The organism is Modestobacter sp. VKM Ac-2979 (assembly GCF_026967995.1).
Taxonomy (GTDB): domain Bacteria; phylum Actinomycetota; class Actinomycetes; order Mycobacteriales; family Geodermatophilaceae; genus Modestobacter.
Genome location: NZ_JAPVBO010000001.1, coordinates 228,020 through 339,541, shown reverse-complemented (window position 1 = coordinate 339,541; position 111,522 = coordinate 228,020). Strand labels below are relative to the sequence as shown.

The window sequence follows — 111,522 nt, the reverse complement described above, 5'->3', positions numbered from 1 at the left end:
AAGAGCAGGAGCACGCTGGCCAGGGACAGCGCCGCCTGGGCCGCGACGCAGGTGACGGCGAGGACCGGGACGCCGACCACGGCCAGCAGCAGCCCCAGCCAGCGGCGCCGTGCGGTGAGCGCGCCCTGGCTGCGGGGCAGCCGCCACCCCTGGGAGCCGGCGGCGGAGTGGGTGACGATGTGCACGTCGATCTCGCCGGAGCCGGCGATCACCCGCCCGCCGATGCCACCGCGCAGCGCCCGGGCCCACCGGGTGCGCCGGCTGGTGCCGATCAGGAGCTGGGTGGCGTCGACCCCGCGGGCGAACTCCAGCAACGCCTCGGCGACGTCGTCCCCGACCACCTGGTGCCAGCTGCCGCCCAGGCTCTCCAACAGGGCGCGCTGCGTGCGCAGCGCCTCGGGGGAGGCGCCGGTCAGGCCGTCGGGGCTGAGCACGTGCACGGCCAGCAGCACGCCGTTGCCGGTGCGGCGGGCGACCCGGGCCGCCCGGCGGATCAGCGTCTCGCCCTCGGGGCCACCGGTCAGCGCGACGACGACCCGCTCCCGGGCCTCCCAGACGTGGTCGATGGCGTGGTCGGAGCGGTAGCGGCGCAGCCCCTCGTCGACCCGGTCGGCCAGCCAGAGCAGGGCGAGCTCGCGCAGCGCGGTCAGGTTGCCGACCCGGAAGTAGTTCCCCATCGCCGCGTCGACCCGCTCGGCGGGGTAGACGTTGCCGTGCGCCATCCGGCGGCGCAGCGCCTCGGGCGACATGTCGACCAGCTCGACCTGGTCCGCCCGGCGCACCACCTCGTCGGGCACCGTCTCCTGCTGCTCGACGCCGGTGATCTGCTCGACGACGTCGGTGAGGCTCTCCAGGTGCTGCACGTTGACCGTGCTGAGCACGCTGATCCCGGCGGCGAGCAGCTCCTCGACGTCCTGCCAGCGCTTGGCGTTCCGGGAGCCGGGGGCGTTGGTGTGCGCCAGCTCGTCGACGACGACGACCTCCGGGCGGCGGGCGAGGACGCCGTCCAGGTCGAGCTCGGTGAGGGTGACCCCGCGGTGGGTGACCTCGGCGCGCGGCAGCACCTCCAGGCCGTCGAGGGCGGCGGCGGTGCGCGGCCGGCCGTGCGTCTCCACCAGCCCGACGACGACGTCGCAGCCCCGCTCGGCCCGCCGCCGCGCCTCGCCGAGGACGGCGAAGGTCTTCCCGACGCCGGGGGCGGCGCCCAGGTAGATGCGCAGCGTGCCGCGGGCCATGCCCCCATGATCGGCCCGCGCCGCCGCCGATCGCCGCCACCGGGCGTCAGGATCGCGTCAAGACCACCCGGAGTGGGTGCCATGATCGCGGTCGTGAGCCGGGCGAGCGAGGACTCGAACCGGCGGATGCTGCGCGCCCGGGACGCGATGGACCGCTCGTACGCCGAGCCGCTCGACGTCCCGACCCTGGCCCGGGTCGCCTGCGTCTCCGAGGCGCACTTCATCCGTACCTTCCGGGCCACCTTCGGGGAGACGCCGCACCGCTACCTGCAGCGGCGCCGGGTGGAGCGGGCGATGTGGCTGCTGCGCAGCACCGAGGGGACCGTCACCGACATCTGCATGGCCGTCGGCTTCTCCAGCCTCGGCACGTTCAGCCGGGTGTTCACCGAGATCGTCGGGGAGCCGCCGAGCGTCTACCGCCGGCGCGGGCCGCTGGCCCCGGTGCCCAGCTGCTTCGGCATGCGCTGGCTGCGGCCGAGCACGGACAGCGCAGTTTCGGAGAAGCCCGGGGACGACGCTCGCCCCTAGCGTCCTGACCATGTTGAACACCATCACGATCAGCCAGGTCTTCGTCCCCGACCAGGACGCCGCGCTCGACTTCTACGTCGGCAAGCTCGGCTTCGAGGTGCAGACGGACATGCAGTTCGGTCCGATGCGCTTCCTCACCGTCGCGCTGCCCACCGACCCCGGGCACGCCGTTCTGCTGGAGCGGCCGGGCCCGCCCGGCTACAGCGAGGAGATCGCCGCCCAGGTGCGCGACCTCATCTCCAAGGGCGCCGCCGGCGGGCACCTGTTCTTCAGCACCGACGACGCGCACAAGACCCACGCCGAGCTCAAGGAGCGGGGCGTGGAGATCCCCGAGGAGCCGGTCGTGCAGCCCTACGGCATCGACTTCGGCTTCCGCGACCCGTTCGGCAACCACGTCCGCGTCGCCCAGCTCACCCCGCCGCCGTCCGCCTGACGGCTCCCGGTCGGCCCGCTCCCTCAGGACCCCGTCACGGGACGGGAGCGGGTCAGCCGGGCGCGCAGCAGCAGCCCGGCGAGCACGGCGAGGAGGACGAGGACCGGCGCCAGCCCGGCGTCGGTCGCCACCCGCTCGCCGAGTTCGCGGGCGAGCAGGACGACGGTGCACGCCCAGGCCGTGCCGCTGACCAGGAGCACCGGGGCGACCAGCCGCAGCGGCACGCCGGCGCCACCGGCCACCCGCGGCGTCAGGGTGCGGCTGACCGCGGCCCACTGGGCGACGGCGAGGACGACGGCGCTGCCACCCGGCCCCTGGGTGGTCAGCCAGTCCCGGGCCCAGCGCACCGTCGGTTCGATCCGTGCGCGCAGCCGGCCGGGCCGGGCACCGGTGCCGCGCCGCCGGTGTCCCTGCTGCCAGCCGAACAGCGCGCCGCCGATGCTGGCCGGGGCGGCCACCGCGATCGGCAGCGCCGGGTGGGTGTCCGAGACCGCCGACCACAGCCCCAGGAAGACGAGCGTGGTCGACCCGGGCAGCAGCACGCCGAGCACGACGCCGCTCTCCAGGACCAGCAGCAGGGCGGCGACGCTCAGCACGAGCACGGCCGGCCAGCTGCCGACCCGCTCCAGCGCCGCGCTCACCACCGCCGTCCACCGGCCGATCCCGTCGTCCCCACGCTGCTCCTGACCCCGCCCGCGGCCCAGACTGATCGGCCCCGCTGACAGTTCCTGGTGCGAGCCTGCCGGGAGCCGGGCGCCGGGACCATCGGGGAACCCCCTGACCCGACCCGGACACGTCGGCGTCAGCAGGGCGTCAAGGTCGGCGCCCCGCACCGTCAAGAGCCCGTCAAGACGGCCGACGGCGGCCCGTCCCGCTCCTAGCGTCCCCGCTCGGACGTGGACGACGACCGGTCGTCCGCCCGGATCGGGATGAAGGTGCTCACGACGTGACCGACGTGGTCTACGTGCTGCTCACGCTGGCGGTCTTCGGGCTGCTGCTCCTCGCGGTGCGGGGGGTGGAACGGCTGTGACCTGGGTTGCGCTCGCCGTGGCTGCCGGCCTGGTGCTCTACCTGCTGGGCAGCCTGCTGTTCCCGGAGCGGTTCTGATGAGCGCCGCTGCCGCCGGCTGGCTGCAGGCCGGGCTGCTGGTGCTCGCCCTGGCCCTGGTGCACCGCCCCCTGGGCGACTGGATGGCCCGCGCCTTCACCACCGACCCGGCCCCTCAGCCACCAAAATGGCCATTTTGGTGGCGGGGTGGGGGAGGGCACTGGCGGGTGGAGCGGCTGGTCCACCGGGCGGTGGGGGTGGACGCCGATGTCGAGCAGCGCTGGCCGACCTACCTGCGCAGCGTGCTGGCGTTCTCGCTGGTGTCGGTGCTGTTCCTCTACGGCCTGCAGCGGCTCCAGTCGCTGCTCCCGTTGGACAACGGCATGGCCGGGGTGGAGCCGGGCTCGGCGTGGAACACCGCGGTCAGCTTCGTGACCAACACGAACTGGCAGGGCTACAGCGGCGAGTCGACGATGGGCCACCTGGTCCAGATGGCCGGGCTCGCGGTGCAGAACTTCGTGTCCGCTGCCGTCGGCATCGCGGTGGCGATCGTGCTGGTGCGCGGCTTCGCCCGCAGCGGCACCGACCGGCTGGGCAACTTCTGGGTCGACGTGACCCGGGCGATCACCCGGGTGCTGCTGCCGCTGGCCACGGTGGCCGCCGTCGTCCTGGTGCTCGGCGGGGTGGTGCAGAACCTGTCGTCGGGCACCGACGCGACGACGCTGGCCGGCGCGACCCAGTTCCTGCCGGGTGGGCCGGTCGCCTCGCAGGAGGCGATCAAGGAGCTGGGCACCAACGGTGGCGGCTTCTACAACGCCAACTCCGCGCACCCGTTCGAGGGGCCGAGCGCCTGGGTCTCGCTGTTCCAGGTGTTCCTGCTGCTGGTCATCCCGTTCTCGTTGCCGCGGACATTCGGCCGGATGGTCGGTGACCGCCGGCAGGGTCTGGCGATCGTGGGCGTGATGGCCGGCCTGGCCACCGCGTCGCTGGCGCTCACCAGCTGGGCGCAGGCCCGGGCCGGGGGAGCGGCGCTGCAGCTGGCGGGCGCGGCGACCGAGGGTCAGGAGGTCCGCTTCGGCGGGCCGTTGTCGGCGCTGTTCGGGACGGCGACGACGCTGACCTCGACCGGCGCGGTGAACTCGATGCACGACAGCTACACGCCCACCGGCGGGCTGGTGGTGATGGCGAACATGATGCTCGGCGAGGTCGCGCCCGGCGGGGTCGGCTCCGGGCTCTACGGGATGCTCGTGCTCGCCGTCGTCGCGGTGTTCGTCGCCGGGCTGATGGTCGGGCGCACCCCGGAGTACCTGGGCAAGAAGCTCGGCCGCCGCGAGATGACGCTGGCCTCGCTGTACGTGCTGGTCACCCCGGTGCTCGTGCTCACCGGGACGGCGGTCGCGGTCGCCACCGACACCGGGCTCGGCTCGCTGCTCAACAGCGGCTCGCACGGGCTCTCCGAGGTGCTCTACGCCTTCACGTCGGCGTCGAACAACAACGGCTCGGCGTTCGCCGGGCTGAGCGCGAACACGCCGTTCTTCAACACCGCCCTGGGCCTGGCGATGGCCTTCGGCCGCTTCCTGCCGATCGTGCTGGTGATCGCGCTGGCCGGCCGGCTGGCTGCGCAGGGCAAGGCACCGGTGACCGCCGGGACGCTGCCCACCCACCAGCCGCTGTTCGTCGGCCTGCTGGGCGCCGTGGTCCTGGTCGTCGTCGGCCTCACGTACTTCCCGGCGCTCGCGCTGGGCCCGCTCGCCGAGGCCCTCGCATGACTCCCACCTCCCCGACAGAAATGGCCATTTCTGTCGTTCTCACGACTGAAGGACTGTCATGACCGCGGCGCTCGATCGTCGTCCCGTCTCTGCCACACCCACCGAGCCGCGTCCCCGCGCGGCGATCGAGTGGGGGCCGGCACTGGCCGGCGCCGTCCGCAAGCTCGACCCGCGGGGCCTGGTGCGCCAGCCGGTGGTGTTCGTGGTGTGGGTCGGCTCGGTGTTCTCCACCGTGCTGGCGATCACCGACCCGTCGGTGTTCGGCTGGCTGATCGCCGGCTGGCTGTGGCTGACCGTGCTGTTCGCCAACGCCGCCGAGGCGGTGGCCGAGGGGCGCGGCAAGGCGCAGGCCGACACCCTGCGCAAGGCCCGGCAGACCACCGTCGCCTACCTGTTCGACGGCACCGAGGTGCCCGCCGCGGACCTGCGGCCGGGCATGCGGGTGGTCGTCGTCGCCGGGCAGGTGATCCCGGGGGACGGCGACGTCGTCGAGGGCATCGCCAGCGTCGACGAGTCGGCGATCACCGGGGAGTCGGCGCCGGTGATCCGCGAGTCCGGCGGTGACCGGTCGGCGGTGACCGGCGGGACGACGGTGCTCAGCGACCGGATCGTCGTGGAGATCACCAGCAAGCCGGGGGAGACGTTCGTCGATCGGATGATCGCCCTGGTCGAGGGCGCCTCCCGGCAGCGGACGCCGAACGAGACCGCGCTGAACATCCTGCTCAGCTCGCTGACCATCGTGTTCCTGATCGTGGTGGTCACCCTGCAGCCGCTGGCGGTCTACTCCGGCGCCGAGCAGTCGCTGACCACGCTGATCGCGCTGGTGGTCTGCCTGATCCCGACCACGATCGGGGCGCTGCTGTCGGCGATCGGCATCGCCGGGATGGACCGGCTGGTGCAGCGCAACGTGCTGGCGATGAGCGGCCGCGCGGTCGAGGCGGCCGGCGACGTGAACACCCTGCTGCTGGACAAGACCGGCACCATCACGCTGGGCAACCGGCAGGCCTCGGAGTTCGTCGCCGTCGGCGGCTGCTCGGACGACGATGTCGCCGACGCCGCGCAGCTGGCCTCGCTGGCCGACGAGACGCCGGAGGGGCGCAGCATCGTCGTCCTGGCGAAGGAGCGCTACGGCCTGCGCGGGCGGGACCTGAACTCCGCCGTCTTCGTGCCCTTCACCGCGCAGACCCGGATGAGCGGGGTCGACCTGCCGGACGGCCGGCAGCTGCGCAAGGGCGCCGCAGGGGCGGTGCTGGCCTGGGTGCGGTCGCTGGGCGGCTCGGTGCCGCCGGAGGTCGGGGAGGTCGTCGACGGCATCTCCGCCGCCGGCGGGACGCCGCTGTTGCTGGCGTCCGCATCGGCCGACGGTGCCCGGGTGCTCGGCGTCATCCACCTGAAGGACGTCGTCAAGGCCGGCATGGCCGAGCGCTTCGCCGAGCTGCGCCGGATGGGGATCCGCACGGTGATGATCACCGGCGACAACGAGCGGACCGCCCGGGCGATCGCCGCGGAGGCCGGCATCGACGACGTGCTGGCCGAGGCGACGCCGGAGGACAAGCTGGCGCTGATCGTCAGGGAGCAGGCCGGTGGCCGGCTGGTGGCGATGACCGGTGACGGGACGAACGACGCCCCAGCGCTGGCGCAGGCCGACGTCGGGGTGGCGATGAACACCGGGACGACCGCGGCCAAGGAGGCCGGCAACATGGTCGACCTGGACTCCGACCCGACGAAGCTGATCGAGATCGTGGAGATCGGCAAGCAGCTGCTCATCACCCGCGGGTCGCTGACCACCTTCTCCATCGCCAACGACCTGGCGAAGTACTTCGCGATCCTGCCGGCCATGTTCGCCGGGGTCTTCCCGGGGCTGGACTCGCTGAACGTGATGCGACTGTCCTCGCCGGAGTCGGCGATCCTCTCCGCGGTCGTGTTCAACGCGCTGATCATCGTGGCGCTGGTGCCGCTGGCGCTGCGCGGCGTGAAGTACCGGCCGGCGTCCGCGTCGGCGATGTTGCGCCGCAACTTGGCTGTCTACGGCGTCGGCGGCGTGGTGCTGCCGTTCGTCGGGATCAAGCTCATCGACCTGCTCGTCTCTCTCATCCCCGGGATCGCGTGATGTCCGCTCTGCGTTCGGGTCGCCAGCTGCTGGCCGCCGTCCGTGCCCTGCTCGTGGCCACCGTGGTGCTGGGGCTGGCGTACCCGCTGCTGATGACGGGCGTCGCCCAGGTGATCGCGCCGGCTCGCGCCGACGGGGCGCTGGTCTCGGTGGACGGTTCCGTGGTCGGGTCGTCGCTGATCGGCCAGTCGTTCACCGACGAGAACGGCGACCCGCTGCCGGAGTACTTCCAGACCCGGCCGTCGGCGTCGGACTACGACGGCGCAGCGTCGGGCGGGTCGAACCTGGGGTCGAACTCCGAGGAGCTGATCGCCGCGGTGGGGGAGCGGCGGGCTGCCGTCGCCGCCTTCAACGGGGTCGCTGAGTCGGAGGTGCCGGCCGACGCCGTGACGGCGTCCGGGTCGGGGCTGGACCCGGACATCTCGCCCGAGTACGCGGCTCTGCAGGTACGTCGCGTCGCCGAGGCGCGCGGGGTCCCGGTGGACGACGTTCAGGCGCTGGTGGACAAGCACACCGACGGGCGGGACCTCGGCTTCATCGGGGCGCCGCACGTGCGGGTGTTGGAGCTCAACCTGGCCCTCGACCAGCGCTTCGGCGCCAAGGGCTGACGACACGGTGCCCGGCGGGGCCCCCTCCGCCGGGCACCGTTCACCCTGATGTAGTCTTCTCCACGGCTCGGACACACCAGACCGGGTCGGCAAGGGGCTGTGGCGCAGCTGGTAGCGCACCACACTGGCAGTGTGGGGGTCAGGGGTTCGAGTCCCCTCAGCTCCACTGGGGCCGACTGCGTGCGAAACGCACGTGGTCGGCGCTACGGATTGACCCACGGATAGTACGGCCAGGCTCGGAAGAGCCTGGCCGTACTTCGTATGGGAGCACCTGCACTCACTCCGTCGAGCGACTCTTCAGCCGTGCCGACAGCCCCTCTGGGCGCAGGTACCAGGTGTCGTTGCCCCGGTCCCACCACCTAGGGTTCTTGCGCCCGCAACCCTCCGGCGCGGGTCGGGCTCTGAGCGCGCGACCCTGGTCGCGGGAGGCCGACCGGAGCGCGGCGGCCAAACGGCTCGAGTCGGAGCGAGAAGCCCTTCCGCAATCCCTCCGGCATCCACTATCTTTCCGCCACCGGCAGCGGCGCGCGCCGGTATCCAGAGCCGGTCACCGCCCACGTCGGTCCCGGCGACGACGGACAAGGGTCTTCGACTCGCGCTTCCTCGGTTCACCCGCCTGGCACCGGGGGCGGAGACGTGGGATCCGCCCGGGACGGAACCGGGATGACACCCAACGCCGCACGGAAGCGCGCGGCCCGTGCGCGCATGGCGGCCACTGGAGAGAAGTACACCGACGCCCTCAGCGCGTCAGCAGCGCCGGCGAGGCCCGCGACCGACGACGCGGTCCCGTCCGAACTGTCGCTGGCGGGTGCTTCACTCCGCCGACTGCCCACAGGCCTACCGGAGGAGCTCCGGCTGGAGGAGGAGCCCATGTCCGAGGCCGATTCGACCGTCCCGCCAGCAGAGCCTTCCCCGGAGCTGGCGTCGCTCAGCCGACTGGATCTGTACCGGTACGCCGTGGCCGACGATCCGGCGGTCCGCGCGCAGTACCTGGCGATCATGCGACTGTTCACCGACACGCTGCTCGCCGATCTGTCCGCCGCCGAGACTGCCGAGCAGCTGGCCGCCCGCGGTCTCGTGCTGACCGACGTTGACGTCGAAGCTCGGTGCCGGCAGCTGGAGGCCTGGGGCAACCTCGTCCGCTCGGTACGCGACAGCCGGGTTGCCACCGTCGCGGAGTTCCTTCGGTCCCGGTCCCGCTTCCAGGTGTCCAAGCTCGGCGGCCGGGTGCACGGGCAGGTCGACGATCTGCTGGCGGCGACCACCGGCGTCCGCGACGTCGCCCGCGAGCTGCTCGGCATGACTGTCGACACCCTTGACCGCATCATCGACCGGCTTACGGGCGCTACGCCGCCGGACGCCGACATGCTGGCTGGGGACGTCACCACCGTGTTCAACAACCACAAGCTGTTCAACGAGAGCGCCCGGGACTTCTACGCCTACCTCGCGCAGGTGCTCACCCGCTACGACCTGGTCGGCGAGGAGTACGTCGGCTTCAAGGAGTTGCTGCTGACCTACGTCGACCTGATCACCGCTGACGTCGCCCGGCACGCGCCAGCGGTGAGCGCCCGGCTGGAGACTCTCGACGGTCACCTGGACGGCCTGCTCGCCGTCCTGGACACGCTGCCGACTGTGGTCAACACGGACGGTTCACCCGGCGAGCGCTCCCCTGGAAGGGTGCGCAGCGACTGGGAAGAGTTCGCCGCGTGGTACAGCGGGTCGTCTGGCCGGTCCGGTCCGCAGCAGCTGCGTTCGGCCGCCGATCAGGCGCTCGGGCAGCTGCTGGCGAACGCCAAGCGGATGCTGGCCGCCACCAGTACCGGCGTGTCCCGCCGATCCGACCTGCTGCGGCTGGCCGGCTGGTTCGCCGAGGCCGATGACGAGACGGCCCACCGCCTGTTCGCCGCGGCCTTCGGCGCCTATCCGTCCCGTCACCTCGTCTTCGGCCCTGACGAGGAGAGCCCCCGGGCCGGTGCCTTGACCTCCTGGTGGGACGCCGACCCGGTCGAGGTGCCCCTGTCGCTGCGCGAGCGCGGCGACCGGGCTGCCCGCGGCCGCACCTCCCGGGTGCCCGACCCGGCGATGGACCGGGAGAGAGTGCTTGCCGAGGCCCGCGCACAGCGCGCCCGCGACGAGGCCGCCGCGGCGCTGCTGATCTCAACCGGCACCCTGCACGGCGCCCGCCTGACCCCCGATGCGCGCAACCTGGTGCAGGAGCTGCTGCCTTCGGCGCTGGAGGGCACCGACCGCGTCGCCGGTGTCGCGGGGCAGTGGACCAACACCGACCTCGGCATCGTCCTGCACGTGACGCCGGACGCCGAGCAATCAACCCGCATTCAGGCCGACGACGGCGATCTGGTCGTGGACGGCTACAACGTCGAGGTCACCGCCGTCCCCGGCGCCGCCGACGACAGTGTCGACGGTGAGCGGCCAGCCACCGGAGCGGAGCGCTGAGAGGATGACCACCCCGATTGCCACCCGCGAGGCCGCTGAGAAGCGGGAGGCGGCCCGCGCGCTGCTGCGGACCCCGTTCCTCACCGCCGCCGCCGACGCCGACGCGCTCTCTCTCGTGCGCCGGCACGCGCCGGCCCTGGTCAGCATGTTCAACACACAGCTCGGCTACCGGCTGGTCGTCGAGGCCGGCTTCGCCCGTCTGGTCAAGGCGCCCCTGTCTGCCGACGCCCCACCGCGACCCGCCCGCCGGTCGACTACCAGCGGCGGCGACTTCGGACCGCGCACCTACACCTACCTCACCCTGCTGTGCGCATCGCTGCTGGCGCCCGACACCGGCGAGCAGGTGCTCGTGGGCCCCCTCGTCGAGCAGCTGCGCGCGGACGCCGCCTCCGCCGGGGTCACCCTGGAGGACTCCCAGGCTGAACAGCGGCATCTGGTCGCCGCGTTCCGCCTGCTGATCACGTGGGGCGTGCTGGAGGAGACCGAGGGCACCGTCACCGCCTGGGGAGACCGGCACGAGGAGGCGCTGCTCTCGGTCCACCGGCCCGCGCTGCCGTACCTGCTCACCCGCCCGCTGGCCGGCCTCGACGCACCCGGTGCCCTCCTGGGTGGTGATCCCGACGCCGTGGAGCAACCGCGCCGCAGCCTGCGGCGCAAGCTGGTGGAGAACCCCCTTGTGCGCCGCGAGGATCTGACCGACGGCGAACGAGACGCGCTATCTCGTGACCGCACCGATCTAGCCCGCTCTCTGGAGGAGCACCTGGGCCTGCTGCTGGAAGTCCGCGCCGAGGGCGCGCTCGCCTACGACCCTGACCGGGAGGTGACCGACACCGAGTTCCCCGGACAGGGCAGGGCCCGGCAGGCGGCGTTGCTCACCGTGGACGAGCTGCTGCGCCGGCACGAGCCTCGCGGCGGCACCACCGCCACGATCGACGGGCGCACCGTCCCCGGCCAGCTCTGCGTCTGGGACGAGGTCGACGAGGTCATCGCCGATCTCGCCGCACAGCACGGCAAGGCCTGGGGCCCGGACTGGGCCGCCGACACTGCCGGGTTGCGTGCTGAGGTCGTCGACCTGCTCACCGCGCTGTCCCTGGCCACCGCACCCGCCGACGGCCTGGTGCTGCACCCGGCGACCGCGCGCCACCGCGCCACCGTCGAGGCGCCGCCGCGCACGCGCGCGCAGACCCGCCTCGGCAACGAGACGCTTTCGGACCTCACCCTGTTCGAGGAGACGCCATGACCACAGTTCTGCCGACCGCGGGCGCGCACTTCCGGGATGACGTCCCCCAGGCGCCGGCGAAGAACTACGCGCACCGCTGGCGGCTGCGCCGCGGGGGCATCGTCAACGTCTGGTTCTACTACGACGAGACGTTCGACATCGCCGGTGGGCGGGTCATCTGGCGCGGCACCAACGGCGCTGGCAAGAGCCGGGCGCTGGAGATGCTGCTGCCGTTCCTGCTCGACGCCGACCGGCGCAACATCGACGCGACAGGTGCGAAGAAGGTCCGGCTCGAAGACCTGATGAAGGTCGGCGGCGCCGAGGTCGGCACCAATCGGGTCGGCTACCTCTGGTTGGAGCTGGAAGGTCGCGACGACGACGGCGCAGCCGAGTACCTGACGCTCGGTTCGTTCATCCGCTTCTCCAAGAGCACCGCCGAGGCGAAGGCCTGGTACTTCATCACCCCGCTGCGGGTCGGGCACGACCTGCCGCTGATCGACGACACCCGGCAGCCGCTCTCCCGCGACCAACTGGCCGACCTCATCGGCGCCGACCAGATCACCGACCGCGCCGAGACCCACCGCGAGCGGGTGCGCACCCAGGTGTTCGGGCTGATAGGGGAGTCCGGTCGCGATCGCTACGCCGGGCTGCTGCAGCTGCTGCATGTGTTGCGCAACCCTGATGTCGGCAACCGCATCGAGGCCGGACTGCTGCCAACGATCGTCGCCGAGGCGCTGCCGCCGTTGTCGGAGACGGCGCTGACCAGCGCCGGGCAGCAGCTGGACGCCCTGTCCGAGACCCGCGCCACGCAGCGGGCCTTGGAGCGGTCGGCCGCGCACGTCGCCACCTTTCTCGATGCCTACCGGCGCTACGCCTCCGGCGAGCTCTCTGCAGCCGGCGAGGCCGCTCGCGAGGGCGCGTCGTCGCTGAGCCGGCTGACCAGCGAAGCCCGCGACGCCGATGACAAGCTCGCGGGCCTGCAGCAACGGCACGCCGACACCGCCGCAGACCTCGCCGTGCTCAGCGGCCGAGCGCAGGACCTCGAGGGCACCGTCAACGGCATTCGCGCCTCGCAAGCGTTCGCCGACGCAGCCGAGCTCGACGCAGTCGAGCACAAGGTCGCCGCTCAGCGACGCACCGCCGAGCAGTCCTGCGACCGCGCCGCCGGCGCCCGCGTCGCCGAGTCGGAGCGGGTAGCCGATGCCGACGGCCGCGCCGAGGAGGCCGTGAACACTGCCGTGACCGCCGCCGACGGGCTGCGCATGACCAGAGACAGGCTCACCGACGCCGGTATGTCGACCGACGCGCTGCCAGCCGAGGTCGCCGTCGTCTTCGGGGCGACGCCGCCGCTCGCCGAGGCCGTTCTGGTCGACTGCGACCACGGACCGGTTCCCGTCGACCGGCCGCAGCCGCGCCCGGTCGAGGTCGCCCCAGGTGACCCGACGACCGCTGCTTCCGCCGTCGGAGCCGTGCGTCAGGCGACGATGGCCCGCGCCGCCTCGGCCGGGAACCGGCTGGCTACCGCGCAGTCGCTGCGCTCGCAGATGCGGGTCGTGGAGCGTGCCGAGTCCGACGCCGAAGACGCCGCCCGCCGCGCCGAGGACGCCACCGCCGAGGCCGAAGACGCCGCCATGGTCCGCGACGACGCTGCCACAGCGTTGGCCACAGCCTGGCGCGGCTGGGTGACCGATCCCGCTACCGTCACCGCGCTCGGCGACGTCGACTGGGCCACCACCACGGTCGGCCCGCTCCTGGCTGATGTCACCACGCTCGCCGGCGAAGTCGACGAGGACGTGCCGGCCCCATCAGGCGACGGCACCCTCCCGACCCTCGCCGAGCTGGACCGCGCCGCCGACGACGCCGCCGGCCCCGCCCGGCAGCACAACGCTGACCGGCGCGCCGAGATCAACAGCGAGCAGCGCGCCGCCAACCGGCTCCGCACCGATCTGGAGTCCGAGGCCGACGACCTACGCCGGGAGAAGGACCCCTCCCCGGCGGCTCCGCCCTGGCAGACGTCGATTCCGGTCGGTGGGGTACCGCTGTGGCAGGCGGTCGACTTCGCCGACCCGGCGCTGACTGACGACGACCGAGCCGGGCTCGAGGGCGCGCTGCACGCCGCCGGGCTGCTCACCGCCCACCTGACCGCGGACGGCACGGTCACCGCCGACGACGGGCAGGTGCTGGTCACCGCGACCGGGCCGTCCACCCCCACGTCGCTGGCCGGGGTACTCACCGTCGACGAACGCTGCCCGCTGGACCCGGCAACCGTCACCTCCGTGCTCGAGCGGGTCGCGATCGGCAATCCCAACCACCCGGTGTGGGTCGCCTTCGACGGCCGGTGGGGCACCGGGCCGCTAACCGGCCGGCGCAACCCCGCCACGGCCCGTCACATCGGCGCCGCCGCCCGCGCCGCCGCCCGCACCGCCCGGCTGACCGAGATCGCCGCCGAACTGGTGGAGCTCTCCACCGCCACGACCGCCCGAGCCGAGACGCTGCGGTCCCTGCAGCATCAGGCCGCGGCTCTGGACGCGCGGCTTCGAACGGCGCCGCGTTCGGCAGGACTGGACAAGGCGCGTGGCCTAGCGGCCGCGGCCCAGGTGCGCTCGGCGAAGGCCGCGACCGCAGTGACCTCGGCACGCTCACGCGCCGGCCAGCTGCGTCAAGCCTGGCACGCCGACCACTCTCGACACGTCGATGCTTGCCGCTCGGCCGGGCTACCGACCGGGGTAGAGGAGCTGCGGGCCATGCAGTTGGCTGCGACCACCGCGGCGGAGAGCTGCAAGCAGCTGTCCGTCCGGCTAGGGGAGCTGGCCGCCGCGCTCACCCGGCACGCCGCCGCCACCGGTGCCGCCGGCCGTGTGGGGGACGAGCGACGTGCGGCCGAGGCCGCGGCCGAGCGACTGATCGCGGAGTGGCGCACCGCGGCGGCCGAGTACGCCGCTCTGCGCGAGAGCGTCGGCGCCGAGGTCAGCGCCGTCCGCCTCCGACTGCGCACCGCCGAGACCGAACTCGAGCAGGTCAAGACCGATCTTGCCGCCGCACGCGCCGCCGAAGGCGACCTCGGACGGCAGGCCGCAGCCGCAGCCGTGGAGGTCGACGGGGCCTACCAGCGCACGGCCGCCGCCCGCTCTGTTCTCGCCGACCGCCTCGCCCGACTGCACCGGATCGTGGCGCTGCCGGGCATCACCGCTGCCGGACTGGCCGACGGCCGCCAGGTGCCGCAGCTGCCCCCGGCCGACCCGGTCACCGTGGATCCGACCGCCGTCGAGGCCGCCGTCCGAGCTCTGGCTGCCGCCGTCCCCGCCCGCGGTGCCGCGGTTGAGATGACCACCGTCAGCCGTGCGGCAAACAACCTGGACCGCGACCTCCTCAGCAGCTTCGACGTGCTGACCACCGTCACCGAGAATGTTCTGCTCGTTGATCTCGTCGACGCGGCGGGAACGCACACCGTCGCCGACGCGCACGCCGCGCTGCAGCGTCAGCTCGCCGACGGGCGGGTGGCACTCACCGAGCGTGAACGCACGGTCTTCACCCAGTTCGTCCTCGGCGGAGTGGCCGATGAGCTGGCACAGCGTCTGCGGCAGGCCGACGGCCTGGTCAAGGCGATGAACCGCAGCCTGAGCGCGATCCGGACCTCGCACGGCATCGGCGTGCAGGTGAAGTGGGAGATGGCCGTCGAACAGGACCCTTCGTTGGCCCGGCTGCGCAGCCTGGTCGCGCTGGCGGGGGAGGTGCGGACAGAAGCGCAGAACGACGAGCTCATCGACTTGATCACGAAGCGGGTGGACGAGCAGTTGACCCTCGACGCGACCGCCGGCTACGCCGCCCACCTGAAGGCCGCGCTGGACTACCGCGCCTGGCACACCGTCGAGGTGATCATCCATGGCCCGGGCGCACAGACCCGGCGCATCAGCAGGCGATCGAAGCTGTCGCAGGGCGAAACCCGGTTCGTCTCCTACGTCACCCTGTTCGCCGCCGTCGACGCTTACCTGTCCGGCCTGCCTGACACCACGAGGGCGCTGCGGCTGATCGTCCTCGACGACGCATTCGCCAAGGTCGACGATCCCACCATCGGTGAACTGATGGGCCTGCTGGTCCACCTCGACATCGACTTCGCGATGACCGGCCACGGCCTGTGGGGCACCTACCCGCAGGTGCGCCAGCTCGACATCTACCAAGTCCAGCGACAGGAGGGGACAGCGGCGATCACCACCCACTTCTTCTGGGACGGTCACACCAAGCACCTGCGGTCGGCGACGTGACCGCCGGCATCGTTCCCGAACGGCTGCTCGCCTACCTGGCCCACCCTTCGCTGGAGCCCGTCTGGGTTCGAGTGCGCACGCGGTTGGAACGTGGCGGGTTGACCCCCACCGGGACGGTCGGTGTCAACCTGGACGAGGCCGCCGCCGGACAACTCGGCGGCCTACTCGCCCGGACCCTGCCCGTGGGATCGGCGAAACTGCGGCTGGATGAGCTCGATGCAGCGCTGCGGAACTCGGCTGCGGCGGCCGGGTTGGTCACCGTCCTCGCTGAGCTCGGAGGCCCGCTGGTGGACCGCGCGGCGGCGCGCGAGGAGCAGGAGCAAGCCTGGGCGCAGGTCTGGGCCGAGCTCGCCTCTGGTCTGTCCGCCGCAGGCCTGGCCGCCGCTCCCTGGGTACCGGCGTTCGAGGACGGGCTGCGCCGTTCCGGCGTGCTGACCCGCGCTGGCGTGATCGCCGCGCAGGAAGCGGTCGGGCACGCCGTGGCCACGCTGTCAGCGGTCGCCGACGGAACAGTGCTCAGCGGCAGCAACTGCCTTCCCGAGCCGCGCTGGGAGCTGGCCGCGCTCGCCGGCGTGGTCACCCGCGACGCGCACGGCCTGGACGACGGGCGCTTGGCCGCCGCACTGGTGCTCCGCGCCGCCGCGGCAGCAACCGGGGAGCGGGCGCCCAGCGCCGCGGCCGAACGCCGCACGCTGTGGGAGTCCATGGGTGTGACCCCCGATGAGGTGTCGGGAACGGTGCTGGTGTGGGGCTTGCGTCCTCCCGGCGCAGACGGTTGGGCGGCGATGATGCGCGACCGTGCCGACCTCGGGCTGGTCACACACCTGACCCTGCACGAGCTTCGCGCCACCCACGACCAGCCGATGACCGCCACCGGCCAGCGGGTGTACGCCTGCGAGAACCCGCAGGTGCTGCAGGCCGCGGCCCGAGCGGGGGGTGGGGCGACGCTCATCTGTTTCGGTGGCAACCCCGCCTCGGCCGGACTGCTGTTGCTGGCGCGGCTGCTGGCCGGGGGCGCCGACGTGAGCTATCACGGCGACTTCGACTGGCCCGGTGTCGACATCACGACGCGGCTCCTCCGGCGCGGCGCGCGCCCGTGGCGGATGGGGGAGCGCGACTACACCGAGGCGGTGCGCGGCCTGCCCGACGACGCCCGCCTCGCGTTGTCCGGAACACCGGTGGGCTCACCTTGGGACGAGCGACTGTCGGCGGCGATGCAACGGCACGGCGTCGCCGTCCACGAGGAGGCACTCCTGCCTCATCTGCTTGAGGATCTGGTTCAGGTCGGCGAACGAGTCTGAATCGCGACACTCGAGACGCATGCGGTACCGGGGCCTCTGATGTTCCGAGACGCACCGCATCCCGTGATCCGCGCGGGGGGCAGCCCCCAGAGCTCATGAATGTGAGGCGGATCGATGACGTCGTGGTGCTGCCCGTCGGCTGCTCCAACCGAGCCGCGCCTTGCCGGCGAAGCTCCGGACTTGTCTGTGATGGCCGCTACCGTGCTCGCCGTGTCTGACCTCGTCCCGAATCTCGAGGACCTGGTGGCTGCGCTGCCTGCGACGCCGACCGGCCAGGACGCCGCAGAACTGGCAACAGCGGTGTCGCAGCCAGCTCGCGGCAGGAGGTGGACAGCGCCCTGGACGCCGTTGTCAGCGTCTGGGCGAGCTCGTGACGGACGCAGGTGCCCCGGCGACAGCACCCGTCCTGGACTGGCTGGAAGTGCGCGGGTTCCGCGCGTTCGGGACCGAGCCGCGGAAGTTGGATTTGGATGCCCCGCTCACTGTCGTCCACGGGGCCAACAGCCAGGGCAAGAGCAGCCTCGCGGAGGCGATGGAGTTCCTGCTCACCGGGCGTAGCAGCCGCCGTGACCTGCTCGGAGGAGCCAAGGCGGAGTACCACGAGAGCCTGCGGAACGCGCACCTTCCCTCCGAGGATCAAGGAGTTTGGGTCGCCGCGGGTCTGCGGGGCAGCGACGGCAGCGTGCACGAGGTCCGTCGAGAGCTGGTGTGTGACTTCGGCTCAGGAACCGAGTGCGAGTCTCGACTGCTGGTCGACGGGGCGGAGGCGCAGGATCTGAGCGCATTCGGGCTGGCCACCGTGCCGGACTCGCCCGTCGGAGCCCCGGTGCTCCTGCAGCACACCCTGCGCCACGGGCTGTCGACCGAGCCCAAGCAGCGTGTGGCCTACTTCAAGGCACTCTTGTCCCTGATCGATCTCGACCAGCTTCGGGAACGAGTCACTCAGGCGCGGCGGCGGCTCGAGAACCATCCGGCGACACCGGCGCGCCGGATCATTACGGGCCTGTCTGCAGCGCCCTTCCGGGCCGTTGCCATCCGCCTTGCTACTTCGGAAGCCGCCCAATACGACCCCATAGAGGTCGTACGCGAGGCGCTGCTGGAGGCAGGTGCCCAGGCACTGGGGGCGCGCTCGACTGATCTGTCGACCCTGGCGACCGACCTGAAGGCGGCGCTCGAGCGACAGCACGAGGCGCTGTTCCCGCTCACGGCGTTCTCCGCAGGACCCGCCCCGGCGGATCCGGCTCCGGTCGATCTGCAGGCCTACAGCGGCGCACTCGCACAGGCAGACGACCCCACGAGCGTCGCCGACGTGGAGAGGGAAGTGAAGCTACTCGGTGCGCTCGTGCCGCTGGTCAGGGGCTTCGCCCTGGATCCCAGCGAGAAGGGGAAGTGGACAAACTTCGCCGCGGTCCTCAATTCGGGTGCGCACGACGACGAGCTGCCTTCGAACGCGAGCCTGACGGCGGTGCGCGGCAACCAGAAGAAGATCGCCAAGGACCACCGTGCGCACTGACCCAACGCGCTCGCGCACTGAGCCGGTAAGTCAGCTACGCGATGGTGCCGCGACGACCGAAAGGCACGAGGCCGCGGCTACTGCTGACGGGCCGTTCACATAGCCGGTTCAGAGGACGGTGGCGACGAGTCCCGGTCGGCGAGGTGTGTCACCAGGGCGATGGATGCGAGATACACGTAGAACAGCCACGACCACCAGGCGTCATGATCGTAGTCCCGGTGCTCTCCCGGCCGGTTGTGCCGTATCCAGAATCTGTTGGCCATCTCGAACAGCATCGCCTCGTCTTTCGAGGGCATGGTGGCCTTCACGTCGTCACGGAGATGCTCGAGCACATCCGCGAGGTCGCGAACCGCATCGCGCCTATCAGTTCGAGTCGATGACCTCGCTCTGTACTTCGTGATCGCAGCCTCGACGTGCTGACGCTGCGACAACTCCAGTTGCCGCGGCGCCGTATCCAACAGCGGGGCCACGCCGTCAGGCACGGCGCGGATGATCTCGCCTTGTGAGGTCATCTCGTATCCCGGATCCATTCGCCGCAGGATGTCGCTGACCAGAGATCGATAGTTGCTGCGTGCGGGCTCGGGGGTGAATCGGGCGCCGTGAAAGCCGCAGTTGCTGTAATCGTGAAATCGCCCAGAAACGGGCGTGGAAACGTGGTCGTGAAGGAACTCCATCATGTCGAACAGCGTGTCGTCGTCCCATGACTCGGCCCGATGGCCGATCGGCCAAAGGTCTTCGCGGCCGAGAATGGTCAGCAGCCGTTCCTCGATGGCGGTGCCGAGGGTGCCGGGTACCTCTCCTTCGTCGACGCAGTCGTAGCCGAACGCCTCCTGAAGTTCACTCTGCGCGTCGCATGCGGCAACAACCCCGGCGAAGGCCCTGCGGGCCTGCGTCGGCGTGAACGTGGCGTAGGTGTGCCGTCCCTGTCTCTCGGACCAGTAAGGGCGGCGTGGCAGCCCGGAGGGCGGGTGGTCGCCGGACATCGCTACCTCCTCAACGTGTGGAGTCACCGTGGCCCTCAGCTACGCCCGGACGTCCGCACTACGGTACGACGACGAGGGGTCAGACGGCGCCGCGCCGAACAAGGTGCGCGCGACCTCGGAGCCCAGTGGTCACTCGAGCAGCTCGAGAGCGACTTCGCGGGGGACCGGACGCTGTGCAGCTGCACTGGGATGACGTCGTCGGCGGTCATGCGGTCATGCGGTCGGCGACCGGGCCCGCGATCTCGCGGGGCGGCGAGGCCGATCACGGACCGGGACCTACGACACGGCCAGCCGCTTCTCCGAACCTGTCGCCGATCCTGCGTATCATCCGTCCGGTCCCGTTCCGGTAGGAGTCTGATGCGGTCAACCCTGTCGCTACCAGAGCATGTGCTTGTCAGAGGGCTGCGTTCTGGCAGAGCCCTCACGGCGCTGTGCGAGCGCGATGAATAGCGAGAGCCATGGTCAGTCGGCTTGACCAAGTAGGTGCCTGCTCGCATGCGTGGCGGCCCTTAACCTGTACTTCGGGGGAAGTCTGGTGCGAATAGCACAGTTGAAAGTAGCGAACCACTCGCGCCTCATTGACGCGCAGTTGGCGATTCGTCAACACATGGTCCTAGTGGGCCCGAATGACGTAGGAAAGTCATCGCTGCTTAGGGTGCTTGAGCTGACATTGGGCGCGACGACGGCGCAACTCTACGCGCAACTTGACGCCAGCGACTTCCGTGACGAAGCCAAGCCGCTCGTCGTCGAGGCCACCCTTGCGGCTCTGACTGAGTCCGAGTGGGCGTACTTCCCTGACGAGATAAATGTGGACGCCACGACTGGTGAAAAAACTCTGGTCGTCAAGCTTGAAGCCTCCCTCGACTCGACTCAAACGTTAGAAGTTCGTAGGACTGCGCTTGACCACGCTGGAGCAAGGCAGCTCTCGCGCGTACAGCTGGATGCCATTGGCTGGCGGAGTATCGGCGCAACGAGCGGTGGCGACCGAGACTTCCGGCAGAACAGACGAAGCGCTCTCGATGACGTATTGGCATCGGTCGACCTCGACGCTGAGCGTGAGACCTTTGACGGCCTCCAGGCGCAAATCCAAGGGGCGGTTGACTCGTCGAAGGCGCTTGGAGACCTTCGAGCAAAGTTGGCTGGTCAGTTCTCTCGAGCATTCCCCGAATCGCTCGCTAAAGATGACTTGGCCTTCAAAACGGCATCGGCTGATTCGGGGGATCCCCTAGCGGGTCTCAGTATGCAAGTTACTCGCGCGGGCATGCCGAGAAACATCACCGAGCAGTCGGACGGCGCCAGAGCGCTGTTTGCCGTAGCTTTGTACGACTTGGTGACAGAGGCAGCGAATCTAGTCGCCATCGACGAGCCTGAGATGCATCTGCATCCTAATAGTCAACGGAGCCTCGCCAGATTGCTCAAGGCGACTGGGAATCAGAAGCTTCTCGCGACACACTCATCGGATATCGTGGGTTCGTTCGATCCGGAATGCATCATCTCGGTGCGTCAAGGCGGTCGATTGATCCAGCCAGCCGCCGGGTTTCTCTCTAACAGTGAGAAACTCGTGGCTCAATGGTGGGTCCGAGACAAGCTTGAGCCGCTAACGGCTTCACGGGTCATAGCGGTTGAGGGAGTGTCGGACCGCCTCCTGCTTGAGCGCGCAGCTGAGTTGACGGGTAGAGAGCTTGATCGACTGGGGGTGTCGATCGTCGAAACGGACGGAGCTGGCGGCGTTGTCGCTCTGACGAGACTATTCGGAAAGTCCGGCTTCGACGTTCCAATGAGCGTTCTCGTCGATGAGGACGCAGAAGAAGCGACTGCCTCAGCGCTTGGGTTGAGCGTAGCTCAGCTTCCAGCGAACTCCGTGTTCGTTTCGCGGATCGACCTCGAGGCGGAGTACGTTACGGCCCTTGGCGGCAGCGCAGTTGAAGAGGCGCTGAGGGCGTCCGGCCTCTTCTCAACGAACGAACTAGGCAACCTTGCGAAAACTGGGCCGGGCGGCACGTCAAATGACCAAGACGTAGCAGCGTTCTGCCGAAAAAAGAAGAGTGGCTACAAGGTGCGCGCAGCAATCGCCGTGGCGGCGGCCTTGGATGCGTCGACGGCACGCCGAATCGCGAGTCTAGACCATCTGCTGGCGGCAGTGAGTGCGCCGTGACCGAGTTAGTCGATACGACTCAGCAGCAGTTCGTCCGCGATTCGGACGAGCTCTCAATGTTAATTCTCGCCCCCGCGGGATGTGGAAAGACTGAGGCGCTTTCGCTAAAGGTATCTGGCCTACTGGAGCGTGGCCTGGTGCAACGGCCTCGTGTGGTCCTAGTGGTCACGTTCACTAACCGTGCGCGCGACAACATTCGTCGGCGCCTGAAGGCTCAGTTGTCCGAGCGTGCGCTTAGAGAATCTGTCTCAATAGCCAACTTCCACGGTCTGGCATCTCGTATCTACCAAGCCCACGCCCGCTCTGTCGGACTCGATCCAGATGCTGCGATGCCCAGTTCAGACTGGATCGCTGAACAGTGTATTGCTCGAGAGTTCGATCGTTCTAGGAAAGCCGCGGTCCTTCAGCTGCTGCAGGCAGTCAAGCAGGAGGACCTCAATGACGAACAGGTAGCAAGCCGACTTGCGGTGGCTGGGGATCAAGACGCCATCGACATCGAGGAACTCCGGAGGCGGGAGAACCGCTTAACTTACGACGATCTTCCGCGGCTAGCTAATGTAATCTTGCGGTGTGAAGGTGTCGCCCAGTTGTATCGTTCGCATTTTGCGGCAGTCATCGTGGATGAGTTCCAAGACTTAACTCCTCAGCAACTTAGGATGGTTGACTTTCTAGGTGCTGACGTGACAACCTTCGCTGGAGACCTCGCTCAAGGCATCTACAGCTTTGCTGGTGCGGCACCGGTCGACGTTTATGCCCGCATTAAACCCCGAGTTAACAGTATTGTCGCATTCACCGAGTCGCACCGGTCCTCGCCGGCTGTCTTAGGTATGGTCAACAGTTTGACTGGACTAACCGGCGGGACGGTATTGACGTCCGCTTTGCCGGCCCGTTGGCCTAATGGCGGCTTGGCAGCCGCCTTCTCAGTCGCCGATATCGCCGCCGAGAGCGATTGGGTCATGCGCTTCTGTCGGTTCATATTAAAGCTAGCGCCAGGTCATCGGATCGGCGTGATGAGTCGAACCAACCCCAGGCGTCAGTACGTCGAGTCGTCCTTGACGGCTCAAGGCATCCCAATATGGAAGTGGGATGACCCGCTGCTCGACGCCGAAACCGCCAGAACGTTAAGAAGCACCCTCAGGTCGCAGAAACCTGTTCCGGTCGGATCGATCGCAACGGTGGCGCAGACCCTGCTCGACTCGACCAAAGGGCTGATAGCTCAGGACCCCCTCCTCCTAACGGCATTATCGCAAGCCTGCACGTGGGCCGCTGAGCTACTTGTCGATGGAGTCACCATCGATGGTGTGTTAAAGCGCGTAAAAGTCGGGGATGAAGCCACGCTACTGTCCGCTCCCGGCGTGCACCTTCTGAGTGGCCACGTTGGAAAGGGTCAGCAGTTCGATTGGGTCGTTATCGTGGGCGCAGAAGAGGGGTGCCTACCCGACTTCAGATGCACAACCGAGGACGAGGTTGCGGAAGAAGCGCGCATCTTGTCGGTGATGCTGTCCCGGGCTCGCCATGGGGTTGTAGTTGTATCCACCGCGGCGGTTCCGACGGCATCTGGGTATGTACGCGGTCGTCGCGTGTCTCGCTTTGTAGCCGCGTTCGACTCGCTCGAGGACTTGAACGATCAGGCGGGGGCAGTCGCCTGGCTGCGGGCTGCGGACTGGGCGCAGATAGTTGAAGTCTGATGATTAGAAGAGTGAGTGGCTGGCCGCCTGGGTGAACTGGTCCTGCGCACCAGCGAGTCCATCGCTAGCGAAGGAATTCGCGCCAACACCGCCGCGTCCGGCCTAGGGTGCAGCCGTGGCTGACGTCAACTATGCGATTCCGATCATCACTGCGGGCGGCACTGTGCTGGCAGCAGTGATTACTGGCTTCCTGGCCGCGACGCTCAAGCACGACTGGGACGTCGCTGAGTCCGAGACCACGTGGACTCGTGAGCGCAATGAGCGGCGGCGGGACGAAGTGCGTGAAGCGCTCATCGCCTACTTGGACCAGCGCGACGGGATGCAGCGCGAAGTAGCCGAGGCGTTTGGTAATGCAGCCGAGGCGACAACCTTCCAACGCGCAGACACAGGACCGTCGATCATGAAGCTGATCGGGCAGGCCCATCGGCTGCAGCTTCTCCTGAACCGAGCTACTTCGGTCAAGATTGGGGAAGACGTCACCGCGTTCATCGAGTGGTATAAGGCTCCGCCAGTTTCTCTTGATGAACAGGCCAGGCTCTCAATAACAACCCCTGGAGCGATGCGTGATTTCGCACGGGAAATCTTAAAGGACCTGCCGCTCGCCTGATCGACGGCAGCGCCCACGGGTGTAGTCAGGTGGCCTTCGGGCTGCGAATGCCACTAGCCACCGTCGCATGTCGCCGACCTTCAGGATGCGCTCGACGTCATCCACCACAAGGTCGACGTCTACCTCGCGCACCTCGCTGCTGGGACTGGGTGCCCTCTGGCTCGCCGGCCGGCAGTGCCAGCCGGTGCCCGACCTCTGACTTGGTCCCGGCAGCCCGTACGGCCAGCCGCCTACTGCGATCTGCGTAGTCGGAGCCTGCGTCTGCACGACGACGCGGCCCCTGCCAGGACGAAACGCTGCTCGGGACAACCACCACGACCACTGGGGTGTACCGACATGGCAGGTCTGCTCGATCGTCTCGGCCGCTTCTCCTTCCGACGGCGGTGGTCGGTCGCTGTGATCTGGCTGCTCGTCCTGGCCGGGGCGGTGACGGCCGCCGTCACGTCCGAGGGCCCGGTGAACACCCGGGCGACGATCCCGGGCATCGAGTCGCAGGACGCCTTCGACCTCCTCGCCGAGCGCTTCCCGGACACCCCCTCGGACAGCGCGTCGGCGACCCTCGTCTTCGTCGCCCCGGACGGCGGGTCGCTGGAGGAGCCGGCGAACCAGGCGGCCGTCGAGGCGGCGCTGGCCACCGCCGCCGACAGCCCGCAGGTGATGCGGGTGGTACCGCCTTCGGCGGGCGCGAGCATCAGCGCCGACGGCACGACCGGCTTCGCGTCGGTGAGCTACGACGTGCCGTCGTCGGAGGTGACCGATGAGTCGCGTGTCGTGCTGGAGGAGGCGGTGGAGCAGGCGCGGGACGACGGGCTGACCGCGGAGATGCGTGGCTCGGCGCTCAAGAGCCCCACCAGCATGAGTGCCACCGAGCTCATCGGGGTCGCGATCGCGGCCGTGGTCCTGCTGCTGACCTTCGGGTCGCTGGTGGCCGCGGGGCTGCCGCTGCTGACGGCGATCATCGGGGTGGCCATCTCGTTCCTGGGCGTCTGGGCACTCGCCGGCCCGCTGGGCATGGCGATCACCAGCGGGATGCTCGCGCTGATGCTGGGCCTGGCGGTCGGGATCGATTACGCGATGTTCGTGGTCTCCCGGTACCAGGAGGAACGGCAGAGCCAGGATGACGCCGAGACGGCGGCCGGTCGTGCGGTGGGCACCGCGGGGTCGGCGGTCGTCTTCGCCGGGACGACGGTGGTGATCGCGCTCGCCGGGCTGCTCGTGGTCGGCATCCCGTCGCTGACCAAGATGGGGCTGGCCGCCGCCGGCGCCGTCGTCGTGGCGGTCCTGGTCGCGCTGACCCTGGTCCCGGCGCTGCTGGGCATGTTCCCGAACCGGGTCCGCTCGCGGTCGCAGCGGCGTGGGGCCCGCACGAACCCCCGCGTCCCGGTGGCCCGCACGTGGATGCGGATGGTCCGCCGCCGGCCGCTGCTGGTCACGGTGGCCGGGGTCGCGGTGCTCGCCGCGGTCGCCGTCCCGGCGCTGTCGTTGCAGCTGGGCACCCCCGGCGACGCCTCGTTGCCGACCACGGCCACCGAGCGCCGGGCCTATGACCTGCGGGCCGAGGCGTTCGGCCCCGGTTCCAACGGTCCGCTGACGGTGGTGGTCGACGCCCGCGGTGCGAGCGACCCGGAGACCGCGGTGGCGGCCGTCGCGGACGACCTCGCAGCGACCGACGGCGTGGCCTCGGTGTCGACCCCGACCTTCAACGAGCAGGGGGACACGGCGATCCTCACCGCCGTCCCCACCACCGGGCCGACCGACGAGCGCACCGAGGCCTTGGTGGAGTCGCTGCGCGACGCCCGCCCGGCCGTGGAACGCGACCAGGGCGTGACCTACGAGATCACCGGGACGACGGCGCTGGACATCGACATGGCGCAGAAGACCCAGTCGGCCCTCGTGCCCTACGTCGCGCTCGTCGTCGGTCTGGCGGTGCTGCTCCTGCTGGTGGTGTTCCGCTCGATCTGGGTGCCGGTCAAGGCCGCGGCCGGCTTCCTGCTCTCGCTGTTCGCCTCGATCGGGGTGATCGTCGCGGTCTTCCAGTGGGGCTGGGCGGGTGAGCTGCTCGGTGTCGAGCAGACTGGCCCGGTCATGAGCCTGATGCCGATCCTGCTGGTGGGGATCGTGTTCGGGCTGGCCATGGACTACGAGGTGTTCCTGGTGTCGCGGATGCGGGAGGCGCACGTGCACGGTGTGCCGGCCCGCGAGGCGGTCGGCACGGGCTTCGCGCAGAGCTCGAAGGTCGTGGTCGCCGCCGCGGTGATCATGATCGCGGTGTTCGGCGGGTTCGCCGCGGCGTCGGAACCGCTGATCAAGATGGTCGGTCTCGGGCTCGCCGCCGCGGTCTTCTTCGACGCCTTCATCGTCCGCCTGACGCTGGTGCCCGCCGTCCTGCAGCTCCTCGGGGAGCGGGCGTGGTGGCTGCCGCGGTGGCTGGACCGGCTGCTGCCGAACGTCGACGTGGAGGGCGCGTCGCTGGCCCCCGCACCGGCGGAGGAGCGACCCGACCTGGCGCTGAGCAACCGCTGATGAGCACCGGCCGGATCGGGGGGCGGGACGCGGCGGTCGCGCTCGTGGCGTTCCTCTTCGCCGCCCTCGGTGCCAGCATCGGCACCCAGGGGATCGTCGGTCCGGCCGTGCTTGTCCCCGGCGTGCTGCTCAGCCTGGTCGCCAGCATCGCCCTGTTCACCGCGGCCCGGTGGCCGCGCGCCGCGACGGCCGTGGCGATCTGCTGCGAGACCGCCGCCTGCGCGCTCGGCTACCTGCCGACGCCGTTGCTGCTGGCCCCGCTGATCGGCTGCCTCTACTGGCTCGCGGTCGTCGGGTCCGTGCGGGCGGTCGCCTGGTGGACCGGGTCCGCGGTGGCCGCGGTGATCCTGGGCAGCCTGATCGACACCCCCACCGGTGGCTCGCTGGTGCTGCGCACCGTCGGCGTCGCGCTGTGGCTGCTGCCGGCGGTGTTCGCCGGCCGCACGGCCCAGGCCCACCGCTCCTACCTCGACGTGGTCCGGGCCCGCGCCGAGGACGCCGAGCGCAGCCGGGACGACGAGGTGCGGCACCGGGTGGGCGAGGAACGCCTGCGCATCGCCCGCGAACTGCACGACGTCGTCGCCCACCACCTCACCGTGGCCCACGCGCAGGCCGGGACCGCGGAGCACCTCCTGGACAAGCGTCCCGAGCAGGCCCGAGAGCTGCTGGCCGGGCTCAGTGGCTCCACATCGGCGGCGCTCCAGGAGCTCAAGGCCACCGTCGCGGTGCTGCGCACCTCCGACGACGACCCACCGGTGGACACGGTGCCGGCACCGGGGCTCGACCAGCTCGACGAGCTGGTCGAGCCCTGCCGGGCGGCCGGCATCGAGGTCACGGTGCACCGCGAGGGGTCGCTGGAGTGCCTGCCCCGGCTGGTCGACGTCACCGCGTACCGGGTCGTCCAGGAGGCGCTGACCAACGTCACCAAGCACGCGGTCGAGCCGTCCGTGACGATCACCGTGCGCCGCACCGAGGACACCGTCTGCGTCCTGGTGGTGAACACCGGCGTCCGCCCCGGCCCGGTGGGATCGGGCTACGGGCTGATCGGGATGCGCGAGCGCGCGCTCGCGCTCGGCGGCACGGTGCACGCCGGCCCGGCCGGGGACGGCCGGTACGCCGTCACCCTCGTCATTCCGCTGGAGCCCTGGGAGGGACCCCGATGATCCGCGTGCTGCTGGCCGACGACCAGGCGCTGCTGCGCTCGACGTTCCGCATGCTGATCGACTCCGAGGACGACCTGACCGTCGTCGCCGAGGCCGCGAACGGTGCGGAGGCGGTCGACCTCGCCCATCAGCACCAGCCGGACCTGGTCCTGATGGACATCCGGATGCCGGTCCTGGACGGGCTGGCCGCCACCCGGCAGATCTGCTCCGCCCCCGCCCTGGCGGGCACGCGCGTGCTGATCCTGACCACCTTCGAGTCCGACGAGCACGTGGCGCATGCGCTCCGGGCCGGGGCGAGCGGCTTCCTGGGCAAGGACGTCACGCCCGCCGAGCTGCTCGCCGGGATCCGGACGGTCGTGGACGGGGAGGCGCTGCTCTCCCCGGTCGCCACCCGGGTGCTGGTGAACCGCTTCCTCGCCAGCCCGGACGGCATCGGCGACCTGCCGCGCGGACTGCTCCCGAGGCTGACCGACCGCGAGCGCGAGATCACCGGCTTGGCCGCGCTCGGCCTGTCCAACCAGGAGATCGCCGACCGGCTGGTCGTGAGCCCGCTGACGGTGCGCACGCACGTGCACCGGGCGATGACGAAGTTGGGCGCCCGCGACCGGGCCCAGCTGGTCGTCATCGCGTACCAGGAGGGGCTGGTCCGGGCGCCCTGACCGGCTACCGCACCACCGGTGGAGCCGCGCGCGCCCGGGATCGAGTCATGGAGCGTTGTGCAGCACTCCGGCCTGGGGTGCCGGCCAGCTGGGGCGGAGCAGGTCCAGGGCTGCGGCGGACGGCGTCCCGGGCGCAGCGGTGTAGAGCAGCACGCGGTGGCCGGCGTCGTCGGGTGGGGTGAGCACCTCGAATGCCACCTCCAGCTCGCCGACCTCCGGATGCCTCAGCTGCTTGGTGCCGGACACACAGTTCGCCACCGGGTGCCGGGCCCACAGCTGGGCGAACTCCGCGCTCTGCACGGTCAGCTCGCCCACCAGCCGGGTCAGCTCCTCGTCGTCCGGCGACCTTCCGGCGAGCACCCGCAGCGACGACACCGCCCGCTGCGCCTCGTCGTCCCACCGCTTGTACAGCTCGCGGGTGTGCGCGTCGAGGAACAGCAGCCGGGTCATGTTCGGTCGCTCGGCCGGGCGGTGCGGTGAGTCGAACGGCAGGTGCCCGGCCACGAGCCGGTGCCCGAGCGCGTTCCAGCCGAGCACCTCGCTGCGCCGTCCCAGGACCACCGCCGGGGTGTCCGGCATCGACTCGATCAGCCGCAGCATCCCGGGGCGGATCGCGTCCGGGCGCGTCCGGGCACGGCGGCGGGTTGGGGCGTGGGCCAGGGTGCGCAGGTGCGCCCGCTCGTCGGCGTCCAGCTCCAGCGCCCGGGCCAGCGCGTCGAGCACCGCCTCCGACGCGTTGGCGCTGAGTCCCTGCTCCAACCGCGCGTAGTACGTGGCGCTCACCCCGGCCAGCATGGCCAGCTCCTCGCGCCGCAGCCCGGGCACCCGCCGCGCGCCGTAGCCGCGCAGTCCGACGTCCGCCGGCTGCAACGCCGCCCGGCGCACGCGCAGGAACTCCCCGAGCTCGGTCATGGGCTCATCCTGCCGCCGGCTCCAACACCCAGCCTGTCCCTGCCAGTGACAGGCAGACGGGGGTGTGGTTGCCGGGCGGGTGTCAGCGCAGCGTCGTCGGGGTGACCACTCTCGCCCCACCGACCCGGCAGCGCGCCGCCCTCGCCGTGCTGCTCACCGCGAGCTTCACCCTCGCCGTCGACTTCTCCATCCTCAACGTCGCCCTGCCCACGATCGGTGCGGACGTCGGCTTCCGCCTCGCCGACCTGCAGTGGATCGCCACCGCCTTCGCGCTCTGCGCCGCCGGGCTCACCCTGCTCATGGGCCGGGTCGCCGACCTCGCCGGACGGCGGCGGATGTTCCTGCTCGGCATGGCCCTCCTCGGCGCCGGCTCCCTGCTCGGCGGGCTGGCGACCACGCCGGCGGTGCTGCTCACCGCCCGGGTCGCCCAGGGCGTCGCCACCGCGATCGTCGTCCCGGCCGCGCTGGCGCTGCTGCTCGGCACGTTCCCCGAAGGCCCCGCCCGCGACCGGGCGCTCGGGCTGAACGGTGCGCTGATGGCCGCCGGGTTCACCACCGGCGCCGTCCTCGGCGGGCTGCTGACCGACCTGCTCAGCTGGCGGTGGGCCTTCTTCCTCAACGTCCCGGTCGCCGTGCTCGTGCTGGTCGTCGCGCCGCGGGTGCTCGCCGAGCGCCCGGCCGAACAGCGCACCAGGCTCGACGTGCCCGGTGCGGCGACCGTGACGCTCGGGCTGCTCGCGCTGGTCTTCGGGCTGACCCGCGCCGCGTCGCACGGCTGGACCGACGGCCTGACGCTGTTCGCCTTCGCTGCGGCCCTGGTGCTCTTGGCTGCCTTCGTCCAAGTCGAGCGGCGGACGGCGTTCCCGCTCGTGCCGCTGTCGGTGCTCCGCCGGCGCAGCGTCGCCATCGGCAACATCGCCGGGGCGCTCGCCTTCGTCACCGAGACGTCGCTGGTCTTCCTGCTCACCCTGTACCTGCAAGAGGTGCTCGGCTACAGCCCGCTCGGCGCCGGGCTGTCCTTCGCCGTCCTCGGGCTCGGCACCGTGGCCGGCGGGCTGCTCGGGCCGCGGGTGATCGGCCGGTTCGGCAACCGGACGGCGATCGTCGGCGGCTTCGTCGTCCAGGCCGTCGCGACGCTGTCGCTGGTCTTCGTCTCCGCGGCCGCGGCGTCGATCTGGCTGGTGCTGGCCGCCACCTTCGTCGGGGGAGTCGCCAACCTCGTCGTCATCGTCGGGTTCATGGTCACCGCGACGTCCGGGCTGCCCGAGACCGAGCAGGGACTGGCCACCGGGCTGACCACGATGAGCCAGCAGATCGGCATCACCCTCGGCACGCCGGTGATGAGCGCCGTCGTCACCGCGGTGGTGCTCGGTGGCTCCGGGGTGCTCGACGGGGTGACGACGGCGATCGCGGTCAACGGTGGGCTGTGCCTGCTCGGCGCGGCGGTCGTGGCGGCGCGCCTCGGCGGGCGGTCGGCGCCTCGCCGGTGACCTGTACCCGGGCGATGGCGTGGCGTGGGGCGGCATCGGCGTGAGGCATGCGTCCTGTCGGGGACGGAAGGGGGTCAGCCGCGCACGGCTGACCCCCTTCGAGGAAGCTCGCGCTTCAGCTGACCCGGGAAGCTGCAGAGTGGATCGCGTTCGCGAGGTCGCGAGGACGGCTCCACATGGGCCAGTGCCCGGTGGGGAGGTCGATGACGTCGAGCTGCTCGAGGTTGGCGACCTCGGCGAACATGGGGTGTCCTGCGCGGGCCAGCTCCAGCAGCTGCGCGCTCGGGATCGAGCAGCACACGATCGTGGTCGCGACACTCAGGCGTGCATCGTTCGTGAGCTCCACGGGCTGACGGAGCACGGGACCGGGCTCGGGGACAGCCCTGGCCCGAAAGCGCTCGAGGACCTCCGGGCTCAGGCCCTCGAGGCTGGCTTGCTCCCCGAGGACGTCGAAGGGCGGCAGCGGCAGCTCCTGCAGTGCTTCCGGCACGTCCGGAGCGAAGACACCCCCTGGCACCACCGGCCCGGAGTCGACCCACACCACCCGGTGGACGAGCTCAGGGTGCCGGTCCAGCACGAGACTGACCGGGGCGTTGGCCCCACTGTGAGCGACCAGAACCGCCGGCTGGTCCTCGCAGACCCCGGCCTGCGCCATGGTCTGCTCGATCGCCGCTGCTTGATCGTCGAGGGTCTTGGACGAACGCTCGGGGTCCTGCTCGTCCAGTCCGGGGAGCGTCATCGGGATCGCACGCCAGTTGTCGGCTGTCAGGTGTTCCAGCACCTCATCCCATGCCCAGGCGCCCAGCCAGTGGCCGGCGATCAGGATGGTGGTCGGGCTGCTCGTCGTTGTCGCCATGCCCCGATGCTCCTGGGCCGTCTGGACAGCTGTATGTCACCATTTCTGTCATGAATTCCGCCGAGTTCGGACAGTGAAGCGAGCGGAACGGCTCCACGCACTGTCCGAGATGCTGCGCCGCAATGGCGCGCGAGGATGCACCGCCGAGCGGCTGGCGACCGAGTTCGACGTGTCCGTGCGAACGGTCAAGAGAGACCTCGCTGCGCTGGAGAACAGCGGCGCGCCGATCTGGTCACGTCCCGGGCCCGGCGGTGGCTATGGACTGACCACAGGCGGGTCCCTGCCGCCCGTCAGTCTCTCCCCGGCCCAGGCGGTGGCGCTCCTGGCGGCTGTCTCCGCTGCACCCGACGCCCCCTACGGCGATCTGGCCTCAGCTGCGGTCCAGAAGATCGTGGATGTCCTCGACCCCAGGACCCGAGCGAAGGCCGACGAACTGGCACGCCGCGTCTGGGTCAACGCGCCACCATCCAGATCGCGCGCTGTCACGTCAGCGCTGGAAGCGGCGATGGCCGAGCAACGAGTGATCCGGATCCCCTACACCTCGAGCGACGGCACCACGACCACCCGGGACGTCGAACCCGTGTTGTTCGCCTCCACGAACGGCCAGTGGCACCTGATCGGCTGGTGCCGGCTGCGCAACGCCATGCGGTGGTTCACCGTGTCCCGCATCGAGCAGGCCAGCACGACCACGATCGCCTGCGGCAGCCACACGATCGACGAGGTCGGGACACCCCCAGCGAACGCCAGACCCGTACACGGCCCCAGCGACTGATCTGTTCGATCAACGTGTCCGGTCAGGACGACTAGCGTGCCGGCATGGACAGCCAGGTCGGCGGGGTGTCGGTCCACCACGTCGAGCACGGGACCGGCCCGCCGCTCGTGGCGCTGCACGGTGCCGGCGTCGACCACCGGGAGATCGAGGCGGCGGTCGAGGCCGTCGTCCCGGACGTCGGACTGCGCCGCGTCTACCCGGACCTGCCCGGGATGGGTCGCTCGACGGCCGAGGGGCTGACCAGCAACGACGACGTCGTCACGCTGCTCGCCGGCTTCGTCGAACAGCTGGCCGAGGAGCCGGTGCTGCTGCTCGGGCACTCCTACGGCGCCTACCTGGCCCGGGGTCTGGCGGCCCGCCGTCCGGACCTCGTGCGCGGCCTCGCGCTGGTGTGCCCGCTCGGCGAGCGGACCGGACAGGTCCCCGACCACGAGGTGGTCCGCCAGGACGACGACGCCCACGACGAGCTCGCGCCGGAGCAGCGGGCGGGGTTCGACGAGTACTTCGTGGTCCGGACCCGGACGACCGCCCGCCGCTACCGCGACCACGTCATCCCCGGCACGACGCTGGTCGACGAAGCCGCGTTGGAGCGGGTCTTCGCGGGGTGGTCGATCGACCTGGGCACCTACGACGGGCCCACGCTCATCGTCGCCGGCCGCCGCGACTCCACGGTCGGGTGTGCGGACGCGGTCGGCCTGCTCGGCCAGCATCCGAACGCCACCCTGGCGGTCGTCGAGGGCGCCGGCCACGCGCTGGTGCACGAGCGGCCCGAGGTCTTCGGCGCACTGCTCCGCGAGTGGATCGACCGCGCCCGCCCGGACGTCAGTCCCTTACGGGGCACTGCAGGTTGATCGGGTTGCCGTCCGGGTCGGTCACGTGGGCCACCCGCATGCCCCACGCCATGTCCGTCGGCCCTCCGGTGACCGCGCCGCCGTGCGAGCGGACCGAGTCCAGGAGCGCGTCGACGTCGTCGACGCCGATGCCCAGCAGGGTTCGGTTGCCGGCGGGTGGCTCGGCCTCCCGGACGAGCCCCAGCACCGAGTCACCGATGCGCAGGCTGAGGAAGAACGGCGGGTCGCCGTCGTCCTCAGGCGGGGTCTGCTCGACCACCTGAGCGTTCAGTACTCCGACGTAGAAGTCCCTCAGGCGTTCCGGGTCGGCGGTGAGGATCATGGGCAGGATCGTGGGCATGGGGTCTCCTCCGGGGTCGGTCGCCTCGCAGCACTGACTCCGGGATGGTGGGGAAGTCATCGGCCCGGCCGTCAGCGGGAGTTGAGCCGGGCCGCCTGGCGCGTCAGGTGGTCGCGCTCGGCTGCGTTGCCCGCCAGGGCGGCCGCCTCGGCGTAGAGCCGCGCCGCCCTCGTCCGGTCGCCGTCCTTCTCGTGCAGGTACGCCTGGACGGCGGCGAAGCGGGGGACCGAGGCGTCCACCGAGGCGAGCGCTGCCAGGCCGGCGCGCGGACCGTCCGCCTCACCGACGGCGACCGCGCGGTTGAGCCGCACCACCGGGCTGCCGGTCAGCCCGACCAGCTCGTCGTACCACTCCACGATCTGCACCCAGTCGGTCTCCGCGGCCGACCGCGCGTCGGCGTGCAGCGCCGCGATCGCGGCCTGGGCCTGGTACTCGCCCAGCCGGTCCCGGGCCAGGGCGGCCTGCAGCACCTGGACGCCCTCTCTGATCAGCGCGGTGTCCCACCGGTCGCGGTCCTGCTCGGCGAGTGGCACCAGGCTGCCGTCGGACGCGGTCCGGGCGGCCCGCCGCGCGTGGTGGAGCAGCATCAGGGCGAGCAGCCCCGCCACCTCCGGGTGGTCGACGGCGGCCGCGAGCTGACGGGTCAACCGGATCGCCTCCGCAGCCAGGTCGACGTCCCCGGAGTAGCCCTCGTTGAACACCAGGTAGAGCACGCGCAGCACGGTGGCGACGTCGCCGGGCTCGTTGAAGCGGACGTCGGAGACAGTCCGCTTCGCGCGGCTGATCCGCTGGGCCATCGTCGCCTCGGGCACCAGGTAGGCCGCGGCGATCTGCCGCGTGGTCAGCCCGCCCACGGCGCGCAGCGTGAGCGCCACCGCCGACGCGGGCGTCAACGACGGGTGGGCGCAGAGGAAGTACAGCTGCAGCGTGTCGTCCGCCGAGGGCACCGGCCCGGACGGCGGCTCGTCGGCGACGGTCTCCTCCCGGCGCCGGCGGGTGGCCTCCGCCCGGGTCGCGTCGAGGAACCGCCGCCAGGCCACGGTGACAAGCCAGCCCGTCGGGTCCCGCGGCGGGGCGGCCGGCCAGCTGCGGACCGCCTCGAGCAGCGCCTCCTGGACGGCGTCCTCGGCCGCCGCGAAGTCGGCTCCGCGGCGGACGAGGACGCCGAGCACGCCCGGCACCAGGCCCCGCATCAGGGCGTCGTCCACCGGTGGGGTCACTCGGTGATGGTGGGGGACGCGCCCAGGAACGGGCGCAGCTCGAGCCACTCGTGGATCGGCCGGCCGCCCGCTCCCGGCGCCGCCGACAGCTCGCCGGCCAGCTCGACGGCGCGCTCGTGGCTGTCGACGTCGATGACCATCCAGCCGGCGATGAGGTCCTTCGTCTCTGCGAACGGGCCGTCGGTGACCGGCGGGCGACCCTCGCCGTCGTACCGGACCCACGACCCCTCGGGGGCCAGCGCCTGGCCGTCGACGAACTCGCCGGTCTCCTCGAGCTTCGCCGCGAAGTCCTGCATGTACTGGATGTGGGCGGAGACCTCGTCGGGGGTCCACTGGTCCATCGGGACGTCGTTCACCGCAGCCGGCGCGCCGCGGTAGTGCTTGAGCAGCAGGTACTTGGCCATCGTGGTTCTCCTCGCTGGTGGTGCGGCCATCGTGGCCGCGGACACCCGGGAGACGGAACCGGTCGCGCGTTCTCGACATCGGACGTCGCTCAATGCCGGTGCTCGTGCCAACAGCCGCTCATCGGGCAGCTGGGCACTGCTCTCTCGCGGCTTGTCAAGGTGTCTCGGACATCTGTGGACAAGCGTCTGACCTGCGAATTCGGGTTGAGCGGCATCCGCGTTCGCGATAGCATTCGTACAGACGTTCGAATGCTGCGGGAGGTGCCGTGAGCGAGTTGATGTCGGCTCTCGATGCCCTCGCGTCGGACGATCTCCACTCGCTCACGGACGGGCAGGTGCTGGACCGGACGGCGATGCTGGTGCAGCTGGTCAATCGCGCCTCGGCGGAGTTGACCCGCACGGTCCGGCGCGCCGAGACCACACAGGCCGCGGAGCACGACGGGTTGAAGAGCATGCGGTCGTGGCTGATCGGGCACGTGCGGCTGGCCCCGGCCGAGGCGTCGCGGATCCTGCGGTCGGGTCGGGCGTTGGAGCACTTCCCGGCGCTGGCCGCCGGGTTCGCTGAAGGTGCGGTGACGGCGGCGCAGATGGACGTGGTGGCCGCTGCGGTGGGGGAGTCGGAGCGAGCGCAGGCTGCCGAGCAGGGCATCGACCTCGCTGCCTTCGATCGGGTGTGGGCGCAGGTGGCGGTCGAGTCGCCGCACCAGTCGCTGGTGGCTGCGGTGCAGGCCTTCGAGGACGCCCTGGACCCCGACGGCCCCGAGCCCGACCCCACCGAGGGTCGCCGGCTCACGATCGCGAAGCACGCCGACGGCAGCGTCACCGGTCGGTTCGACCTGGACGCGGTCGGTGGGGAGAAGGTGCAGGCGGCGATCGAGTCGATCGTGCAGGCCGACCGACCCCAGGGCGACGACCGGACCCGAGCCCAGCAGAACGCCGACGCCCTCGTCCAGCTGTGTGACAACCAGCTGGCCTCGGGCAGCCTGCCGATCCTGCGCACCGTCAAGCCGCACGTGGTGGTCGGCGTCGATCTCGATGACCTCGTCGATCCGGCCACCGGCGCGGGTGCGGCGGAGCTGGGCTTCGGGGCGACGATCTCGGCAGCGCGGGCCCGCTACCTGGCCTGTGACGGCAGCATCTCCCGCATCGTCATGGGCCCCGACGGCGTTCCGCTCGATCTCGGCCGGGACCACCGGGTGGTCACCCCCGGGCTCCGGAAGGCGGTCGAGCGGCGGGACAAGGCCTGCGTGTTCGCCGGCTGTGGGGCCCCGACCCACTGGTGCGACGTCCACCACCTGGTCCACTGGCTGCACGGCGGCGAGACCTCGCTGGAGAACTCAGCGTTGTTGTGCGAACGGCACCACACCAAGGTCCATCACGGGTTCCGGGTCGAACGAGATCCCGGTGGTCGATGGCGTACCTGGCGACCCGATGGCACCGAGATCCTGATCGGACCGCTCCTGCACTGACCTGCCCGGCCCGGTGCTCAGTCGCGCCCGGGCCCCGGCATGCCGCCCGGGTCCCGGCATGCCGCTCGGGTCTCGGCAGCACCGAGCGATGTCCCGGCTGCTACACGGAGTGCGCGGTCGTCGGGTCGAGCGCCTGGCCACCACGGTGCCCTGCCTGAAGGTCGGCCGCAGCAGCCCCGGCGATCGTGGAGAGCAGGGCCAGTGACTCGGCCGACCGGGAACCCGGCTCTGCCTGGTAGACCACCAGCACCTGGTCGTCGGCGTCTGCGACGGAGAACTTGTCGTAGCGCAGCTCCAGGTCACCGACCTGCGGGTGCTGCATCCGGTACACGCCCCCGCCGGGGTGCCGGCGCACGTCGTGGCGGGCCCAGAGCCGCCGGAACAGGTCGCTTCGCACCGACAGCTCGCCGACCAGCTCGGCCAGTCGCGGATCGTCGACGTCCGGGCCGGCTGCGCTCCGCAGCACGGCGACCAGGTCGACGGCGGTCGCCTCCAGCTCGGCCGGGGAGCCGGACCTGCCCGGCTCCAGGAGCACGGTCCGCAGCAGGTTGGTGCCCGGGGTGAACAGCGGCGACAGCGCCACGGCCAACCGGTTGGCCGCCAGCACGTCGAGGTGGCGGCCCTGCACGAAGGCGGGCGTGTGGTCCCACGACGCGATGAGCTGGGTGACGCTCGGTCGCACCCGCTCGGCACGCCGCTGCGCGCGACGGCGGCGGGGTGCCGGGTCCGCCAGGTCGTGCAGGTGCGCGGTCGACGCGCCGTCCAGGCCCAGCGACCGCGCCACCGCGTCGAGCACCTGCGCCGACGGATGCCGGTCACGGCCCTGCTCCAAGCGCGTGTAGTACTCGGTGCTCACCCCGGCCAGCATCGCCAGCTCGTCGCGGCGCAGCCCGGGGACGCGACGGTGGTTGGTCACCGCGATCTCGACGTCCTCGGGGCGCACCTGCTCGCGCCGGGCACGCAGGTACTCACCGATCAGGTTCTCCGTCACGCCCGAACGGTAGGTCGCCGCGGCACTCACGTGGCTGTCCCTGCCGGCACCCCCCTCACCGGGGGCCTGGTTGCCGGCGCACCGCCTCCCGACGCTGGGCGCATGACACGAACCTGGCTCATCACCGGGGTGAGCAGCGGCTTCGGCCGTCAGCTCACCGAACGGCTGCTCGCCCGCGGCGACCGCGTCGCCGGCACCGTCCGACGGCGGGACGCCGTCGCCGACCTCGTCGACACCCACCCCGACACCTTCGCCGTCCACCGCCTGGACCTCACCGAGACCGACCGCATCCGGTCGGTGGTGGACGCCGCACAGGCGCACTTCGGCCGGCTGGACGTCGTCGTGAGCAACGCCGGCTACGGGCTGTTCGGCGCCGCCGAGGAGCTCAGCGACGACCAGGTCCGCCACCAGCTCGACACCAACCTGCTCGGCTCCATCCAGCTGATCCGCGCCGCGCTCCCGCACCTGCGTGCCGCCGGCGGCGGGCGGGTCCTCCAGCTGTCGTCGATGGCCGGCCAGGCCGCGTGGCCGGGCTCCTCGCTGTACAACGCCTCGAAGTGGGGCATCGAGGGCTTCTGCGAGGCGCTGGGCCCCGAGGTGGCGCCGTTCGGCATCGGCGTCACCATCGTCGAGCCCGGAGGTGCCCGCACCGACTTCGGGCACGGCGGGCTGCGCTTCGCCGACCCGCTCGACGCCTACGACGTCTCGCCCGCTGCGGCCGTGCGGGCATTCCGCGACGGCGGGCCGCCCGGGGTCATCGGCGACCCGGGGCGGATGGCCGACGCGATGATCGACAGCGTCGATCAGCAGCCCGCGCCGCTGCGCCTGGTGCTCGGCAGCGACTCGTGGGCCGCGATGAGCGCCTCCCTGGAAGGCCGGCTGGCGGACGTGCGGGCGCAGCGGGACAGCGCCGCGCGCACCGACGGCTGACCGGCGGCCTCAGGAGGCGGCGGTCGCGACCTCGGCGTCCTCGGTGGGCGGGGCGAGCAGCACCTGGACGTCGCGGTCGCGCCAGCGCACGGCGGCCGCCTCGTCCTCGGTGACGATCAGGTCGATGCCGGACGGCGGCAGCACCAGGTGCGGCGCGACGGTGTCGTGCTTGCTGCTGTCGGCCAGTACCGCGGTGCGCCGGGCCACCTGCGCCATCGCCGCCTTCACGTCGGCATCGTCGGCGTCGACCGAGGTGGCACCGGCCTCCGGGTCCAGGGCGCACGCGCCGAGGAACGCCCAGTCGGCCCGGTGGCGGGCCAGCGCCGCGGCGGTGGCCGACCCGCTGAAGTACCGCGAGTGCCGGCTCCACTGGCCGCCGGCCAGGGTGAGGTCGACCTCCGGGTCGGCCTCGAACAGGAGCGCGATGTCCAGGGAGTTGGTGATCACCGACAGCGGGCGCACGGTCAGCGCCCGGGCGAGCGCGAGCACGGTCGACCCGGCGTCCAGGACGACGGTGTCGCCTGGCTGGACCAGGTTCGCGGCCGCGGCGGCCTCGGCGATCGCGTCCTTCGCGGCAGTGGCGACGTCCTGGCGGTCGGCCCAGGCCATCCGCGCCGGGTCCAGCAGCACCGCCCCGCCGTGCGTCTTCTGCAGGTGCCCGGCCGTCGACAGCGCCCGGAGGTCGCGGCGGACGCTGTCCTCCGACACCCCCAGCAGCTCGGCCAGCTCGCCGACCTGCACCCGGCCGTGCCGGTGCAGCTCGTCGAGGATCCGTGCCTGGCGCTCCCGGGCGAACACACGCATCCCGTCCTCTCGCCTACTGATTCCTGCTTGACTCTGCGGAAGTCTGCACGATTCACTGCGGGACGTGCAAGAACCGGCAGCGCCAGCGTCCACCATCAGGATCACGTCACCGGTCGCGCTCGCCGTCGCCGGTGTGGTCGGCTTCCTCGTGCTGGGGGCCCTGGCCAGCGTCCTGGGCCCCACCCTGCCCCGGCTGCGGGTCGAGCACGGGCTCGGCCCGGCCGCGGCCTCGTGGCTGCCGGCCGCCTTCTCCGCCGGGTCGGCACTGGGCGTGGGCCTCGCCGGGTATCTCCGGCTCCGGCTGACACTGGCGCCGCTGCTCACCGGCGGCGCGCTGGTCCTCGGCGTCGGCTGCGCCGCCGTGCCGATGGCGCCCAGCGGAGGAGCGGTCGCCGGGGCGCTGCTGCTGGCGGGCATCGGGTTCGGCGTAGTCGACCTGCTGCTCAACCTCACCCTCGCGCGGTCGTTCGGCGCCGGCAGCGGCGCCGTCCTGATGGCGGTCAGCGCCGCGTTCGGCGTCAGCGCCGTCCTCACGCCCGTGTTCGTCGGCTCGGCGCCCGAGGATCTCGTCGCACCCTTCGGGGCCTGCGCGGTCGGGGCCGTCGCCCTCGCGGTACTCGCCGCCCGGCTGCGCACCGCCGCGCGGCCGGTGGCGGCCGTGATCCCTGGGCCCCGCCGGCACCCGGTCGGGGAGTCGGTCGCCATCGGGCTGCTCGCCGCGGTGCTGCTGGGCTACGTCGCGGTCGAGGGCGGCGTCGCCGGGTGGGAGACCACCCACCTGCTGGCGACCACCGACCTCACCGACGGCCAGGCGGCCCGGGCGGTCGCCCTCTTCTGGCTGGGCCTGACCGTCGGCCGGCTGCTCGCCACGCCGCTGGCGCTGCGCCACCACCCGAGCCGGATCGTGGTCGGCTCGCTGGCCGGCGCGACCGTGGCGCTGGCCCTGGCCGCGCACGCCCCGGTCGCGGTGGCGGCCTACGCGCTGGCCGGGCTGTTCCTCGCCCCGGTGTTCCCGGCGGTCATCGCCTGGCACGCCGACCGGGTGCCCAGCGGGCGCGGTGCGACCGTCGTGTTCGCGGTCGGGCTCGCCGGGCCGCTGCTCACCTCGCCGCTGATCGGTGCGATCGCCCAGAGCGCGGGCACGAAGACGATCCCGTGGGTGCTCGCCGCCCTCGCGCTGGCCGCCGCCGGTGGTGCGCTGGCACTGAACGGGCGCACCGCCACCCCGACGCCGGCCCCCGCCGAGGTGACCGTGTGAGCGGCCCGGCCGGCTCGCCGGCCGCCGCTGACGGCATCACCAGGCGACGGGACCGTGCCGGTCGGTGAAGGTGCCGGTCGGGCCGTCCGCGCCGATCGACGCCATCGCGACGATCGCGTCCGTGCCCTCGGTGACGGTCTGCGGGCCGGCGTGGCCGTTGAAGTCCGTCGCCGTGTAGCCCGGGTCCACCACGTTGATCCGCAGCTCCGGGAGGAACTGGGCGTAGACCGAGGTGAGCATGTTGACCGCCGCCTTGCTGGCCGAGTAGCCGAGCGAGGGGACCGAGTGCTCGATCCGGGACTCGTCGGAGCGCACGGCGAACGAGCCGAGCCCGCTGGTCACGTTCACGATCACCGGGGCCGCCGACTCGCGCAGCAGCGGCAGGAAGGCGTGCGTCGTCCGGACGATCCCACCGGTGTTGGTGTCGAGCACCGCCATCAGGTCCGCGGCGGTGTACTCGTCGACCGCGCCGATCGGCCCGGAGACGCCGGCGTTGTTGACCAGCACGTCCAGCCCGCCCAAGCGCTCGCGCACCTCCTTCGCCGCCGAGGCCACCGACTCGTCGGAGGTCACGTCGATGCGCACCCACTCCACGCCCAGCTCCTCGGCCGCGCGCTGACCGCGCTCGGCGTCGCGGGCGCCGATGACCACCCGGTGCCCCTGCTCCTTCAGCCGCCGGGCCGCCTCGAAGCCGAGGCTCTTGTTGCCGCCAGTGATCAATGTCGTCGTCATGCACCCACCGTGCGCCCGTCCGGGGGACGTCGACTGGTGCCGTTCGACCGTATGACTGGCAGTACCACCCATCCCGGCCGCAGTGGACGACGATGAGCTCATGACCGACCGAGGGGACTTCGCGGCGCTGCTGCGCGCATGGCGGGAACGCCTCCAGCCGGCCGCGGTCGGGTTCCCCACCGGGCAGCGGCGCACCAAGGGGCTGCGCCGGGAGGAGGTCGCCCTGCTGGCCGGCGTCTCGGTCGACTACCTCGTCCGGCTGGAGCAGGGCCGCGCCGACCGCCCCTCGGCGCAGGTCGTCGCCTCGCTCGCCCGGGTGCTGCAGCTGTCCGACCTCGAGCGCGACCAGCTGTACCTCGCCGCCGGCCTGCCCGCGCCGCTGCCCAGCGCCGTCCCCACGCACATCCCGGCCAGCGTGCAGCGGCTGCTCGCCCGGCTGCCGGACGTCGCCATCGGCGTGTGGACGGCGCACTGGACCCTACTGACCGCCAACGCGGCGTGGCGTGCCCTGCTGGGGGACATGCCGGCCGGCCTCAACCTGGTCGCCGCGGAGTTCGCCGGTCGGGCCCCGCAGGTCGTGTGGAGCGACGGTGACCTGGAACGCCACCAGCGGGCCCTCGTCTCCGACCTGCGCAGTGCCCAGATCCGCTACCCGGACGACCCGTCCGTGCGGGCGCTGCTCGCCGAGCTGCAGCCCGACCCGCGCTTCGCGCAGCTGTGGGCCGAGGGCACCGTCGTCGAGCACCGGTTCCAGGCGAAGACCTTCGTGCACCCGCGCGTCGGCCGGGTGACGGTCGACTGCGACGTCCTCACCGTGATCGGCACCGACCTGCGCATCGTCACCTACACCGCCGAGCCGGGCACCGAGGACGCCTCCCGGTTCGACCTGATCCGCACCCTCGGGTTGGCGGAGGTCGTCGGACCGTCCGCCTGACGGCCGGTCAGCGCCGGAGCTCGGCCACCTCGTCGAGCCGGCCCAGCTTGTGCGGGTTGCGCACCGCGTACATCCGGGAGATCCGGCCGTCCGCCACGACGAAGGTGATCGCCGTGTCGAACTCGCCGCCCGGGTCGATCCGGGCGGCGATCCCGCCGTTGATCAGCGGCGTGGTGATCAGCACCCCGGGCGCGAACGCAGCGAACCGGGACAGCGCCCCGGCCACCCGCTCCCGGCCGGCGAACGGGCGCCGGGCAGCGGGCGCCAGGCCGCCGCCGTCCGCGACCACCACGACGTCCGGCGCGAGCACGTCCAGCAGCGCCTGCACGTCGCCGCCGGTGAGCGCGGCCAGGAACCGGTCCACCACCAGCTGCTGCTCGGCCGGGTCGACCACCATCCGCGGACGGCGGGCGGCCACGTGCTCCCGCGCCCGGTGCGCGATCTGCCGGACGGCGGCGCCCGACTTGCCCACCGCCTCGGCGATCTCCTCGTACGGCACGTCGAAGACCTCGTGCAGCACCAGCACCGCACGCTCGGTCGGCCCCAGCGTCTCCAGCACGGTCAGCATCGCCAGCGAGACGCTCTCCGCGAGCTCGACGTCCTCGGCGACGTCCGGGCTGGTCAGCAGCGGCTCGGGCAGCCACTCGCCGACGTAGTCCTCCCGGCGGCGGGACATGGTGCGCAGCCGGTTCAGCGACTGCCGGGTGACGACCCGGACCAGGTACGCCCGCGGGTCACGCACCTCCGCGCGGTCCGCCTCGGCCCACCGCAGCCACGTCTCCTGCACGACGTCGTCGGCGTCGGCGGCCGAGCCGAGCATCTCGTAGGCGACGGTGAACAGCAGGCTGCGGTGGGCCAGGAACGGGTCGTCGGTCATGCCGAGGCGGCGTCCGTCCGCGACGGGGCAGCCAGCGGCGGCAGGCCGCAGGACGCCGAGAACTCCGCGGACCGGATGCCGAGCGCGACGTTGGCCCGGGCGGTGAGGTTCATCGCGCCGATCCTGGCAGTCAGCTCCACCAGCGCGGGCGCCCCGAGCTCGGCGAGCAGGGCGGCCGACAGCTCGTCGGTCACCGCCGGCGGCGTCTGGCTCATCGCCTCGGCGTACTCCATCACCCGGCGCTCCAGGGGCGTGAAGACGTCGGACTCCCGCCACCGCGGCACCTCCCGCGCCCGGGCCTCGTCGAGCCCGCGGTCGTGGGTCAGGAAGTGGTGCAGGTCCAGGCAGAAGCTGCAGCCGATCGTGCTGGCCGCGGCCATGGACGCGAACGACGCCAGGTCGCGGTCCAGCCGGTCCCAGGACTCGGACTTCCGGCCGAGCCCCATCAGGGCCTTGAACACCGGCGGGTGGTGCCACATCACGCCGATCGACTCCGGCACCGTGCCGAACATCCGTCGGGTCATCGCCCTGACCAGGGCTCCGTAGACGCCGGTGACCGCGGTCGCCGGGACGCGGGTGCTGCTCGTCATGTCTCCTCCAGGTGTGTGGTGGGTCGACATGGAGACACCGGCCGCGAGCCCGGTGTGACACCTCTCCGGGAGACTGCGGGGGTGCGGAGTGGAGGCAGTGGCCAGATCCGGGTCGTCGTCCTCGGCGGTGGGGTGCTGGGGGTCTCGACGGCGGCGCAGCTGGCCGCCCGGGGTGCCTGGGTCACGCTCGTGACGGACGGCGAGCCGGCCAGCGGCGCGTCGGGACGGTCGCTGTCCTGGCTGAACTCGGCCGGCGACTTCCCTCCGGAGTACCACCGGCTCCGCATGCTCGGCCTCGAGCGGTACCGGGCCCTCGCCGCCCGCCCCGACTCGACAGCGCACATCGCCTTCGACGGCGGCCTCCGCTGGGGCGACGGGGTCCGGGCCTCGTTCGAGCACCAGCGCGCGATCGGCTACCCGGCCGAGTGGCTGAGCCGGGCGGACGTCGCCGCGCGGCTCCCCGGGGTGGACGCCGGGGCGATCCCGGACGACGGCGCGCTGCTCAACCCGGACGAGGGCTGGGTCGACCTGCCGTCGCTCATCGCGCAGCTGGTGCGGGACCTGCGGGCCGCCGGGGGAGTGGTGCGGACCTCGGCCGGTTCGTGCCAGGTGGTCGTGCAGGGCGGCCGGGTCACCGGCGTCCGGACCGGTACCGGTGACGTGCTCGCCGCCGACGCCGTCGTGCTGGCCACGGGCGCCGACGTCCCGCGCACCCTCGCCGCTCTCGGTGTGCACCTGCCCGACGCCACCTCGAACGCGCTCCTCGTCCGCACCCCGCCGTTCGGGCACCGGCTCCGCGCCGTGCTGAACACGCCGCGGGTGGCGCTCCGGCCCGCCCTGGGTGGCGGGATCGTCCTGGACGCCGGCTGGTCGGAGGAGGAGGTGGTGCGCCGGGACGACGGGACGTTCGACGTCCGTGACTCCACGGTGCAGGGGCTGCTCTCCGAAGCGGCGCAGGTGCTGGCCGGTCAGCCGGTGCTGTCCTGCTCGTCCTACGGCGTCGGGCGCAAGCCGATCCCCGGCGACGGGCACCCGGTGGTCGGCGCCGTCCCCGGCATCGACGGCCTCACCGTCGCCTTCACCCACAGCGGCGCGACGCTCGGCCTCGTCGCCGGGGAGCTGCTGGCCGGGGAGGTCCTGGACGGAGCGCCGAGCCCCCTGCTGGCTGCCTTCCGGCTCGGCCGGTTCGCGGGGTAGTCCGGCACCCCGGTGTCAGTGGACGGCGACGGGCTCCGGGACGCCGAACTCCGCCAGCGCGCCGGTGTACCGCTTCGGCAGGGGAGCGGCGTACTCACCGCGCTTGCCGGTGCGCAGCCCCAGCCGCGCCAGCCCCTCGACCGTCGCGACGGCCGCCGCCACCCCGTCGATCACCGGCACCCCCACCCGCCGGGTCAGCTCCGCGGCGAGGTCGGCCATCCCCGCGCAGCCCAGCACGATCGCGTCGACGCCCTCGGTCGCGACGACGTCCGCGCACTCGGCGGCGATCCGCGAGCGCGCCGCCGGGTCGGTCTCCAGCGCCAGGACGGCGATCTCCACCGCCCGGATCGTGCGGCACTGCTCCCGCACCCCGTACCGGCCGGCGAGTTCCCAGGCCCGGCCGGTCGTCCGCTGCAGGGTCGTCACCACGCCGAAGGTCCGCCCCAGGTACGTCGCCGTCCGCATGCCGGCCTCGGCGATGCCCACCACCGGCCCGGTCGCGACCTCCCGTGCGGCGTCGAGCCCCGGGTCACCGAAGCAGGCGATGACGTGCCCGGCGGCGCCGGCCTCCTCGCCGACCGCGACCTGGGCGAGCAGCCCCGGCACGGCGAGCGCCTCGTCGTAGTGGCTCTCGATCGAGGCCGGCCCCATCTCCGGGTGCACGGCGACCACCACGGTGCCCGGGCCGGCGGCGGCCCGGGCACTGCGCCCGACCAGGTCGGTCATCGAGGCGGTGGTGTTCGGGTTGACGACCTGGATCAGCACGGCCTCAGACCCGGGTGCCGTCGGAGACGCCGGTCTCGGCCGGGTCGAGCAGCACGATCATCGGCCGCACCCGCTCCAGCCCGGCGAAGAGCACGAAGCCGAGGCCGCAGCCGATGAACCAGCCGTAGTCGCCCACCGAGGTGAAGAGCGTCAGCAGGATGGTCGGCACCCCGGCCCCGAGCACGGCGAGGACGGCGTTGGGGTTGTAGCCGCCGCGGAACCAGTACCGGCCGGTCGGGGACATCGAGTACATGTCGTCGACGGCGATCCGCTGCTTGCTCGCCAGGTAGTAGCCGGCGATCAGGATGCCGAACAGCGGGCCGATCAGGCTGCCCAGGATGCCGAGGCTGAACCGGATGCCCTCGGCGCTGTCGTACCAGTTCCACGGGGTGAGGAACACCGATCCGACGGCGGCGATCATCCCGCCGGCGCGCCAGCTGATCTTCTGCGGCGCCACGTTGGAGAAGTCGAACGCCGGGGCGATGAAGTTCGCGACGATGTTGATGCCGACCGTCGCGATGACGAAGGTCAGCCCGCCCAGCAGGATCGCGAAGGTGGAGTCGATCGCCTCCACGGTGGCGATCGGGTCGGTGATCAGCTCACCGAACACCGGCACGGTCGCCGAGGCGCAGACCACGGTCAGCAGCGAGAAGAAGAGGAAGTTCAGCGGCAGGCCGAGCAGGTTGCCGCGCTTCACCGCATCGAAGCTCTTGCCGTACCGGGCGAAGTCGCCGAAGTTCAGCATCGGGCCGGAGAAGTAGGAGACCACCAGCGCGATCGCGCCGAGCATCGTGGAGACCGTCGCCCAGCCGCTCAGCGTCGGGCCGGTGGACAGGCTCAGGTCGATGTTGGACCAGCCGGCCTCCGAGACCAGGTAGACCGCCAGCACGATCATGACGACGTAGACGGCCGGGCCGGCGAAGTCGATGAACTTCCGGATCGTCTCCATGCCCCGCCAGAACAGCGCCGCCTGGGCCACCCAGAGCACCGCGAAGGAGATCCAGCCCAGCGCCTCCAGGCCCAGGAAGGACGGCGTCAGCAGCGACTCGGCGCCCGGGACGAACTTCAGCCAGATGATGTTCAGGCTGCTCGCTGCCAGGAAGGTCTGCACGCCGTACCAGGCGACCGCAATCAGGCCGCGGATGATCGCCGGGATGTTGGCGCCCTTGACGCCGAAGACGGCGCGGTTGATCACCGGGTACGGGACGCCGGTCTTCTGGCTGGGCTTGGCCACCAGGTTGACGAACACCTGCACGATCACGATCCCGACGACCAGGGCGATGAGCACCTGCCAGGCCGCGATGCCCAGGGCGAAGAGGCTGCCCGCGGTGACGTACCCACCGACGCTGTGCACGTCCGACATCCAGAACGCGAAGATGTTGTAGGAGCCCCAGCGCTGCTGGCGCAGCGGGGCGAGGTCCTCGTTGGTGAGCCGGGGGTCGTAGTCGGCGCCGATCAGCGCGCCGCCGGGTGCGGCGGCCGAGGGCGCCGTCCCGAGGGGTGTGGGGACGTCGGTCGCGAGCGCCACCGGCTCGGGGGACGTGGTGGTCATAGAGGGCTCCTGCGGATCGTCGGCTGGTGCGGGCAGCGGCGGGTCACGAGCTCGTCGGTGTCCCGGGAGCGGCGGGGGAGCGGCCGTCCGGGAGCGACGGCGCGAACGCTAGGGAGCCGGTGTTGCCCCCGGATGTCCGCGCGGGTATATCCGCCGGGCTCAGCCGTCGGCGGGGATGCCGGCGACGATCTCCTGCAGCCGCGCGTAGTGGGCGCCGGTCACCTGGGTCAGGGCCACGACGTCACCGGCGGCGAACGCGTCGAGCATGGCGACGTGGTCGGCGGCCAGCGCCGCCGTCGCGGCAGCGGAGGCGTGCGACATGGGCCGCCCGGGTTCGGTGACGTTCCACGCCCGCTCGAACATCTGCAGCAGGCGGTGCATCTGGCACGGGGCGATCAGCGCCAGGTGGAAGCGCCGGCTCCAACGGTGGTGGTCGTCGGCACCGCCGGCGGCGGTCGCCGCCTCCAGTTCCCGCAGCGCCGCCGCCGCGACGGCGACGTCCTGCGGCGTCGAGCGGGGCACCGCGGCGGCCTGCGCGGCCGCCTCCAGCGAGGCCCGGACGACGTAGAGCTCGGCGAGCTCGGCCCGGCTCAGTCGCGCGACGACGTAGGCGCCCCGCACCTCGTGCTCGACCAGGCCCTCGGCGACCAGCGTCTTGAGCGCCTCGCGCACCGGGATCCGGCTGAGGGAGAACCGGGCGGCGACGTCGTCCACCGGGATCGGGGCGCCGGGCCGGACCAGGCCGGCCAGGATGGCCGTGCGCAGCTCCTCCAGCACGAGCGCCTGCGAGGGGGTGTCGCGGGCGCTGGCCAGCGCAGCGACCCAGGGCGCGGGAGGGCGCTGTCGCGACATCCCACCGCCTCCCTCCCGCGGACCGGAGGCCGGGACGCTAGCGGAGGCGTGTTTCCGTCACGTTGACCCGTCGTCACCCCGTCGCCGCGTGCCGATCACCCTCGGCTCCCAGGAGTTCACCCAACGAGCATGGCGCGATCCAGGGGCCCGGTTTACGGTCCTTCTCGTCCGGAGCCGGGCATCGTTCGATGCCCGCCCGGCCGCAGCAGGTTGACGGCCACAGGGGGAACTGGTGCCTGAAGTCATGCCATGCGAGCACGTGCGGGTCCTCGGCTGATGAGCCGGGCTCGTCGCGGACGGCACACGAACACCCGGTCGAGCCGGGTGCGGGCACCCGGCGTCGTCGCCAGCGCGGGCATCACCACCGCCCTGGTCGCCTTCCTCCCCGCGGCCAGCGCCGCACCCGGTGCCGCTCCGGCGCCACCGCCGTCCTCTCGCCTGATGGCCGTCGAGGCCGACGCGCTCGTGCCGCGCCCGCCGTCCGGTCTGCGTGACGTCTTCGCGCCACCGCTCGCGCCACCCCTCGCGCCACCGCTCGAACCGCTGCTGGAGACCGTGGCGATCGCGACCGACGCCGATCCCAGCAGCGCCCCCGCGACAGCCACCGCCACGGCCGCCGCCGCGCCGACCGCCGCCGTCCCGACCGGCGAGGCGTCGCCGCTGGCCGCCAGCGGGATCCCGTCGACCGCACTGACGGCCTACGAACGCGCCGCTGCGCTCTCCGCCGACTGCGGCATCAGCTGGACCCTGATCGCCGCCATCGGCCGGGTCGAGTCCAACCACGGCCGCTTCGCCGGCGCCACCCTGCACACCGACGGGCTGTCGAGCCCGCCGATCATCGGCATCCCGCTCGACGGCACCAACAACACCGCCCGGATCCTCGACTCCGACGACGGCGTGCTGGACGGCGACACCGTCTACGACCGCGCCGTCGGCCCGATGCAGTTCATCCCCACCACCTGGGCGATGTACGACAGCGACGGCAACGGCGACGGGCGCCGCGACCCCTTCAACATCAACGACGCCGCCGTCGCCACCGGCAAGTACCTCTGCGCCGCGGGTGGGGACCTCTCCACGCCGGAGGGCCAGTCGCGCGCCGTCTTCGCCTACAACCACTCCGACAGCTACGTCGCCACGGTGCTCGGGCTGTCCGCGACGTACGCCGGGACGACGCCGGAACCGGCGCCCACCCCGGAAGGTCCGGCGCCGACCGTGCCACCGGCCGCCCCCGCCCCGCCGCCCGCTGTCGAGCCGCCGCCGGCTGTCGAGCCGCCTGCGGCGCCGGTCGAGCCCCCGCCGCTCCTGGCCGCACCAGCACCGGTCCCTGCCCCCACGCCGGAGCCGGAGCCCGAGCCCGTGCCGGCTCCTGCGCCAGAGCCCGAGCCCGAGCCCGCGCCCGAGCCCGCGCCTGAGCCGGAGCCCGTCCCGGCTCCTGAGCCTGCTCCGGCACCGGAGCCCGCGCCGGAGCCGGAGCCGGAGCCCGTCCCTGCACCTGAGCCCGAGCCGGTCCCGGCTCCCGAGCCGGAGCCCGTCCCTGCACCTGAGCCCGAGCCGGTCCCGGCTCCCGAGCCGGAGCCTGCCCCGGCACCTGAGCCCGAGCCGGTCCCGGCTTCCGAGCCGGAGCCTGCCCCGGCACCGGAGCCCGAGCCGGTCCCGGCACCGGAGCCGAGCCCCGAGCCGGCCCTGTGTGGCATCGAGTTCCAGCCAGCCGAGCCGGTCGTCGTCGACGTGGTGGACGGCACCGGTGACCCGGCCCTGGTCGAGGCGGTGACCGGGGTCCTCACCGACGCCGGGCTCACCCTCGGCACGGTGAGCAGCGCCGAGGTCACCGAGTCGGCGATCGAGCACCTCGAAGGTCAGGAGGAGCCGGTGCGGCAGCTGGCCGAGGCGCTCGGCGTCGTGTCGCTGCTCCGGCCGGCGACGGGGGAGAACCTCACCGTCGTCCTGGGCTCCGCCGATGCGGCTCCGCTGGTCGAGGAGCTGGCCACGCTCGCCGACGAGGAGTGCGACACCGTCCCCGCCGAGGAGACCGACTGACCGCCAGCGACACCCAGACGTTCTTCGGCTCCCGGGCTGCCGCCTGGGAGGAGAAGTTCCCCGACGACGGGCCCCGGTTCGAGCGGGCCGTCGCCGAGCTGGGGGTGCGCGCCGGGGACGCCGTCCTCGACGCCGCCTGCGGCACCGGGCGCGCCCTGCCGGTGCTGCGCGCCGCCACCGGCCCGGCCGGGCTGCTCGTCGGCCTCGACCTGACCGGCGAGATGCTCGCCGAGGCCCAGCGGCGCGGTCGCGGGGAGCTGGCGCACCTGGTGCGTGGCGACGTCACCGGGCTGCCGTTCGCCGCAGGGGCGTTCGACGTCCTCTTCGCCTCCGGGCTGGTCTCCCACCTGCCCGACCCCGAGGCCGGCCTGCGCGAGCTGGCCCGGGTCGCTGCCGACGGCGCACGGCTCGGCCTGTTCCACCCGGTCGGCCGGGCAGCGCTGGCCCGGCGGCACGGCCGGGAACTGACCCCGGACGACGTGCGCAGCGAGCCGCGGATCCGGGAGCTGCTCACCGGCACCGGCTGGCGCGTCACCGAGGTCGATGACGCCGAGGACCGCTGGTTGGTGGTGGCCGTCCGCCGCGAGCGCACGTAGCCGACCGCCTCGCGCCTGCCCGGCGGAGCGGTGTCCGCGTGTCACCCTGTGCGGCGTGCTGCACCGGACCCCGCCCCGCCTGACGTGAGCGCTCTGCTCGCCGCCGTGGTCGCCGGGGTCGGCGGAGCCGCCACCGGCCGCGTCGTCGACTCGCTGGCGCTGGTCGCCCCGCGTCGGGTCGAGGCCGGCGACGGGGCGGTCGCGGTCCGCGTCGACCGGCGGGCCCGCGCGATCGGGGCCCCGTGGCCGGAACTGACCGGGGCGCTCTGCGCCGTCGCGGTCACCCTCCGGTTCGGCTGGACGGCGCAGCTGCCCGCCTGGCTGTGGTTCGTCGCGGTCGGCCTGCTGCTGACGGTCGTCGACCTGCGCGAGCAGCTGCTGCCCAACCGGGTGCTGCTGCCGGGGCTGCTCGGCGGCCTCGCCCTGCTGGCCCTCGCCGCCGGGGCCGACGGCGACTGGTCGAGCCTGGGGCGCGCCGCGCTGGCCGGGGGAGCCGCGTTCGCGGTGCTGCTGGTGATGGCGCTGGCCGCCCCGAGTGGACTGGGGATGGGCGACGTCAAGCTGGCCGGGCTGCTCGGCCTCTACCTGGGCTGGCTCGGCTGGCCCGTCGTCCTGGTCGGGTTCTTCCTCGGTTTCCTGCTGCAGGCCGTGGTCGGGCTGGCGCTGCTCGCCGCCCGGCGGGTGGGGCGCCGGACCGGGCTGCCCTTCGGGCCGGCGCTGCTCGGCGGTGCCCTGGTCGCGGCTCTGCTGACCGAGGAATGGGTCCTGCTCCTGCCGTGACGCGCGGACAGGCCGTTCACCCGTCCGGGTGAGCCGCCCTGCTCAGGGCTGTGCTGCTGGTCGTGCCCGCCCGAACAACGGGGGGAAGACCGCGACCCGGGTCACCCGACCCGATCAGCCGACGGTCGGTTCCCCAGGAGCTCACGTTGGTCAGCCTGTTCCAGACGCTGCACACCCTGTCCTACGTCACCGCCGACCGTGTCGCGGACCGGCTGAAGGCGGTCAAGGAGGAGAAGGGCGCCTCGGCCGTCGAGTACGCGATCCTCGTCGGCGCCATCGCCCTGGCCGTCGCGGCGGCCGTCCTCGTCTTCGGCGGGAAGCTCGAGGCCCTCTTCAACAGCATCACGCTGACGCCCACGGCGCCCGCGCCCAAGAGCTGACCCGCCCCTTCCCGATCCCACGACAGGAGCAGCTCCGTGTCCGGCAGCCCTGCCCGGCCCCGTCCCCGTCCCGCTCGCCGGCTCCTCGGCGAGCGGGGCGCGGCGGCGGTCGAGTTCGCGCTGGTCATCCCGGTCCTGCTGCTCCTGCTGCTGGGGATCATGGAGGTCAGCGCGGCCTTCAACACCCAGGCGACGCTGTCCGCGGCGGCCCGGGAGGGCGCCCGCTCCATGGTCACCTCCGGCACGGTGGCGTCGGCGCGGTCGGCGGTGCAGACCGCGGCCGGCCCGCTGGCGGTGTCCTCGGTCAGCATCAGCCCGGTCACCTGTGTGGGTGCGGCGGCCGGCACCACGGTGACGGTGACCGTCACCGCCCGCCGCACGTTCGTCGCCGGGGTCCTCGGGTCGACCGGCGTGGACCTGACCGGGACGGCGGCCATGCGATGCGGCTGACCCCCCGGCTGCTGCGCCGGCTCGGCCCGCGGCGACTGGCCGACGAACGCGGCGCCGTGGCCGTGCTGGTCGCGATCCTGCTCGTGCCGCTGCTGGGCTTCGCCGCCATCGCGGTGGACGTCGCCTCGCTCTACGCCGACCGCGAGCAGCTGCGCAACGCCGCCGACGCCGCGGCGCTGGCCGTCGCGACCGACTGCGCGCAGGGCGCCTGCGGCAACCCCGTCGCGACGGCGACCTCCGCGCTGACCGCGAACGCCGGCGCTGCCGACGCGGCCGGCGCCACCCTGCGCACGCCCGACGTCTCCGTCGGCGGGCAGACGGTCACCGTCACGGTGAGCGCCGACCAGGCGCACTGGTTCGCCCCGGTGCTCGGCATCGACTCCACCCGGGTCACCGCGACCGCCACGGCCACCTGGAAGGCCATGTCGCACGGGGTGGCCCAGCTGCCCCTGGCCATCTCCTGGTGCGAGTACCAGCGGCAGATCGCCAAGTACCCGCTGACCAGCACGGTGTCCCGCCGACTGGACTGGGACCTGGGCTGGCTGTCGCTGTGCACGGGGCCGAAGGGCGGGGTCACGCTGGGCGGGCACGCACTCACCGGCACGGACTCCTCGTCCGTCTGCCGGGCGACGTCCTCGGTGGGTCAGTACATCGACGTCAGCATCTGGAGCAGCGTGCTGCCCAACCGGTGCTCGAGGGCCTACCTGGACAGCCTGATCGGCAACGACCTGCAGATCCCGGTCTGGGACGACCTCGACGGGTGGCTGTTCGGCGGCTACCGCGCCCACGTCTACGGCTACGCCCTCTTCCACCTCACCGGCTACCAGCTGACCTACGGCGAGCCGGTCTTCTACGGCTACTTCACCCGTGCGGTCGTCCCGGCCAGCGCGACCAGCAGCACCGGCTCCACCCCGGCGGCCAACCTCGGCGCCACCTCCATCAGCCTCTCTCCTCAGGGATGACCACCATGCGTCGCGTCCTCGCCGCTCTCGCGGCCCTTGCCCTGGCAGCGTTCGGCGCCGTCGTCCTGATCAGCTACGTCCGGGGCGCCGATGCCCGCGCCGAGGCCGGGGCCGTCCTGGTCCCGGTGCTCGTCGTCGACCAGGACGTCCCGGCCGGCACCCCGGCCGCCGAGCTCGCCGACCTGGTGCGGACCGCGGAGGTGCCCAGTCGCCTGGTCGTCCCCGGTTCCGTCGAGGACCTCGCCGACGTGGCCGGCCTGACCACGACCACGTCCCTGGTGTCCGGTGAGCAGGTGGTGTTCGCACGGTTCGCCGACCCATCCGTGCAGGCGGCCGCCGCCGGGGTGGTCGAGCTGCCCACCGGCACCGAGGAGGTGAGCCTGACCCTCGAGCCGCAGCGCGCCGTGGGCGGGGCGCTGGTCGCCGGCGACCGGATCGGGGTGTTCATCAGCCAGGGCGACCCGACCACGACCGACCTCGCCGTCGGCGAGGTGCTGGTGACCCGGGTGGCCGGTGGCGCCGACGACCAGACGGCGGCGCTGACCGGTGCCGCGCAGACGGTGACCGTGACGCTGGCCCTCACCCCGGAGGACGCCGCCGTGGTCATCGCGGGGATGGAGCAGGGCGCCGTGTGGCTGTCGCTCCAGGAGTCGGTCGATCCTGCCGACACCTCCCTGGACAGCACGACCACGACCACAGGAGCAGACCAGTGAGCACGGTCCTGACCATCGGTGCCGACGCCGACCTCGTCGCGCGGTTCACCGAGGCCGGCAGCAGCGACGTCGTCGCCCTCGGGGTGGACGCGCTGGCGGAGGGGGTCCTGCTCCGCCACCTCGCCGGACCGGACGCCCCGGACCTGGTGGTGCTGGGGGCCGAGGTCGCGTTGGCCGACTCCTTCGCCCTCGCCGGGCAGCTCGACGGCGCGGCACCGGGCACCAGCGTCGTCGTCGTCGCCTTCACCGATCCCGAGTTGTGGATCGAGGCGATGCGCGCCGGCGTCCGCGACGTCCTCTCCCCGCACGCCTCCACCGCCGACGTCGCTGCCGTCCTCGAGCGGGCGGCCGCCCGCGCCGAGGCCCGCCGGGTCGCGTCGGCGACGGTGCCGCAGGCGCCCACCCGGCGGGTGGTGGTCGTCGCCTCGCCCAAGGGCGGGGTCGGCAAGACCACCGTCGCCACCAACGTGGCCCTCGGCCTGGCCGTGGCCGAGCCCGGTTCCACCGTGCTGGTCGACCTGGACGTGCAGTTCGGGGACGTCGCCAGCGCACTCGCGCTGGTCCCCGAGCACACGCTCCCGGACGCCGTGCGCGGCGCCGCCAGCAACGACCCGCTCGTGCTCAAGACCTACCTCACCCGGCACTCCTCCGGGCTGCACGTGGTCGCCGGCAGCGACTCCCCGGCAGCAGGGGACGCGGTCACCCCGGACGAGGTCGCGCGGCTGGTGGACATGCTCAGCGCGGAGTTCCGGTACGTGGTGGTCGACACCGCCCCGGGGCTGACCGACCACACGCTCACCGCACTCGAGCGGGCCACCGACCTGGTGCTCATCGGCAGCATGGACGTGCCCGGCGTGCGCGGGCTGCGCAAGGAGCTCGACGTGCTCGGCGAGCTGCAGCTCGTGCCGGCCGGCCGCCACCTGGTGCTCAACGGCGCCGGCTCGGCCGGTGGCCTCGCCCTGGCCGACGTCGAGCGGACCGTGGGTGCCCCGCTGGACCTGGTGCTCCCGCGGCACGACGCCGTCCCGCTGTCGACGAACACCGGCGTCCCGCTGCTGATGAAGGGCGGCAAGGACCCGGTGACCCGCGGGCTCCAGACGCTGGTCGGCCGGCTCGCACCTGCCGCGGCGGCCGGCAAGGGCCGGCGCGGACGCCGGCGGGTCGGTGCCCGATGAGCCTCAGCGACCGTCTCGCCCAGGCCCGTGGCCAGGCGGCCGGTCCCGTGCCGCTCGCGCCGGCCCCGGGCGATGAGCCCGTGGTCCGGGTCGTGGGACGCCCCGCGCCGCCGCCCACCGGCCTCGCGTCCCGGATCGCCGGGAGGGCCGGCACCGGCCCCGTCGACCCGGCCACCCGTCCGGCGGCCGGCCCGGACACCCTCACCCAGCTCAAGGAACGGGCCAGCCGCGCCCTGTTCGAGCGGCTGGGCGGCAAGCTCTCCGACGCCGACATCCCCGACGAGCAGCTGCACGCCCTGGTGCGGACGGACCTGCAGCGGGTCATCGCGCACGAGCCGACCCCGCTGTCCGAGGAGGACCGGCGGCGGCTCATCACCGAGCTCACCGACGAGGTGCTCGGCTACGGCCCGCTGCAGCCGCTGCTGGACGACCCGGACGTCACCGAGGTGATGGTCAACGGGCCGGACACCGTCTACGTGGAGCGCGGCGGCCGCATCGTCCGCACCTCGGCCGGGTTCGCCGACGAGCAGCACCTGCGCCGGGTGATCGAGCGCATCGTGTCCCGGGTCGGCCGCCGCATCGACGAGTCCTCGCCGCTGGTCGACGCCCGGCTGCCCGACGGCTCCCGGGTCAACGCGATCATCCCGCCGCTGGCCTTCAGCGGCTCCTCGCTGACCATCCGCAAGTTCGCCCGCCGGCCGCTGCAGATCGCCGACCTGATCGAGGGCGGCACCCTCAGCTCCGACATGGCCGAGCTGCTGCGCGCCTGCGTGGCTGCCCGGCTCAACGTCATCGTCTCCGGCGGTACCGGCACCGGGAAGACGACGCTGCTCAACGTGCTCTCCTCGTTCATCCCCGCGGGCGAGCGGATCATCACCATCGAGGACGCCGTCGAGCTCCAGCTCCAGCAGGAGCACGTCGTCCGGCTGGAGTCCCGCCCGGCCAACATCGAGGGCAAGGGTGCGATCAGCATCCGCGACCTGGTCCGCAACTCCCTGCGCATGCGCCCGGACCGGATCATCATCGGCGAGGTCCGCGGCGGGGAGAGCCTGGACATGCTGCAGGCGATGAACACCGGTCACGACGGGTCGCTGTCCACCGTGCACGCCAACTCCCCGCGGGACGCCGTCGCCCGGCTGGAGACGCTGGTGCTGATGGCCGGCATGGACCTGCCGCTGCGCGCGGTGCGGGAGCAGGTCACCTCCGCCGTCGACGTGATCATCCAGGTCTCCCGGCTGCGCGACGGCAGCCGGCGGGTCACCCACGTCACCGAGGTGCTGGGCCTGGAGGGCGACACCGTGACGCTGCAGGACGCCTTCCTCTTCGACCACTCCGCCGGCAGCGACCGCGACGGCCGGCTGCTCGGCCGCGCGGTGCCCACCGGCATCCGGCCGCGGTTCCTGGAACGGTTCGCCGAGCGCGGGGTCACGCTCGCGCCGCGGGTGCTGGGGGTGCCGCACCTGGCGCCGGTCGTGGGTGGGGGCCGATGAGCCCGCTCGTCTGGGCCGGCGTCGCCGCCTGCGCACTCGCACTCGCGCTCCTGGTCGGGCTGGTCGTCGTCCCGCGGCGTCCCCGGGTGGAGATCACCCGGCTGGACCCGACCGCGGCGCCGGCGCTGCGGGGCCGGTCGGCCCTGACCGCCGCGGCGAACCGGCTCGGTGACCAGTCGCTCCGGCGGCTGGGCCGCCGCGACGCGCTCGTGGCGTCGCTGGAACGCGCCGGGGTCCACCGGTCACCGGCACAGGTCTTCGGCGGGACGGTCGCCGGTGCGCTGCTCGGCGACCTCGTCGGCGGCCTGCTCTGGGGCCTGCTGGGCGGACTGGTGCTGGCGCTGGCCGTCCCGCTCGCCGTCCTGGTGACCCTGGAGGTGCGCAGCCGCCGGCGGCGCTCCGCCTTCGCCGAGCAGCTCGACGACACGCTGCGGCTGATGGCCAGCAGCCTCCGGGCCGGGCACAGCGTGCTGCGGGCGCTGGAGGCCGTCTCCCACGACGGCGCCGCGCCCACGGCCGAGGAGTTCTCCCGGGTGCTCAACGAGGTCCGGGTGGGGCGCGACGTCGTCCTGGCCCTGGAGGAGGTCGCCGAGCGGATGCGCAGCGACGACTTCGGCTGGATCGCCCAGGCCGTCGCCATCCACCGTGAGGTCGGCGGCAACCTGGCGGAGGTGCTCGACCGCGTCGGCGCCACCATCCGGGACCGCGGCCAGCTGCGGCGTCAGGCGCAGGCGCTCTCGGCGGAGGGGCGCGCCTCGGCCGCCGTGCTGCTGGCGCTGCCGGTCGTCGTCGGTGGGGCGATGCACCTGGTCTCGCCGACCTACATCGGCCGGCTCCTGAACGGCGCCACCGGCCTGGTCATGCTGGCGACGGCCGGGGTGCTGATGGTCGTCGGCGCGGTCTGGGTGCGCCGCGTCGTGACGGTGACGTTCTGATGCCCACGATCGTGTGGGTCGCCGTCGCCGCCGTCGTCCTCCCGCTCGCCGTCCTGGCCCAGGTCACGCTGGCCCGGTCCGGGAAGACGCTGGTCGTCGCCCGGCAGAACCTCACGCGTGGCCTGGTCACGCCCGCCTTCGAGGTGGGCACGCTGGAAGCCCGGGGCACCGGGGCCGGCGCCGTCCTCCGCGCGCTGACGCCCGAGTCCGCGGCCCGCCGGATCCGGCGCATGATCGACGTCGCCGGCCGCCCGGCGACCTTCACGATGACCCGCGTGCTGTGGGCCAAGCTCGTGCTCGCCGCCGGCGCGGCGCTGCTCGGTGCCGTGTTCGTGGTGGAGGCGCCCGGCATCCCGGCCGGGCTCGTCGCGGTGGTCGCGGTGGTCGCGGCCTACCACCTGCCCGAGGCAGCGCTGTGGGGCCGCGGTCAGGAGCGGCGGCAGCTGATCGCGCGCCAGCTGCCCGACGTCCTGGACCAGATGACCATCGCCGTGGAGGCCGGGCTGGGCTTCGAGGCCGCGCTGTCCCGCGCGGCCACCACGGGCCGGGGTGCGCTGGCCGAGGAGCTGGTGCGGACCCAGCACGACATCGCCGCCGGCCGGCCGCGGCGCGCCGCCTACGACGCCCTGGCCGCCCGCACCCAGGTCGCGGACCTGCGCCGGTTCGTCGGGGCGGTGAACCAGGCCGACGTCTACGGCATCCCGCTCGCCGACGTGCTGCGGGTGCAGGCCGATGAGATGCGCGTCAAGCGCCGGCAGCGCGCCGAGGAGCAGGCGATGAAGGTGCCGGTCAAGGTCACCTTCCCGCTGATGGTCTGCATCCTGCCGGCGCTGATGATCGTGGTCGTCGGCCCCGCGGTCCTGGGGCTGCTGGAGTCCCTGGGCTGAGCCCCGCCCGCCGCCGGATCAGGCCGGGGCGTCGATCGGCAGGCCGACGTAGAGCATGCCGACCAGCGCACCGGCGGCGGAGTGCACGCCGGCGTAGGCGGTGAAGTAGGGCTTGCCCGCGACGGTGGCCGGGCCGGTGTAGACCCGCCCGCCGAGCACCGCGGCGAGCACCGGGTTGCGGCTGCCGTCGGCGCCGGTGGGGGAGAGGCAGGTGCCGATGTTCCGCCGGCCCTGCGGGTTCACCACCGTGGTCGCCACCCGGACCATCCCGCCGGCGTCGTCGAGTCGCTGGAACAGCGTGCAGGTGCCGCCGACCTGGGCCACCACGTCGTCGACCAGCGCCGACCGGTGCCGCGGGTCGTCGTTCCAGCTCAGCACCTCACCGCCGAGCAGCAGCTCGGGCAGCCCGACGGAGCGCGTCGCCGAGGTCGCCTGGTCGGTCACGGTCACCGTCCGGTGCCCACTGCCCAGCTCGATGCCGCCGGCCTCGTCCAGCAGGTCCTCGGCCAGGGTCAGCGCGCGCCGGACGTAGACCAGCCGCTGGCTGTCGGCCAGCTCGGCGACCGCCTGGGTGATCCGGGCCGACCCGCTGGCCGCCCGGTCGACGTTGTCCACGACCCGCTCGGTGGCGACGCGCTGCTGCTCGACGGCGGCGGCGATGGCGTCCTGCGCATCGGCGATCGAGCCCAGCGTGCCGGTGATCCGGCCGATCGCGGTGACCGCCTGCCGGGTCTCGGACTGCACCGCCTCGATCTGCGCGCCGATGTCCTCGGCGGCCTGGGCGGTGCGGCTGGCCAGCTCCTTGACCTCGTCGGCCACCACGGCGAAGCCCCGGCCCACGTCGCCGGCGCGCGCCGCCTCGACGTAGGCGTTGAGCGCCAGGAACCGGCTCTGCTGGCTGATCGCCGAGATCAACCGCACCATCTGGGTGATCGACTCGCTGGCCTCCTGCAGCGCGGCGATCCGCTCGTCGACCGCGCGGGCGTCCCGCACGGCCTCCTCCGCGACCGCCGAGGCCTGCGTGGTGCTCGAGGAGATGTCCGCGATCGCCGAGCGCAGGTCGGTCAGCGACTCGGCGGCCTGCTGGGAGGTGTCGGACACCTCGCGGCTGGCCGAGGAGAGCACGCCGGCCTGCTGGGCGGCGGCCGCCATGCTGTCGTCCTGCTCGGGCTTGCGGCGGGTACGCGCGGGCGCCGCCGGACGCGGGGTGAGAATCGCCGGCTCGTCGTCCGGGGGCGCGACGGCGGCGGCAGGCACCGCTGCGGTGCCCCGCGGGGACGGGAAGCGCACGACTCGACTCCTCTCGGACGCGGACCCGTGCCCGCCTCGCGCGGTCAGCCTAGGGGGCGCCGAGGTCGGGAACGCGCTGGTGAGAGCGGCGCGTCGGGAGTCCGGTCGAGCGGGAACGATTGCACGGCCCGGTCGGACGCCGTGCGGCGTCCGGTCAGCGCAGCAGCGTCGTCAGCCGCACGGTCAACCCGTCGGGCCCGTCGATGACGTCGACGTGGTCGCACAGCTGCCGGGCCAGCCACAGGCCCATGCCGCCGTGGGACAGGTCGTCGCCGTGGGCGGGGCCGTAACCGGCGAACGGGTCGTCCATCCCCACCCCGCCGTCGCTGATCGTGCAGACCACCCGGTCGGCCGACGCCCACAGCCGCAGCCGGACCGGTGGGCCACCGTGCCGCACCGCGTTCGCGCTCATCTCGTCGACCGCGAGGTGCAGGTCCTCGAGGGCGTCCTGGGGGCCCTCCAGCTGGGCCAGCCGGCCGCCGACCGCGTGCCGCAGCCCGGCGAAGTCCCGTACGTCGTCGACCCGCAGCAGCGGGTCGGTGGCCTCGAGCGGCTCGTCCGGCAGGGGCAGGGCGCGCAGGTAGTCGGCGGGCTCGGTGTAGTCCGGGTTGGGCCGGCGCCCGTCGGCGCTGACCAGGTGGGTGTGCGTGCGCAGCCCGCAGTCGACCAGCTCGGCGGGGAGCGACTCGACGTCGTAGGCACACAGCCCCCAGGTCGGCCACGAGCGCATCGCCTCGTTGAGCACGGCCTCGTACCGCTGCCACTCCAGCCAGTCCCGCGGCGTCTTCCCGAAGTCGGTCTCCCCGACGACCCGCAGCCGGGCGTGCCCGCGACCGGTGACCCGCTCGGCGAGCCGGCGGAAGGCGGTGATCGCTGCAGGCGTGCGCGCCTGGTACACCTCGTGCTGCGGCAGCACGTGCACGTGCTCGTCGCCCAGCGCGTCCCGCAGCATCGTGGCCGAGGGTTCGCTCGTGGTGATCACGGCTGCCTCGCCGGCCTCCAGGCCCGCGCGCAGGAAGGGGACCGCGACGGCGGCCAGCTCCTCGGCGGAGCTGTGCAGGACCAGGTCGTGCCGGAACGTGGCCGGACCCAGCTGGTCTGGCGGTGCGTGCACGTGGTGGGTCCTCTCGTTCGTCGGGGCCGGGTCTGGGGCCGGGGCGTGGGGCCCACGGTAGGCCGATGTCGTTCCGGCAGCTGCGCGTGTGCCCCCCGGGGAGGTCCGGAGCCCGCCCTCAGCGGCTCGCCGGGTCGTCGGGGACGACGTCGGGCACCCGGTTGGGGCCGGCCTCCACCGGGCGCGGGCGGTCCTGTCGGTGCAGTCGCACGGCGACCAGGGCGACGTCGTCCTCGGGCTTGCCGTCGACCAGCAGCTCGATCAGCTCGTCCAGCAGCTGGCCCAACGGGAGGTCGGCCAGCTCGGTCAGGTGGGTCCGCAGCCGGAGGAGGCCGGTGTCCAGGTCGGCGTCCCGGCGTTCGATCAGCCCGTCGGTGTAGAGGAGCACCGTCGACCCGCGGTCCAGGGTGACCACCGACTCGGTGCGCTCGACCGTGGCGTCGACGCCGAGGAGGAGGTCCGCCTTCCAGTCGGCGAGCAGCGCGACACTGCCGTCGGGGTTGAGCGCCAGCGGCGGCAGGTGCCCGGCGTTGGCCCAGACCATCCGGGTCACCCCGCGCTCCAGCTCGTCGGCGGTCTGCTCGAACCGGGCCACCGCGGCGGTGGCCAGGGTGTCCAGCTGGAGCAGCGTCATCGCCGAGTCCAGCCCGCGGAGGACCTCCACCGGCCCGGCGTCGCTGTAGGCCGCGATGCCGCGCAGCAGGCTGCGCACCTGGCCCATGGCCGCGGCTGCGGCCGTGTCGTGGCCGACGACGTCCCCGATGACCACCATCGTCGAGCCGCTGGGCTGCAGGAAGGCGTCGTACCAGTCACCGCCCACCCGGGCGGCCTCGGCCGCGGGCAGGTAGCGCACCGCGATCTCGGCGTGGTCGGGCTCCGGCGGATCGGTGAGCAGGCTGCGCTGCAGCACCTCGGCCATCTGCTGCTGTTGGTCGAACAGGCGCGCGTTGTCCAGCGCCAGACCGGCCCGGTCGGCGACGTCCTGGGCCACCGCGACGTCCGCCTCGGTGGCCGAGTGCGCGTCGGCGTAGGCCAGCGTCAGCAGCCCCAGCGTCCGGCCGCGTGCCCGGAGCGGGAGCGCCACCTCCGCCCGGGGGGCGAGCACGGTCAGCAGGTCCCGGGCCTGCCCGGGCGGCAGCAGGTCGAGCACCTCGGAACCGGCGAAGGTCACCGCCTCGTCGGCGTGCAGCGCCCGGCCCACCGGCGCGGTGATCGGCATGGCGTCCAGTCGCACCTCGGCGTACCGCTCCAGCGTCGCCCGCTGCGCGGGGTCGACGTGCCAGCTGCCGACGTCCCGGGGGTGGCCGTCGGCGTCGATCACCGTGACGATGCACCAGTCGGCCAGCGCGGGCACGACCAGCCGGGGCAGCCGGGCGGTCGCCGACTGCACGTCCAGCGTGCCGGCGAGCTCGGCGCTGACCTGGGCCAGCAGGGCCAGCCGGCGGGCGGACCGCTCGGCCTGCTCCTGCGCCTGCCGGCGGGCGGTGACCTCGATGGCGTAGACCGACAGCCCCTCCGGCGTCGGCCAGGCGCGCACCTCGAACCAGCCGTTCAGCGGCGCGGGGTAGTGCGTGTCGAACGCGACCGGTTCGCCGGTGGCGACGGCCCGGCGGTAGTTCTCCTCGATGTTGCTCCCGACCGCAGCCGGGAAGGCCTCCCAGATGGCCCGGCCCAGCAGGCCGTCACGGCTCTGCCCGAGCAGCCGCTCGGCCTCGGCGTTGACGTGCACGAAGCGCCACTCGGGGTCCAGGGAGTAGAAGCCGGCCGGCATCGCCTCCAGCACGCGGACCACCCGGGCCTCGGCGGCGAGTTCGTCGGTCGCGTCGTAGGCGACCCCGACCACCCGGGCCGCCGACCCGTCGGCGCCGGCGACCGCCTGGCCGCGGGCCGACACCCACCGGGTGTGCCCACCCGGCAGGACGATCCGGAACTCGGCCTCGTACTCCCCGCAGCTGTCGATGGCGGCCTGCAGGGCGTCGGTCACCCGGGGCAGGTCGTCGGGGTGCAGGCGCGCGTTGAACGCCTCGATGCTCTGCTCGAAGGTCACCCGGTCGTAGCCGAACATCTCGATCAGCCGGGCGTCCCAGACGAGCCGTTCGCTCCGGAGGTCCCAGTCGAACGTCCCGATCCGCGCGGCGTCGATGGCCAACTGCGCCCGGAGCCGGTCGCCCTCGAGGTCACCGACGTGTGTGGCCTCTGCCACTGACACCCACTCCACCTGGTCGCCCGACGTCCGGGCCGGGAGCCTCGTCGCTCACTGTTGAGCTGCAGGAGTTATGTCACGCGCCACCTAGTTGGGGCAAGCGGCTCGACGGAGATCACGTCGCCGGACCGGGCACCGGGTGTCCGGTCCGGCGCCCGGTTGTGCGATAACACCTGTCATGGACACGCGCACGGCTCCGGCATGACCAGTTCGTCCCCGGCGCCGCTCGCGCCGCCCCGCGTCGAGGGTGCGGCCGTCGACAAGGGCCTCAAGACCGGCGCCCTGGGCCTGGTCTCCTCGATCGTCCTGGCCGTCTCCTCGACCGCCCCGGCCTACGCGCTGGCCGCGACGCTGGGGTTCGTCGTCATCGTCGTCGGGGTGCAGGCCCCGGCGATCATGCTGCTGGCGTTCGTGCCGATGTGGCTGATCGCGGTCGCCTACTCGGAGCTGAACAAGCGCGAGCCCGACTGCGGGACGACGTTCACCTGGGCCGCCCGGGCCTTCGGACCACGTGCCGGGTGGATGGGCGGCTGGGGGATCATCGCCGCCGACGTCATCGTGATGGCGAACCTCGCCCAGATCGCCGGCTCCTACGGCTACCGGCTGGTCGGGCTCGACGGGCTGGCGGAGAGCGCCGTCTGGACGACGGTGGCCGGCGTCGCCTGGATCGCCGTGATGACCTGGGTCTGCTACCGCGGCATCGAGCCGACCGCACGCCTGCAGCGGGTGCTGCTGTCCGTCGAGGGCGTCGTGCTGGTGGCCTTCGCGGTGTACGCCCTGGTCAAGGTCTACGGGGGGACGGCGCCCGAGGGCTCGCTCACCCCGTCGCCGTCCTGGTTGTGGCCCTCCGGGATCGGCTGGCCGGCGCTCACCGAGGCGGTGCTGCTGGCGATCTTCATCTACTGGGGCTGGGACTCCGCCGTCGCCGTCAACGAGGAGACCGCTGACCCGACCCGGTCGCCCGGGCGGGCCGCGATCATCTCCACGGTGCTGCTGGTGGGCATCTACACGGTGGTCTCCGTGGCGACCGTGGCCTTCGCCGGCGTCGGGACCGAGGGCATCGGGCTGGGCAACGAGGCCAACGCCGAGGACGTGTTCGTCGCCCTGGGGGCGACGGTCTTCGGGGACGACGTCCTCGGCCGGGCCTTCGAGGCGCTGCTGATCATCTCCGTGCTCACCTCGGCGGCGGCGTGCACGCAGACCACGATCCTGCCCACCGCCCGCGGCACTCTGGCGATGGCCGCCTACGGCGCACTGCCCCGGTCCTTCGCCCGGATCCACCCGCGGTACCTGACGCCCACGGTCTCCACGGTCTGGATGGGGATCGTCTCGATCGCCTTCTACGTGGGCCTGACGATCGTCAGCGAGAACGTGCTGATCGACTCGATCACCGCCACCGGCATGCTGATCGCCTTCTACTACGGGCTGACCGGCTTCGCCTGTGCCTGGCAGTTCCGCCGGGCGCTGCACGGCCCGCGGGACGTCGTCATGCGCCTGGTGCTGCCGCTGCTCGGCGGGCTGTTCATGCTCGCCGTCTTCGTGCTGGCCTGCGTCGAGTACGCCGATCCCGGCTACGGCGAGACGGTGATCGGCGGCGTCGGCGGGGTGTTCGTGGTCGGCGTCGGCGCCCTGCTGCTGGGGCTGGTGCTGATGGTGGTCTACAGCCGGGTCGCGCCGGCGTTCTTCCGCGGCGAGACGATGCTCGACGGCGGTGACCTGGTGCTCCGGGACGGCGTCCCGACCGTCACCCCGTCCGACCGGTCCGAGGAGGGTCCCCCTCCCGTCACCTGACCACTGCTGAGCCCTCGGGGGTCGGCTCGGGCTCGGCGACCCGGTGCTGGGCCGGCAGGAACGCCAGGACGACGACCGCCCCGATCGCGCTGGCCGCGGCGCACACCCACGACCCGGCGACGACGCCGTCCAGGAAGGACTGCTGGACGGCCGTCACCGCGTCCCCGGGCAGCTGCCCGGCCACCGCGAGGCCGGCGAACACCGAGTCCGCCGCGCTGTCGGCCGCCTGCGGTGGGGCGCCGGCCGCGGTGAGCCCGTCGACCACCGCCGGGGCGTAGACGGTGCTGAGCACCGACCCCACGACGGCGACGCCGAGGGTGCCGCCGACCTCGCGCACGGTGTCGTTCACCGCGGAGCCCGCCCCGGCCTGGTCGCCGCGCAGTGCACCCATCACCGCCTCGGTCGCCGGGCTGGTGACCAGCCCGAGGCCGGCGGCCATGAGCACCATGGCGATCACGATCCGACCCCAGTAGCCGGACTCCAGGGTGGTGCCGGCGGCGACGGCGAACCCGGCGGCCATGGTCACCAGCCCGGCCGCGACCACCAACTTGGTGCCGACCGCACGCATCGCGACGATCGCCAGCGGGGCGGTGACCCCGATGACGGTGGCGAACGGGAGGGTGGCGAGGCCGGCGGTCAGGGTGCCGTAGCCGCGGACCGACTGGAAGTACTGGGTGATCATGAAGATGAACCCGAACAGGCTGAAGAAGGCCAGCGCGATCGCTCCGCTGCCGACCGACACCCGCGGGTCACGGAACAGCCGGACGTCCAGCAGCGGCTCCTCGGTGCGCAGCTCGTGGACGACGAAGCCGCCGATCGCCAGTGCCGCGACGGCGTAGCCGCCCAGGGTGGCCGCCGAGCCCCAGCCGTGCCCGGGGGCCTCGATCGTGGTCCAGACCAGGAGACCGATGCCCAGCACCGAGGCGGCGGCGCCGGTCAGGTCGAAGCGGTGTGCCCGTGCTCCGCGCGACTCGGGCACCAGCAGCCGGCCGGCCACCAGCGCGACCGCCGCGATCGGCAGGTTGACCAGAAAGACCGAGCCCCAGGAGAAGTGCTCGAGCAGCAGGCCGCCGGTGACCGGGCCGATCGCCACCGACAGGCCGGTGACGGCGGACCAGACGCCCAGTGCGGTCGCCCGCTCGCGGCGGTCGGTGAAGACGGTGACCAGCAACGCCAGGGTCGCCGGGTAGACGGCGGCAGCGGCCACGCCCATCGCGGCCCGGCCAGCGATGAGCTGCTCGGTGCTCGTGGCCAGCGAGGCCAGTGCCGAGGTGAGGGCGAAGGCGACCAGCCCGGCCTGGAGCAGCCGCCGCCGGCCGAACCGGTCACCGAGTGCGCCGCCGAGCAACAGCAGGGCGGCGAAGACCAGCGTGTAGCCGTCGACGACCCACTGCAGGTCGCTGGTGCTGGCCGACAGCTCGCGGCTGATGGTCGGCAGCGCCACGTTGACGATCGTGTTGTCGATGCTGACCAGCAGCACGGACAGGCAGAGCACGGCGAGCACCCACCACCGACGGGTGGCGGGGGCGGGCAGGGGAGTGGTCATCGCGGCCTCCGAGTAGTAGAACGATGTTCCAGAATAGTAGAACGTCGTTCTACACAGAGGCAAGGGCGATCGGTGCAGGAGGATGAGGTCGTGACAGATGTCAGGCCCGGCGCCGGGCGCACCCCGAGCCGAGCGGTCGAACAGGCGCTGGTCGACGCAGCTGAACGGGTGCTCGTGCGGGACGGGCTGAGCGCGGTGACCGTGCGGGCCGTCGCCACCGAGGCCGGGGTCGCCCCGATGGGCGTCTACAACCGCTTCGGCAGCAAGGACGGGTTGATCGCCGCCGTGCTGGTCCGCGGCTTCGACGGGCTGCGGGCCGCGGTCACCGAGGACGCCGACCCCGATCCGGTGGCCCGGTTGCTGGCGAGTGGGCGCAACTACCGGCGGTTCGCCCTGGCCCAGCCGCAGCACTACGGGGCGATGTTCGGCGGGCGGCCGCTGCCCACCGAGGGCGCGGACGAGCTGGTCGAGCACGCTTCGGCCGCCTTCGAGGCGCTGGTCGACCACGTCCGGTACGCGATGGCCCGCGGTGCCCTGCGTGAGGAGGACCCGACCGAGACCGCCCAGCTGATCTGGAGCTCGGTGCACGGAGCGGTGAGCCTCGAGCTCGGCGGGGCGGTGCTCACCCCCGACCCGGCGGCCACCTACGAGTCGCTGCTGCAGCTGATCGTCGACGGGCTGCGCCGACCACCCCCCTGAGGGTGAGGTGTGGCGCCGATCCCCGGGACGACGCTCCAGCGCCCCTCCGTCACTGCCGACACCAGCAGAGACGAGAGGAGCCGGTCATGTTGACTCTGGCGTGCAGTGCAGTGGCCCAGGCGGGGATGGCAGCGACGACGGCGTCGCTGGACGACACCCCCGCGGAGTCGTTGATGTTCGTGGCCGGGTGGCTCACCACGGCCACCGACCTCACCGCGCAGGCGATGCTGATCCGCGACCTCGGCGCGAGTTTCGACGTCCTGATCTGAGGAAGGATCCCCTTCCCCCCACCGCTCGCGAGCTCGCGGCGGGGCCCTGCAGGGGGGCCGTTCCAGCACCTCACCTGCTGGGCAGGGAGCGACGGCCTGAGCCGAGGTCGGCGTCGTCGGCGGCGCGCCGACCGGCGTGCCAGCCGGCCGGGTCGACCGTGCTCCCGCCCCGGCGGCGCAGCGACGGGAACAGCTCCTCGACCGCCCGGTCGACCGCGGCCGACCGCTCGGCCAGCACCGGCGCCAGCTCGGCGCCGTAGTCGGCCCGGGCCTCGGCGGTCGCCTGCTCGCGGGCCTGGGTGAGCCGCTCCTCCAGCCGCTGGGCGAAGGAGTAGAGGAAGCCCCGGCGGAACGGCGTCGACCGCGCTCGGGCCCCGCCGCTGGAGGCTGCGTCGGCCAGCGCCCGCGCCGCCTGCAGCAGCAGCGAGGTGACCAGCAGTTCCACCAGGTCCACGTCGTCCCGGAAGCCGACCAGGGTGGCGATGCCGAAGCTCGGCAGCAGCACCACCCGGACGCCGTTCGCGGTGCCGACGGCCTGCACCACGGCCGCCTTCGCCTCGGTGTGCGGGTCGTCCAGGTGCAGCCGCCGGGCGACCACGCCGGCCGGGGAGCCGTTCCCCCGCTGCGCGAGGACCGCCGTGTCGATGGCGTGCCGGGCCATCAGCGACTGCGCCTTGGCGGTGAGCGCCTCGGCCTCCTCGGCGAACTCCGTGGACTCCGCCTTGGCCAGCAACGACCGGATCCGGTGCAGCACCTTGTCGTCGGTCCCGCTGCTCGACGCCTCGACCGGCCACAGCGCAGCAGACCAGCCGCTGGGCGGGGTGAGCAGCTGCTCCAGCCTCGGCAGCGTCCGGAACAGCCCGATCAGCCGCAGCACGTCCCGCCAGGCCGGTGCGGGTTGGATCCGCTCGGCCCGCCACCAGTCGGCGACGGAGCGGACGTCCGTGTCCAGCGCGCCGAGCTGGGCGGCCCAGGCCTCGGGCACCTGACCGGCAGCGGCCGACCCGGACTCGGCGGTGATGACCGCGGCCGCCAGCCGGGCGGCCCGTTGGCTCACCCGGCGGCGGGCGACGTGCACGACGTCCACCGGCTGCCAGCCGCCCTCCCACAGCTGCGGCAGCGCGGCGGTGAGCGTCTGCTGTGCCTGGCCGCCGCTGTCGACACCCGGGTCGCGCCGGGTCAGCCGGGCGACCACCGGGTCGAGCTCCGCGGCCTGCACCCCGGGCTCGGCGGCGAGCCGGGCGCCGGCCAGCAGCAGCATTAGCACCTCGTCGGTGGTCATCGCGGTCCTCTCCTCGTGCGTGCGCCAGACCAGCGTGGCGGCGGGTGGATCGCGCCGGGGGCGGTCCGGGCGGTTGTGGACCGGGCGTCCCGTTGTGGACGCCGGCGGGCGGCTCAGGCGCGGGGGTGCACCCGGGAGGCCGCCTCGCGGGCGGTGGCCCGGGCGGCGTCGACGTCCTCGGCGCGGGCCAGCGCCACGCCCATCCGCCGGCGGGTGAAGCTCTCCGGCTTGCCGAACAGCCGCAGCTCGACACCGGGCAGCGCCAGGGCCTCGTCGACCCCGTCGAAGGTGACCCCGGTGGCCTCCACGCCGCCGTAGACGACCGCCGAGGCGCCCGGGTTGCGCAGCGTGGTGTCCACCGGGAGCCCCAGCAGGGCGCGGGCGTGCAGCTCGAACTCGTTCTGCCACTGCGTCGTCATCGTCACCATGCCGGTGTCGTGCGGCCGCGGGCTGACCTCGGAGAACCACACGTCGTCCCCGCGGACGAACAGCTCGACGCCGAACACGCCCAGCCCGCCCAGCTCGGCGGTCACCGCCGCCGAGATCGCCTGCGCGCGGTCCAGCGCCACCGCCGACATCGGCTGCGGCTGCCAGCTCTCCACGTAGTCGCCGGCCTCCTGGCGGTGGCCGATCGGCGCGCAGAAGCCGGTGACCGTCCCCCCGTCGCGCAGCGAGCGCACGGTCAGCAGGGTGATCTCGTAGTCGAAGTCGACGAAGCCCTCGACGATCACCCGGGTCCCGGCGACCCGGCCGCCGGCCATCGCGTGGTCCCACGCGGGCTCGACGTCGTCCGGCCCGTCGAGCTTGCTCTGGCCTTTGCCGGAGCTGGACATCACCGGCTTGACCACGCACGGGAAGCCGACCTCGGTGGTCGCGGCGCGCAGCTCGTCGAGGGAGTCGCAGAACCGGTAGGTGCTGGTTGGCAGAGCCAGGTCCTCGGCGGCCAGCCGGCGGATGCCCTCGCGGTCCATGGTCAGCCGGGCGGCCCGCGCGGTCGGGACGACGCGCACCCCCTCGGCCTCCAGCTCGACCAGCGTCTGGGTGGCGATCGCCTCGATCTCCGGGACGACGACGTCGGGCCGCTCGGCCTCGATCAGGGAACGCAGCTGCGCCGGGTCGCTCATCGTCAGCGTCCGGGCGTGGTGGGCGACCTGGTGGCCGGGTGCGTGGTCGTACCGGTCGGCGGCGATGGTCTCCACCCCCAGCCGCTGCAGTGCGATCAGCACCTCCTTGGCCAGTTCCCCGCTGCCCAGCAGCAGCACGCGGGTGGCCGAGGGAGACAGCGGGGTGCCCAGGGAGACCATGCGGACAGGCTAGAGAGGGGTGCGGCGACCGTTCCGCACCGAACGGCGGCGACCCGGGCGCCCGGTCACGGTCACGGCCGGAAACCGCCGGTCAGCCGGCCGTTCCGTCGCTACGTTGCCCTGGTGACCGATCTCGCCAGCCGCGCCCGCACCCTCCTCGACCTGCACCGCGCGCCGGAGCTCCTGGTGCTGGCCAACGTCTGGGACGTCGTCTCGGCCCGGGTCGTCGCCGCCACCCCCGGCGTCCGTGCACTGGCCACCGCGAGCCACGCGATCGCGGCGACGTTCGGCTACGAGGACGGCGAGCAGATCCCGCTCGACCTGCACCTGGACATGGTCGGCCGGATCACCGCCGCCGTGGACCTGCCGGTGTCGATGGACCTGGAGGCCGGCTACGGCGACCCGGGGGAGACCGCCCGCCGGGCGATCAGGCTGGGCGTCGTCGGCGGCAACCTGGAGGACCAGCTGCGGCCGCTGGACGACGCGGTCGCCGCCGTCGAGGCGGTGCTGCGCGCCGGCCGGGACGCCGGCATCGACTTCGTGCTCAACGCCCGCACCGACGCCTTCCTGCTGGCCGAGCCCGGGGCCGACCGGGGCGCGCTGCTCGCCGAGGCCGTGCGGCGGGGACAGGCCTACCTGGCGGCGGGCGCACCGGCGGTCTTCGTGCCCGGCGTCGTCTCCCGCGAGGAGGTCGCGGGCCTCGTGGCCGGCCTCGGCCGCGGGCGGGTGTCGCTGATGGCCGTCCCCGGGGCCTCGCCGTCGGGCCGGGAGCTGACCGACCTCGGCGTCACCCGGGTCTCCACCGGACCGTTCACCCAGCGGGTGGCGCTGACCGCACTGCAGGACGCCGCCGTCGAGCTGGTCGCCGGCGGCGCCCTCCCGCCCGGCACCCGCGCTCTGAGCTGACCGCACTCGCCGGCACCGCTCGGCGCCGCACGCGGGTGACCGCGGGAAAGGCCGGGACGACGGGGCGGGTGGAGCCCTACCGTTCCGGCATGGGCGATCGCTGGGGACCGGGCGGACCTCCTCCGGAGGCGTACAGCCGGGTCACCGATCCGCAGCGGTACACGGGCCCTGCACCACGTCGCCGACCAGCTCGTCACCGACCTCGCCGAGCGGTACGACGTCGCGGTCACCGACGAGCCGGCGCCCGGGCCGGGCGAGGTGCGCGCCGTCCGGCTGCACCCCCGGTCCGCCGGGGGCGCCGACCTGGTGGTGGCGCACACCGACGTCGGGGTGCGCCTGCGGGCCGGCCGCTGGGCCGAGGAGTCGTTCCCGCACTGCGGCTGCGACGCCTGCGACGAGGAACCCGGGGACCTCGCCGACGAGCTCGGGGAGTTCGTCCTCGACGTGGTGCACGGGCGGCTCGCCGAGGAGCTGACCGGCGGCCTCCGCACCGGCACGCTCGCGGTGCGGCGGCCGCGATCGGCCGGGAACCAGTCGTTGAGCCGCGACGACGTCCGACGACTCGGACCTCCGGGGCGCCACGCGTGGTCGCCGTGGCCGGAGCTGGGCGGCCGGTGACACCCCTGCGGGGAGCCGCTCGTCGAGTGACAGCCCAGCGGGCTTCCCGGCCTGCGAAACCCCGCTGAGCAGTCACTAGGCGACAGGAGGTGCCGGGCCGTCAGGGGTGAGCTGGGACACGCTCGGTGGCTGGCTCGGCGGTTCCGGCGGAGCATCGGGGGCAGGACGTCGATGACGACGAGAGAGAGAAGGCACCGCCGCCATGACCGATCTGCTCCTGCCCGCCGACTTCTTCGGTTTCCAGACGCTGTTGTCCGACGACGAGCAGAAGGAACTGCTCGCCCTCCGGGAGTTCCTGGAGTCGGAGATCAAGCCGCACGTCAACGCCGCCTGGGCGTCGGCGGAGTTCCCGCACGACCTGATCCCCAAGTTCGCCGAGGCCGACATCGTGGGTCGCTCCTACGACTGGGAGGGCCGCCCGCGCGCGTCCCGGCTGTACACCGGCTTCCAGGCGATGGAGCTGTCCCGGGTCGACCCGTCGATGGCCACCTTCCTGGGCGTGCACAACGGTCTGGCGATGGGCTCGATCATGATCCTCGGCTCGGAGGAGCAGCGGCAGCGCTGGATCCCGTCGATGATGCAGATGCAGACCATCGGCGCCTTCGGGCTGACCGAGCCCGAAGGTGGTTCCGACGTCGCCCGCGGCATGCGCACCACCGCCCGGCGGGACGGCGACTCCTGGGTGCTCAACGGCGCCAAGCGCTGGATCGGCAACGGCACCTTCGCCGACGTCGTGGTGGTCTTCGCCCGGGACGAGGCCGACGACCAGGTGAAGACCTTCGTCGTGGAGAAGGGCACCCCCGGCTTCACGGCCAGCAAGATCGAGGACAAGTTCGCGCTGCGCACGGTGCAGAACGCCGACCTCACCTTCACCGACTGCCGCATCCCCGCCGAGAACAAGCTCGCGGACGGCAACACCTTCAAGGACGTCAACAAGGTGCTCAAGGTGACCCGGGGCGGGGTCGCCTGGAGCGGCGTCGGGTGTCAGCTGGGCGCCTACGAGGTGGCGGTGGCCTACGCCAAGGAGCGTCACCAGTTCGGCAAGGCGATCGGTTCCTTCCAGCTGATCCAGGACCTGCTCGCCCGGATGCTGGGCAACGTCACCGCCAGCCTGGGGATGACCGTGCGGCTGTCCCAGCTGCAGGAGACCGACGACCTGCGCGACGACCAGGCCGCGCTGGCCAAGAGCTACGTGACCGCCCGGGGCCGGGAGACCGTCGGCTGGGCCCGGGAGCTGTTCGGTGGGAACGGGATCGTGCTGGACTTCGACGTCGTCCGGTACTTCAACGACGCCGAGGCGCTGTACTCCTACGAGGGCACCCGCGAGATGAACACCCTCATCGTCGGCCGCTCGATCACCGGGATGAGCGCCTTCGTGTGAGCCCTGGCGGGCTCACCCCTTCGGGGCGGTGGGCTCGGGTTGGGGTGCAGAGCCGACCGTCTGCGGACGATCACCAGCAAGGACGCCGATGTGGCGTCCCTGCTGGTGATCAGTCGTGGGGGGAGGGGTCGTGCCGGGTCAGTCCGTGCTCGTGGTCGAGGACACCGAGGAGATCCGTGAGCTCGTCGTCACGGTGCTCCGCCGGGCCGGGATGGACGTCCGCGAGGCCACCACCGGTGCCTCCTGCCTGGCCGAGGTGCGCCGCGAGGCGCCCGACGTCGTCGTCCTGGACCTCGGTCTGCCCGACGCCGACGGCACCGAGGTGTGCCGGCAGCTGCGCGCCGAGACCGACTGCTACGTCCTGATGCTGACCGCGCGGGCGGAGGAGGTCGACCTGCTGATCGGCCTCGCCGTCGGGGCGGACGGCTACATGGCCAAGCCGTTCTCACCGCGGGAGCTGGTGGCCCGCGTGCAGACGATGCTGCGCCGGCCACGCACCCCGGCGGTCCCGGAGCCGCGCCCGTCCCTGGAGGACTCCGTCCAGCGGCTGGCCGACCTCGAGGTCGACCCGGACAGCCGCGAGGTGCGGGTGGACGGCGCTGCCGTCGACCTGACCCGTACCGAGTTCGACCTGCTCGCCGCGCTGGTCTCTCGGCCCGGGCGGGTGCTGCAGCGGGAGACGCTGCTGCGCGAGGTCTGGCAGACCGACTGGGAGGGCAACCTCCGACTGGTCGAGGCCCACATGTCCAACCTGCGGCGCAAGCTCACGGCCGCAGGGTTGAGCCACCCCGAGATCAAGACCGTTCGGGGGGTCGGCTACCGCTTGGTGGCCTGAGGAAGGGCCAGGACCGCACCCGGTCCTGGGCAGGACAGCTGCATCCGACGACGAGGCCCGGCCCCCTGTGGGGACCGGGCCTCGTTGTCGTTCAGGCGGCCAGGCCGCGCCGCCGGGCGGCCGTCCGGGCGATCGCTGCGTCGACGACGTGCACCAGCCCGGCGAGGTCGTGGCGTCCGGTGGTCGCGTCGGCGGCCGAGGCGAGCTCCCCGCGGCGGCGGGGGTCGTCCCGGCGGGCCGCCGGCCCGGTCAGGCCGGTCAGCTCGGCGAGCCGCTGGTGGGCCAGGATCCCGCGCCGGGCGTCAGCGGCGATCGCCTGGCACACGCCGGCCACCTCGGGGTGACCGAGCTGGCCGGACGTGCCGGCGAGGGCGTGCGCCGCGGCTGCGACGGCGCGGGGGTCCCCGGCGCGGACGCTGCGGGAGATGGCGGACAGCCGGGTGGGCAGGGCGTCGGCGTACATGGCCTGCAGCCGGTCTTGCAGGTCGGCGTCCAGGTCGGCGTCGTGCAGGTCCTCCACGTCGACCAGGTCGTGGGCGCCGGCCTCGTCGGCCGGGGCGGCGGTGCGGCTGCGCACCAGGTCCACCAGCAGTCGGGCGTCGACGGGTGCGGCGAGGCAGGCCAGGGCGCCGGCGGCGGCTGCGGCGGCGCGGACCTCGTCGGTGGGGTCGGGGGTGACCACCAGGAAGTGGGCGGTGCTGCCGGCGCGGCGCAGTGCGGTGAGCAGCCCGGGGCCGTCGACGGCGCCGGGCACGGTGGCGGAGGTGACCACCAGGTCCAGGGCGACCGCGCTGCTGAGCCAGCGGGCGTCCTCGGCGTCGGCGGCCTCGTGGACGCCCCAGCCGGCCAGCTCGAGCAGGCCGGTGACCTGCTGTCGCGCGGCGGGGGAGGCGTCGATCACGAGAGCGGTCAGCATCGGACGGTCCCTGTCTGTGCGGACACCGCGGTCCAGCCGTAGCGGGTCAGCGCGGTGACGGTGAAGGTGTAGCTGCGGTTCGTCTGGTAGCCGGAGACGGAGGTGCTCGTGGTCGTGGCGCCGGTCTCGGCCACCACGGTGGAGCCGCCGCCGGCGGCCTGGGTGGTGATCCGGTAGCCGATGACGTCGGGGGAGGTGCTCGGGGCCCAGCTGACGCGGGTGCTGAACCAGATGAAGCACCACGTGTCGCTGGTGGTGACCTTCGTCGGCGGTGCGACGGTGGCGGTGCCGACCGAGGCGCTCAGGGACGCCGCGTCGTCGAACGCGGCCTGGGCGGCGGTCGCGGTGACACCCAGGACGGTGGCGACCACGACGGCGACCAGCAGGACCCCGCGGCGGAGGCGGGTCACGGCTGGACCTCGATCTCGTCGTCCTGCCGGACCTCGGTGGCCGGGCGCCAGATCGACAGCAGCAGCCAGCCGGCCAGCAGGGCGGGGGCGCCGTACACGAGGGCCTGGCTGACCACCGGGGTGCGCAGGGCCTGGATCGCGTGACCGAGCTCGGGGACGACGGCCCGGACCTGGTAGGCGGTGTCGCCCTGCAGGACGGCCTGCCACGGGTCGACCGCCTCGTTGGCGTCTCCCTTGGTCTCGACGGTGACCGCCCCGTCGGCGCCGTGCTCCACGGAGACGACGCGGTGGCTGACGAGGTGGTGATCGTCGATCGGGATGTGGTAGGCGATGATCATGCCCTCGGTGACCTCGCTGACCGGCAGCGGCGTCACGATCGTGACGTCACCCGGGTCGATGGCCGGGGACATGCTCGCGGTGAGCATCGTCATCGTCCGGTAGTCCAGGACGTGCGGCCCGACGGCCAGCAGGCCGAAGGCCAGGACGGCGACGGTGACCAGCAGCCGGAGGGACCAGCGGAACGTCAGGCCGGCCACGCGCTTCCCGAGGCCGGCGGCGCGGCCCGGTCGGGTGGACTGCTGCGCCGGACGCCGGGCGGTCGCGGTGTCCGTGAGGAGTGCGGGGCGGGCGAGCAGGGCGGTGGTCATGGCGGTTCCTCCGGGGCGGGGTCAGCAGGTGGGCAGGGGAAACCGCGTCAGCGGTTGGTGCCGGTCTGCTGGGTGCCGGTGAAGCTGAGCGCCAGGGTGGAGGTCTTGCCCTGGAAGGTGTTGTCGGCGGTGGTCGGCAGGCTCAGGGTGACGACGAGGTGGTCGCTGCCCTTCGGCGCGAGGCTCGCGGCGTTGACGAAGCCGACGTTGGTCACGGCCGGGCCGGTTGCGACCGGGGTCGTGACGCCGCTGCAGGTGTAGGTGGCGACGCCGTTGACGACCGACTCGGTCCAGGTCACCGAGCAGGAGGCGACGCTCAGCTGCAGGCCGTTGGCCTTGTCGGTGTCCAGGACGCTGGAGACGGTGGCGCTCGAGGTGAGCTGGATGCCGGCGAAGCCGAGGTCCCCGGTGTTGACCAGGTCGACCGAACGGCTGATCGAGTCCCCGGGGACGAAGCCGGCGGCGTTCATCGGCAGCGTGGCGGTGCTGTTGACCGAGTTGAGGTCCAGCGACAGGGTGCCCGAGGCGACCGAGGCGTTCAGCGGGGCGGTGCTGTCGGTGAACGTGCCGAAGGTGCCCATGCCGGCGACGGCGGCAGCGGCGCCGACGATGCCGAGCGAGCCGATGACCTTGCGGGCGGTCCGGGTGCGGGTGGTGGCGGTCATGTCTGCGTCTCCCTGGTCTGGCCGTGTCGGCGGGTGTTCCCGGCGACAGACACGACTCTGGAGGGCCATCCGCAGGGCTCCCACCAGCGATCCGCAAGAGAACCGCAAGATGCGGCGGGGGCCGTCAGACCGGCAGGGGCAGCGCCAGGGTGAACGTCGTCCCGCGTCCTTCGGCGCTCACCACGTCCAGGGTGCCGCCGTGCGCGGTGGTGATCGCCTTGGTGATGGTCAGGCCCAGCCCCACCCCCGGGACGGCGTTGCGCCGGGCGGTCGAGGCGCGGAAGAAGCTGGTGAACAGCCTCCCCTGCTCACTGTTCGGGATGCCGACGCCGGTGTCGCTGACCGACAGCAACGCCATCGGGGTCGCGCCGGCAGCGGGGACGTCGACGAGCGCACCGTCCGCGTTCCGCCAGGCCGTCTGCAGCCGCAGGGCGACCCGGCCGCCGGCGGGGGTGAACTTGACGGCGTTGGACACCAGGTTGTCGCAGGCCTGCCCCAGCCGGAGCGCGTCACCGGAGACGACCAGCCCGCCGTCCGGGACGTCGACGGACACCGCCACCCCGCGCGCCGTGGCGGTGACCCGGGCGGTCTCCTCGGCGGACCGGACGATGCCGGCCAGGTCGACCTCCGCCGGTTGCAGGGTGAACCGGCCCGCGTCGACCTGGGCGGTGAACAACAGGTCGCCGACCAGCCGCAGCAGGCGCTGCGCGTTGCGTTCGACGGTGCCCAGGTACTGCCGCTGTTCGTCGGTCAGCGGCTGCTCCGGATCGTCCAGGACGAGTTCCAGGTACCCCAGGATCGAGCTGAGCGGGGTGCGCAGCTCGTGGGAGATCAGGCTGACGAACTGGTCCTTGAGCCGTTCGGTGGCGCGCACCTCGGTCATGTCGGTGCCGACGAAGTTCCAGCCGGTCTGCTCGCCGTCGTCGTCGGTGCGCGGGGTGATCGCCACCGACACGGTCAGCCGCCGTCCGTCGGCGGTCAGGTAGGTCCAGTCCCGGACGTCGCTGCCCTGCTCCCGGGCGACGCGCACCAGGGTGGCGAACGGGGTGCCGCCACCGGCGTCCAGTTCCTCCACGTCCAGTTCCTCCGGGGCGTGGAAGTCGGTGATCGACCGGGTGCGGACGACGTCGGCCCGGGGGAGCCCGAGCATCCGTTCGGCCCCGGGGTTCCACACCCGGACGAGACCGTCCCGGTCGGTGCCGATGATCGACTGCTCGGTGACCGCGTCGATGACGCTGGTCATGGTCTCCGCCCGAGCCCGCAGCATCCGGGTGGCGACCTCGAGCTCGTCCGCGGTCGACTGACGCTGCGAGAAGAGGTCCATGCGCTGGGCCTCCAGCACCCGGGCGGCGGTCTGTTGCCGGTGCAGTCGCCACGTCAGGTCGGCGACGGCGAGCAGCACGACGGCTCCGGCCAGCAGGACCAGGGGGAGGGCGGGACGGACGACGAGCACCAGGACGCCGGCTGCGGCCACGGCGGCGGCCCCCAGACCGGCCAGGCCGGTGCGGTGGGCCGGCCCGGAGGAGCGGGTGACGGGATCGGCGATCGCGGTCACGCGGGGTGCTCCGCGGTCAGCAGCCGGATCTGTCGGACCAGGCCGGCGACGGTGAAGGGCTTGGGCAGGTAGGCGTCCGCACCGGTGGCCAGACCGCGGGCCACGTCGTCGGGGGAGGCGCCGGCCGACAGCAGCAGCACCTGGCAGTCGGCGGTGCCGGGGTCGGCGCGGAGTGCGAGGCAGACCTCCAGACCGGTCGCCTCCGGCATGGAGACGTCGAGGACCACGAGGTCGGGGCGTTCGGCGCGTGCCACGGCGAGGGCCTGGGCGCCGTCGGCCACCGCAGCCACCATGGTGCAGCCGGCCTTGCCGACCGCGAGGGCGACGAGGTGCCGGATGTCGTCCTCGTCGTCGGCCACCAGCACGCGTGCGGGTGCGTCCACCGCGGTCGCTCCGTCCTCTCGGCCGGCTGCACCCCGAGCCGGGGACGCAGTCCGTCCTGTCGGGGAACGGCGCACGCCGGGCCGGGCTGGAGCTCCCCGGTGGGGTGCTCACCCGATCAGGGGGCGCCACCACCTGGCCCGAGACGCACGACGGGCCCCGGTGCAGTTGCACACCGGGGCCCGTCGGGGAGTTGCCGTGGATCAGGAGGAGGACTTCTCCTGGACCTTCTGCTTGGAGTCCTGGGCCTGGCCCTTGACGTCCTTCGCAGCGTGCTGGCCCTCGTCCTTGACCTCCTTGGCGCCCTCGGCAGCCGTGGAGAGGACCGAACCCGCAGCGCTCACGGCGGCCGGCTTCAGGTTGCTGCCGATCTCCTGGGCCACGTTCTTGGCCTGCTGCACGGCCTGCTCCTTGAGCGGCTCCGAGTGCTCCTTGAGCGCCGACTCGGCCTGCGAGGCGAGCTGCTTCTCCTTCTCGCTGGTCGGCATCAGGGAGGAGACCAGCCAGCCCACACCGAAGGCGATGAGGCCCGCGGCGAGCGGGTTGCCCTGCGCCTGGCGCTGGAGGGTCTCGGGGGCCTGCTGGACGGTGTCCATGGCGCTGTGCGCGGCGTCCTGGACGCTGCCCGCAGCGTTGTGGGCCGCGCCCTGAGCCTGGCCCTGGGCGTTCGACGTGCGGCCGCTCACCTGGTCACGGGTGTCGTGGGCTGCGCCGAACACCTTGTCCTTCAGGCCGGACATGCCACTCTTGGCCTTGCCCACACGGCGGTCGACCACCCGCGTGGGGTTGACCTTCTCGTTGAGCGCGTCCACGTCGTAGCTGAGGTTGGCGCGGGTGTCCTCGATCTGGCGCCGGATCGCATCCGGGTCACTGCTGGTCATGTCGTTCTCCTTCGCGGAGTAGCTGTGGGGGAGGTCAGTTGGGCTTGAGCGCGCCGGGGACCTGCTGGAGCGTGTCGACCGTCTGCTCGGGCTTCGGGTTGATCGACTTCAGCCGGCTGAAGTCGACCTGCTTGAGCCGCTTGGGGTCGACCTGCTTGAGCTTCTTCCGGCCCGCCGAGTAGAGGACCGCGCCGACGATCGCCCAGAGCACACCGACGATCAGGGCGGCGAGGCCGGCGTCCATGAAGTTCTCCAGGCCCCACCAGAGGGCGAAGCTGAGGAACAGCGCGACCATGTAGCCGGCGAACCCGGCGCCCCCGAGCATCCCGGCGCCCTTGCCGGCCTTGGCCGCCTCTTCCTTGGCGATGGCGCTGGCCTTGTTCGCCTCTTCCTTGGCGATGGCAGTGGCCTCGGTCGCCTCCTGGCGGAGCTCCGCCTTGGCGAGCTCGAGCTCCTGGCGCATCAGCGTCGACAGGTCCTTGCTCACCTCGCCGAGCAGCGTGCCGACCGAGACGTTCTCCACCTCGGGGTGCCCCTCGTCGGTCATCGGCTGCGCCGTGTTCCCGACGTGCTGGGCGTCGTAGTCACCGGGGACCGGCGGGGCCGCGTAGCCGGTGGCGCCGCTCTGCGCATACCCCGTGCCGGGCTGCCCGTAGGGCTGTGCACCCGGAGCGTTCGACTGGGTCATCGCCGACCCTCACCCGGGGTGCGGGCCGGGTCGTCCCAGCCGGCTGCGGTGGTCGGGGGCACTGCGGCGCCCTCCGGGGGGACCGTGCCGTACGGCGGCGGCGGGACCGTGCCGGTGGTGCCGGTGGTCGCGTAGCCGGCCGCCGGGGTGCCGGCGACGTAGTTGGTGCCAGCGGCCTCGGTCGCGTGGGTGTCCGGGGAACCGGAACCGATGCGCTGCTGCTGGCCGCTGTTGCCCGAGGAGCTCTCGCTCTTGTGGGACGCGACGACGCCGGTGGTCAGCCGGCCCGCGAGGACGCCGGCCAGGGCCGCGCCGAGCATGAAGGCGCCCGGCTTGCGGCGGGCGAAGCTGCGCACCTCGGCGACGAGGTCGCCGGGCTCGCGGTCCTGCAGCCAGCCGGCCAGCTCCTCGACCTTGTCCCCGGCCTGGCGGACGAGGTCGGCGGCCGGGCCGGACGGCGTCTGGTCACTGCCGTCGACCATGATGCGCAGCTGCTGCGCGATGTCGCTCAGCCCCTGGCCGGCCTTCTGTGTGCCGCCGCGGACCTGGCCCTGGAGCTGCGAGACACCCTGCTGCACGAGGTCCTGTGCCTGCTGCTTGGTCTCCTGGGCGACCTGCTTGGCCTGGTCCGCCGCCGTGCCGGCGACGTCGCTGCCGGCCTGCTGGGCGGTCTTGCCCACGTCGCGTGCCTGGTCCTTGGCGACGTCGGACTTCTTGGGCGCGCCGGAAGCCTCGGATGCGCCGCTGGTGCCGGACTGCCTCGGTGTGTCGATGGAGTGGGTCATCGTTCCTCCTCGTCCTGCATGGGCTGTTCGTGGTCTGTTGTCGATGCCTGGGCATCCGTGCCCGTCGACCACGCCCGCTCCCGCGCACGGTCCATCACCGGCCCACAGGGTCGGGTGGTCGTGCCAGGTGGCGGGGCGGCGTGTGAGCACTCGCGTGCCCTGGTCGAAAACGCTCGGTGGGTCCCACCGTGGCCTCGGTGGGGCGCCGTTCCGCTGGAGACCTGGTACCCCTGCGGGGCAGGCGCACAAACGGGCATTTCCGTATTTCGTCGATCTTGCGAACAGGGGTCGGAGCTGCGGTCGGGTCGCCGCGTAGGGTGCCGTCGGAGGCAAGGCAAGCCTTCCCTGACCAGAGGAGGCCGTGGTGGCCAGTGCGACGAAGGACGAACGGGTCCGCCGTCCCCGGGTGGCCCGGGTGGGCGAGGTGCTGCGCACCTCGCGCCTGACCCCGCACATGATCCGGGTGGTCCTCGGCGGCGAGGGCCTGGCCGGCTTCCCGGCCGGTGAGTTCACCGACCACTACGTGAAGCTGCTCTTCCCGCCGGCCGATGCGCCCTACGGCGTCCCCTTCGACGCGGAGCAGGTCCGCGCCGAGCTGCCCGCCGAGGTCTGGCCGGTCACTCGCACGTACACCGTGCGCTCCTGGGACCCGGCCGCCGGCGAGCTGACGATCGACTTCGTGCACCACGGTGACACCGGCCTGGCCGGGCCGTGGGCGGCGAACGCGCAGCCCGGCGACCTGATCCAGCTGCTCGGTCCCGGTGGCGCCTATGCCCCGAGCCCGGACGCCGACTGGCACCTGCTGGTCGGCGACGAGAGCGCGCTGCCGGCGATCGCTGCCGCCCTGCCCCGGCTCCCGGGGGGCGTGCCGGCGTTCGTCTTCCTGGAGGTCGCCGGGCCGGCGGAGCAGCAGCCGGACCTTGTGCTCGGCGACGGGGTCACCGTCGTGTGGGTGCACCGCGAGGGCCGGGCGCCGGGGGAGGCCCTGGTGACCGCGGTGAAGGCGGTCGACCTGCCGGCCGGCACCGGCCACGTGTTCGTGCACGGCGAGGCGGGGCTGGTCAAGGAGCTCCGGCTGCACCTGCGCACCGAGCGCGGCCTCGACCCGGCGTTCACGTCCATCTCCGGCTACTGGCGGAAGGGCCGCACCGAGGACCGCTGGCAGGCCGAGAAGCCGGAGTGGAACGCCGAGGTCGAGGCGGCCGAGCAGGCGCTCGCGGCCGGTTGACCGGCCGCGAGCGCCGGTGGCTCACATGTCGCGGTAGCGCGTCGCGGCGGCCGTGGCCGCCCGTAGCCCGTCGGCGTCCAGGCGGGGGCCGTAGCCGGGGGTGTCGCGCTGGATCCGCCAGCCCTCGGCCAGCGGGCCGAGGTCGACGGTGTCGAAGCCGATCGTGTCGATGAACGCGACCACCTGCTGCTTGGCGGCCGCGTCGTCTCCGGCCACCGCCAGCGCGCGGCGGTGCGCGGTTCCGGCGGGGGTGCCGTCCGCGGTGATGTCGGCAGCGCCGATGTGGTTGGAGGCCTTGACTACCCGGGAGGTGGGCAGGTGTGCCTGCAACAGTTCGGCGGTCGTCGTCGACTCCTGGTCGAGCTCGGCTACCTGGCCGTCGCGCTGCGGGTAGTAGTTGTTCGTGTCGATCACGACCTTGCCGGCCAGCGGCTCCACCGGGACGTCGGGCACCGCCTTCAGCGGGATGGTGACCACGGCGAGGTCGGCCGCGGCCGCCGCGCCGGCCGCGGTGTCGGCGCGCACCTGACCGCGCCGTCCCGGTCGCTGCTCCAGCGCCGACACCAGGTCGGTGAGCGTCTCCGGGCCGCGGGAGTTGCTGATGACGACGTCGTGGCCGGCGTCGAGGGCTGCCTGGGCGAGGGCCGTGCCGATGTGGCCGGCGCCGATGATGCCGAGTGTCGTCATGACCCCCGGCAACCAGGCCGGGGCCCGGGGGCTTCCCTCAGCCCAGGTCGTCGGTGGCGAAGGTGTCGCACTGGTTCGGGTCGCCGGTGGCGTAGCCGGTGCTGAACCAGCGCTGCCGCTGCTCCGAGGAGCCGTGGGTGAAGGAGCCCTCGTCGACGGCGCCCCCGCCCAGCTCCTCCTGGATGAAGTCGTCGCCGATCCGCCCGGCGGTGTCCAGGGCACGGGCGATGTCGTCGTCGGTGATGTCGACGATGAGCGGCTGACCCGTCTCGTCGGGCACCGTCTCGGCGTGGTCGGCCCAGGTGCCGGCGAAGCAGTCGGCCTGCAGTTCCAGCCGGACGCTGCCGCTGGTCGGGCCGGCGTCGCCAGGCTGCACCTGTCGGTTGATGCCCAGCAGGTTCTGCACGTGGTGGCCGTACTCGTGGGCGAGCACGTAGGCGTTCACGAAGGCGCCGCCCTCGGCTCCGAACCGGGTCTGCAGGTCGTCGAAGAAGGTGAGGTCGATGTAGACCTGCGCGTCGGCCGGGCAGTAGAACGGGCCGGTGCCGCTGGTGGCCGCACCGCACGCGGACTGCACCTGGTCGGAGAAGAACACGGTGTCGGCCGGCCGGTAGTCCGCGCCCAGGGTGGCGCCCCAGTAGTCCTGGATCGAGTCGATGCTGGCCACGACGGCGCACTCCGCGGAGCTGTTGGCGTCGGCCACCTCGTCGCAGGAGGCGGCGAGGTCGCTGTTGTCGAACGCCTGCCCTGACCCCTGCCCGGCGCCCAGGTCGCCGAACCCGCCCACCGGCGAGGTGCCGCTCCCGCCACCGCCACCGAGCACCTGGAACAGCACCAGCACGAGCAGTCCGACGACGCCGAGACCGCCACCGCCGACCGCCAGCCCCCGTCCACCACCGCGCCGGCCACCACCGCCACCGCGCCGGTCCTGGACCCCGGAGGTGTCCAGCCGGCCGCTCTCGCGGAACCTCATCGTGCGAAGACCTCCTGGTCCGGGTGGGACATGGTGAAGGTGACCTCCACCTGACCGGGCACCTCCTGCGGTGCCGGTCGCAGCTCCAGCGCCGGGACGCTGCGGGCCGAGGAGAGGGCCGCCATGACCATCCCGCCACCCCGGGCCCCGGCGTCACGCACCTCCACCAGGCCGGTCAGCCTGCCGCCGAACGCGGCGGCGTAGGCGCGGGCCCGGGCGAGCGCGTCCTGCACGGCGGCGGTGCGCACCTCCTGGTGCGCCGGGTGGTCGCTGCTCACCCGCCAGTGCGGACCGTGCACCGAGACGTCGGCCAGCCCGGCCACCGCGACCGCGACCTCGCCGGCGGCGCCCACGTCGGCGACCCGGACCCGGGTGGTGGTGGTCGCCACCGACGCGCTGACCCGCCCCGACTCGCCGGCCTCGGGGAAGGCCGCGACCGCGTCGGTGGAGACGGCGCCCAGCGACGCCCGGTGCACCGTCAGCAGGTCGGTGAGCTCCTGCTGCCGCTCGGCCAGCAGCTCCAGCGCCCGTTCCCTGCGGCGGTCACGCACCTGCACGGTGACCACCAGGTCCGCGGCGTCGGGCAGCACCTCGGTCACCGCCTCACCGCGGACGACGACGCGGGGGGTGTCCGGCATGGGCGGTGCTCCTGGGTGTCCGGGGCGGGCGGGTCCGGGAGGACTCTGCCGCTGTCCGGGCGTGCCCGCACCCCGGCGCCGGTCGGCTCGGCGACGCGCCGGTCGCCGTCCTAGGGTCGGGTCATGCCCGTCGAAGGTGAGTACGAGCCGAGTCCGGAGAAGTGGGTCCGCGACCAGGTGCAGGTGTACGAGCGCACCGGCGGCAGGGAGGGCAACACCCTGCCCGGCCGCACCGAACCGGTCGTCGTCTTCACCACCCGCGGCGCCAAGAGCGGCAAGGTCCGCAAGAACCCGTTGATGAAGGTCGAGCACGACGGCGTGTACGCGATGGTCGCCTCGCAGGGCGGCGCGCCGAAGCACCCGACCTGGTACTCCAACCTCAAGGCCCACCCCGACGAGGTCACCGTCCAGGACGGGGAGCACGTCTGGGACGGGGTGGCACGCGAGGTCGACGGCGACGAGTACGCCCAGTGGTGGGAACGCGCGGTCGCCGCCTACCGCGACTACGCGGACTACCAGCGCAAGACCGATCGGAAGATCCCGATCGTCCTGGTCGAGCCGAAGAGCTGAGCGGCGACGGTCCGGTCGTCGTCGTCACCGGTGCCAGCGACGGCATCGGTGCGGCGGCGGTCCGCCGGCTGCACCGCAGCGGTGCCCGGGTCGTGGTGGTCGGCCGGTCGCCGGAGAAGACCGCCGCGGTCGCCGCCGAGCTGGACGGCGTCCGGTCGGCCACCGTCGACCTCGCCCGGCTGGACGACGTCCGGCGGCTGGCTGCGGAGCTGGCCGACCTGCCGCGGATCGACGTGCTCGCGCACAACGCCGGCGCGTCGTTCGCCCGGCGGGAGCTGACCGTCGACGGGCACGAGCGCACCACCCAGGTCGACCACCTCGGGCCCTACCTGCTCACCCGGCTGCTCGAGGAGCAGCTGCGGGCCTCGCGGGCGCGGGTGGTGACGACCTCGTCGTTCATGCACTGGGTCGGCGGGGCCCGGCGCGGTCACCTGCTCGACAGCGCCGGCCCCCACCTCGCCACCCGCGCCTACGCGCGGGCCAAGTGGTGCAACGTGCTCTTCACCCGGGAGCTGGCCCGACGATGGGCGCCGCAGGTCACCGCCACCTGCTTCGACCCGGGGGCGGTCGCCTCGTCCTTCGGCACGGCCTCCGGCGGGATCACCGGCCTGGCGTTCCGTACGCCGCTGACCGCGTTCATGCGCACCCCGGCCCAGGGAGCGGACACCCTGGTCTGGCTGGCCACCGCGGACGGTGGCTGGCGCAACGGCGGGCACCACGCGGACCGGTCGCCGGCCTGGACGGTGCCCTCGGCCCGGGACGACGTCCGGACCCGCGAGCTGTGGGAGCTGTCGGCCCGGCTGGTCGGCCTCCCCGCCTGAGTCAGCCCGCCAGCTCGGCGTCGATCCGGGCGGAGACGGCGGCAGCCAGGGCGGCGTCGCCCCGAGCACGGGCACCCAGCAGGGCCCAGCTCAGGTCACCCACCTGGCGGGAGCGGCGCCCCCAGGCGTCCGCGCCGGGTGCGGAGAACAGCTCGGCCCGGGCGGCGGTGGCCACCTCGTTGAGCGTGACGAGCGCGTCCTCCAGCCGGCGGTCGGCCGGGGACCCGGCCGGGGCGTGCGCGGCCGCCACGGCGCACGCCGTCGTGGCGGTGACGGCGGCCGGCAGCCGGCGGCTGCCGGCCCGGGCGAACAGGAACAGCCCGGCCAGCAGGGCGACGGCCATGCCGACGAGGTTCTCCTCGATCCGGGCGACGATCAGCGCGGTGCCGGGGCGGTCGGGTGCGCCCAGGTGCACCAGGAGCAGGACCAGCGGGGTCAGGCAGGCGACGGAGATGACGTACTGGTGGGCGATGGTCAGCTCGACGGCCACCAGCAGCACGGCCACCAGCAGCACGGTCACCGCGGTCGGGGGCTGCAGGGCGAACGCCGCCCCGGCGACCAGGGTGCCCAGCAGGGTGCCGGTCACCCGGTGGAAGGCGCGGGCCCGGGTGTGCCGCGCGTCGACGCCCAGCAGCACGGCGACGGCCGAGCTGGCCGCCCAGTAGGGGCTGGGCAGGTCCACCGCGACCGCCACCAACCCGGCGACGGAGACCCCGATGCCGATCCGGGCAGCGGTCGACGTCCACAGCGGGGTGCGCCGCTGCCGGATCACCGACGGGTCGGGTGCCGGGACGGCGGAGGCACCGGTCGGGTCGACCGGGGGGAGGGCTCGGGCGAACCGGTCCTCGATCTCCTGGACCTCGGTCACCAGCGAGGGGCGCCGGCGGCTGCCCATCGCGACCGCGGCCACCGCGGCCCGGACCGCGCGGGCGACGGCACCCGGACGGGTCGGGCCCAGCGCACCGCCCTCGGCTGCGGTGACCTCGGCCGACGCCGCCTGCACGGCCCGCCGTTCCGGGCCGGCCGGGTCCCACCACCAGGGGAGCATGACGACGACCCAGCTCAGTGCGGCAGCCGCGGCAGCCGCCGCCACGTGCTGGGCCACGTCCGGCGCGGAGGCGAGGGCGCTGGCGCTGCCGGCGACCAGCACGGGCGGGAGCGCCCCGGGCGGGCCGATCCGCCAGATCGCCGTCCCGGCGGCGGCCGCCGCGGCGATGCCGCCGAGCACCAGCACCAGCAGCACGGGGCGGTTCCCGGTGAGGCCGCCCAGGGCGATGCAGCAGACGATCACCACCGCGGTCCCGGCCGAGATCCAGGCGCGCCGGCGGTAGGGCAGGGAGTGCCCGTAGACGGCGGAGAAGCCACCGGCGAGTGCTCCCACCGACGCCGCACCCGGGGAGCCGAGCGCGAGCCCGAGGGTGAGCGGGACGACGAGGCAGAAGGCGGCCGACAGGGCCCGTACCCGGTGCAGCGACCAGAGGGTCGCGAGTGGGGGGAGCCGGGGACCCAACAGGTGCGGGGCGACCCGGCGCACGGAGGAGCGGGTGCCGGCCACGGACTCCACTGTGGCCGACACCGGGCTCCGTGTCGTGGACCCGGGTCACCCGCGGCGGGCGAGCTGGGTCACCCGCTTCCCGTGCTCAGGAGAAGCCGACCACCGCATGCGGCGTGTAGGGCTCCTCGAGCCGGGCGATCTCCTCCGCCGACAGCCGCAGCTCCACCGCCGCGACCGCGTCGTCCAGGTGCCGGTCCTTGGTGACACCGACGATCGGCGCGGTGACCACCGGCTTGCTGAGCACCCAGGCCAGGGCCACCTGCGCCCGCGGGACGCCGCGGGCCTCGGCGACCTCGGCCACCCGCTCGACGATCACCCGGTCCTCGTCGTTGTACAGCCTGCTGCCGAACTCGTCGGTCTCCGACCGGTTGGTCTGGGAGTCCCAGTCCCGGGTCAGCCGGCCACGGGCCAGCGGGCTCCACGGGATCACCCCGATGCCCTCGTCGGCGCAGAGCGGCAGCATCTCCCGCTCCTCTTCCCGGTTGAGCAGGTTGTAGTGGTCCTGCATGGAGACGAAGCGGTGCCAGCCGCGCTCGCCGGCCACGTGCAGGGCCTTGCTGAACTGCCAGGCCCACATGCTCGACGCGCCTAGGTAGCGCACCTTGCCCGACCGCACCGCGGAGTCCAGGGCCTCCAGCGTCTCCTCGATCGGCGTGGCCGGGTCCCAGCGGTGGATCTGGTACAGGTCCACGTAGTCGGTGCCCAGCCGCCTGAGGCTGGCGTCGAGCTCGGCCAGGACGGCCTTGCGGGACAGCCCCGCGCCGTTCGGCCCCGGCCGCATCCGGCCGTGCACCTTCGTGGCCAGGACGACGTCCTCCCGGTCGGCGAAGTCGCGGATCGCGCGGCCGGTGATCTCCTCGCTGGAGCCGGCCGAGTAGACGTTCGCGGTGTCGAAGAAGGTGATCCCGGCGGCCAGCGCCTTCTCGATGACGGCCCGGCTCTCCTCCTCGGGCAGGCTCCACGGATGACCGCCGCGGGCGGGGTCGCCGAAGCTCATCATCCCGAGACAGAGGCGGGACACCTGCAGGCCGGTGCTGCCCAGACGCGTGTACTCCATGGTCCGTCCCTTCCCCCGGCGCCGCCCTGCCCAACCCCGGGGGCGACGTGCTCAGGGCAGGGCGGCGTACCGCGCCTGCACGGCGGCCAGCCCTTCGGCGGACAGCTCGGTGAACGGCTCGACCTCGATGGGCCGGCCCTTGCCCCGCCCCGCCCGCCAGACCGCGACGGCCTGCCCGGCACTGACCACGGTGGCCCGGAACATGCCGTTGCCGCCGGGCACGATCCGGTCGGCGAACGCGGCCGGCACGGTGCAGCTGCGGTCGGCGTAGCCGAGCACCAGTTCGTCGAAGCCGGGCAGCAGGTGGACGCCGTCGGCCTCGGCCCGGGCGGCGGCCAGCCGGTCGGGGGTCGCCGGGTCCATCCAGTGCTCGGTGCCGTCGACGACGAGGCGCTCCAGCTGCGGTGCGGCGATCGCCAGTCCGGCCTTGACGTCGCGGACGAGGACCCCGGCCCAGCGGACGAGGTCCTTCACGGTCGCCGGGCCGTGGGAGGAGAAGAACCGCCGGGTCAGCTCGCCGAGGGCCTCCGCACGCTCCAGCCGGCGGGGGGCGGGCACCCACTCGTCGAGCAGCACGAACTGCTGGTCACCGTCGGCGGTCGGGCCGAGCACGAGCGTGCCGGTCTGGGACAGGTACCAGAGCAGGTGGTAGCCGCGTTGACCGGTCGTGGGTACGCCGCCGGCCGAGATCGCAGCGAGCAGCTCGGCCCGGGACGACCGTCCACCGCCGCTGAGCGCATCGACGGCCAGCTCCCGTGCCCGCTCGATCTCGGCGTCGGTGATGCCCAGCGAGGCCCGTCTGGTGGACGCGCCGGCCAGTACCCGCGGGCCGAGCAGCTCCAGCATCCAGGGCAGGTCCTCGGCGGCGGTGAGGTGCAGCGTGCCGCGCATCGGCCAGGAACGGACCACCTCGCCGGCGTCCAGTGCGGCGGTGACCGCGGCCCGGGTGCCGCCGGCGGTGCGCAGCGCCACCGAGGTCAGCGCACCGGGCAGGTCCTGCCCCTGGACGGCGGCCGACCAGCGCACCGCCTCGGCCGGGGTCGCGCACCGTGGCCCGATCAGCCGCTGTGCCGCCATCCGGAGCCGGGCCAGGTCCACCGTCATGCCGACACCCTGGCAGCCCCTACCGACGGTCCTGGTCAGCGCGCCCGGTGCAGGTAGACCAGTCCCTCGGCGTCGGGCTCGGTGGTCAGCGGCCCGAACCCGACCGCGTCCGCCGTCCGCAGGCTGGCGGTGTTGTCCGGCTCGACACCGAGCACGAACTGCTCGACGTCGGCGAGCTCGTCGGCCGTGACGAGGGCGCGGAGCGTCGCCGTCCCGTACCCGTGGCGCCAGCGGGCCGGGTCGACCACGTAGGCGGCGCCCATCGTGCGGCGCTCGTCGGTGGCGACCACCTGCTCGGTGGCCGGGTCCCACTGCGTCCAGCGGTCGTAGACGTCGCCGCCGATCAGCGCGACCGGGGTGCCGTCGGCGTCCAGTGCGACGTACGAGTGCGCCCGCAGCACGGTCTGGCCGCGGAACTGCTCGCCCCGGGCGGCGGTGCGCAGGGCCAGCTCCCGTGCCGGCCAGCTGCGGCCGCCCAGCCGGCGCTGCACCTCGGGGTGGTCGAACCAGGGCAGCACGGACGGGAGCAGTTCGGGCTCGAACGGCACCAACCGGAGCGTCTCGCAGACGGACACGACCTCACCCTGCAACAGCCGGCCGGCCACGTCATCCGGAGGCGACGACCGCCGTCCCGCCCGGCGGGACGCCGTCCTCGTCGGCTGACGTCGTACCGTGCCCCCATGATGGGGATGGGCAATCTCGGCCCGGAGGGACGCCGCCGGCAGCGGCTGGTCGCCGGGATCATCGTGGCGGCGATGCTGCTGGCCGCGGGCGCGGTGCTGTTCAGCGGCGCCTTCTGATGGACGGCGGGCCGGCCATCGACGCCTGGTTCGCCGCCGCCGGCACCCGGGAGGCCGACCTGCGGGCCGCCGATGCACTGGTCCAGGCCGCCGCGCCCGGCATCGATCGGCAGCTCGTGCCGATGGGCCGGGGGCAGGTGCTCGGGTACGGCCTGATGCCCTACCGGCCGCGATCGGCGACCGAGGCGACGATGTGGCCGCTGATCGCGTTGGCGGCGCAGAAGCGGCACCTCTCGCTGTACGTGTCGGCCGTCGTGGAGGGCGCCTACCTGGCCGAGTCGCGGGCCGCGCAGCTGGGGAAGGTGTCCTGCGGCAAGAGCTGCATCCGGTTCACGTCCCTGGACCGGGTGGACACGGTGGCCCTGGACCAGCTGATCCGCGACGCGGTGGCCAGCACCGCCCGTGGGGCGAACGACTACACCGGCGGCTGAGCGGCGCGGCGGAGGAGGTCGAGCACTTCGTCGTCCTCGGTGGCGCGGAAGTCGGCGTAGGCCTGGCCGACCGAGCGGAAGCCCGGCGGGCTGCTGAGCACGACCAGCTCGTCGGTCGCCGCGGCCAGGGCCGGGACCGCGTCCGGGGAGCAGACCGGGACGGCGAGCACCACCCGCGCGGCGCCCTGGGCCCGGGCGACGGCGCAGGCGGCACGGGCGGTCGAGCCGGTGGCGATGCCGTCGTCCACCAGCACGACGGTGCGGCCGGCCAGCGGCACCCGCGGGCGCACCTCGCGGAAGAGCCGGACCCGCCGGTCGACCGCCGCCTGCTGCTCGTCCCGGACGCGGGTGAGGTCGGCGTCGACCACGTCCGCCACCCGGAGCACCCGCTCCTCGAGCACCACCACCCCGCCCTCGCCGACCGCGCCCATGGCGAGCTCGGGCTGACCGGGCACCCCGAGCTTGCGCACGACGAGCACGTCCAGCGGTGCGGCGAGCGCTGCGGCGACCGGGGCGGCCACCGGCACCCCGCCCCGCGGCAGGCCGAGCACCACGGGCCCGGCCGCACCCACCTGGTCCAGCCGGCGGGCCAGCTGGGCGCCGGCATCGGCGCGGTCACGGAAGAACACGGCCACCTCCGGAGTGCGGTCCCTGCCCCGATGCTGCCGTCTCCGTGCGGGGTCCGGACGGGGTCCTAGGTCCCTGGTGGGTGCGCGGGGGACGGGGGAGCGTGGTGCCGGAGCAACACCCCGGGGGACGGGCCGGTCAGCGGCACGCGGGGCACGAGCACCGGAGGGCCCACGATGCCGTTGGCCGCGCTGCACACCGTCGGACCCGACCTGGCCGTCGACCTGGCCGTCGACCGGCTGGCCGAGGAGCTCGGGCAGCGGCCTCAGGTGGTCCGGCCGGTGGTGCAGGAGTGCCGGCAGCAGCTCAGCGGCGCCCCCGCCGGGGCGTTGCCCGAGCTGGTCGAGCGGCTGGCCCGGCATCGCCTCCGGGCACCGGTGGACTGACCTCCGGACGGAGGTGGACTGACCGCCGGGAACCCGGTGGCGCCGTCGGCGGATGATGGCGGCATGGGCTACGTCGACGTCACGGGGATCCGGTTCACCCTGCCGGACGGGCGGGTGCTCCTCGACGACGTCGCCTTCCGGATCGGAGAGGGCGCCTGCGCCGCGCTGGTCGGGGAGAACGGCGCCGGCAAGACCACGATGCTCCGGATCATCAGCGGCGACCTGACGCCGGACGCCGGTTCGGTGGCCCTCATCGGCGGGTTGGGCGTCATGCGCCAGTTCATCGGCTCGGTGCGCGACGACACGACCGTCCAGCGCTTCCTCGTCGACCTCGCCCCACCCGCCGTCCGGGAGGCCTGGCACGCCGTCGAGGACGCCGAGCTGCGGATGATGGAGGACGACGACGAGCCCACCCAGATGGCCTACGCCAACGCGCTGGCCCACTGGGGCGACGTCGGCGGGTACGACGTCGAGGTCACCTGGGACACCGTCACGGTCGCCGCGCTGGGCGTGCCCTACGACGGCTGCAAGTACCGCGAGCTGAACACGCTCTCCGGCGGTGAGCAGAAGCGGCTGGCCCTGGAGTGCCTGCTGCGCGGCCCCGACCAGGTGCTGCTGCTCGACGAGCCGGACAACTACCTCGACGTCCCCGGCAAGCGGTGGCTGGAGGAGCGGCTGATCGAGACCCGCAAGACGGTGCTGTTCGTCAGCCACGACCGGGAGCTGCTGGCCCGGGTCGCCGACCGGGTGGTCACCGTCGAGGGCGGGACGGCGTGGGTGCACGGCGGCAACTGGGCGACCTATCCCGCGGCGCGCACCGCCCGGCACGACCGGATGGCCGAGCTGCGCAAGCGCTGGGACGAGGAGCACGAGCGGCTGGTCGACCTGGTGCGCACGCTGCAGCAGCAGGCGAAGAACTCCCCGGACATGGCCGCCCGCTACCACGCCATGCAGACCCGGCTGGCGAAGTACGAGGCCGCCGGGCCGCCGCCGGAGCGGCCACCGGACCAGCACGTGACCATGCGGCTGCGCGGTGGCCGGACGGGGGTGCGGGTGGTGATGGCCGAGCAGCTCGAGTTGTCCGGCCTGATGCGCCCCTTCGACGTGGAGGTCGAGTACGGCGACCGGGTCGCCGTCCTGGGCTCCAACGGGGCCGGCAAGTCGCACTTCCTGCGGCTGCTGGCCGGCCAGGACGTCGCGCACACCGGTGACTGGCGGCTCGGGGCGCGCGTCGTCCCCGGGTTCTTCGCCCAGACCCACGCCCATCCCGAGTGGCTGGACCGCACGCTGGTCGACCTGCTGTGGCACGGCGAGCCGGGGCGGCCGGGCGTCGACCGCGGGCGGGCGATGGCGGCGCTGCGCCGGTACGGGCTGGCCCCGTCCGGTGACCAGCTGTTCCGGTCGCTCTCCGGTGGTCAGCAGGCCCGGTTCCAGGTGCTCCTGCTCGAGCTCTCCGGTGCCACCCTGCTGCTGCTCGACGAGCCGACCGACAACCTCGACGTGCTGTCGGCCGAGTCGCTGGAGGAGGCGCTGGACGCCTTCGACGGCGCCGTGGTCGCGGTGACCCACGACCGCTGGTTCGCCCGCACCTTCGACCGCTTCCTGCTCTTCGGCGCCGACGGGCACGTGCGCGAGGTGCCCGAGCCGGTGTTCGACGAGGGCCGGGTCCAGCGCGCCCGCTGAGGCCGTCCGCCCCGCGGGGGCGGGGACGCCGTCAGCGGACGACGAACGGGACCTCGGGGACGGCGATGGGGGAGAGCACCCGCTGCCAGACGGCGACGTCGGCGTCCACCCGCGCGGCGCCCTCGGCGACCCGGGCCTCCGCGGCCAGCGCGGCCCGGTCCGCGCGGTCGCCGCGCACCGCCACCACCGCGATCCCGGTGCCGGCGAGTGCGAGGCCGGCGCCCACCCAGATCGGAGCGGTGTAGCCCAGCCCGGCCGACAGCACGCCGGCGCCGAGAGCAGCGCCCAGCGCGTTCGCCAGGTTGAACGCGGCCTGGTTCGCCGCGGACACCAGGCTCCCGCCGGGGACCCGGGCGGCCTCGATGACCCGGTTCTGCACCACCGGGCCGAGCGCGAAGGCCAGCGTCCCGAAGAGCACGAGCACTGGGACGGCGAGCACCGCGGTGTCGACGACGAGCGCGAAGAGCGCCAGCGCAGCGGCGGTGGCGACCAGGCCGACGGCGACGAAGGAGAGCCCCCACCGGTCACCGAGCCGGCCGCCGATCAGCGTGCCCACGGTGGTGCCGACGCCGAAGAGCGCCAGCACCGGGGTGACCCAGCCCTCGGACAGGCCGGTGAGCTCGGTGAGGATCGGGCTGACGTAGCTGTAGACGGCGAACAGCGCGGCGAACCCGACCATGGTCAGCCCGAGCACCAGCCACACGCCGGGCCGGCGGAAGGCGCCCAGCTCGCTGCGCAGGTCGGTGGGCTCACCGGCGACGCCGGGCATCCAGGCGAGCAGCCCGGCGATGGTGACCAGCCCGATGACGGCGACCCCGGCGAAGACCACCCGCCAGCTCAGCTGCTGGGCGACGAAGGTGCCCAGCGGCACGCCCACGACGTTGGCCAGCGTCAACCCGGTGATCATCAGCGAGATCGCCTGCGTGGCCTTCTCCTTGGGCACCAGCCGGCGGGCGGCCACCGCCCCCACGCCGAAGAACGACCCGTGCGCCAGCGCGGCGAACACCCGGGCGGCCACGAGCGTGCCGTAGTCGGGGGCCAGCGCGGACAGCAGGTTGCCGATCGTGAACAGCACCATCAGCGCGACCAGCGTCTGTCGCGGGGTGAAGCGCACCCCGAGGGCGGTCAGCGTCGGGGCGCCGATCACCACGCCGATGGCGTAGGCGGAGATGAGCAGCCCGACGGCGGAGACCGAGACGTCCAGCCCCTCGGCGATCTGGGGGAGCATCCCCATCACCACGAACTCGGTGGTGCCGATGCCGAAGGCACCGATGGCGAGCGCGATCAGGGCGCGGGGCAAGTCGGGACTCCTCGGTGGACTGCGGAGGGTGGCGGCCCGGACGTCGGGGCCTCCTCCAGCCAAGGGCAGGAGGGCCCCGGACCCTGCCTGCGCCGAGCATGAGACTGGTCACGTCGCTCGACCCGGCCGCGTGCGACGGGCCGCGCACCGGTGCTGGACCGGTGCGCGGCCCGTCGGCCGGAGCGGGGTGGATCAGGGCTGGAGCAGCACCTTCACCGCGCCGTCCTGCTTCTGCCGGAAGGTCTCGTAGGCCTGCGACGCCTGCTCCAGCGGCACGTGGTGGGTGGCGAAGTCGTCGACGCCGAGCGGGTCGGCGTCGGTGAGCAGCGGGAGGATGTCGGGCACCCAGCGCCACACGTTCGCCTGGCCCATCCGCAGCTCGATCTGCTTGTCGAACATCCGCATGAGCGGCATCGGGTCGGTCGCCCCGCCGTAGACGCCGGACAGCGAGATGGTGCCGCCGCGGCGCACCGCCTCGATCGCGGTGTTGAGCGCGGCCATCCGGTCGATGCCGGCCACCGTCATGACCTTCTCCATGATGGCGTCGGGCACCAGGGCGCTGGCCTTCTGCGCGAACTTCGCGCCGGGGGAGCCGTGCGCCTCCATGCCGACGGCGTCGATGACGGCGTCCGGGCCGCGGCCGTCGGTCTTGTCCCGCACCCAGGCGACGACGTCGGCCTGGTCGGTGGAGTCCAGGACGTCGATCCCGTTGGCGCGGGCCCGGGCCAGCCGCTCGGGCACGACGTCGGACGCGAGCACCTGGGCCGCACCGAGGTGCTTGGCGATCCGGGTGGCCATGTCGCCGATCGGGCCGAGACCCAGCACCAGCACCGACCCGCCGGGGACGACGCCGGCGTACTGCACGGCCTGCCAGGCGGTGGGCAGCACGTCGGAGAGGTAGACGAAGCGGTCGTCGGCCGGGCCCTCGGGCACCTTGATCGGCAGGGTGTTGCCGAAGGGCACCCGCAGGTACTCGGCCTGGCCGCCGGGCACCTGGCCGTAGAGCTTGGTGTAACCGAACAGCGAGGCGCCGAAGCCCTGCTCCCGGTTCTGCGTCGTCTCGCACTGGCTCTGCAGCCCCTGGTTGCACATCCAGCAGGTGCCGCAGGAGATGTTGAACGGGACGACGACGCGGTCGCCTGCCTTGAGCTCGGTGACCGCGGGACCGACCTCGCGGACGATGCCCATCGGCTCGTGGCCGAGCACGTCGCCGACGGTCATGAACGGCGCCATGACCTCGATCAGGTGGAGGTCCGAGCCGCAGATCCCGCTGGAGGTGACCTGCACGATCACGTCCGTGGGGTCCTTGATCTCCGGATCCGGGACGGTGTCCACCCGGACGTCGTCCCGGCCGTGCCAGGTCACTGCGCGCATGGGGGTGCTCCTCGGGTCTGGGGTGCCCCGGACGGCCGCGACGGGGTCAGCAGGCCGTTCACCGGGGCGTGACGTTCCTCGCCCCTACCCATCACGGCGCGTTCGATTCCTGACCCGCGCGCAGTGATGACGTGACAGAGGGTGCCCGTTTGGCACTACTTGTTGTGACGTCGACCACTTGACCGGGTGTGCTTACCCGGCCGTCCACATCACGAACCGGTCACGGCGTGTTTACATGGGCGCCGCCCGAATGGCCCCCGACGGAAAGACAGGTGCATGGAACCGCAACACCTCGCCCGGCTCGACGACGAGGGGACGGTGCTCTCGGCCGGCACCGCTGGCGGGTCCGCCGCCACCACCCCGCCGTCCGACCGCCCCGAGGTGCTCGCCTCCGTGCTGCCTTTCCGCCGGGCCGTCCGTCGTCCGCGCCGCCTCCTCGGTGCCGCCTCGACCCACACCGCGTCGGTCGCCTGCCCCGTCCCGGCCGGCGCCTCGCCGGTCACCGGGGCGGCGCAGTGGCCGCTCCCGGTCGAGGGTGCCGACCCGGTGCTGGTCGACGCCTGGCCGCTCGGGCCGGCCGGCACCTCGCTGCCGGCCGATGCCGCACCGGCCGCCGAGGTCGCGACGAGCTCCCGCCGCCGGTTGACGGTCCCGTCCGGCCGCCCGGCGCTGTTCGTGGCCGCGGCGATCCTCGGGGTGGTCGGGCTCGGGCTCACCGCCGCCGGCGCACCGTCCCCGGTCGCCCGGGCGGCGGCCGACGAGCCGGTCAGCGTCGCCGAGGAGCTGGGCATGGTCCGGGCGGAGCAGCCCGCGCTCACCGGCGAGGAGGCCGCCGCCCGCCTGCAGGAGCTGGCCGTCACCCGCGCCCAGCGCGAGGACGCCGAGGCCGCCGCCGCCCAGGTGCAGGCCGAGGCGGACCGCGTCGCGGCCGAGGCTGCCGCGGCGGCCGCTGCCGAGGCGGCCCGGCCCAAGGCCGTGCTGCCCGTGCAAGGGCGGCTCACCAGCCAGTTCGGTTCGCGCTGGGGCACGCTGCACGCGGGCATCGACTTCGCCGCGCCGTTGGGCACCCCCGAGTACGCGGTGATGGACGGCGTCGTCCTCCGCGCCGGCGCGGCCAGTGGCTTCGGGCTGGCGGTCTACGTCCAGCACGCGAACGGCGACGTCTCGGTCTACGGCCACATGCAGGAGATCCTGGTCGAGGAGGGGCAGACCGTGCGGGCGGGCGACACCATCGCGCTGCTGGGCAACGAGGGGCAGTCCACCGGGCCGCACCTGCACTTCGAGGTGCACGCCGGCGGCCTCGACGGGCCCCGGATCGACCCGCTCCCGTGGTTGCGCGAGCGCGGCGTCGCGATCTGAGGAACGTGCCTGGCGTTCCGGGCTGACATGCGGCATCGTGCATGTCAGGACGCGGGGCGACGGAGGGGACGGCGATGGGTCACGACCACGGTGCGGGGCACGGCTCCGGCACCACGGCCGCCGGGCACCGCGGCCGGCTGGCCGTCGTCCTGGTCCTCACCGGCTCGGTCTTCGTCCTGGAGCTGGTCGGCGCGCTGATCTCGGGCTCACTGGCCCTCCTCGCCGACGCCGCCCACATGGCCACCGATGCGCTGGGCATCGGCATGGCCCTCGGTGCGGTCACCCTCGCCCAGCGCCCCGCCCGCGGCCGGCGCACCTTCGGCTGGCAGCGCATGGAGGTCCTCGCCGCCGTCGGCAACGGTCTGCTCCTGCTCGTCGTCGGCGGGTACGTCGTTGTCGAGGCGGTCCGCCGGATCGGCGACCCACCCGACATCGACTCCGGCTGGATGCTGGGCGTGGCCCTCGTCGGGCTGGCGGTCAACGTCGGCTCGCTCGCCCTGCTCCACTCCGGCCAGCGCGAGTCGCTGAACACCCGAGGCGCCTACCTCGAGGTGGTCGGTGACGCGCTGGGCTCCGTCGCCGTGATCGTCGCCGCCGTCGTCATCGCCACGACCGGCTGGACCGGGGCCGACGTCGTCGCCTCCCTCGCGGTCGGCGCGCTGGTTCTGCCCCGCGCCTGGTCGCTGCTGCGGGAGGCGCTGGACGTGCTGCTGGAGGCGGCTCCCAAGGGGGTCGACCTGGCGCAGGTCCGCGACCACGTGCTCGGCGTCCCCGGCGTCCTGGACGTGCACGACCTGCACGCCTGGACCATCACCTCGGGTCTGCCGGTGCTCTCCGCGCACGTCGTCGTCAGTGACGAGGCGCTGGCCGACGGGCACGGCGGCCGGGTGCTCGATGCACTCTGCAGCTGCCTGGGCGACCACTTCGACCTGGAGCACTGCACCTTCCAGCTCGAGTCGCCCGGGCACCGGAACCACGAGGCGCCCGTCCACGACTGAGTGGTCCGGAGGCGGACTGGGACGATGCCCCCGTGCCCGTCTCCCTGGTGATCACCGCCGACACCCACGTGCCCAAGCGGGCCCGTGACCTGCCCGATCCGCTGTGGCAGCAGATCGCGGCGGCCGACGTCGTGGTGCACGCCGGCGACTGGGTGGACGTGGCCCTGCTCGACGAGCTGGAGCGGCGGTCGCGGCGCCTGGTGGGGGTGTACGGCAACAACGACCACGGGGTGCTGCGGGACCGGCTCCCGGAGGTCTCCCGGGTCGAGCTGGACGGCGTCCGGTTCGCGGTGGTGCACGAGACCGGGGACGCGAAGGGCCGGGAGCAGCGGTGCGCGGCCGCCTTCCCGGACGTCGACGTCCTGGTGTTCGGGCACAGCCACATCCCCTGGGACACCACCGCACCCACCGGTCTGCGGCTGCTCAACCCCGGGTCGCCCACCGACCGGCGCCGCCAGCCGTTCGCCACGTACCTCACGGCCACGGCCGATGCCGGGCAGCTGCGGGACGTGGTGCTGCACCGGCTGCCCGTGCGACCGCCGCGCCGGTGAGCCCACCCCCGCTCCTCCCGGCCGCGGTCGCACTGCTCGCGTGCCCGGTCTGCCGCCAGCAGCTCGCCGCTGACCCGGCCGGTCTCCGGTGCACCGCCGGGCACGCCTTCGACCGGGCGCGGCAGGGCCACGTCACGCTCCTCCCGCCGGGCGGCAGCCCGCACGAGGGCGACTCCGCGGCGATGGTGGGGGACCGGGCGGACTTCCTGGCCGCCGGCCACTACGCCGGCATCACCGCGGCCCTCGCCGACGCCGCCCTCGCCGGGCCGCCGCCGCGGACGCTGCTCGACTCGGGCGGCGGCACCGGAGCGCACCTCGCCGGCGTGCTGGACCGGGCCCCCGCCGCCGTCGGGGTGGTGTTCGACGCCTCCCGCTACGCCGCCCGCCGGGCCGCCCGCGCCCACCCCCGCGCGATGGCCGTGGTGGCCGACTCCTGGGCGCGCTGGCCGGTCCGGGACGGGTCCGTCGACCGGGTGCTCGTCGTCTTCGCCCCGCGCAACGGTGCGGAGACCGCCCGGGTGCTGACCCCGGCCGGCCGGTTGGTCGTCGTCACCCCGGCCGCGGACCACCTGGCCGAGCTCGTCGGCCCGCTGGGGCTGCTGCACGTCGACCCGGCGAAGGCCGACCGGCTGGCCGCCACCCTCGAGCCGCACCTGCGTCCGGCCGGGACGGCGGGCCATCGATCGGTGCTGGAGCTGGACCACCTCGCGGTGCGCACGCTCGTCGGGATGGGGCCGCACGCCCGGCACCTCGCGGCGGGGGAGCTGGCCGCCCGGGTGTCCACGCTGCCGGAGCCGGTCGCGGTCACGGTGGCGGTCGACGTCGGCAGCTGGACGCGCGGCTGAGCGCGTGGCCCAGATCTGAGCAGGGCCCGGACGTGCCGAGGGCCCGGCCCTGCGGCCGGGCCCTCGGGGAGCCTGCTGGTGTCCGCTGCGGGGCGGGCGGGTCAGCGGGTGACGCGACGCTGCTTGCCGGTGGCGGCGACGTAGACCGCCAGCACGAGGATCGCGCCCAGGATCGACGCCCACCAGCCGCCGAGGTCGAACTCCAGCCCGTCACCCTGGACGAGGCTGAACACGAGGTTGCCCACCACCGAGCCGATGAGGCCGAGCACGAGGGTGGCGACGAGGCCGAGGTCCTGCTTGCCGGGGACCACGGCGCGGGCGATCAGACCGGCGACGAAGCCGATCAGGACGGTCAAGAGGATCCCACCGATGTCCACGGGCGACCTCCGGTGCACGACGGTCGAGCCGTCTCGCGCTGGGCCGTCCAGCGCAAGATCATCGATGCCCACGCCCGGACGTGACCAAACTCCCCGAGCCGTCGCATCGCCTGTCGGGCGTGCGCCCGGGCCCCCCCCCCCGACAGCCCTCCGTACCGCGCCCACCTGCACTTCCGCCGGCGCCGGACCGGGCCCCCGGGGGAGTGCGCCGGGACGCGCCGCACCGACTCCTGCTCCCGCCGCGTCGGCCGTGACGTGACGGTCTAAGCTCCGACCGTGACGATCGCACCCGCCCCGATCGTGAGCCGGCCGAGCCCGGCGCACGAGGCCGAGAAGGGATCGCGGCTCCTCGGTCTGCTGCGCACCACCGACCACAAGACCATCGGCCTGATGTACACGACGGTGTCGTTCATCTGGTTCTTCGTCGGTGGCTTCATGGCGCTGCTGATGCGCGGTGAGCTGGCCCGCCCGGAGCTTCAGTTCCTCTCGCCCGAGCAGTACAACCAGCTGGTCACCATGCACGGCACGGTGATGCTGCTGTTCTTCGCGACGCCGATGTTCTTCGCCTTCGCGAACCTGATCATGCCGCTGCAGCTGGGCGCGCCCGACGTCGCCTTCCCGCGACTGAACGCCTTCTCCTTCTGGCTGTTCTTCTTCGGGTCCTCGATCGCCGTCTCCGGCTTCCTGACCCCGGGTGGCGCCGCCGACTTCGGCTGGTACGCCTACGTGCCGCTGTCGACCGGTGTGCACAGCCCCGGCGCCGGTGCCGACCTGTGGATCGCGGGCCTGGCGGTCAGTGGTCTCGGCACGATCCTCGGTGGCGTCAACTTCATCGCCACGATCGTCTGCCTGCGGGCGCCGGGCCTGACGATGTTCCGGATGTCCATCTTCACCTGGGCATCGCTGGTCACCAGCATCCTGATCCTGCTCGCCTTCCCGATCCTGACCGCCGCGCTGTTCGCGCTGCTGGCCGACCGGCACCTCGGTGCGCAGGTCTACTCGCCGGAGAACGGCGGGCCGTTGCTGTGGCAGCACCTGTTCTGGTTCTTCGGGCATCCAGAGGTCTACATCATCGCGTTGCCGTTCTTCGGCATCATCAGCGAGGTCATCCCGGTCTTCAGCCGCAAGCCGCTGTTCGGCTACAAGGGCATGGTCTTCGCGCTCATCGCGATCACCGCCTTGTCGCTGGCGGTCTGGGCGCACCACATGTTCGCCACCGGCGCGGTGCTGCTGCCCTTCTTCGCCTTCCTGACGTACCTGATCGCGGTTCCGACCGGGATCAAGTTCTTCAACTGGATCGGCACGATGTGGCGCGGCCAGATCACCTTCGAGACGCCGATGCTGTTCTCGATCGGCTTCCTCATCACCTTCCTGCTCGGTGGTCTGACCGGTGTCCTGCTGGCCAGCCCGCCGCTGGACTGGCACGTCAACGACAGCTACTTCGTCGTGGCCCACTTCCACTACGTCGTCTTCGGCACCGTGGTGTTCGCCGCCTACGCCGGTCTGTACTTCTGGTTCCCGAAGATGTGCGGCCGGATGATGGACGAGAAGATCGGCAAGCTGCACTTCTGGCTGACCTTCATCGGCTTCCACGCCACGTTCCTCATCCAGCACTGGCTGGGCAACGCGGGCATGCCGCGCCGGTACGCCGACTACCTCGCGACCGACGGCGGCGGCTCCTTCACCACGATGCACACGATCTCCACCATCGGGTCGTTCGTCCTGGGTGCCTCGGTGATCCCGTTCGTCTACAACGTCGTGAAGTCGTGGAAGCACGGCCGGCTGGCGCTGCGCGACGACCCCTGGGGTCACGGCAACTCGCTGGAGTGGGCGACCTCGTCGCCTCCGCCGCGGCACAACTTCGTGGAGATCCCCCGGATCCGGTCGGAGCGCCCCGCGTTCGAGCTGCACTACCCGCACCTGCGGGACCGCCTGGAGATGGAGGCGCACGCCGGCAAGGGGCACCAGCCCTACGCCAGCGAGGCCGGTCTCACCGGCGGCGCCCGCCAGGGAGCCGACGACAAGGACCCGACCTGAGCAAGGCCCTCTGAGAGGGACGCACGGACGCCCCGTCAGCCGATCGGCTGACGGGGCGTCCGTGCGTCCGGGGCCGGGGACCGTCGGGCAGGGTGCGGTCGGGGGGCGATCACCGGTCCGGCACGATGACCGCGTGACCGACCGCGCCGCCGCCCCAGCGCCGACCGACCCGACTGCTGCACCGCCGACGTCGGACGGTGCTCTGCTGACCGTGACCGGCAGCGACCGGCCGGGGGTGACCGCGGCGCTGTTCGCCGCGCTGGCCGAGCTCGGCCCGCACCCGGTCGAGGTCCTCGACGTCGAACAGGTGGTGGTGCACGGCCAGCTGGTGCTGGGTGTCGTCGTCGGGAGCCCGGAGAGCGCCTCCGTCGGGTCCCTGGCCGACCGACTGCGCGCCACCGTCGCCGAGGTGGCGTCCCGGACCGGCGTCGCGGTGAGCGTCCAGCCCACCGCGGCCGGCAGCGCCCGGCAGGAGCGCACCGCCCGCCACCACGTCGTCGTGCTCGGTCGCCCCGTCCCGCCCGCTGCCGTCGCCGGCGCCGCGCGCGCCATCGCCGGGGTGGGCGGCAACATCGAGGCGATCCGCCGGCTGTCGGACTACCCGGTCACCAGCTTCGAGCTGACCGTCTCCGGTGCCGCCTCCACCGAGCTGCGGACGGCGCTGGCCACGGTCGCCGCCGAGACGGGCACCGACATCGCCGTGGAGCAGGTCGGGCTGGCCCGGCGCGGCAAGCGGCTGATCGTGCTGGACGTCGACTCCACCCTGGTGCGCGGCGAGGTGATCGACGAGCTGGCCGCCCGGGCCGGCCGGGCCGCCGAGGTCGCCCGGATCACCGCGGCGGCGATGAACGGCGAGCTCGACTTCGAGGAGTCCCTCCGGGCGCGGGTGGCGGTGCTGGCCGGGCTGCCGGTGGGTGTGCTGGAGGAGGTCCGCGCGCACCTGGTCCTCACCCCGGGCGCCCGCACCCTGATCCGCACCCTGCAGCGGCTGGGGTTCCGCTGCGGCATCGTCAGCGGCGGGTTCACCCAGATCACCGATCCGCTGGCCGCCGAGCTCGGGCTGGACTTCGCCGCCGCGAACACCCTCGAGGTGGCCGACGGCCGGCTGACCGGTGGGCTCGTCGGCGAGGTCGTCGACCGGGCGGGCAAGGCCCGGGCGCTGGCCCGCTTCGCCGCGCAGCACGGCGTCCCGCTGGACCAGACGGTCGCCGTGGGCGACGGCGCCAACGACCTCGACATGCTCAACGCGGCCGGGCTGGGCATCGCCTTCAACGCCAAGCCGTTCGTGCGCGACCAGGCGCACGCCGCGTTGAACCAGCCCTACCTCGACGCCGTCCTGCAGGTCCTCGGGTTCACCCGCGACGAGGTGCTGGACGCCAGCTGAACGCCAGTCAGCACTGGGGACTGGCGACGACGGGAGGCCGGAGGCCTCCCCGAGGAGGCAGCTCAGCGGCTCCACGCGAGTCGGGCACGGCTGCTGACCGCGGTGTCGTCCGTCAGGACGACGATGTGATGAGCTCCACGCCGGCGGTGCGGAGCTGCTCCAGGGCCGCCTCGGTGGTGGCCGGTGAGACGCCGGCGGTGAGCTCCAGCAGCACCCGGGTGGCGAACCCGGCGCCGACCCCGTCCAGCGCGGTGGCCCGGACGCAGTGGTCGGTGGCGATGCCAACGACGTCGATCGCGTCGACCCCGTGGGCCCGCAGCCAGTCGGCCAGCGGCTGCCCGTCGAAGGAGCCCTCGAAGCCGGAGTAGGCGGCTTCGTACTCGCCCTTGTCGAAGACCGCCTCGATCGGTCGCCGGTCCAGGTCGGAGTGCAGCTCGACCCCGGACGTGCCGACGACGCAGTGCGCGGGCCAGGTCTCCAGGTAGTCGGGCTGCTCGGCGAAGTGGCCGCCCGGGTCGACGTGGTGGTCCCGGGTGGCGACGACGTGCGCGTAGTCGGTCGCGGCGGCGTGGGCGCTGATCGCCCGGGCGACGGCGGTGCCGCCGTCGACGGCGAGGCTCCCGCCCTCGCAGAAGTCGTTCTGCACGTCCACGATCACCAGGGCCCGGGTCATGACCCCATCCTGCCCCGGCGAGGACCTCCGCAGGGGCGGGGCCCTCGGCTACCCGGTGACGGTGTCGATCGCCGGCTCGCCCCGGGACAGCGACCACGCCTCGGTCGGCAGGGCGCTGCGCGCCTGGACGTGCAGGTCCCGGGCAGCGGCCAGGGACTCGGCGGGGGAGCGGGGGTCGACGAGCTCGCCCCCGCGGACCAGCGGCCGGATCAGGTCACGGTCGTGCTCCCGGGCGGGGACGGGTGCCGCGCTCACCACCTCGGCGGTCGCCGTCCCGTCGGCGTCGTGCCGCCGGACGGCGTGCTTGCGGCCGCCCACCGAGCGCTTGCCCACGGAGTTCTTGGCCACCGGCACCCCGTCCCGGGCCACGAGCTTGTAGACCATCCCGACGGTGGGCGAGCCGGAGCCGGTCACCAGTGAGGTGCCCACCCCGTAGCCGTCGACCGGGGCGGCCGCCAGCGCGGCGATCGCGTACTCGTCGAGGTCGCTGGTGACGATGACCCGGGTGTCCGTCGCGCCCAGGGAGTCCAGCAGCTCGCGGGCGCGGGTCGCCTCGATGGCGAGGTCACCGGAGTCCAGCCGGACGGCGCCGAGCTCCGGGCCGGCCACCTCGACCGCCGTCCGGATGCCCTGCTCGGTGTCGTAGGTGTCGACCAGCAGCGTCGTCCCGACGCCGAGGGTGTCCAGCTGCGCGCGGAACGCCGCCGCCTCGTCGTCGTGCAGCAGGGTGAACGCGTGGGCGCTGGTGCCGGTCGTGGCGATGCCGTAGCGCGCGCCGGCGGCCAGGTTCGACGTGGCCGAGAAGCCGACCAAGGCCGCGGCCCGCGCCGCGGCGACGGCGGCCTCCTCGTGCGTGCGCCGGGAGCCCATCTCGATGCACGGGCGGCCACAGGCGGCGCCGACCATCCGGGCGCCGGCCGCGGCGATGGCGCTGTCGTGGTTGAGGATCGACAGGACCAGGGTCTCCAGCAGGACCGCCTGGCCGAACGGGGCCCGCACGGTCAGCACCGGGGACCCGGGGAAGTAGAGGTCGCCCTCGGCGTAGCCGTCGACGTCCCCGGTGAACCGGAAGCCGGCCAGGTGCTCCAGCAGTCGTGGGTCGTCCACGCCCTGCTGCCGGAGCGCGTCCAGCTCGGCGTCCCCGAAGCGGAAGTCGGCCAGCGCCTCCAGGAACCGGCCGGTGCCGGCGAGCACCCCGTACCGCCGGCCGTGCGGCAGCCGGCGGGCGAACACCTCGAAGACGCAGTCCCGGTCGGCGGTGCCGTCGGCCAGAGCGGCGGCCAGCATCGTCAGCTCGTAGCGGTCGGTGAACATCGCGGGGCTGAGCGGCGGGCTCTGCGGCATGGAGCAGCACGATAGGTGCCCACCGACTGCGTCGCGGGAGGCGGTCGTCCTAGAGTGCTCACGTGGCCGGACCGCTCGCGCCCGAACGGGTGTCGGAGACGTCGACGGGGGAGGAGTCCGCCCTCGACCGCCCCTGGGTCACCGTCGTCTGGGACGACCCGGTCAACCTGATGACCTACGTGACCTTCGTGCTCCAGGAGCTGTTCGGGTACGACGAGGCGACCGCGACGGAGCTCATGCTGCAGGTGCACAACGAGGGCAAGGCCATCGTCAGCTCCGGCCCGCGGGAGCGGATGGAGCACGACACCAACCGGCTGCACGCCTACGGCCTGTGGGCCACGTACCAGCGGGACGCATGAAGCCGTTCCGCCGCAAGGGCGACGAGCTGGTGGCCCGGCTGGTCGACGCCGAGGCCGACATCGTGGGCCTGTTGCTGGACCAGCTGGAGCAGCTGCTGGCCGCCGACCCGGCCGACTCCGGTGGTGACCCGGTGCTGGAGCGGCTGCTGCCCAGCGGTCACGCCAGCGACCCGCAGCTGGCCGCCGAGTACCGCGACCTCACCGAGGCCGGGCTGCGCAGCGGCAAGGCCGACGACCTGGCGATGGTCCGGGCGACCGTGCCGCCCGACGGCGGCGAGGTGCGGCTGGACGCCGAGCAGGCGCGTGCCTGGCTGCGCACCACCAACGACCTCCGGTTGGCGATGGGCACCCGGCTGGGCATCACCGCGGAGACCGAGCCCCCGGAGATCGACGCCGCGGGCGAGGGGGCCGACGACGAGAACTCGCAGCTGGCCGTCTACTACTGGCTCACCGCCGTGCAGGGGTCGTTGATCGACGCCTTGGCCGCCGGTCGAGGCGACCGACGGTGAGCAGCACCAGGATGGCGACGAGCAGGTCGGCGACGAAGAACACGTAGACCAGGCTGTGCACCGTCACGTCCTGCACGAGCGCCCCGATGCAGGACAGCAGGGTGATGCCGGACAGGCCGGCCAGCAGCACCAGCCCGATGAGCCGGCCGAGCACCACCAGCACCAGTTCGACCCGGTCGGTCCGCTCGTCCGTGGCGCGGCCACTGCGGTGCAACAGCCGGGCCGATCCGATGGCCAGGGCCGGCAGCGCGACCAGGACGACGCCGAGCACCATGAGAACCTCGATCACCACGGTCGGCGACGTTATCGGTCGGACACGTCTGCGACGCAATCCGTTCCTCCGCCGGTCACCCGTTCCGGCGGCCGCCCGGGGCGGGGAGGACGCCGGCCGGCGGCGCTGCCTAGACTGGTGGTGTGCTGCGCATCGACCGCGCGACCTACGACGCCATCGTGGCCCACGCCCGGGAAGACCACCCGGACGAGGCCTGTGGCGTCGTCGCCGGCCCCGAGGGCAGTGACCGGCCCGAGCGCTTCATCCCGATGCTCAACGCGGCCCGCTCGCCGACGTTCTACGAGTTCGACAGCGCCGACCTGCTGAAGCTGTACCGCGACATGGACGACCGGGACGAGGTGCCCGTGGTCATCTACCACTCGCACACCGCCACCGAGGCCCACCCCTCGCGCACCGACATCAGCTACGCCTCCGAGCCCGAGGCGCACTACGTGCTGGTCTCCACCCGCGAGCACGGCGCCCGGACCGGCCTGGCCGGCGACGAGGTCGAGTTCCGCAGCTTCCGGATCGTCGACGGCGAGGTGCGCGAGGAGGACGTCGAGGTCGTCGAGTCCTACCTGTTCGGCCACTCGCCGACCACCGTCGTCTACGACTGAGCGCCAGCTCACCCCGCGGCCGGCGGAATCGCCGGCCGCGCACCGGCGTTCCCCCGAGCAGTCGTTCCCGCGCGCCTTGCGCGCGACCCCCCGTCACCCCGCGAGAAGGAGTTCCCCCATGGCCATCGAGGTCCGCATCCCGACCATCCTGCGCACCCACACCGGCGGCAACAAGACCGTCCAGGGGAGCGGCGACACGCTCGGCGCGCTGGTCGACGACATCGACAGCCAGCACCCCGGCATCAAGGGCCGTCTGGTCACCGACGAGGGCAAGCTGCACCGCTTCGTGAACGTCTACGTCAACGACGAGGACGTGCGCTTCACCGGTGCGCTCGACACCTCCGTCAAGGACGGCGACTCGGTCACGATCCTCCCCGCCGTCGCCGGCGGCTGCTGACCCGGAGCCTCCCCGCCCGGTACCGCGACTCCAGGAGACCCGCCATGGCCCGCTTCGCCTCCCTCGTCGACTCGCTCGGCAACACCCCGCTGGTGGGGCTGCCGGCGCTGTCGCCCACCCCCGACGTCCGGCTGTGGGCCAAGCTCGAGGACCACAACCCCACCGGTTCGATCAAGGACCGCGCCGCCATCGCCATGATCGAGGCGGCGGAGAAGGAGGGGCGGCTGCAGCCGGGCAGCACGATCCTGGAGCCCACCAGCGGCAACACCGGCATCTCGCTGGCCATGGTCGCCCGGCAGCGCGGCTACCAGCTGATCTGCGTGATGCCGGAGAACACCTCGATCGAGCGGCGTCAGCTGCTGGAGATGTACGGCGCGCGGATCATCAGCTCCCCGGCCGCCGGGGGCAGCAACCAGGCCGTCGCCGTCGCCAAGGGGCTGGCCGCCGAGCACGACGACTGGGTGATGCTCTACCAGTACGGCAACCCGGCCAACGCCGAGGCGCACTACACCGGCACCGGTCCGGAGATCCTGGCCGACATGCCCTCGATCACCCACTTCGTGGCGGGGCTGGGCACCACCGGCACGCTGATGGGCGTCTCCCGGTACCTGCGGGAGAAGAAGCCCGACGTCCAGGTGATCGCCGCCGAGCCGCGCTACGGCGAACTGGTCTACGGCCTGCGCAACATCGACGAGGGGTTCATCCCCGAGCTCTACGACGCCGACCTGCTGGACTCCCGGTTCTCCGTCGGGCCGGACGACGCGATCCACCGCACCCGGCAGCTCGTCGAGCGCGAGGGCATCTTCGCCGGCATCTCGACCGGGGCGATCCTGCACGCGGCCCTCGGCGTCGCCGACAAGGAGGTCGCGGCCGGCCGCAAGGCCGACATCGTCTTCATCGTGTGCGACGGCGGGTGGAAGTACCTCTCCACCGGGGCCTACGCCGGCACGCTCGAGGAGGCCAGCGCCGCTCTGGAAGGCCAGCTGTGGGCCTGATCCTGCCGGCGCGGGGGCTGTTGTTCGACAACGACGGGGTGCTGGTCGACTCCGAGCCCAGTGTGGTGCGCTCCTGGTCGCGCTGGGCGGTCGACTCCGGGCTGGACCCGGCCGAGGTCATGGCGGCGGTGCCCGGCCGCCGGGCTGCCGACACGGTGGCGGTGTTCGTCAAGCCCGAGGACGTCGAGCGGTCGGTCGCCCTGATCACCCGCTACGAGCTGGAGGACGTCGCCGGCACGATCGCCGTCCCCGGCGTCCTGGACCTCATCGCGCAGCTCGACGACGTCCCCTGGGCCGTGGTGACCTCCGGCGTCCGCGAGCTGGCCACCGCGCGGCTGCGGGCCGCCGGTGTCCCGGTGCCCGAGGTCGTGGTGACCGCCGAGGACGTCGTCGCGGGCAAGCCCCACCCCGAGCCGTACCTGACCGGGGCGACCCGGCTCGGCGTCCCCCCGGGTGAGGTGATCGTGCTCGAGGACAGTCCGAGCGGGGTGAGCGCGGGGCTGGCGGCCGGCGCCACCGTGCTCGGCATCGGCCGGACGGCGCTGGCCAGCGACGCGACCGCCGTCGTCCAGGACCTGACCGGCGCCCGCTGGACCGGGGACGGGCTGCTGCTCCCGGACGCGGCGCTGCTGCGTCGTCCCTGACCGACCGTCGGGGCGTGACCACCGTCTCGGCCCGGCCACGAGGGGATGTCCGACCGGGCCGTTAGCCTGGCTGCCGACATGAGCACTGCGACATCGGGAGCCGACGCCCCCATCGGGATCTTCGACTCCGGGGTCGGTGGGCTCACCGTGGCCCGCGCCGTCCTCGACCAGCTGCCGCACGAGGCGATCCGCTACCTCGGCGACACCGCGCACAGCCCGTACGGTCCCCGGCCGATCGCCGACGTCCGCCGGCACTCGCTCGCGGCCATGGACCAGCTGGTCGCCGACGGCGTCAAGATGCTCGTCATCGCCTGCAACTCCGCCAGCGCCGCCTGCCTGGGCGACGCCCGGGAGCGCTACGACGTCCCGGTGGTGGAGGTGGTGCTCCCCGCGGTCCGCCGGGCGACCGCCGCGACGCGGAACGGGCGGGTGGGCGTCATCGCCACCCAGGCCACCGTCCGGAGCGGCGCGTACGAGGACGCCTTCGCCGCCGCCCCCCAGCTGAGCGTCACCAGCGCCGCCTGCCCCAGCTTCGTCGACTTCGTCGAGCGCGGGATCACCAGCGGCCGGCAGCTCGTCGGGCTGGCGCAGTCCTACCTCGACCCGCTGCTGGGAGCCGGGGTCGACACCGTCGTGCTCGGCTGCACGCACTATCCGTTGCTCACCGGTGTGCTGTCGCTGGTGCTGGGCGAGGAGGTCACGCTGGTGTCCAGCGCGGAGGAGACGGCCAAGGACGTGTACCGGGTGCTGACCCGTACCGACCTGCTGCGCGACCCCGAGGGCCCCCCGCCGGTGCACCGGTTCCTGGCCACCGGCGACCCCGAGCCCTTCGCCCGGCTCGGCCGGCGGTTCCTGGGCCCCGAGGTCGACGCCGTCCTGCGTGCGGGTGCGGAGGCCGGGGAGTGAGGCTGACCGTCGTCGGCTGCTCCGGCAGCGCACCGGGCCCGTCCTCGCCCGCCTCGTGCTACCTGGTGGAGCACGAGGAGTTCGCGTTGCTGCTGGACCTGGGCAACGGGTCCTTCGGCGCCCTGCAGGGGCTCATCGACCCCGGTCGGGTCGACGCCGTCTACCTCAGCCACCTGCACGCCGACCACTGCCTGGACGCCGCGCCCTTCATCGTGTGGCACCGCTACTCGGGCCGCTCCGACGGTCGTGCCGTGCCGCTGTACGCACCGGTCGGCGCCGACCGCCGGCTGGCCGCCGCCTACGACGCCGACGGCGGGCCGATCGACGACGTCTTCGACGTCACCGCGGTCGGCCCCGGCAGTTGGTCGATCGGGCCGTTCCAGGTGCGGACGGTGCGGACGGCCCACCCGGTCGAGTGCTACGCCGTGCGGTTGACCGCCGGTGGCCGGTCGCTGGTCTACACCGGTGACACCGGCCCGTCGGACGCCGTCGTCGAGCTGGCCCGGGGGGCGGACGTGCTGCTGGCCGAGGCCGCCTACCCCGACGTCCCCGACCTGCCCCCGGGGCTGCACCTGACCGGTCGGCAGGCCGGGGAGCACGCCGCTGCGGCCGGGGTCGGCCGGCTGCTCGTCACGCACGTGCCCGCCTGGGTCGACGCCGAGGCGCAGCTGGCCGACGCGCGATCGGTCTTCCCGGCCGCCGAGCTCGCCCGGCACGCCGCCGTCCACGACATCTGAGGACGGGCGGCCTGACCGGTTGCCCCACGGGGCGGCGCCCGGCACGGTGACCGGGTGGCCACCAGCGAAGAACGGGACGGCGTCCGGCTGAGCAGCCTGGACTCCCCGCTGGGCGACGGGCTCGAGGTGACCAAGCGCGACCTGGTCGACCACCTCGACGCCTTCGCCGACCGGCTCGTCCCGCTGCTCGCCGGGCGGCCGCTGACCATCAAGCGGGTGCGGCCCGGAGCGGCTCCGTTCATCCAGCGCGACGTGCCCAAGGGCGCGCCGGAGTGGGTGCGGACGGTGGCCACCTGGTCCGACCGGGCCCACCGCGAGGTGCACCAGGTGCTGGTCGAGGACCGCCGCACCCTGCTGTGGCTGGCCAACCAGCGGGCCGTGGAGTACCACGTGCCGTTCAGCCGGGTGGGGGAGGAGCAGCCGACCGGGCTGGTGCTCGACCTCGACCCGCCCGACGGTGCGCCGTTCGACGTGGTCGTGCGCACGGCCCGGCTGTGCCGCCGCGCGCTCGCCGAGGCCGGCCTGACGGCGGCGGTGAAGACGAGCGGGTCGACGGGGGTGCACGTCGTCGTCCCGGTGCACGGCTCACCGGCCGAGGACGTCGCCGCCGCCACCCGCGCCCTGGCGGCCCGGGCCGAGCGCCTCGACCCCGAGCTGGCGA

At 73.2% G+C, this 111,522-nt stretch carries 109 protein-coding genes and 1 tRNA gene (2 of these 110 only partly in view); 65 read left to right on the top strand and 45 right to left on the bottom strand.

Features of this window, described 5'->3' with window-relative positions; translation table 11 throughout:
• Nucleotides 1–1,235, bottom strand: partial view of an ATP-binding protein gene (locus O2W15_RS01645; RefSeq protein WP_269178124.1) — the beginning only. It extends 1,288 nt beyond the left edge of the window; 1,235 of the gene's 2,523 nt are visible here — the first part of the coding sequence; its start codon is at nt 1,233–1,235; the stop codon falls past the left edge of the window.
• Between the two features lie 81 nt (nt 1,236–1,316).
• Between O2W15_RS01645 and O2W15_RS01640 the strand changes: the two genes are divergently transcribed.
• Nucleotides 1,317–1,763 carry a helix-turn-helix domain-containing protein gene (locus O2W15_RS01640; RefSeq protein WP_269178123.1) on the top strand — a complete coding sequence of 149 codons (447 nt, stop codon included), beginning with the start codon at nt 1,317–1,319 and terminating at the stop codon, nt 1,761–1,763.
• A gap of 10 nt (nt 1,764–1,773) precedes the next feature.
• The gene (locus O2W15_RS01635; RefSeq protein WP_269166215.1) at nt 1,774–2,196 is read left to right on the top strand and encodes a VOC family protein; all 423 of its coding nucleotides are present in this window, start codon (nt 1,774–1,776) and stop codon (nt 2,194–2,196) included.
• A gap of 23 nt (nt 2,197–2,219) precedes the next feature.
• Here the strand turns inward: O2W15_RS01635 and O2W15_RS01630 are convergent, their stop codons facing one another.
• Entirely contained in the window at nt 2,220–2,837 is a 618-nt protein-coding gene (locus O2W15_RS01630) for a DedA family protein (RefSeq protein WP_269178122.1), read from the bottom strand.
• Between the two features lie 385 nt (nt 2,838–3,222).
• Here O2W15_RS01630 and kdpF point away from each other — a divergent pair, with 385 nt between their 5' ends.
• From kdpF to O2W15_RS01585, 10 genes are all read left to right on the top strand, one after another.
• Nucleotides 3,223–3,303 (top strand): K(+)-transporting ATPase subunit F, encoded by an 81-nt coding sequence (gene kdpF, locus O2W15_RS23940; RefSeq protein WP_366139772.1) that lies wholly within the window; start codon nt 3,223–3,225, stop codon nt 3,301–3,303.
• Nucleotides 3,303–5,012, top strand: a complete 1,710-nt coding sequence (gene kdpA / locus O2W15_RS01625) for a potassium-transporting ATPase subunit KdpA (protein WP_269178121.1) — start codon at nt 3,303–3,305, stop codon at nt 5,010–5,012. Before kdpF ends, kdpA begins: the two co-directional genes overlap by 1 nt.
• 58 nt (nt 5,013–5,070) lie before the next feature.
• The gene (gene kdpB / locus O2W15_RS01620) at nt 5,071–7,122 is read left to right on the top strand and encodes a potassium-transporting ATPase subunit KdpB (RefSeq protein WP_269178120.1); all 2,052 of its coding nucleotides are present in this window, start codon (nt 5,071–5,073) and stop codon (nt 7,120–7,122) included.
• Nucleotides 7,122–7,730, top strand: coding sequence for a potassium-transporting ATPase subunit KdpC (gene kdpC, locus O2W15_RS01615; protein WP_269178119.1), 609 nt, complete (start codon nt 7,122–7,124; stop codon nt 7,728–7,730). The genes kdpB and kdpC overlap by 1 nt, the downstream gene beginning before the upstream one ends.
• Nucleotides 7,731–7,823: 93 nt before the next feature.
• Nucleotides 7,824–7,896: transfer RNA gene (locus O2W15_RS01610), tRNA-Ala, on the top strand.
• A 704-nt stretch (nt 7,897–8,600) separates the two neighbouring features.
• Nucleotides 8,601–10,184, top strand: coding sequence for a TIGR02677 family protein (locus tag O2W15_RS01605; protein ID WP_269178118.1), 1,584 nt, complete (start codon nt 8,601–8,603; stop codon nt 10,182–10,184).
• Between the two features lie 4 nt (nt 10,185–10,188).
• Nucleotides 10,189–11,424, top strand: coding sequence for a TIGR02678 family protein (locus tag O2W15_RS01600; RefSeq protein WP_269178117.1), 1,236 nt, complete (start codon nt 10,189–10,191; stop codon nt 11,422–11,424).
• Nucleotides 11,421–15,665, top strand: a complete 4,245-nt coding sequence (locus O2W15_RS01595; RefSeq protein ID WP_269178116.1) for a TIGR02680 family protein — start codon at nt 11,421–11,423, stop codon at nt 15,663–15,665. The genes O2W15_RS01600 and O2W15_RS01595 overlap by 4 nt, the downstream gene beginning before the upstream one ends.
• Entirely contained in the window at nt 15,662–16,966 is a 1,305-nt protein-coding gene (locus O2W15_RS01590; RefSeq protein ID WP_269178115.1) for a TIGR02679 family protein, read from the top strand. The genes O2W15_RS01595 and O2W15_RS01590 overlap by 4 nt, the downstream gene beginning before the upstream one ends.
• 370 nt (nt 16,967–17,336) lie before the next feature.
• Nucleotides 17,337–18,479 (top strand): AAA family ATPase, encoded by a 1,143-nt coding sequence (locus tag O2W15_RS01585; protein ID WP_269178114.1) that lies wholly within the window; start codon nt 17,337–17,339, stop codon nt 18,477–18,479.
• Between the two features lie 95 nt (nt 18,480–18,574).
• Here the strand turns inward: O2W15_RS01585 and O2W15_RS01580 are convergent, their stop codons facing one another.
• Nucleotides 18,575–19,462 carry a hypothetical protein gene (locus O2W15_RS01580; RefSeq protein WP_269178113.1) on the bottom strand — a complete coding sequence of 296 codons (888 nt, stop codon included), beginning with the start codon at nt 19,460–19,462 and terminating at the stop codon, nt 18,575–18,577.
• A gap of 499 nt (nt 19,463–19,961) precedes the next feature.
• Between O2W15_RS01580 and O2W15_RS01575 the strand changes: the two genes are divergently transcribed.
• The 6 genes from O2W15_RS01575 (at nt 19,962) to O2W15_RS01550 (ending at nt 28,257) form a co-directional block, all read left to right on the top strand.
• Entirely contained in the window at nt 19,962–21,617 is a 1,656-nt protein-coding gene (locus O2W15_RS01575) for an ATP-dependent nuclease (RefSeq protein ID WP_331253855.1), read from the top strand.
• On the top strand, nt 21,614–23,305 hold the full coding sequence (locus tag O2W15_RS01570) for a UvrD-helicase domain-containing protein (protein WP_269178112.1): 1,692 nt from the start codon (nt 21,614–21,616) through the stop codon (nt 23,303–23,305). The genes O2W15_RS01575 and O2W15_RS01570 overlap by 4 nt, the downstream gene beginning before the upstream one ends.
• 115 nt (nt 23,306–23,420) lie before the next feature.
• Nucleotides 23,421–23,912: a hypothetical protein gene (locus O2W15_RS01565; RefSeq protein WP_269178111.1), complete on the top strand. Its 492-nt coding sequence runs from the start codon at nt 23,421–23,423 to the stop codon at nt 23,910–23,912.
• Between the two features lie 336 nt (nt 23,913–24,248).
• Nucleotides 24,249–26,435, top strand: a complete 2,187-nt coding sequence (locus O2W15_RS01560; protein ID WP_269178110.1) for an MMPL family transporter — start codon at nt 24,249–24,251, stop codon at nt 26,433–26,435.
• A complete protein-coding gene (locus tag O2W15_RS01555; protein ID WP_269178109.1) occupies nt 26,435–27,598 on the top strand; it encodes a sensor histidine kinase in 1,164 nt (387 codons plus the stop codon). The genes O2W15_RS01560 and O2W15_RS01555 overlap by 1 nt, the downstream gene beginning before the upstream one ends.
• On the top strand, nt 27,595–28,257 hold the full coding sequence (locus tag O2W15_RS01550; RefSeq protein WP_269178108.1) for a response regulator: 663 nt from the start codon (nt 27,595–27,597) through the stop codon (nt 28,255–28,257). Before O2W15_RS01555 ends, O2W15_RS01550 begins: the two co-directional genes overlap by 4 nt.
• A gap of 45 nt (nt 28,258–28,302) precedes the next feature.
• On the opposite strand, the gene O2W15_RS01545 is transcribed toward O2W15_RS01550, so the two are convergent.
• Nucleotides 28,303–29,169 carry a helix-turn-helix domain-containing protein gene (locus O2W15_RS01545; RefSeq protein WP_269178107.1) on the bottom strand — a complete coding sequence of 289 codons (867 nt, stop codon included), beginning with the start codon at nt 29,167–29,169 and terminating at the stop codon, nt 28,303–28,305.
• A 101-nt stretch (nt 29,170–29,270) separates the two neighbouring features.
• On the opposite strand from O2W15_RS01545, the gene O2W15_RS01540 reads away from it, so the two are divergent.
• Entirely contained in the window at nt 29,271–30,659 is a 1,389-nt protein-coding gene (locus O2W15_RS01540; RefSeq protein WP_269178106.1) for an MFS transporter, read from the top strand.
• Between the two features lie 115 nt (nt 30,660–30,774).
• On the opposite strand, the gene O2W15_RS01535 is transcribed toward O2W15_RS01540, so the two are convergent.
• Nucleotides 30,775–31,515 (bottom strand): alpha/beta fold hydrolase, encoded by a 741-nt coding sequence (locus tag O2W15_RS01535; protein ID WP_269178105.1) that lies wholly within the window; start codon nt 31,513–31,515, stop codon nt 30,775–30,777.
• Between O2W15_RS01535 and O2W15_RS01530 the strand changes: the two genes are divergently transcribed.
• Nucleotides 31,484–32,287, top strand: coding sequence for a helix-turn-helix transcriptional regulator (locus O2W15_RS01530; RefSeq protein WP_331253854.1), 804 nt, complete (start codon nt 31,484–31,486; stop codon nt 32,285–32,287). The genes O2W15_RS01535 and O2W15_RS01530 overlap by 32 nt on opposite strands.
• A gap of 44 nt (nt 32,288–32,331) precedes the next feature.
• Nucleotides 32,332–33,138 (top strand): alpha/beta fold hydrolase, encoded by an 807-nt coding sequence (locus O2W15_RS01525; protein ID WP_269178104.1) that lies wholly within the window; start codon nt 32,332–32,334, stop codon nt 33,136–33,138.
• On the opposite strand, the gene O2W15_RS01520 is transcribed toward O2W15_RS01525, so the two are convergent.
• From O2W15_RS01520 to O2W15_RS01510, 3 genes are all read right to left on the bottom strand, one after another.
• Entirely contained in the window at nt 33,110–33,478 is a 369-nt protein-coding gene (locus O2W15_RS01520) for a VOC family protein (protein WP_269178103.1), read from the bottom strand. The two genes, O2W15_RS01525 and O2W15_RS01520, sit on opposite strands and share 29 nt — an antisense overlap.
• A 71-nt stretch (nt 33,479–33,549) precedes the next feature.
• Entirely contained in the window at nt 33,550–34,698 is a 1,149-nt protein-coding gene (locus tag O2W15_RS01515; protein ID WP_269178102.1) for an RNA polymerase sigma factor, read from the bottom strand.
• Nucleotides 34,695–35,102 carry a YciI family protein gene (locus O2W15_RS01510; RefSeq protein WP_269178101.1) on the bottom strand — a complete coding sequence of 136 codons (408 nt, stop codon included), beginning with the start codon at nt 35,100–35,102 and terminating at the stop codon, nt 34,695–34,697. Before O2W15_RS01510 ends, O2W15_RS01515 begins: the two co-directional genes overlap by 4 nt.
• Nucleotides 35,103–35,368: 266 nt before the next feature.
• On the opposite strand from O2W15_RS01510, the gene O2W15_RS01505 reads away from it, so the two are divergent.
• Nucleotides 35,369–36,571, top strand: coding sequence for an HNH endonuclease signature motif containing protein (locus O2W15_RS01505; RefSeq protein WP_269178100.1), 1,203 nt, complete (start codon nt 35,369–35,371; stop codon nt 36,569–36,571).
• Between the two features lie 100 nt (nt 36,572–36,671).
• Here O2W15_RS01505 and O2W15_RS01500 read toward each other — a convergent pair whose 3' ends face one another.
• A complete protein-coding gene (locus O2W15_RS01500) occupies nt 36,672–37,562 on the bottom strand; it encodes a helix-turn-helix domain-containing protein (protein ID WP_269178099.1) in 891 nt (296 codons plus the stop codon).
• A 102-nt stretch (nt 37,563–37,664) separates the two neighbouring features.
• On the opposite strand from O2W15_RS01500, the gene O2W15_RS01495 reads away from it, so the two are divergent.
• Complete coding sequence (locus O2W15_RS01495) at nt 37,665–38,492, top strand: SDR family oxidoreductase (protein ID WP_269178098.1); 828 nt, start codon at nt 37,665–37,667, stop codon at nt 38,490–38,492.
• Nucleotides 38,493–38,501: 9 nt separating this feature from the next.
• Here the strand turns inward: O2W15_RS01495 and O2W15_RS01490 are convergent, their stop codons facing one another.
• Nucleotides 38,502–39,296 (bottom strand): DeoR/GlpR family DNA-binding transcription regulator, encoded by a 795-nt coding sequence (locus O2W15_RS01490; RefSeq protein WP_269178097.1) that lies wholly within the window; start codon nt 39,294–39,296, stop codon nt 38,502–38,504.
• A gap of 64 nt (nt 39,297–39,360) precedes the next feature.
• Between O2W15_RS01490 and O2W15_RS01485 the strand changes: the two genes are divergently transcribed.
• Nucleotides 39,361–40,554 carry an MFS transporter gene (locus O2W15_RS01485; protein WP_269178096.1) on the top strand — a complete coding sequence of 398 codons (1,194 nt, stop codon included), beginning with the start codon at nt 39,361–39,363 and terminating at the stop codon, nt 40,552–40,554.
• 36 nt (nt 40,555–40,590) lie between these two features.
• Here the strand turns inward: O2W15_RS01485 and O2W15_RS01480 are convergent, their stop codons facing one another.
• Nucleotides 40,591–41,286, bottom strand: coding sequence for an SDR family NAD(P)-dependent oxidoreductase (locus O2W15_RS01480; protein WP_269178095.1), 696 nt, complete (start codon nt 41,284–41,286; stop codon nt 40,591–40,593).
• Nucleotides 41,287–41,386: 100 nt separating this feature from the next.
• On the opposite strand from O2W15_RS01480, the gene O2W15_RS01475 reads away from it, so the two are divergent.
• Nucleotides 41,387–42,220 carry a helix-turn-helix transcriptional regulator gene (locus O2W15_RS01475; protein ID WP_269178094.1) on the top strand — a complete coding sequence of 278 codons (834 nt, stop codon included), beginning with the start codon at nt 41,387–41,389 and terminating at the stop codon, nt 42,218–42,220.
• A gap of 7 nt (nt 42,221–42,227) precedes the next feature.
• Here O2W15_RS01475 and O2W15_RS01470 read toward each other — a convergent pair whose 3' ends face one another.
• On the bottom strand, nt 42,228–43,097 hold the full coding sequence (locus O2W15_RS01470) for an RNA polymerase sigma-70 factor (RefSeq protein ID WP_269178093.1): 870 nt from the start codon (nt 43,095–43,097) through the stop codon (nt 42,228–42,230).
• Nucleotides 43,094–43,687 (bottom strand): carboxymuconolactone decarboxylase family protein, encoded by a 594-nt coding sequence (locus O2W15_RS01465; RefSeq protein ID WP_269161717.1) that lies wholly within the window; start codon nt 43,685–43,687, stop codon nt 43,094–43,096. Before O2W15_RS01465 ends, O2W15_RS01470 begins: the two co-directional genes overlap by 4 nt.
• A gap of 81 nt (nt 43,688–43,768) precedes the next feature.
• On the opposite strand from O2W15_RS01465, the gene O2W15_RS01460 reads away from it, so the two are divergent.
• Nucleotides 43,769–44,884: an NAD(P)/FAD-dependent oxidoreductase gene (locus tag O2W15_RS01460; protein WP_269178092.1), complete on the top strand. Its 1,116-nt coding sequence runs from the start codon at nt 43,769–43,771 to the stop codon at nt 44,882–44,884.
• A 15-nt stretch (nt 44,885–44,899) separates the two neighbouring features.
• Here the strand turns inward: O2W15_RS01460 and O2W15_RS01455 are convergent, their stop codons facing one another.
• The 3 genes from O2W15_RS01455 to O2W15_RS01445 form a co-directional block, all read right to left on the bottom strand.
• Nucleotides 44,900–45,649 carry an aspartate/glutamate racemase family protein gene (locus O2W15_RS01455; protein ID WP_269178091.1) on the bottom strand — a complete coding sequence of 250 codons (750 nt, stop codon included), beginning with the start codon at nt 45,647–45,649 and terminating at the stop codon, nt 44,900–44,902.
• 4 nt (nt 45,650–45,653) lie between these two features.
• Entirely contained in the window at nt 45,654–47,201 is a 1,548-nt protein-coding gene (locus tag O2W15_RS01450; RefSeq protein ID WP_269178090.1) for an NCS1 family nucleobase:cation symporter-1, read from the bottom strand.
• Nucleotides 47,202–47,360: 159 nt separating this feature from the next.
• Complete coding sequence (locus O2W15_RS01445; protein WP_269178089.1) at nt 47,361–48,053, bottom strand: GntR family transcriptional regulator; 693 nt, start codon at nt 48,051–48,053, stop codon at nt 47,361–47,363.
• Between the two features lie 276 nt (nt 48,054–48,329).
• Between O2W15_RS01445 and O2W15_RS01440 the strand changes: the two genes are divergently transcribed.
• From O2W15_RS01440 to O2W15_RS01390, 11 genes are all read left to right on the top strand, one after another.
• Nucleotides 48,330–50,090, top strand: a complete 1,761-nt coding sequence (locus tag O2W15_RS01440) for a lytic transglycosylase domain-containing protein (RefSeq protein WP_269178088.1) — start codon at nt 48,330–48,332, stop codon at nt 50,088–50,090.
• Complete coding sequence (locus O2W15_RS01435; protein WP_269178087.1) at nt 50,057–50,686, top strand: class I SAM-dependent methyltransferase; 630 nt, start codon at nt 50,057–50,059, stop codon at nt 50,684–50,686. The genes O2W15_RS01440 and O2W15_RS01435 overlap by 34 nt, the downstream gene beginning before the upstream one ends.
• A gap of 84 nt (nt 50,687–50,770) precedes the next feature.
• Nucleotides 50,771–51,466: a prepilin peptidase gene (locus tag O2W15_RS01430; protein WP_269178086.1), complete on the top strand. Its 696-nt coding sequence runs from the start codon at nt 50,771–50,773 to the stop codon at nt 51,464–51,466.
• Nucleotides 51,467–51,612: 146 nt separating this feature from the next.
• Complete coding sequence (locus tag O2W15_RS01425; protein WP_269178085.1) at nt 51,613–51,846, top strand: Flp family type IVb pilin; 234 nt, start codon at nt 51,613–51,615, stop codon at nt 51,844–51,846.
• Between the two features lie 36 nt (nt 51,847–51,882).
• Nucleotides 51,883–52,296, top strand: coding sequence for a TadE family protein (locus O2W15_RS01420; protein ID WP_269178084.1), 414 nt, complete (start codon nt 51,883–51,885; stop codon nt 52,294–52,296).
• On the top strand, nt 52,287–53,258 hold the full coding sequence (locus O2W15_RS01415; RefSeq protein ID WP_269178083.1) for a pilus assembly protein TadG-related protein: 972 nt from the start codon (nt 52,287–52,289) through the stop codon (nt 53,256–53,258). The genes O2W15_RS01420 and O2W15_RS01415 overlap by 10 nt, the downstream gene beginning before the upstream one ends.
• Nucleotides 53,255–53,971, top strand: coding sequence for a Flp pilus assembly protein CpaB (gene cpaB, locus O2W15_RS01410; RefSeq protein ID WP_269178082.1), 717 nt, complete (start codon nt 53,255–53,257; stop codon nt 53,969–53,971). Before O2W15_RS01415 ends, cpaB begins: the two co-directional genes overlap by 4 nt.
• Nucleotides 53,968–55,146 (top strand): AAA family ATPase, encoded by a 1,179-nt coding sequence (locus O2W15_RS01405; protein ID WP_269178081.1) that lies wholly within the window; start codon nt 53,968–53,970, stop codon nt 55,144–55,146. Before cpaB ends, O2W15_RS01405 begins: the two co-directional genes overlap by 4 nt.
• A gap of 92 nt (nt 55,147–55,238) precedes the next feature.
• Nucleotides 55,239–56,636: a CpaF family protein gene (locus tag O2W15_RS01400; protein ID WP_269178080.1), complete on the top strand. Its 1,398-nt coding sequence runs from the start codon at nt 55,239–55,241 to the stop codon at nt 56,634–56,636.
• Nucleotides 56,633–57,571, top strand: coding sequence for a type II secretion system F family protein (locus O2W15_RS01395; protein ID WP_269178079.1), 939 nt, complete (start codon nt 56,633–56,635; stop codon nt 57,569–57,571). Before O2W15_RS01400 ends, O2W15_RS01395 begins: the two co-directional genes overlap by 4 nt.
• Nucleotides 57,571–58,458, top strand: coding sequence for a type II secretion system F family protein (locus tag O2W15_RS01390; RefSeq protein WP_269178078.1), 888 nt, complete (start codon nt 57,571–57,573; stop codon nt 58,456–58,458). The genes O2W15_RS01395 and O2W15_RS01390 overlap by 1 nt, the downstream gene beginning before the upstream one ends.
• 18 nt (nt 58,459–58,476) lie before the next feature.
• On the opposite strand, the gene O2W15_RS01385 is transcribed toward O2W15_RS01390, so the two are convergent.
• From O2W15_RS01385 to O2W15_RS01375, 3 genes are all read right to left on the bottom strand, one after another.
• Nucleotides 58,477–59,748 carry a Cache 3/Cache 2 fusion domain-containing protein gene (locus O2W15_RS01385; protein WP_269178077.1) on the bottom strand — a complete coding sequence of 424 codons (1,272 nt, stop codon included), beginning with the start codon at nt 59,746–59,748 and terminating at the stop codon, nt 58,477–58,479.
• 154 nt (nt 59,749–59,902) lie between these two features.
• Nucleotides 59,903–60,862, bottom strand: coding sequence for a sensor histidine kinase (locus tag O2W15_RS01380; RefSeq protein WP_269178076.1), 960 nt, complete (start codon nt 60,860–60,862; stop codon nt 59,903–59,905).
• 118 nt (nt 60,863–60,980) lie between these two features.
• Nucleotides 60,981–63,065, bottom strand: coding sequence for a SpoIIE family protein phosphatase (locus O2W15_RS01375; protein WP_269178075.1), 2,085 nt, complete (start codon nt 63,063–63,065; stop codon nt 60,981–60,983).
• A gap of 201 nt (nt 63,066–63,266) precedes the next feature.
• Here O2W15_RS01375 and O2W15_RS01370 point away from each other — a divergent pair, with 201 nt between their 5' ends.
• Nucleotides 63,267–64,856 (top strand): APC family permease, encoded by a 1,590-nt coding sequence (locus tag O2W15_RS01370; RefSeq protein WP_269178074.1) that lies wholly within the window; start codon nt 63,267–63,269, stop codon nt 64,854–64,856.
• On the opposite strand, the gene O2W15_RS01365 is transcribed toward O2W15_RS01370, so the two are convergent.
• The gene (locus tag O2W15_RS01365) at nt 64,849–66,402 is read right to left on the bottom strand and encodes a DHA2 family efflux MFS transporter permease subunit (protein WP_269178073.1); all 1,554 of its coding nucleotides are present in this window, start codon (nt 66,400–66,402) and stop codon (nt 64,849–64,851) included. The genes O2W15_RS01370 and O2W15_RS01365 overlap by 8 nt on opposite strands.
• A 90-nt stretch (nt 66,403–66,492) precedes the next feature.
• On the opposite strand from O2W15_RS01365, the gene O2W15_RS01360 reads away from it, so the two are divergent.
• Both O2W15_RS01360 and O2W15_RS01355 read left to right on the top strand, forming a co-directional pair.
• The gene (locus O2W15_RS01360) at nt 66,493–67,101 is read left to right on the top strand and encodes a TetR/AcrR family transcriptional regulator (protein WP_269178072.1); all 609 of its coding nucleotides are present in this window, start codon (nt 66,493–66,495) and stop codon (nt 67,099–67,101) included.
• A gap of 86 nt (nt 67,102–67,187) precedes the next feature.
• Nucleotides 67,188–67,370: a hypothetical protein gene (locus O2W15_RS01355; RefSeq protein ID WP_269161739.1), complete on the top strand. Its 183-nt coding sequence runs from the start codon at nt 67,188–67,190 to the stop codon at nt 67,368–67,370.
• A 70-nt stretch (nt 67,371–67,440) separates the two neighbouring features.
• On the opposite strand, the gene O2W15_RS01350 is transcribed toward O2W15_RS01355, so the two are convergent.
• Together O2W15_RS01350 and purT are read right to left on the bottom strand one after the other, a co-directional pair.
• Nucleotides 67,441–68,652 (bottom strand): DUF2786 domain-containing protein, encoded by a 1,212-nt coding sequence (locus O2W15_RS01350; protein WP_269178071.1) that lies wholly within the window; start codon nt 68,650–68,652, stop codon nt 67,441–67,443.
• A 113-nt stretch (nt 68,653–68,765) separates the two neighbouring features.
• On the bottom strand, nt 68,766–69,956 hold the full coding sequence (purT, locus tag O2W15_RS01345; protein ID WP_269178070.1) for a formate-dependent phosphoribosylglycinamide formyltransferase: 1,191 nt from the start codon (nt 69,954–69,956) through the stop codon (nt 68,766–68,768).
• A gap of 123 nt (nt 69,957–70,079) precedes the next feature.
• Here purT and O2W15_RS01340 point away from each other — a divergent pair, with 123 nt between their 5' ends.
• The 4 genes from O2W15_RS01340 (at nt 70,080) to O2W15_RS01325 (ending at nt 73,696) form a co-directional block, all read left to right on the top strand.
• On the top strand, nt 70,080–70,862 hold the full coding sequence (locus tag O2W15_RS01340) for an isocitrate lyase/PEP mutase family protein (RefSeq protein ID WP_269178069.1): 783 nt from the start codon (nt 70,080–70,082) through the stop codon (nt 70,860–70,862).
• A 96-nt stretch (nt 70,863–70,958) separates the two neighbouring features.
• On the top strand, nt 70,959–71,480 hold the full coding sequence (locus O2W15_RS01335; protein ID WP_331253860.1) for a DUF6226 family protein: 522 nt from the start codon (nt 70,959–70,961) through the stop codon (nt 71,478–71,480).
• 202 nt (nt 71,481–71,682) lie between these two features.
• Nucleotides 71,683–72,861: an acyl-CoA dehydrogenase family protein gene (locus O2W15_RS01330; RefSeq protein WP_269178068.1), complete on the top strand. Its 1,179-nt coding sequence runs from the start codon at nt 71,683–71,685 to the stop codon at nt 72,859–72,861.
• 130 nt (nt 72,862–72,991) lie between these two features.
• On the top strand, nt 72,992–73,696 hold the full coding sequence (locus O2W15_RS01325; protein ID WP_269178067.1) for a response regulator transcription factor: 705 nt from the start codon (nt 72,992–72,994) through the stop codon (nt 73,694–73,696).
• Nucleotides 73,697–73,787: 91 nt separating this feature from the next.
• On the opposite strand, the gene O2W15_RS01320 is transcribed toward O2W15_RS01325, so the two are convergent.
• From O2W15_RS01320 to O2W15_RS01280, 9 genes are all read right to left on the bottom strand, one after another.
• Nucleotides 73,788–74,612, bottom strand: coding sequence for a response regulator (locus O2W15_RS01320; RefSeq protein WP_269178066.1), 825 nt, complete (start codon nt 74,610–74,612; stop codon nt 73,788–73,790).
• On the bottom strand, nt 74,606–75,022 hold the full coding sequence (locus O2W15_RS01315; protein WP_269178065.1) for a fibronectin type III domain-containing protein: 417 nt from the start codon (nt 75,020–75,022) through the stop codon (nt 74,606–74,608). Before O2W15_RS01315 ends, O2W15_RS01320 begins: the two co-directional genes overlap by 7 nt.
• A complete protein-coding gene (locus O2W15_RS01310) occupies nt 75,019–75,669 on the bottom strand; it encodes a signal peptidase I (RefSeq protein WP_269161748.1) in 651 nt (216 codons plus the stop codon). Before O2W15_RS01310 ends, O2W15_RS01315 begins: the two co-directional genes overlap by 4 nt.
• Nucleotides 75,670–75,716: 47 nt before the next feature.
• Complete coding sequence (locus tag O2W15_RS01305; RefSeq protein ID WP_269178064.1) at nt 75,717–76,334, bottom strand: TasA family protein; 618 nt, start codon at nt 76,332–76,334, stop codon at nt 75,717–75,719.
• Nucleotides 76,335–76,458: 124 nt separating this feature from the next.
• Entirely contained in the window at nt 76,459–77,889 is a 1,431-nt protein-coding gene (locus O2W15_RS01300; protein WP_269178063.1) for a sensor histidine kinase, read from the bottom strand.
• Nucleotides 77,886–78,272 (bottom strand): response regulator transcription factor, encoded by a 387-nt coding sequence (locus O2W15_RS01295; protein WP_269178062.1) that lies wholly within the window; start codon nt 78,270–78,272, stop codon nt 77,886–77,888. Before O2W15_RS01295 ends, O2W15_RS01300 begins: the two co-directional genes overlap by 4 nt.
• A 201-nt stretch (nt 78,273–78,473) precedes the next feature.
• Nucleotides 78,474–79,151, bottom strand: coding sequence for a DUF3618 domain-containing protein (locus O2W15_RS01290; protein WP_269178061.1), 678 nt, complete (start codon nt 79,149–79,151; stop codon nt 78,474–78,476).
• Nucleotides 79,152–79,185: 34 nt separating this feature from the next.
• Nucleotides 79,186–79,839: a phage holin family protein gene (locus O2W15_RS01285; RefSeq protein ID WP_269178060.1), complete on the bottom strand. Its 654-nt coding sequence runs from the start codon at nt 79,837–79,839 to the stop codon at nt 79,186–79,188.
• On the bottom strand, nt 79,836–80,624 hold the full coding sequence (locus O2W15_RS01280; RefSeq protein ID WP_269178059.1) for a hypothetical protein: 789 nt from the start codon (nt 80,622–80,624) through the stop codon (nt 79,836–79,838). Before O2W15_RS01280 ends, O2W15_RS01285 begins: the two co-directional genes overlap by 4 nt.
• Before the next feature lie 364 nt (nt 80,625–80,988).
• Between O2W15_RS01280 and O2W15_RS01275 the strand changes: the two genes are divergently transcribed.
• Nucleotides 80,989–81,852 carry a siderophore-interacting protein gene (locus O2W15_RS01275; protein WP_269178058.1) on the top strand — a complete coding sequence of 288 codons (864 nt, stop codon included), beginning with the start codon at nt 80,989–80,991 and terminating at the stop codon, nt 81,850–81,852.
• A 21-nt stretch (nt 81,853–81,873) separates the two neighbouring features.
• Here the strand turns inward: O2W15_RS01275 and O2W15_RS01270 are convergent, their stop codons facing one another.
• From O2W15_RS01270 to O2W15_RS01260, 3 genes are read right to left on the bottom strand one after another with little or no spacing between them, the layout of a single operon-like run.
• Nucleotides 81,874–82,539: an NADPH-dependent F420 reductase gene (locus O2W15_RS01270; protein WP_269178057.1), complete on the bottom strand. Its 666-nt coding sequence runs from the start codon at nt 82,537–82,539 to the stop codon at nt 81,874–81,876.
• A gap of 37 nt (nt 82,540–82,576) precedes the next feature.
• A complete protein-coding gene (ypfJ, locus tag O2W15_RS01265) occupies nt 82,577–83,512 on the bottom strand; it encodes a KPN_02809 family neutral zinc metallopeptidase (protein ID WP_269178056.1) in 936 nt (311 codons plus the stop codon).
• Nucleotides 83,509–84,150, bottom strand: a complete 642-nt coding sequence (locus O2W15_RS01260) for an SIMPL domain-containing protein (protein ID WP_269178055.1) — start codon at nt 84,148–84,150, stop codon at nt 83,509–83,511. The genes ypfJ and O2W15_RS01260 overlap by 4 nt, the downstream gene beginning before the upstream one ends.
• Before the next feature lie 123 nt (nt 84,151–84,273).
• Between O2W15_RS01260 and O2W15_RS01255 the strand changes: the two genes are divergently transcribed.
• Together O2W15_RS01255 and O2W15_RS01250 are read left to right on the top strand one after the other, a co-directional pair.
• Nucleotides 84,274–84,720: a nitroreductase family deazaflavin-dependent oxidoreductase gene (locus O2W15_RS01255; protein WP_269178054.1), complete on the top strand. Its 447-nt coding sequence runs from the start codon at nt 84,274–84,276 to the stop codon at nt 84,718–84,720.
• Complete coding sequence (locus tag O2W15_RS01250; protein WP_331253853.1) at nt 84,621–85,541, top strand: SDR family NAD(P)-dependent oxidoreductase; 921 nt, start codon at nt 84,621–84,623, stop codon at nt 85,539–85,541. Before O2W15_RS01255 ends, O2W15_RS01250 begins: the two co-directional genes overlap by 100 nt.
• 1 nt (nt 85,542) lies before the next feature.
• On the opposite strand, the gene O2W15_RS01245 is transcribed toward O2W15_RS01250, so the two are convergent.
• The 4 genes from O2W15_RS01245 to O2W15_RS01230 all read right to left on the bottom strand — a co-directional run bounded on the left by O2W15_RS01245 (nt 85,543) and on the right by O2W15_RS01230 (nt 89,832).
• Nucleotides 85,543–87,096 carry an FUSC family protein gene (locus O2W15_RS01245; protein ID WP_269178052.1) on the bottom strand — a complete coding sequence of 518 codons (1,554 nt, stop codon included), beginning with the start codon at nt 87,094–87,096 and terminating at the stop codon, nt 85,543–85,545.
• 85 nt (nt 87,097–87,181) lie between these two features.
• A complete protein-coding gene (locus O2W15_RS01240; RefSeq protein WP_269178051.1) occupies nt 87,182–88,153 on the bottom strand; it encodes an aldo/keto reductase in 972 nt (323 codons plus the stop codon).
• A gap of 51 nt (nt 88,154–88,204) precedes the next feature.
• The gene (locus O2W15_RS01235; RefSeq protein ID WP_269178050.1) at nt 88,205–89,257 is read right to left on the bottom strand and encodes a winged helix DNA-binding domain-containing protein; all 1,053 of its coding nucleotides are present in this window, start codon (nt 89,255–89,257) and stop codon (nt 88,205–88,207) included.
• 35 nt (nt 89,258–89,292) lie between these two features.
• On the bottom strand, nt 89,293–89,832 hold the full coding sequence (locus O2W15_RS01230; protein ID WP_269161762.1) for a GNAT family N-acetyltransferase: 540 nt from the start codon (nt 89,830–89,832) through the stop codon (nt 89,293–89,295).
• Nucleotides 89,833–90,056: 224 nt separating this feature from the next.
• Here O2W15_RS01230 and O2W15_RS01225 point away from each other — a divergent pair, with 224 nt between their 5' ends.
• A complete protein-coding gene (locus tag O2W15_RS01225) occupies nt 90,057–90,488 on the top strand; it encodes a DUF1801 domain-containing protein (RefSeq protein WP_269178049.1) in 432 nt (143 codons plus the stop codon).
• Here the strand turns inward: O2W15_RS01225 and O2W15_RS01220 are convergent.
• Complete coding sequence (locus O2W15_RS01220) at nt 90,473–91,123, bottom strand: phosphoribosyltransferase (RefSeq protein ID WP_269178048.1); 651 nt, start codon at nt 91,121–91,123, stop codon at nt 90,473–90,475. The two genes, O2W15_RS01225 and O2W15_RS01220, sit on opposite strands and share 16 nt — an antisense overlap.
• Before the next feature lie 168 nt (nt 91,124–91,291).
• Between O2W15_RS01220 and O2W15_RS01215 the strand changes: the two genes are divergently transcribed.
• Nucleotides 91,292–91,501, top strand: a complete 210-nt coding sequence (locus tag O2W15_RS01215; protein ID WP_269178047.1) for a hypothetical protein — start codon at nt 91,292–91,294, stop codon at nt 91,499–91,501.
• Nucleotides 91,502–91,564: 63 nt separating this feature from the next.
• Nucleotides 91,565–93,184, top strand: coding sequence for an ABC-F family ATP-binding cassette domain-containing protein (locus O2W15_RS01210; protein ID WP_269178046.1), 1,620 nt, complete (start codon nt 91,565–91,567; stop codon nt 93,182–93,184).
• 31 nt (nt 93,185–93,215) lie between these two features.
• Here the strand turns inward: O2W15_RS01210 and O2W15_RS01205 are convergent, their stop codons facing one another.
• Together O2W15_RS01205 and O2W15_RS01200 are read right to left on the bottom strand one after the other, a co-directional pair.
• The gene (locus O2W15_RS01205) at nt 93,216–94,484 is read right to left on the bottom strand and encodes an MFS transporter (RefSeq protein WP_269178045.1); all 1,269 of its coding nucleotides are present in this window, start codon (nt 94,482–94,484) and stop codon (nt 93,216–93,218) included.
• Between the two features lie 192 nt (nt 94,485–94,676).
• Entirely contained in the window at nt 94,677–95,858 is a 1,182-nt protein-coding gene (locus O2W15_RS01200; protein ID WP_269161768.1) for a zinc-dependent alcohol dehydrogenase, read from the bottom strand.
• A 276-nt stretch (nt 95,859–96,134) separates the two neighbouring features.
• On the opposite strand from O2W15_RS01200, the gene O2W15_RS01195 reads away from it, so the two are divergent.
• The 4 genes from O2W15_RS01195 (at nt 96,135) to O2W15_RS01180 (ending at nt 99,611) form a co-directional block, all read left to right on the top strand.
• Nucleotides 96,135–97,217, top strand: a complete 1,083-nt coding sequence (locus O2W15_RS01195) for a M23 family metallopeptidase (protein WP_269178044.1) — start codon at nt 96,135–96,137, stop codon at nt 97,215–97,217.
• Between the two features lie 74 nt (nt 97,218–97,291).
• Nucleotides 97,292–98,215 carry a cation diffusion facilitator family transporter gene (locus O2W15_RS01190; RefSeq protein WP_269161770.1) on the top strand — a complete coding sequence of 308 codons (924 nt, stop codon included), beginning with the start codon at nt 97,292–97,294 and terminating at the stop codon, nt 98,213–98,215.
• A gap of 32 nt (nt 98,216–98,247) precedes the next feature.
• Entirely contained in the window at nt 98,248–98,766 is a 519-nt protein-coding gene (locus O2W15_RS01185; RefSeq protein ID WP_269178043.1) for a metallophosphoesterase family protein, read from the top strand.
• Entirely contained in the window at nt 98,763–99,611 is an 849-nt protein-coding gene (locus tag O2W15_RS01180; RefSeq protein ID WP_269178042.1) for a putative RNA methyltransferase, read from the top strand. The genes O2W15_RS01185 and O2W15_RS01180 overlap by 4 nt, the downstream gene beginning before the upstream one ends.
• 101 nt (nt 99,612–99,712) lie before the next feature.
• Here the strand turns inward: O2W15_RS01180 and O2W15_RS01175 are convergent, their stop codons facing one another.
• On the bottom strand, nt 99,713–99,988 hold the full coding sequence (locus O2W15_RS01175; RefSeq protein ID WP_241175772.1) for a GlsB/YeaQ/YmgE family stress response membrane protein: 276 nt from the start codon (nt 99,986–99,988) through the stop codon (nt 99,713–99,715).
• 276 nt (nt 99,989–100,264) lie between these two features.
• Here O2W15_RS01175 and ctaD point away from each other — a divergent pair, with 276 nt between their 5' ends.
• Nucleotides 100,265–102,025 (top strand): aa3-type cytochrome oxidase subunit I, encoded by a 1,761-nt coding sequence (ctaD, locus tag O2W15_RS01170; RefSeq protein WP_269161773.1) that lies wholly within the window; start codon nt 100,265–100,267, stop codon nt 102,023–102,025.
• Nucleotides 102,026–102,158: 133 nt separating this feature from the next.
• Nucleotides 102,159–103,409: a phosphoserine phosphatase SerB gene (gene serB, locus O2W15_RS01165; protein ID WP_269178041.1), complete on the top strand. Its 1,251-nt coding sequence runs from the start codon at nt 102,159–102,161 to the stop codon at nt 103,407–103,409.
• Nucleotides 103,410–103,521: 112 nt separating this feature from the next.
• Here the strand turns inward: serB and O2W15_RS01160 are convergent, their stop codons facing one another.
• Together O2W15_RS01160 and O2W15_RS01155 are read right to left on the bottom strand one after the other, a co-directional pair.
• Entirely contained in the window at nt 103,522–104,082 is a 561-nt protein-coding gene (locus tag O2W15_RS01160; RefSeq protein WP_269161775.1) for an isochorismatase family protein, read from the bottom strand.
• 48 nt (nt 104,083–104,130) lie between these two features.
• The gene (locus O2W15_RS01155; RefSeq protein WP_269178040.1) at nt 104,131–105,426 is read right to left on the bottom strand and encodes a nicotinate phosphoribosyltransferase; all 1,296 of its coding nucleotides are present in this window, start codon (nt 105,424–105,426) and stop codon (nt 104,131–104,133) included.
• A 62-nt stretch (nt 105,427–105,488) separates the two neighbouring features.
• Here O2W15_RS01155 and clpS point away from each other — a divergent pair, with 62 nt between their 5' ends.
• Both clpS and O2W15_RS01145 read left to right on the top strand, forming a co-directional pair.
• Complete coding sequence (clpS, locus tag O2W15_RS01150) at nt 105,489–105,785, top strand: ATP-dependent Clp protease adapter ClpS (RefSeq protein WP_036333437.1); 297 nt, start codon at nt 105,489–105,491, stop codon at nt 105,783–105,785.
• The gene (locus O2W15_RS01145; protein ID WP_269161777.1) at nt 105,782–106,294 is read left to right on the top strand and encodes a DUF2017 family protein; all 513 of its coding nucleotides are present in this window, start codon (nt 105,782–105,784) and stop codon (nt 106,292–106,294) included. The genes clpS and O2W15_RS01145 overlap by 4 nt, the downstream gene beginning before the upstream one ends.
• Here O2W15_RS01145 and O2W15_RS01140 read toward each other — a convergent pair.
• On the bottom strand, nt 106,233–106,586 hold the full coding sequence (locus tag O2W15_RS01140; RefSeq protein WP_269178039.1) for a hypothetical protein: 354 nt from the start codon (nt 106,584–106,586) through the stop codon (nt 106,233–106,235). The two genes, O2W15_RS01145 and O2W15_RS01140, sit on opposite strands and share 62 nt — an antisense overlap.
• 122 nt (nt 106,587–106,708) lie before the next feature.
• Between O2W15_RS01140 and O2W15_RS01135 the strand changes: the two genes are divergently transcribed.
• The 7 genes from O2W15_RS01135 to O2W15_RS01105 form a co-directional block, all read left to right on the top strand.
• Nucleotides 106,709–107,182, top strand: coding sequence for a M67 family metallopeptidase (locus O2W15_RS01135; protein ID WP_269161779.1), 474 nt, complete (start codon nt 106,709–106,711; stop codon nt 107,180–107,182).
• Between the two features lie 118 nt (nt 107,183–107,300).
• The gene (locus O2W15_RS01130; RefSeq protein ID WP_269161780.1) at nt 107,301–107,579 is read left to right on the top strand and encodes a MoaD/ThiS family protein; all 279 of its coding nucleotides are present in this window, start codon (nt 107,301–107,303) and stop codon (nt 107,577–107,579) included.
• A 44-nt stretch (nt 107,580–107,623) separates the two neighbouring features.
• Entirely contained in the window at nt 107,624–108,574 is a 951-nt protein-coding gene (locus O2W15_RS01125; RefSeq protein WP_036333447.1) for a PLP-dependent cysteine synthase family protein, read from the top strand.
• The gene (locus O2W15_RS01120) at nt 108,565–109,218 is read left to right on the top strand and encodes an HAD-IA family hydrolase (RefSeq protein ID WP_269161781.1); all 654 of its coding nucleotides are present in this window, start codon (nt 108,565–108,567) and stop codon (nt 109,216–109,218) included. The genes O2W15_RS01125 and O2W15_RS01120 overlap by 10 nt, the downstream gene beginning before the upstream one ends.
• A gap of 78 nt (nt 109,219–109,296) precedes the next feature.
• Entirely contained in the window at nt 109,297–110,124 is an 828-nt protein-coding gene (gene murI / locus O2W15_RS01115; protein WP_269161782.1) for a glutamate racemase, read from the top strand.
• Entirely contained in the window at nt 110,121–110,861 is a 741-nt protein-coding gene (locus O2W15_RS01110) for an MBL fold metallo-hydrolase (protein WP_269161783.1), read from the top strand. Before murI ends, O2W15_RS01110 begins: the two co-directional genes overlap by 4 nt.
• Nucleotides 110,862–110,915: 54 nt before the next feature.
• Nucleotides 110,916–111,522: the 5' portion of a DNA polymerase domain-containing protein gene (locus O2W15_RS01105; protein ID WP_269178038.1), read on the top strand. The gene runs 350 nt beyond the window's last position; only the first 607 of its 957 coding nucleotides appear in the window; the start codon lies at nt 110,916–110,918; the stop codon falls past the right edge of the window.

Excerpts from the sequence above, each read along its gene's own strand:
- kdpA (WP_269178121.1), top strand. The coding sequence starts at position 3,303 with ATGAGCGCCGCTGCCGCCGGCTGGCTGCAGGCCGGGCTGCTGGTGCTC.
- O2W15_RS01495 (WP_269178098.1), top strand. The coding sequence starts at position 37,665 with ATGACACGAACCTGGCTCATCACCGGGGTGAGCAGCGGCTTCGGCCGT.
- O2W15_RS01415 (WP_269178083.1), top strand. The coding sequence starts at position 52,287 with ATGCGGCTGACCCCCCGGCTGCTGCGCCGGCTCGGCCCGCGGCGACTG.
- O2W15_RS01640 (WP_269178123.1), top strand. The coding sequence starts at position 1,317 with ATGATCGCGGTCGTGAGCCGGGCGAGCGAGGACTCGAACCGGCGGATG.
- O2W15_RS01285 (WP_269178060.1), bottom strand. The coding sequence starts at position 79,839 with ATGACCCAGTCGAACGCTCCGGGTGCACAGCCCTACGGGCAGCCCGGC.
- O2W15_RS01635 (WP_269166215.1), top strand. The coding sequence starts at position 1,774 with ATGTTGAACACCATCACGATCAGCCAGGTCTTCGTCCCCGACCAGGAC.
- O2W15_RS01190 (WP_269161770.1), top strand. The coding sequence starts at position 97,292 with ATGGGTCACGACCACGGTGCGGGGCACGGCTCCGGCACCACGGCCGCC.
- cpaB (WP_269178082.1), top strand. The coding sequence starts at position 53,255 with ATGACCACCATGCGTCGCGTCCTCGCCGCTCTCGCGGCCCTTGCCCTG.
- O2W15_RS01260 (WP_269178055.1), bottom strand. The coding sequence starts at position 84,150 with ATGCCGGACACCCCCCGCGTCGTCGTCCGCGGTGAGGCGGTGACCGAG.
- O2W15_RS01510 (WP_269178101.1), bottom strand. The coding sequence starts at position 35,102 with ATGGCCAAGTACCTGCTGCTCAAGCACTACCGCGGCGCGCCGGCTGCG.
- purT (WP_269178070.1), bottom strand. The coding sequence starts at position 69,956 with ATGGTCTCCCTGGGCACCCCGCTGTCTCCCTCGGCCACCCGCGTGCTG.
- kdpC (WP_269178119.1), top strand. The coding sequence starts at position 7,122 with ATGTCCGCTCTGCGTTCGGGTCGCCAGCTGCTGGCCGCCGTCCGTGCC.
- O2W15_RS01545 (WP_269178107.1), bottom strand. The coding sequence starts at position 29,169 with ATGACCGAGCTCGGGGAGTTCCTGCGCGTGCGCCGGGCGGCGTTGCAG.
- O2W15_RS01255 (WP_269178054.1), top strand. The coding sequence starts at position 84,274 with ATGCCCGTCGAAGGTGAGTACGAGCCGAGTCCGGAGAAGTGGGTCCGC.
- O2W15_RS01310 (WP_269161748.1), bottom strand. The coding sequence starts at position 75,669 with ATGACCACCGCCCTGCTCGCCCGCCCCGCACTCCTCACGGACACCGCG.
- O2W15_RS01525 (WP_269178104.1), top strand. The coding sequence starts at position 32,332 with ATGGACAGCCAGGTCGGCGGGGTGTCGGTCCACCACGTCGAGCACGGG.
- O2W15_RS01450 (WP_269178090.1), bottom strand. The coding sequence starts at position 47,201 with ATGACCACCACGTCCCCCGAGCCGGTGGCGCTCGCGACCGACGTCCCC.
- O2W15_RS01470 (WP_269178093.1), bottom strand. The coding sequence starts at position 43,097 with ATGACCGACGACCCGTTCCTGGCCCACCGCAGCCTGCTGTTCACCGTC.
- O2W15_RS01365 (WP_269178073.1), bottom strand. The coding sequence starts at position 66,402 with ATGACCACTCCCCTGCCCGCCCCCGCCACCCGTCGGTGGTGGGTGCTC.
- ypfJ (WP_269178056.1), bottom strand. The coding sequence starts at position 83,512 with ATGAGGTTCCGCGAGAGCGGCCGGCTGGACACCTCCGGGGTCCAGGAC.
- O2W15_RS01520 (WP_269178103.1), bottom strand. The coding sequence starts at position 33,478 with ATGCCCACGATCCTGCCCATGATCCTCACCGCCGACCCGGAACGCCTG.
- O2W15_RS01370 (WP_269178074.1), top strand. The coding sequence starts at position 63,267 with ATGACCAGTTCGTCCCCGGCGCCGCTCGCGCCGCCCCGCGTCGAGGGT.
- O2W15_RS01280 (WP_269178059.1), bottom strand. The coding sequence starts at position 80,624 with ATGACCCACTCCATCGACACACCGAGGCAGTCCGGCACCAGCGGCGCA.
- O2W15_RS01330 (WP_269178068.1), top strand. The coding sequence starts at position 71,683 with ATGACCGATCTGCTCCTGCCCGCCGACTTCTTCGGTTTCCAGACGCTG.
- O2W15_RS01350 (WP_269178071.1), bottom strand. The coding sequence starts at position 68,652 with ATGACCACCGACGAGGTGCTAATGCTGCTGCTGGCCGGCGCCCGGCTC.
- O2W15_RS01225 (WP_269178049.1), top strand. The coding sequence starts at position 90,057 with ATGGACGGCGGGCCGGCCATCGACGCCTGGTTCGCCGCCGCCGGCACC.
- O2W15_RS01155 (WP_269178040.1), bottom strand. The coding sequence starts at position 105,426 with ATGCCGCAGAGCCCGCCGCTCAGCCCCGCGATGTTCACCGACCGCTAC.
- O2W15_RS01195 (WP_269178044.1), top strand. The coding sequence starts at position 96,135 with ATGGAACCGCAACACCTCGCCCGGCTCGACGACGAGGGGACGGTGCTC.
- O2W15_RS01145 (WP_269161777.1), top strand. The coding sequence starts at position 105,782 with ATGAAGCCGTTCCGCCGCAAGGGCGACGAGCTGGTGGCCCGGCTGGTC.
- O2W15_RS01475 (WP_269178094.1), top strand. The coding sequence starts at position 41,387 with ATGACCGACCGAGGGGACTTCGCGGCGCTGCTGCGCGCATGGCGGGAA.
- O2W15_RS01320 (WP_269178066.1), bottom strand. The coding sequence starts at position 74,612 with ATGCTGACCGCTCTCGTGATCGACGCCTCCCCCGCCGCGCGACAGCAG.
- O2W15_RS01215 (WP_269178047.1), top strand. The coding sequence starts at position 91,292 with ATGCCGTTGGCCGCGCTGCACACCGTCGGACCCGACCTGGCCGTCGAC.
- O2W15_RS01465 (WP_269161717.1), bottom strand. The coding sequence starts at position 43,687 with ATGACGAGCAGCACCCGCGTCCCGGCGACCGCGGTCACCGGCGTCTAC.
- O2W15_RS01535 (WP_269178105.1), bottom strand. The coding sequence starts at position 31,515 with ATGGCGACAACGACGAGCAGCCCGACCACCATCCTGATCGCCGGCCAC.
- O2W15_RS01160 (WP_269161775.1), bottom strand. The coding sequence starts at position 104,082 with ATGACCCGGGCCCTGGTGATCGTGGACGTGCAGAACGACTTCTGCGAG.
- O2W15_RS01580 (WP_269178113.1), bottom strand. The coding sequence starts at position 19,462 with ATGTCCGGCGACCACCCGCCCTCCGGGCTGCCACGCCGCCCTTACTGG.
- O2W15_RS01490 (WP_269178097.1), bottom strand. The coding sequence starts at position 39,296 with ATGCGTGTGTTCGCCCGGGAGCGCCAGGCACGGATCCTCGACGAGCTG.
- O2W15_RS01130 (WP_269161780.1), top strand. The coding sequence starts at position 107,301 with ATGGCCATCGAGGTCCGCATCCCGACCATCCTGCGCACCCACACCGGC.
- O2W15_RS01600 (WP_269178117.1), top strand. The coding sequence starts at position 10,189 with ATGACCACCCCGATTGCCACCCGCGAGGCCGCTGAGAAGCGGGAGGCG.
- kdpB (WP_269178120.1), top strand. The coding sequence starts at position 5,071 with ATGACCGCGGCGCTCGATCGTCGTCCCGTCTCTGCCACACCCACCGAG.
- O2W15_RS01555 (WP_269178109.1), top strand. The coding sequence starts at position 26,435 with ATGAGCACCGGCCGGATCGGGGGGCGGGACGCGGCGGTCGCGCTCGTG.
- O2W15_RS01270 (WP_269178057.1), bottom strand. The coding sequence starts at position 82,539 with ATGACGACACTCGGCATCATCGGCGCCGGCCACATCGGCACGGCCCTC.
- O2W15_RS01440 (WP_269178088.1), top strand. The coding sequence starts at position 48,330 with ATGAGCCGGGCTCGTCGCGGACGGCACACGAACACCCGGTCGAGCCGG.
- O2W15_RS01445 (WP_269178089.1), bottom strand. The coding sequence starts at position 48,053 with ATGTCGCGACAGCGCCCTCCCGCGCCCTGGGTCGCTGCGCTGGCCAGC.
- O2W15_RS01125 (WP_036333447.1), top strand. The coding sequence starts at position 107,624 with ATGGCCCGCTTCGCCTCCCTCGTCGACTCGCTCGGCAACACCCCGCTG.
- O2W15_RS01355 (WP_269161739.1), top strand. The coding sequence starts at position 67,188 with ATGTTGACTCTGGCGTGCAGTGCAGTGGCCCAGGCGGGGATGGCAGCG.
- O2W15_RS01480 (WP_269178095.1), bottom strand. The coding sequence starts at position 41,286 with ATGACGACGACATTGATCACTGGCGGCAACAAGAGCCTCGGCTTCGAG.
- O2W15_RS01200 (WP_269161768.1), bottom strand. The coding sequence starts at position 95,858 with ATGCGCGCAGTGACCTGGCACGGCCGGGACGACGTCCGGGTGGACACC.
- O2W15_RS01395 (WP_269178079.1), top strand. The coding sequence starts at position 56,633 with ATGAGCCCGCTCGTCTGGGCCGGCGTCGCCGCCTGCGCACTCGCACTC.
- O2W15_RS01240 (WP_269178051.1), bottom strand. The coding sequence starts at position 88,153 with ATGGAGTACACGCGTCTGGGCAGCACCGGCCTGCAGGTGTCCCGCCTC.
- O2W15_RS01595 (WP_269178116.1), top strand. The coding sequence starts at position 11,421 with ATGACCACAGTTCTGCCGACCGCGGGCGCGCACTTCCGGGATGACGTC.
- O2W15_RS01305 (WP_269178064.1), bottom strand. The coding sequence starts at position 76,334 with ATGACCGCCACCACCCGCACCCGGACCGCCCGCAAGGTCATCGGCTCG.
- O2W15_RS01550 (WP_269178108.1), top strand. The coding sequence starts at position 27,595 with ATGATCCGCGTGCTGCTGGCCGACGACCAGGCGCTGCTGCGCTCGACG.
- murI (WP_269161782.1), top strand. The coding sequence starts at position 109,297 with ATGAGCACTGCGACATCGGGAGCCGACGCCCCCATCGGGATCTTCGAC.
- O2W15_RS01390 (WP_269178078.1), top strand. The coding sequence starts at position 57,571 with ATGCCCACGATCGTGTGGGTCGCCGTCGCCGCCGTCGTCCTCCCGCTC.
- O2W15_RS01530 (WP_331253854.1), top strand. The coding sequence starts at position 31,484 with ATGGTGGTCGGGCTGCTCGTCGTTGTCGCCATGCCCCGATGCTCCTGG.
- O2W15_RS01560 (WP_269178110.1), top strand. The coding sequence starts at position 24,249 with ATGGCAGGTCTGCTCGATCGTCTCGGCCGCTTCTCCTTCCGACGGCGG.
- O2W15_RS01235 (WP_269178050.1), bottom strand. The coding sequence starts at position 89,257 with ATGACGGTGGACCTGGCCCGGCTCCGGATGGCGGCACAGCGGCTGATC.
- O2W15_RS01210 (WP_269178046.1), top strand. The coding sequence starts at position 91,565 with ATGGGCTACGTCGACGTCACGGGGATCCGGTTCACCCTGCCGGACGGG.
- O2W15_RS01605 (WP_269178118.1), top strand. The coding sequence starts at position 8,601 with ATGTCCGAGGCCGATTCGACCGTCCCGCCAGCAGAGCCTTCCCCGGAG.
- O2W15_RS01290 (WP_269178061.1), bottom strand. The coding sequence starts at position 79,151 with ATGACCAGCAGTGACCCGGATGCGATCCGGCGCCAGATCGAGGACACC.